This window comes from Spirosoma sordidisoli, assembly GCF_004138325.1.
Lineage (GTDB): Bacteria > Bacteroidota > Bacteroidia > Cytophagales > Spirosomataceae > Spirosoma > Spirosoma sordidisoli.
In genome coordinates this window covers 115,344-230,686 of record NZ_SBLB01000009.1, presented here as the reverse complement: position 1 = coordinate 230,686, position 115,343 = coordinate 115,344, and the positions used below count along the sequence as shown (strand labels likewise).

At 54.5% G+C, this 115,343-nt stretch carries 72 protein-coding genes (1 of these 72 only partly in view); 45 read left to right on the top strand and 27 right to left on the bottom strand.

Annotation, left to right across the window (positions count from 1 at the left end):
- From EQG79_RS26365 to EQG79_RS26350, 4 genes are all read left to right on the top strand, one after another.
- On the top strand, positions 1-1,015 hold the 3' portion of the coding sequence (locus EQG79_RS26365; RefSeq protein WP_394343326.1) for a M1 family metallopeptidase. Its footprint begins 617 nt before the window's first position; only the last 1,015 of its 1,632 coding nucleotides appear in the window; its start codon lies beyond the left edge, outside the window; it ends in the stop codon at positions 1,013-1,015.
- A gap of 532 nt (positions 1,016-1,547) precedes the next feature.
- Positions 1,548-2,627 (top strand): Gfo/Idh/MocA family protein, encoded by a 1,080-nt coding sequence (locus tag EQG79_RS26360; protein ID WP_077922886.1) that lies wholly within the window; start codon positions 1,548-1,550, stop codon positions 2,625-2,627.
- Positions 2,624-3,451 (top strand): sugar phosphate isomerase/epimerase family protein, encoded by an 828-nt coding sequence (locus EQG79_RS26355; RefSeq protein ID WP_077922885.1) that lies wholly within the window; start codon positions 2,624-2,626, stop codon positions 3,449-3,451. Before EQG79_RS26360 ends, EQG79_RS26355 begins: the two co-directional genes overlap by 4 nt.
- A gap of 17 nt (positions 3,452-3,468) precedes the next feature.
- Positions 3,469-4,281 carry an alpha/beta fold hydrolase gene (locus EQG79_RS26350; protein WP_077922884.1) on the top strand — a complete coding sequence of 271 codons (813 nt, stop codon included), beginning with the start codon at positions 3,469-3,471 and terminating at the stop codon, positions 4,279-4,281.
- A gap of 7 nt (positions 4,282-4,288) precedes the next feature.
- Here EQG79_RS26350 and EQG79_RS26345 read toward each other — a convergent pair whose 3' ends face one another.
- The 3 genes from EQG79_RS26345 to EQG79_RS26335 form a co-directional block, all read right to left on the bottom strand.
- Positions 4,289-5,551, bottom strand: coding sequence for a cation:proton antiporter (locus EQG79_RS26345; RefSeq protein ID WP_077922883.1), 1,263 nt, complete (start codon positions 5,549-5,551; stop codon positions 4,289-4,291).
- A 33-nt stretch (positions 5,552-5,584) separates the two neighbouring features.
- Positions 5,585-6,475, bottom strand: a complete 891-nt coding sequence (locus EQG79_RS26340) for a YitT family protein (RefSeq protein WP_077922882.1) — start codon at positions 6,473-6,475, stop codon at positions 5,585-5,587.
- Positions 6,476-6,802: 327 nt separating this feature from the next.
- A complete protein-coding gene (locus EQG79_RS26335; RefSeq protein WP_077922881.1) occupies positions 6,803-7,186 on the bottom strand; it encodes a hypothetical protein in 384 nt (127 codons plus the stop codon).
- Between the two features lie 319 nt (positions 7,187-7,505).
- Between EQG79_RS26335 and EQG79_RS26330 the strand changes: the two genes are divergently transcribed.
- The 4 genes from EQG79_RS26330 (at position 7,506) to EQG79_RS26315 (ending at position 12,178) form a co-directional block, all read left to right on the top strand.
- Positions 7,506-7,859 carry a helix-turn-helix domain-containing protein gene (locus EQG79_RS26330; RefSeq protein WP_129605460.1) on the top strand — a complete coding sequence of 118 codons (354 nt, stop codon included), beginning with the start codon at positions 7,506-7,508 and terminating at the stop codon, positions 7,857-7,859.
- Positions 7,860-8,018: 159 nt separating this feature from the next.
- Complete coding sequence (locus EQG79_RS26325) at positions 8,019-8,978, top strand: ParA family protein (RefSeq protein WP_077922879.1); 960 nt, start codon at positions 8,019-8,021, stop codon at positions 8,976-8,978.
- A 12-nt stretch (positions 8,979-8,990) separates the two neighbouring features.
- Positions 8,991-9,980: a ParB N-terminal domain-containing protein gene (locus EQG79_RS26320; protein WP_129605458.1), complete on the top strand. Its 990-nt coding sequence runs from the start codon at positions 8,991-8,993 to the stop codon at positions 9,978-9,980.
- A gap of 695 nt (positions 9,981-10,675) precedes the next feature.
- Positions 10,676-12,178 carry a replication initiation protein gene (locus EQG79_RS26315; protein ID WP_129605646.1) on the top strand — a complete coding sequence of 501 codons (1,503 nt, stop codon included), beginning with the start codon at positions 10,676-10,678 and terminating at the stop codon, positions 12,176-12,178.
- A 677-nt stretch (positions 12,179-12,855) separates the two neighbouring features.
- On the opposite strand, the gene EQG79_RS26310 is transcribed toward EQG79_RS26315, so the two are convergent.
- Positions 12,856-13,722, bottom strand: a complete 867-nt coding sequence (locus EQG79_RS26310) for a DUF5694 domain-containing protein (RefSeq protein ID WP_129605644.1) — start codon at positions 13,720-13,722, stop codon at positions 12,856-12,858.
- Between the two features lie 488 nt (positions 13,723-14,210).
- On the opposite strand from EQG79_RS26310, the gene EQG79_RS26305 reads away from it, so the two are divergent.
- Both EQG79_RS26305 and EQG79_RS26300 read left to right on the top strand, forming a co-directional pair.
- The gene (locus EQG79_RS26305; protein WP_240699460.1) at positions 14,211-15,605 is read left to right on the top strand and encodes a proprotein convertase P-domain-containing protein; all 1,395 of its coding nucleotides are present in this window, start codon (positions 14,211-14,213) and stop codon (positions 15,603-15,605) included.
- A 44-nt stretch (positions 15,606-15,649) separates the two neighbouring features.
- A complete protein-coding gene (locus tag EQG79_RS26300) occupies positions 15,650-17,362 on the top strand; it encodes a hypothetical protein (protein WP_129605642.1) in 1,713 nt (570 codons plus the stop codon).
- A gap of 10 nt (positions 17,363-17,372) precedes the next feature.
- On the opposite strand, the gene EQG79_RS26295 is transcribed toward EQG79_RS26300, so the two are convergent.
- From EQG79_RS26295 to EQG79_RS26285, 3 genes are all read right to left on the bottom strand, one after another.
- A complete protein-coding gene (locus EQG79_RS26295) occupies positions 17,373-20,141 on the bottom strand; it encodes an alpha-L-rhamnosidase (RefSeq protein WP_240699459.1) in 2,769 nt (922 codons plus the stop codon).
- A gap of 100 nt (positions 20,142-20,241) precedes the next feature.
- Positions 20,242-21,585 carry a Gfo/Idh/MocA family protein gene (locus EQG79_RS26290; RefSeq protein ID WP_129605640.1) on the bottom strand — a complete coding sequence of 448 codons (1,344 nt, stop codon included), beginning with the start codon at positions 21,583-21,585 and terminating at the stop codon, positions 20,242-20,244.
- Between the two features lie 156 nt (positions 21,586-21,741).
- Entirely contained in the window at positions 21,742-23,385 is a 1,644-nt protein-coding gene (locus tag EQG79_RS26285; protein ID WP_165358957.1) for a sensor histidine kinase, read from the bottom strand.
- 973 nt (positions 23,386-24,358) lie between these two features.
- Between EQG79_RS26285 and EQG79_RS26280 the strand changes: the two genes are divergently transcribed.
- The 6 genes from EQG79_RS26280 to EQG79_RS26255 all read left to right on the top strand — a co-directional run bounded on the left by EQG79_RS26280 (position 24,359) and on the right by EQG79_RS26255 (position 28,658).
- On the top strand, positions 24,359-25,216 hold the full coding sequence (locus EQG79_RS26280; protein ID WP_129605636.1) for a sugar phosphate isomerase/epimerase family protein: 858 nt from the start codon (positions 24,359-24,361) through the stop codon (positions 25,214-25,216).
- Positions 25,217-25,294: 78 nt separating this feature from the next.
- Positions 25,295-26,077 carry an NUDIX hydrolase gene (locus tag EQG79_RS26275; protein WP_129605634.1) on the top strand — a complete coding sequence of 261 codons (783 nt, stop codon included), beginning with the start codon at positions 25,295-25,297 and terminating at the stop codon, positions 26,075-26,077.
- A gap of 89 nt (positions 26,078-26,166) precedes the next feature.
- A complete protein-coding gene (locus EQG79_RS26270; RefSeq protein WP_077924431.1) occupies positions 26,167-26,550 on the top strand; it encodes a hypothetical protein in 384 nt (127 codons plus the stop codon).
- Between the two features lie 174 nt (positions 26,551-26,724).
- On the top strand, positions 26,725-27,606 hold the full coding sequence (locus tag EQG79_RS26265; protein ID WP_077924430.1) for an alpha/beta hydrolase family esterase: 882 nt from the start codon (positions 26,725-26,727) through the stop codon (positions 27,604-27,606).
- Between the two features lie 132 nt (positions 27,607-27,738).
- Positions 27,739-28,167, top strand: a complete 429-nt coding sequence (gene parS / locus EQG79_RS26260) for a type II RES/Xre toxin-antitoxin system antitoxin (protein ID WP_077924429.1) — start codon at positions 27,739-27,741, stop codon at positions 28,165-28,167.
- Positions 28,167-28,658, top strand: a complete 492-nt coding sequence (locus EQG79_RS26255) for an RES family NAD+ phosphorylase (RefSeq protein WP_077924428.1) — start codon at positions 28,167-28,169, stop codon at positions 28,656-28,658. Before parS ends, EQG79_RS26255 begins: the two co-directional genes overlap by 1 nt.
- A 154-nt stretch (positions 28,659-28,812) precedes the next feature.
- On the opposite strand, the gene EQG79_RS26250 is transcribed toward EQG79_RS26255, so the two are convergent.
- Together EQG79_RS26250 and EQG79_RS26245 are read right to left on the bottom strand one after the other, a co-directional pair.
- Positions 28,813-30,357, bottom strand: a complete 1,545-nt coding sequence (locus EQG79_RS26250; RefSeq protein ID WP_129605632.1) for a glucuronyl esterase domain-containing protein — start codon at positions 30,355-30,357, stop codon at positions 28,813-28,815.
- Positions 30,358-30,379: 22 nt separating this feature from the next.
- On the bottom strand, positions 30,380-32,350 hold the full coding sequence (locus tag EQG79_RS26245) for a sialate O-acetylesterase (protein ID WP_129605630.1): 1,971 nt from the start codon (positions 32,348-32,350) through the stop codon (positions 30,380-30,382).
- A 784-nt stretch (positions 32,351-33,134) separates the two neighbouring features.
- Here EQG79_RS26245 and EQG79_RS26240 point away from each other — a divergent pair.
- The gene (locus EQG79_RS26240) at positions 33,135-33,383 is read left to right on the top strand and encodes a hypothetical protein (RefSeq protein WP_129605628.1); all 249 of its coding nucleotides are present in this window, start codon (positions 33,135-33,137) and stop codon (positions 33,381-33,383) included.
- A gap of 13 nt (positions 33,384-33,396) precedes the next feature.
- On the opposite strand, the gene EQG79_RS26235 is transcribed toward EQG79_RS26240, so the two are convergent.
- From EQG79_RS26235 to kaiC, 8 genes are all read right to left on the bottom strand, one after another.
- Positions 33,397-34,338, bottom strand: coding sequence for an HAEPLYID family protein (locus EQG79_RS26235; RefSeq protein WP_240699458.1), 942 nt, complete (start codon positions 34,336-34,338; stop codon positions 33,397-33,399).
- The gene (locus EQG79_RS26230; protein ID WP_129605627.1) at positions 34,292-35,155 is read right to left on the bottom strand and encodes a hypothetical protein; all 864 of its coding nucleotides are present in this window, start codon (positions 35,153-35,155) and stop codon (positions 34,292-34,294) included. Before EQG79_RS26230 ends, EQG79_RS26235 begins: the two co-directional genes overlap by 47 nt.
- A gap of 84 nt (positions 35,156-35,239) precedes the next feature.
- Positions 35,240-36,622, bottom strand: a complete 1,383-nt coding sequence (locus EQG79_RS26225; protein ID WP_129605625.1) for a sensor histidine kinase — start codon at positions 36,620-36,622, stop codon at positions 35,240-35,242.
- Positions 36,623-36,628: 6 nt separating this feature from the next.
- Positions 36,629-37,318 carry a response regulator transcription factor gene (locus tag EQG79_RS26220; protein WP_077922993.1) on the bottom strand — a complete coding sequence of 230 codons (690 nt, stop codon included), beginning with the start codon at positions 37,316-37,318 and terminating at the stop codon, positions 36,629-36,631.
- A gap of 183 nt (positions 37,319-37,501) precedes the next feature.
- Positions 37,502-38,809, bottom strand: a complete 1,308-nt coding sequence (locus EQG79_RS26215) for a sensor histidine kinase (protein ID WP_129605623.1) — start codon at positions 38,807-38,809, stop codon at positions 37,502-37,504.
- Complete coding sequence (locus tag EQG79_RS26210) at positions 38,806-39,132, bottom strand: circadian clock KaiB family protein (protein ID WP_077922991.1); 327 nt, start codon at positions 39,130-39,132, stop codon at positions 38,806-38,808. Before EQG79_RS26210 ends, EQG79_RS26215 begins: the two co-directional genes overlap by 4 nt.
- Before the next feature lie 2 nt (positions 39,133-39,134).
- Positions 39,135-39,428: a circadian clock KaiB family protein gene (locus EQG79_RS26205; RefSeq protein ID WP_077922990.1), complete on the bottom strand. Its 294-nt coding sequence runs from the start codon at positions 39,426-39,428 to the stop codon at positions 39,135-39,137.
- 42 nt (positions 39,429-39,470) lie between these two features.
- A complete protein-coding gene (gene kaiC, locus EQG79_RS26200) occupies positions 39,471-41,180 on the bottom strand; it encodes a circadian clock protein KaiC (protein ID WP_077922989.1) in 1,710 nt (569 codons plus the stop codon).
- A 593-nt stretch (positions 41,181-41,773) separates the two neighbouring features.
- Here kaiC and EQG79_RS26195 point away from each other — a divergent pair.
- From EQG79_RS26195 to kduI, 21 genes are all read left to right on the top strand, one after another.
- Positions 41,774-42,421 carry a response regulator transcription factor gene (locus EQG79_RS26195; protein WP_077922988.1) on the top strand — a complete coding sequence of 216 codons (648 nt, stop codon included), beginning with the start codon at positions 41,774-41,776 and terminating at the stop codon, positions 42,419-42,421.
- 72 nt (positions 42,422-42,493) lie between these two features.
- Positions 42,494-44,245: a sensor histidine kinase gene (locus tag EQG79_RS26190; RefSeq protein WP_129605621.1), complete on the top strand. Its 1,752-nt coding sequence runs from the start codon at positions 42,494-42,496 to the stop codon at positions 44,243-44,245.
- A gap of 93 nt (positions 44,246-44,338) precedes the next feature.
- The gene (locus EQG79_RS26185; RefSeq protein WP_129605620.1) at positions 44,339-47,566 is read left to right on the top strand and encodes a SusC/RagA family TonB-linked outer membrane protein; all 3,228 of its coding nucleotides are present in this window, start codon (positions 44,339-44,341) and stop codon (positions 47,564-47,566) included.
- 91 nt (positions 47,567-47,657) lie between these two features.
- Positions 47,658-49,232, top strand: coding sequence for a RagB/SusD family nutrient uptake outer membrane protein (locus EQG79_RS26180; protein ID WP_077922985.1), 1,575 nt, complete (start codon positions 47,658-47,660; stop codon positions 49,230-49,232).
- Positions 49,233-49,305: 73 nt separating this feature from the next.
- Positions 49,306-50,400: an IPT/TIG domain-containing protein gene (locus tag EQG79_RS26175; protein ID WP_077922984.1), complete on the top strand. Its 1,095-nt coding sequence runs from the start codon at positions 49,306-49,308 to the stop codon at positions 50,398-50,400.
- 109 nt (positions 50,401-50,509) lie between these two features.
- A complete protein-coding gene (locus EQG79_RS26170) occupies positions 50,510-52,240 on the top strand; it encodes a glycosyl hydrolase (RefSeq protein WP_129605618.1) in 1,731 nt (576 codons plus the stop codon).
- A gap of 215 nt (positions 52,241-52,455) precedes the next feature.
- Entirely contained in the window at positions 52,456-54,966 is a 2,511-nt protein-coding gene (locus EQG79_RS26165) for a carboxylesterase family protein (RefSeq protein ID WP_129605616.1), read from the top strand.
- A gap of 621 nt (positions 54,967-55,587) precedes the next feature.
- A complete protein-coding gene (locus EQG79_RS26160; RefSeq protein WP_240699457.1) occupies positions 55,588-58,653 on the top strand; it encodes a SusC/RagA family TonB-linked outer membrane protein in 3,066 nt (1,021 codons plus the stop codon).
- A gap of 27 nt (positions 58,654-58,680) precedes the next feature.
- Positions 58,681-60,264, top strand: coding sequence for a SusD/RagB family nutrient-binding outer membrane lipoprotein (locus EQG79_RS26155; RefSeq protein ID WP_077922982.1), 1,584 nt, complete (start codon positions 58,681-58,683; stop codon positions 60,262-60,264).
- A 78-nt stretch (positions 60,265-60,342) separates the two neighbouring features.
- A complete protein-coding gene (locus EQG79_RS26150) occupies positions 60,343-63,672 on the top strand; it encodes a VCBS repeat-containing protein (protein ID WP_129605611.1) in 3,330 nt (1,109 codons plus the stop codon).
- Positions 63,673-63,678: 6 nt separating this feature from the next.
- A complete protein-coding gene (locus EQG79_RS26145) occupies positions 63,679-65,028 on the top strand; it encodes a vanadium-dependent haloperoxidase (protein WP_165358956.1) in 1,350 nt (449 codons plus the stop codon).
- Between the two features lie 206 nt (positions 65,029-65,234).
- Positions 65,235-66,446, top strand: coding sequence for an ROK family protein (locus tag EQG79_RS26140; RefSeq protein WP_077922979.1), 1,212 nt, complete (start codon positions 65,235-65,237; stop codon positions 66,444-66,446).
- A complete protein-coding gene (locus EQG79_RS26135) occupies positions 66,446-68,755 on the top strand; it encodes a GH92 family glycosyl hydrolase (RefSeq protein WP_165358955.1) in 2,310 nt (769 codons plus the stop codon). The genes EQG79_RS26140 and EQG79_RS26135 overlap by 1 nt, the downstream gene beginning before the upstream one ends.
- An 86-nt stretch (positions 68,756-68,841) precedes the next feature.
- Positions 68,842-70,272: an alpha-L-fucosidase gene (locus EQG79_RS26130; protein ID WP_129605606.1), complete on the top strand. Its 1,431-nt coding sequence runs from the start codon at positions 68,842-68,844 to the stop codon at positions 70,270-70,272.
- A 152-nt stretch (positions 70,273-70,424) separates the two neighbouring features.
- Positions 70,425-73,058: a glycoside hydrolase family 2 protein gene (locus EQG79_RS26125; RefSeq protein ID WP_129605603.1), complete on the top strand. Its 2,634-nt coding sequence runs from the start codon at positions 70,425-70,427 to the stop codon at positions 73,056-73,058.
- A 796-nt stretch (positions 73,059-73,854) separates the two neighbouring features.
- Positions 73,855-75,618 (top strand): glycoside hydrolase family 9 protein, encoded by a 1,764-nt coding sequence (locus tag EQG79_RS26120; protein WP_129605600.1) that lies wholly within the window; start codon positions 73,855-73,857, stop codon positions 75,616-75,618.
- A gap of 58 nt (positions 75,619-75,676) precedes the next feature.
- Positions 75,677-77,626, top strand: coding sequence for a sialate O-acetylesterase (locus EQG79_RS26115; protein WP_317126273.1), 1,950 nt, complete (start codon positions 75,677-75,679; stop codon positions 77,624-77,626).
- A 165-nt stretch (positions 77,627-77,791) separates the two neighbouring features.
- Positions 77,792-78,901: a glycoside hydrolase family 26 protein gene (locus tag EQG79_RS26110; protein ID WP_129605664.1), complete on the top strand. Its 1,110-nt coding sequence runs from the start codon at positions 77,792-77,794 to the stop codon at positions 78,899-78,901.
- Positions 78,902-79,042: 141 nt separating this feature from the next.
- A complete protein-coding gene (gene mgrA, locus EQG79_RS26105) occupies positions 79,043-80,035 on the top strand; it encodes an L-glyceraldehyde 3-phosphate reductase (protein ID WP_077922974.1) in 993 nt (330 codons plus the stop codon).
- A gap of 120 nt (positions 80,036-80,155) precedes the next feature.
- Positions 80,156-82,411, top strand: coding sequence for an alpha-L-rhamnosidase-related protein (locus EQG79_RS26100; protein ID WP_129605597.1), 2,256 nt, complete (start codon positions 80,156-80,158; stop codon positions 82,409-82,411).
- Between the two features lie 45 nt (positions 82,412-82,456).
- The gene (gene kduI / locus EQG79_RS26095) at positions 82,457-83,329 is read left to right on the top strand and encodes a 5-dehydro-4-deoxy-D-glucuronate isomerase (protein WP_129605594.1); all 873 of its coding nucleotides are present in this window, start codon (positions 82,457-82,459) and stop codon (positions 83,327-83,329) included.
- Positions 83,330-83,395: 66 nt separating this feature from the next.
- Here the strand turns inward: kduI and EQG79_RS26090 are convergent, their stop codons facing one another.
- Positions 83,396-84,610, bottom strand: coding sequence for a tyrosine-type recombinase/integrase (locus EQG79_RS26090; RefSeq protein ID WP_129605662.1), 1,215 nt, complete (start codon positions 84,608-84,610; stop codon positions 83,396-83,398).
- 476 nt (positions 84,611-85,086) lie between these two features.
- Between EQG79_RS26090 and EQG79_RS26085 the strand changes: the two genes are divergently transcribed.
- Both EQG79_RS26085 and EQG79_RS26080 read left to right on the top strand, forming a co-directional pair.
- The gene (locus EQG79_RS26085) at positions 85,087-85,908 is read left to right on the top strand and encodes an alpha/beta fold hydrolase (RefSeq protein ID WP_129605591.1); all 822 of its coding nucleotides are present in this window, start codon (positions 85,087-85,089) and stop codon (positions 85,906-85,908) included.
- Between the two features lie 383 nt (positions 85,909-86,291).
- A complete protein-coding gene (locus EQG79_RS26080) occupies positions 86,292-87,197 on the top strand; it encodes an NAD-dependent epimerase/dehydratase family protein (protein WP_077922971.1) in 906 nt (301 codons plus the stop codon).
- Positions 87,198-87,248: 51 nt separating this feature from the next.
- Here the strand turns inward: EQG79_RS26080 and EQG79_RS26075 are convergent, their stop codons facing one another.
- Complete coding sequence (locus tag EQG79_RS26075) at positions 87,249-88,040, bottom strand: SDR family NAD(P)-dependent oxidoreductase (RefSeq protein WP_129605588.1); 792 nt, start codon at positions 88,038-88,040, stop codon at positions 87,249-87,251.
- 521 nt (positions 88,041-88,561) lie between these two features.
- Here EQG79_RS26075 and EQG79_RS26070 point away from each other — a divergent pair.
- Together EQG79_RS26070 and EQG79_RS26065 are read left to right on the top strand one after the other, a co-directional pair.
- A complete protein-coding gene (locus EQG79_RS26070; RefSeq protein ID WP_129605585.1) occupies positions 88,562-89,470 on the top strand; it encodes a DUF808 domain-containing protein in 909 nt (302 codons plus the stop codon).
- Between the two features lie 243 nt (positions 89,471-89,713).
- The gene (locus EQG79_RS26065) at positions 89,714-90,259 is read left to right on the top strand and encodes a DUF4198 domain-containing protein (protein WP_129605582.1); all 546 of its coding nucleotides are present in this window, start codon (positions 89,714-89,716) and stop codon (positions 90,257-90,259) included.
- Between the two features lie 279 nt (positions 90,260-90,538).
- On the opposite strand, the gene EQG79_RS26060 is transcribed toward EQG79_RS26065, so the two are convergent.
- The 5 genes from EQG79_RS26060 to EQG79_RS26040 all read right to left on the bottom strand — a co-directional run bounded on the left by EQG79_RS26060 (position 90,539) and on the right by EQG79_RS26040 (position 104,640).
- A complete protein-coding gene (locus EQG79_RS26060) occupies positions 90,539-93,556 on the bottom strand; it encodes a DPP IV N-terminal domain-containing protein (protein ID WP_240699456.1) in 3,018 nt (1,005 codons plus the stop codon).
- Complete coding sequence (locus tag EQG79_RS26055) at positions 93,557-96,847, bottom strand: hypothetical protein (RefSeq protein ID WP_240699455.1); 3,291 nt, start codon at positions 96,845-96,847, stop codon at positions 93,557-93,559.
- A 20-nt stretch (positions 96,848-96,867) separates the two neighbouring features.
- A complete protein-coding gene (locus EQG79_RS26050) occupies positions 96,868-98,319 on the bottom strand; it encodes a SusD/RagB family nutrient-binding outer membrane lipoprotein (protein WP_129605579.1) in 1,452 nt (483 codons plus the stop codon).
- A 68-nt stretch (positions 98,320-98,387) separates the two neighbouring features.
- A complete protein-coding gene (locus tag EQG79_RS26045; RefSeq protein WP_077922965.1) occupies positions 98,388-101,630 on the bottom strand; it encodes a SusC/RagA family TonB-linked outer membrane protein in 3,243 nt (1,080 codons plus the stop codon).
- A 604-nt stretch (positions 101,631-102,234) separates the two neighbouring features.
- On the bottom strand, positions 102,235-104,640 hold the full coding sequence (locus EQG79_RS26040; RefSeq protein WP_129605577.1) for a TonB-dependent receptor plug domain-containing protein: 2,406 nt from the start codon (positions 104,638-104,640) through the stop codon (positions 102,235-102,237).
- Between the two features lie 187 nt (positions 104,641-104,827).
- Between EQG79_RS26040 and EQG79_RS26035 the strand changes: the two genes are divergently transcribed.
- On the top strand, positions 104,828-108,046 hold the full coding sequence (locus EQG79_RS26035; protein ID WP_129605575.1) for a WD40/YVTN/BNR-like repeat-containing protein: 3,219 nt from the start codon (positions 104,828-104,830) through the stop codon (positions 108,044-108,046).
- 166 nt (positions 108,047-108,212) lie between these two features.
- The gene (locus EQG79_RS26030) at positions 108,213-109,169 is read left to right on the top strand and encodes a DUF1016 N-terminal domain-containing protein (protein WP_077922962.1); all 957 of its coding nucleotides are present in this window, start codon (positions 108,213-108,215) and stop codon (positions 109,167-109,169) included.
- 33 nt (positions 109,170-109,202) lie between these two features.
- On the opposite strand, the gene EQG79_RS26025 is transcribed toward EQG79_RS26030, so the two are convergent.
- Positions 109,203-111,623, bottom strand: a complete 2,421-nt coding sequence (locus EQG79_RS26025) for an ABC transporter permease (protein ID WP_129605573.1) — start codon at positions 111,621-111,623, stop codon at positions 109,203-109,205.
- A gap of 138 nt (positions 111,624-111,761) precedes the next feature.
- Positions 111,762-112,631: a 3-keto-disaccharide hydrolase gene (locus tag EQG79_RS26020; RefSeq protein WP_240699454.1), complete on the bottom strand. Its 870-nt coding sequence runs from the start codon at positions 112,629-112,631 to the stop codon at positions 111,762-111,764.
- Positions 112,632-112,750: 119 nt separating this feature from the next.
- On the opposite strand from EQG79_RS26020, the gene EQG79_RS26015 reads away from it, so the two are divergent.
- Positions 112,751-113,587, top strand: a complete 837-nt coding sequence (locus tag EQG79_RS26015; RefSeq protein WP_129605571.1) for a helix-turn-helix domain-containing protein — start codon at positions 112,751-112,753, stop codon at positions 113,585-113,587.
- A 23-nt stretch (positions 113,588-113,610) separates the two neighbouring features.
- Here EQG79_RS26015 and EQG79_RS26010 read toward each other — a convergent pair whose 3' ends face one another.
- Entirely contained in the window at positions 113,611-113,874 is a 264-nt protein-coding gene (locus EQG79_RS26010; protein ID WP_129605569.1) for a barstar family protein, read from the bottom strand.
- Positions 113,875-115,343: the final 1,469 nt, after the last annotated feature.

Here is a 115,343-nt window from a genome sequence, read left to right as displayed (position 1 = left end):
TAACCCGATCAACAACTACGGGGTAAACCTGAACGTCGGCAACTACGTACACTGGTCTGATACACTCCGGGGCGAAAAAGGCCCGCTGACCATCGATTATTACGCGCTGGCCGAAACCGCCGACTCAGCCCGGCAGCAGTTTAAACAGGTAAAGCCCATGCTGCGGGCCTTCGAGCACTGGTTCGGGCCGTATCCGTTTTACGAAGATGGCTACAAACTGGTTGAGGCCCCCTATCTGGGCATGGAACACCAGAGTTCGGTAACCTACGGAAACGGCTTCAAAAACGGGTACCGCGGCCGGGATCTGTCAGGAACCGGCTGGGGGTTGCTCTGGGATTTTATCATCATCCACGAATCAGGTCATGAATGGTTCGCCAACAATATTACCTACAAAGACGTGGCTGACATGTGGGTACACGAGAGCTTTACCAACTACGCCGAAAACCTGTACGTCGAGTATTATCACGGTAAAAACGCGGGGGCTACCTACGTCATTGGCTGTCGGAAACTGATTCGCAATGACCGGCCCATTGTCGGTATCTACGGGGTAAACCACGCCGGTTCGGGGGATATGTATTACAAAGGGGGCAACATGCTCCACACGATCCGGCAGCTGGTAAACGACGATGTCAAATGGCGTCGGGCCTTGCGCGGACTCAACAAGACGTTTTACCACAAAACCGTGGAGGGCAGGCAGGTCGAAGCCGAGCTGAGCCGGCTAACCGGGCTTAAATTACAGAAGGTATTTGACCAGTACCTGCGCGACACCCGGATACCGACCCTTGCCTACCGGTTCACTGGCAACACGCTGGAGTATCGCTGGACAAACTGCGTTGACGGTTTCGACATGCCGGTAAACGTATGCCTCGGCGAATCGGGGCCGACCCAGCTCCTGCGGCCAACCACCCGCTGGCAACGGATACCGGTCAGGGACAAAACCCTCACGGCCGACCCAAATTTTTACGTGCTTACCCAGCTTGTAACCGAAACCGCCCCCAGCGCTCAGACCAATTAGCCGTGAACGCCGGGGGCGATTAGCTCACCACCTTTGGGTTCACTACTCCATGGCCATATCGACATGGGCCGGGGCCTCAATTTTCTAACCGACAAACAGCAGCAACCCGCAGACCAGGAAGAAACCGCCAATAACCAGAAACGCAGCGGCATACCAGAGCCCAGGATAAAATTGAATAGCAAACCGACGGCAAACCGGAGACCTCCCGCACTACTGGGTCTTTCGAAACCAGCTGATCGGTTGGCCGGGTTGAAGTCGGCCATTTTTTCGTTCAGTCCACCGCCGTCAACCTACCCGGATACACTTCAGATACCCGACGGTGTACGATGGTACTACTGCACCGACGGGTCGAAGAGCGCCAGTCTCTGACCGAAGTGGTTAAACATGTAGACACCAGTCCGGTGCAGGGTGGCGATCAGCTCGTGCTAGCAATTTTGATGTTGTTTGTCCATGGGGTCACCCGCTAGCCAGTTGCCGGGATGGCCCGTTCCTGCTTATTTGCGGCTATTGTTTCTTAACCCGGCTAGTTTGTATGATCAGAAAGGACGATCGATTACTCAGGGTGGGCCTACTTGGGTGTGGGCCAATTGCTCAGTTTGCCCATTTCGAAGCCTGCCAGAAAGCTCGCAATGCCGAACTCTACGCGCTCTGCGACGCGGCCGACGACCTGCTCGATCGGATGGCCACCATCTGGCAACCCCGCCGGGCTTACCGCGACTATGACGCCATGCTGGCCGACCCGGCCGTTGAAGCGATTCTGATTGCGACGGCCGATGCCTTTCATTTGCCGATGGCCCTGCGGGCGGTCGAAGCCGGTAAACACGTGCTGGTTGAAAAACCGATGGGAACCTCGCTCACCGACTGTCTGCGGCTTCAGGAACTGACCAGGCAGCAGCAGGTACACGTCCAGGTGGGTCACATGAAACGCTTCGATCCGGGTATTGCCTACGCACGGCGGTTCATCCGGGACGAGATTGGCGAGCTTATGTTTTTTAACGGCTGGTACAGCGATAACACCCATCGATATACAGTTACCGACAATGTGCAGCCATTGCCTGTTTTATCCGCCAGGGCACTAAAACCCGGTCACGACGAAAAAGCCGACAAAGTACGCTATTACCTCCTGGCTCATGGTAGCCACCTGCTCGATACCGCCCGGTTTCTGGCGGGGCCAATCGGGTCGATCCGGGCGCGGCTGGTGCAAAAATCCGGCGCCTATCACTGGACGCTGCAAACCGAATTTACGAACGGCGCCGTTGGGCATCTGGACCTGACCATCGGCTACCGGGGCGACTGGCATGAAGGCTTTTCAGCAGCCGGTCAGTGGGGCAGCGTTCAGGCAAAAACCTACAACCCCTGGTATTTCAGAGGCAGCGATGTCAGCTGCTTTTCCGAGCGCGATGCCATGTACCATCAGGTTCTGGGTGCCGATGCCCATTTTTATCGTTTACAACTCGAAGGACTCGCCGATACCATTCTGAATGGGTTGCCGCAGCAGGGTACCACCGTGGCCGAGGGGCTGGATAACGTTCGCGCTATGCTGGCAGTGCAGCAGGCGGTTGCTACGGGCCAGCTGGTTTATCTGGACAACCTACAGGAAGGGGAGCTATGATGGAGGTAGGCATCTTCGCCAAAACGTTTGCCGGGCCCCTGCCCGACGTGCTACGGACCGTCGAGGACCACGGGCTGAGCCGCATTCAGTTTAATTTTTCCTGCGCGGGACTGCCGTCCATGCCCGATGCTGTCGATGCGTCTGCCCGCTTTTTCATCCAGCAGGCGCTGGCTCAGTCGCCGGTAACGCTCGAAGCCGTTTCGGGTACGTTCAACATGATCCACCCCGATCGGTCGGTGCGGGTTAACGGCTTGCGTCAGTTGTGGGTTATTGCCGCCCAGTGCTCATGGCTCGGTACCAATCTGCTTACACTCTGTACCGGAACCCGGCACCAGACCGATATGTGGACAGCCCATCCGGACAATGATCGGCCGGACGCCTGGTACGATCTGCGCCAATCGCTGGACAAGGCGCTGGAGCTGGCCGAGCACTATGATCTTTACCTGGGTATTGAGCCAGAGACCGCCAACGTTATCAATACCGTCGAAAAAGCCGCTCAGTTGCTGAAGGAGGTTCGTTCACCCCGGCTGCGAATCATTTTTGACCCGGCAAATCTTTTTGAACACGAGCCCCTTGCGGTTGTTCGTCAACGGATTGCCCGTGGTCTCGATCAGCTGGGTGACGCCATCCGGTCAGTCCATGCCAAAGATCGGGATGCATCGGGGCAGGTTGTGGCGGCCGGTACAGGTCGGCTCCCTTACAATGACTTTATTCAGGGGTTACGGGCCATCGACTACCGGGGCAATCTAATCCTGCACGGCTTATCCGCGGCCGAAGTAAGTACCAGCGTTGCCTTTATCCGGGAACTCCTACACCAGACCTAGCGCTTGTTGCAAACGAAATGACCTATCCCCTACTTCCCTACACAAACCTTGGCCAGGGGCAGCCGCTGGTACTGCTGCATGGCCTGGGGGGTAACCGGCAACAATGGCCATCGCTACTGCAGCCAATTCCCGGTTATCAACTTCTTGTCCCTGATCTGCCGGGGCATGGCGACGCCCGCTGGTTACCAACCACACCCTGCTCCTTCGATTCATTTGCTCAGGCGGTGGCCGATTGGCTGGATCAACTGACTCAGGAAGGTCAGATAACGGGCCCTGTTGTGTTGGGCGGCCTATCGATGGGAGCCGGCATCGCCATTCGATACGCGCTGAACCGTCCGGATCAGATTCGGAGCCTGGTGCTGCTGCGGCCCGCCTGGGTAGACCAGCCCCTGCCTTCGCCACTGATGATCCTGTATCGACTCGGGAAACGGCTGGAATCCGGTCATGACACCCTCGCGACCCGAGCGTGGTTGCTGCAGGATGAGCCATTTCTTACCCTTCAGGCCAAAAACCCGGCCTGTGCAGATTCAATAATGGGTCAGTTGAACCGACCCGACCCACCACTGACTGCCCGCACACTGGTAGAAATCGTCAATAGCGCGCCCATACAGGATTGGGCGGAGGTGTCGCGGCTCGCTCTGCCTACGCTGGTTATGGGTTCTCCGGATGACCCGCTTCACCCCGTGGCTATGGCCACGACCTGGGCGAACGCACTACCGAATGCCTCGTTTCGGGAGATTGCCTCCCGGTATACGGAGCCTGACCAGCATACCGCCGATGTGAACCGATGCATGATCGAGTTCCTGACCGTCGGAAACGGGGGGAACTAAAACCGGATCATTCGGCCGGATCGGTCACCACGACCGGGCCTGCGTTGCGCCGATCCAATCGGTTCATGGCGGGGGTAGACAAGATGCCGTGCAGAAAAACCGAGAGCAGGATTGTCCATCCCGTCAGCGCCCATATCCGCTCCGGCTGGTCGAAAGATACCTGCTGGAGCGCGAATGCGATATAAAACAAAGAACCGATACCCCGAATCCCGAAACTGGCTATGATCCATCGTTTCAGGCCAGTAGCCCCGGTGTTGCCCAGGGTCAGCCAGCCACCGAGCGGACGGATAATCAGTACGAGACCCGCGCCCAGGAGCGCATCCCGCCAGGTCAACGAATCCAGCAACCCTTCGGCTATGGTTCCTCCGAACAGCAACAGCAAAACCGCAATCAGCAGCCGCTCAATCTGATCGGAGAACGCGTGCATGTAGGTGTGGTACTCGTGGGTTCGTTCGTGGCTCCGGATAGTGATGGCCGCCACAAAAACGGCCAGAAATCCGTAGCCATGCACCAGTTCCGTAAGGCCATAGCTGATCAGCGTCACGGCCAGGGCCACAAAGCCGTAGGCCGTTGTTTTGATGCTGATCCGCTGAGGTAATCCGAAGATCAGGTAAGACAGCAGCCGGCCCGAAAGCCACCCGCCCAACACCCCCACGCCGACCCGAAGCCCAATATCGTACAGTGCCCACTCGGTAATCATTGCCGAGGATAGCGACCCCGCCTTAGCAATCGCAATGGCCAGAAAAACAAACGGAAACGCCATGCCGTCATTCAAACCGGCCTCGGCCGTCAGCGCAAACCGCACCGAATCTTCTTTCCCTTCGTTCGGGTCACCCACCTGAATGTCGCCCGCCAGTACCGGATCCGTGGGAGCCAGTCCACCCGCCAGCAGAATCGCAGAAGCCAATGGCCACCCGGCCCAGTCGGCCGCGATCCAGGCGAATACGATAATCGTTACCACCATCGTAAGCCAGACCAGCCGGATTGGTAAACGCCAGCCGCGCCAGCTGAACCGCCGATCTATTTTCAGGCCCGTACCCGTCAGTGCTACGATGACGCAGAGTTCCGTTAGCCGGGTCGTCAGCTCAGGATGCAGCATGGGCGATGGATCGGGCAGCGGCAACGGAAGCTTATACAACAGCCAGCCCGCCACTACAAACAAAATCGGGTACGACAGCGGATAATCTTTTAACAGGGATGGTAACCAGGCTACCGCCAATATGGCGACAGCCAGGATTACCAGCCATAAATCATAGTTGTATGAAAGCATTATTCGCTCGGAGAAAATGTGTCGATGCAGCCACTAATGCAGGGGCCGCCCCTTAACCATTCCGCCTTTGGTATCATCAACCCCATGATTGACAATGAACGCATTGGCATCAATACGCTCAATTCTGTCTTTCAGGCGGGTCAACTCCAGGCGGGTTACTATTACATAAAGAATATTGGTGTCATTTTGTTGAAGTCCCCGCTTGCCGTACCCTTTTTCGCCCTTGAAAACGGTAATGCCCCGCCCCAGCTCCTGGGTAACCATTTCGCGGATCACCTCATGATAATCCGATATGATGATCACGGCCGTGTATTCCTCGATACCGTGGATCAGAAAGTCGACGGTTTTGGAAGCAGCCAGGTAGGTCAGCATGGCATAAAGCGCCGTTTCTACGGTCAGCAGCATGGCCGCGGCTCCAAATACCAGCACGTTGATGACCATGATAACATCGCCAACGGTCAGCGACGACCGGCGACTTATCCAGATGGCGAGAACCTCCGTGCCATCCAGCACCCCCCCACCCCGAATGGCCAATCCGATGCCGGCTCCGAGGAAAAAACCGCCAAAAACCGATATCAGCAGCTTATCCGTGGTTACGACGGGATACGGAACCACCACCAGGCAAAGAGCCAGCAGGCCGATGGCGATAACGGTTCGTATGGCAAACCCGGTCGAAATCTGCCGATAGCCCATCCAGATGAACGGCAGGTTGACCAGGACCACCAGCAACGCCAGCTCCACACCCGTCGTTATTTCGAGGAGCAGCGAGATGCCCATGGCCCCGCCATCGATGAAATCGTTTGGTAACAGAAATCCCTTCAGGCCCATACCGGCACAAAGCACACCGGCGCACAGCAGGGCCAGATCTTTAAGCCGTTGAACATGAGATTGTGAAGAATCTATAGAAGCAGTTTGAGTAATCATATGAAGAAAATCAATTAGTATGGATCAATGGATACAGATCGGGGAATGAGCGCACGAGCCGGGCTCACCCCATCAAAACAGGATACGGGAAACATGCGGGGAACTGATGCAGCCTCCCTTTGACGAGAAATGGGGGTATGCACACGCCTATCCCACACAATTGGCGGTGGGGTATTCTACCGGAGGTGTCGGGTCAGCTATGCCCCTGATGGGCCTGACGAACCGAACCTTTTCAGGTCTACGGATTGATGCACGTGGTCCAGGAAGCCGATACCGTTTGCGGTGATACCTACCCAGACAACCGGTAATGAAGAAGACCCCGGCGGATCAGGGCGCGTTAATCGCAATCTGGTGTTCAAAAATCGGTCTGAGGAAGCCGAACCAGAAATACGAATCACCCGACTGACCGAGCAGCTCAATACAGAGTGTACGACAGAAAGCCGAGAATAGGCTGGGCAGGAAAACGACGGATGGCAGAAACGAAAAACCGGCCCTGGGGCTCACAACCGCAATCCGGTGGTCGTGGTAGGCCGAGGAAGAATAATCGGAATCAGTATCCCAGTTTTCGGACGAAGCGGTAGTCAAAAAGGCCTGTTCGCTGACAGCCGGCAAGTCAGCAGCCCGAACAGGCAACAACAGCAACAGCCAGGCTGCCAGGAGGCCACCTATCCATTTTACTGATTGCTGTATGTCTAGTCCGCTTTTTCCCATGCTTCAGGTAAAGAAAGTATTTTTTTCAGGAAGAGCCATTAAATTAGTAGGCAAACTCGCAACTTATTATCGTACAACCGACTGCTGCTCTCCTTCTGGGTGAATAGCCCTCTGGCCGTTCGCCCGGGCGACGTTGGTAAGGCCGGGTCGATCTGCTCTGTAGTTCCGGTGTATTTCATCCGTCCCGATCCGACCGAATAATTTCCTGCCCGTACATTCGCTAACGTTTCCGTCCCCTTGCCGCCTTCGACCAGCCAGTTTTTGTAAATTAGGCCTATATTTCAGCGTTCATTCGTTGTTTACCTTTATCATCGCTCCTATGGCCACTCCTGTTGGCAAAAAGTTTGACACAGTCGCTCCCCCACTCTACCGTGATCTTTTCGAGTTTATCGATGTCATGGGTATCAAGCAAAGCAGAGTGATCGAAGCGTTTGGTGTTGGCCGTTCCAACTGGTACAAGCTGAAGCAGCAGCACCTGAACGGCATCTCGCTGGAACATATGCACAACTTCGCTACCTATTTCGGGCTTCCCCCCGAAAAGGTGATGTCGCTCTGTTATATGACCTATGTTCGCGGTTTAACGGTTCAACAGGCCGTTGACGCTCCAACTGAGCAATCCGCTGTTGACCACAGCCGTACCGAAGTGGACTCTGATTTCCCACCCATCAACTAGGGTATTTTTCTATTCAGGGCCAGAAAACGAACACAACGCGTCCCTCTCCCTCATTTTTTAAGCTAATTCTTCTAAAAATAGTTTGGTTTGTCTTAAAATTAAGACATAAGATATACTTTTGCCCTAATTATAAGACAATTCTAAACTCTACACATTACCATGATCACTCACGAACAGGCTGTTCAGTTTCTGCGCAGAAACCCGGCGCTGTCAGCTTCTGTATTAGAAAAGGAAGCCGGATTGCCGGCCAGCACGCTGCTGAAAGCCGTGGCTGGCGATCGGGTTTTGAACGTAAAACACCTCGGCGCCCTGTTCCCGGTCCTGATTCGATATGGGTATCAGAACCAGCCTAAAGCCAGAGTCATTTCGGTAGTCAATCACAAAGGGGGGGTTGGTAAAACGACGACGACGCTGAACCTGGGCAGGGCCCTGTCGCGGATGAACTACCGCGTGTTGCTGATCGACATGGATTCGCAGGGCAACCTGTCTCAGGCGCTGGGGGTCGACGAACCCGAAAAACAGGTTAAACACGCCCTGCTCGACAATGAACCCTTACCCATTCTCAACATCGGCGAACGGTACGATCTGTCGCCGAGCGATCTGGAGCTGGCCTATGCCGATCTCGAGCTGGTACAGGTAGTCGGGGGCGTCAATCAGCTTCGGAACGCGATCTCTCCCCTCCGATCGGAGTACGATTACATTCTCATCGACTGTCCGCCGGCGCTCAACATTTTTACCAACTCGGCCCTGGTTGCGTCACAGTCGTGTCTGGTAACGCTCCAGCCCGAGGTGTCGGCGCTGAAAGGCATAAACAGCCTGATTGACCGCATCACCCAGGTCCGCGACCGCATCAACCACGAACTGACGGTGGAAGGTATCGTACTGACCATGGTTGACCGACGGCTGAAGCTGCACCGCGACATGATTGAGTACGTCCATACCAACCTGAGTAACTTCCGGATATTCAAGACTGAAATCCGGCTGAATGTATCGTTGAAAGAGTCGCAGGTAGCGCAACGTGATGTGTTCACCTACGCTAAAGAATCACACGGCGCTCAGGATTATTTAAAATTGGCCCACGAATTCACTCAGCCAGCTCCTCAACTGCTTACCGCCTAAACTGCACCCGGTATGAAAAAATACATGGAATCGCTGAGCACGAAGAAAATCATAAAAGATCAGAGCCTGCTCCGGCACGAAGACATTCGTCGAAACATCCGGGTATTGCCCGAGCTACAGGCCTTCATCCCCCCACTCCTCCCCGACGAACAGGCCCAGCTGGAAAACAACATTCGGAAAGACGGCTGTCGGGAAGCGCTGCTGGTATGGGAAACAACCGAGGGTAGCCTGGCCGGTTCGGACGATATAAGCCCGGTATATGTGCTGGTAGACGGCCACAATCGATACGGCATCTGTCAGCGTTTCGGCATCGATTTTCGGGTTAACCTGGTCTCCTTCTCGGGCATGGATGAGGTCAGGAGCTTCATGATCGAAAATCAGCTGGGACGCCGGAACCTGACCCCGGAACAGACCGCCTATTTTCGCGGCTTACGCTACCTCGATGAACGCGGGACACGGGGCAAATACAAACGGGACAACCATAAAGGACAAAATGTCCCATATGCTTCAGCCGACTTTATCGACACGGCTTCGAACCCGGAGGCAAAAGCCGAATCGACCGCCCAGAAGATAGCCAAACAGTACAACGTCAACGAAAAGACGATTAAACGCGATGCCGAATTTGCCGCAGGCATGGACAAACTGGCTCCTGCCCTGAAAGCTTCTATTCTGGCCGGTAGTGTCTCGGTAAGCAAGTCGGTGATACAACAACTGGCAAAAAGTGATATACCAGCTGGTAGCCTCACTTCCATCGACAGTTTGTTGACCGGGTCTGATCAACTCGTTGCGGCAGACAAGCCAGCTTCGGTATCTATCGGGCGTCAGATGAGCAAACCAGCCAAACCGGCCGCACTACGCAAACGGTTACACTCCTTACTAGCTTCACTGACCGCTACCGGTGCCGATGAAATAGGTATCTGCGATCAGATCATTGACTGTGCCGCGATGCTTAAAAAGACGCTTGTTGAAAACCATTCAGGAGAGAGGGCGAAAAACCTATAAGGGGGCGGCCGCAACAGGGGGTTAAGGGAAAAGTGGAAGAGCGGTAAAAGGAAAGTTTAAAATTTGAAAAAAGAAAAAAACACCCACCCAGTCTTGCGGCAGGTGGGTGTTTTTTTAGAGTGTGTTTTTTCTATTATTTTTAGATACTATTTTTTCTATTTTTAATATATTTTTAGACCCCGCCTAACCTGTTGACTATCAGGTTTTTATAAGCTAATTATGTAAGTCGTTTGGTACGGATATGTAAGTCGTTTGGTACGAGAATGTAAGTCATTTGGTACCGGATGTAAGTCGTTTGGTACGGATATGTAAGTCGTTTGGTACGAGAATGTAAGTCATTTGGTACCGGATGTAAGTCATTTGGTACGGATATGTAAGTCATTTGGTACGAGAATGTGGAGGGCACTTTAGGCCATATTTAAGACCAGTTTGTGCTTTTCCCCAACTGCTGCCTATACATTTCTAGTTATGAGTCCTTATAGTAGAATGAATAAGTCCATTATATAATACTTTTTTATTTTTAAAATAGACTGCCCGGGATTGTGTAAGTTGGTTGGTACGGCAATTCAATTGACTACGCGCCACCAGGACCTCATTCTGTGCGGTTTGTCGGCAGGATAATAAAATGTAAGAAACTGGGTAAAACTTACATATTAACTTTATATTGCCTCACCTTGCGATTCACCAGAACCGATATGAGTGATAAGCCCGACACCCGAAAAGACATAGAGGCTCTTCAGCAGAACCCGGAGTACATTATCATGAATAACCCGCTCGCGAGTCCAAAATTCGTTCGGGCTATTTCGAAATCAGAGCAGAAGACAATAACGGAAATCTACACCCCCAAGGTCTTTTACGAGATTGTATCCAGGCTCAAACCCGAGCACCTTGTTGGCGTTGCCAACAACCAGAACATCACGATCGAGATCGTCATCAAAGATTTCCTGAAAGATATTGGCGCGGCCAAGTCCAAGAACTACCAGCACCTGATCACGTCGGTAGAAACCTTGCAGACAACCATCCTGAAATGGAAAGACGAGAAAGGAGAACACCGCAGCCCTATCGTAGCCTTCTCGACGCACGATCACAAGAGCAGCACCATTCAGGTACAGGTTCACGAAAAGCTGGTTAAAATCATCCTCGATGTTAAAGAGAAAGGCAATTACAGCTTTCTAAAACAGAACGTCCACAAGCTTCAGAATGCGCAGGCAATTAAACTATATCCGTTCTTCAAATCGTGGCTCAATTACGGCCGGTATGAAAGTGATTTGGTACGGTTCAAAGAACGCTTCGGGTATAACACCAGCGGGTACCAGCGGTTTGCCGCCTTCGAGAAGTACGTACTGATGCCGGCGCTGGAGGAGATCAACGAAAAGACCGATATCAGGCTGTCGTATCAGAAAGTTGGTGAAAACTTACAGGGCCAGAAACCCAGAGTTACCGGGCTGATCTTCTTTATCAAGCCAAAGGATAAAACCAAAATTCTACCCGTTCCGGAAGGTCCGCCCGAAACCGGGCCTGAACTCACAACCGAATACGAGCCCCAACCCGAGCCGGCGGCTGAACCTGTACCAGCCGCTTCACCCGAACTGACCGTAGCCGAGTTTGCGGAGCTCTATGAACTCTTCAAAGAGATCTGGATTGAAGACCGACCCGATGCGCTCACCAGCAAACTACTAATTGATGGTTACGTAACCGAGCATGGCCGGGATACGGTGCTGGACGCATTCACAGGTTTGATCGATACCAAAGCAAAGGCCAAAAGTGTAGCCTTTTTCACTCCCGAAACGTTTGCCCGATACAAGGGATTTCGGCTGAAGAAAGAAGGCAAACGACAAAGCGAACGAGCTCGTTTACAACAGAAGCAACAGGAGCAGGCAGAGCAGGAGCGGATGCAGTTAATCATTACTGATTTTGAGCGCCGGGAGCATACTTACTTTTTGCAGGCCTTCGATAAAATGACAGAAGATGCCCGCACTCCATTGCTCGATCAACTGCTGACGACCCAGGCGAATAATCCTGTTTACTTCGAATCTGGTGGCCAGCCCACCGATCTGGCCAAAAGTGAGATCGGGAGTTACTGGGTAAATAACCATACTGCCTATGACCGGCGCCTAACCTTCCAGAAAATTGCCGAACGGGAGTTCGGAGTCCAGATTGGTTTCAACGAAAATGGTATCCCTTATTTTATCAAATAACGGTATCTAGCCAGGTTTCTGAGCATAAAGGACATTTTGTCCTTTATGCTCAGAAACCTGGCTAGCAAAACGAAAAATAAGGCATTATATGCTGATTATGAGATAATTGTTGATGTTTTATGCCCACTCGATAAAAGCGTGCAATGGTAAATAGTACCGATGATCGCTATCAAAAAATACTGTAATTGGCCACAAGTAGTTGTGAAAATAAGAATAGCTATTTTAGTTAAAATCTATTGTAAGTCTATTGGTACCGGCTGGGGCTGAAAAAGCTAAAAAGTCCAAAAAACAGCACTAAAACATCTACTAATTAATCAATAATTTCGATTGTGTAGTCTATTATTTGATTATGAACAGAGCTCAGAAACCATCTACACCTGATGGGTGGCGCAATAGCGTCGAGAACCCGGCTAACGGCCTATTCTGTAAAGCAACGATCAGATATAATTAGCCGGATGTGTCGCAATTTGGATCTGTAGCAGCCCGCCGAAGATGATTTATTCTAGATGATTATGGCCCCTGCAGCGCCGTTTAGAATTGAGATGGCAGGCCTGCAGATGTAAGTGTATTGGTACGGGTGGATATGTTCAGAAGGTAAATTAAACGTATTGGGGTCATAAAGGACAAAATGTCCTTTATGACCCCAATACTGATTATGTGAGCAAATCGGTACCAGCTTACCGCAGGTATTTCTCAACGGGTACGATTTCGTAGTCGGGGTCGTTTTCGAACAGTTTGGTCAGGACGGCAGCATGGCGCTGTCCCATGACAACCAGAATCCGTTGCTTTTTTTCAGCCAGTTGACGGTTGACGATATTCGAATAGATGCGCAATTCTCGACTGTAGAAATAGGTGATGAAATCGGCCCCTACGTAATCAGATGAAATACGGGTGCTATCGAGCAAGGGGTCTTTCGTGTTCAGTTTTCCCTGCCTGACTTTAGCCGGCGTGATGTACATGACGCGGTACGTTTCCTGCAGTACCTGGGGCGAGTTAAGCTTGATCAGGAAATCGGGTAAACGCATCGTTCCTGCCCGAAAGGCACCAATAACGCTGTTGCCCAAATCGCTGAAGGCTTTGAGTTCGTTCAGGTAATAATCAATGTGCTGCCCCTGATTGAGAATCCGATTCGATGTGCCGATGTAATAATCAACGCCGAAGACCGACGGTAGATTTAGTTGCTTGGCGAGCGCATACGCGATCTGGTATTGTTCGGCCCGGCCGTGGGATAGGTCCCGGAACGACAATCGGTTCGACTTATAAAGGCCATACAGACTATCAACCTGGGCCTGTTCGCCCGGCTCACGCTCAATCAGAATCAGGTCGGGTTTGAACCGCGCTAGTTTGGCGTTCACCTGGTCGACTTCCCGCTGGCGGTTCTCCTGAAAGAGGTCGGCCATGGGTGCATCTTTGTAAAAACTCTCCTGCCCAAAGTGGGCACTGCCAAGCAGTATAATCTGTGTTTTAGAGGATTTTTGCTGGGCCAGACCTGCCGTAAGTGTGAAGGTGAGTAGGCTGGCAAATAGACAGAAACGAACGTTCATGACGTGTTTTGGGTCGATTGGTTAAACGTGTATAGACAACTGCTGTGCCACAAACGGTGACTGTTGAGTGTCAGCAGGCTAAACGAAAGCAAAGTCGGTCTCTTCGTCCATAACTGGACAAGATTGTCCAGTTATGGACGAAGAGAGGAATACCTGTTGGTGAGGGAAACTAGAAGTCATGTACTAGACAAGCAGCTTAATTGGGGTAAGCAGCTGGGTGAAAATGAGGTACAGGGGTTGTTGCCAGGCTGGCTAAACTTTCATTCAGCTGATTAGCCGTTGTAAAGTTAACTCACTACTTAAAAGTTTCATAAATTAGTGGTTTAGATACATATAAATCAAAAAATATACTTAAATGAATTCTGGATATAATCAATTGAGGAATAGGTTGCTACGGCATGATTCTTGTCTATTGATCAACTATCTCCCACATCATGTAGAAGTAACGTTTGACCAGTCATGCCTGCCAGCCTAGTTTTACGGGAGAAATGATCAAATCTATACCGAAAGACTACAGGTACTACCTCCGCTATTACCGGGTAGAGACGTTTTCCGGGTGGGTAAGTATGCTACTACTGGTGCTAGCGTCGGTAGGGGAGTGCCTGGCCCAACAGTTTATTAGTCGCGGCCGTACGCTGACCGACTTTGACACCAGCGTTCGGGCCGATTCTATACCCATACGGGTCGATCACTTACCCACGCGCATCGACGCTGAATACGGGCTGATGAAAGTCTGTTTCAATATTCAGCACAGTCGTACGTCTGATCTAAAAATAGAACTGGTTGCGCCCAGTGGGCAAAGCATATGGCTGAGTAACCGGAATGGGGGAGACCAGGGGGCCGACTTTGCCAATACCTGTTTTCGGTCGAATGGATTTTCGGGGTACATCCACCAGGCTAGTGCCCCGTTTGCCGGGGAGTACAGTCCGGATGGCCGGTTTCGCTTTTTGAACGATGGGCAGAACCCGAACGGGACCTGGTATCTGCTGATTACCGATCTGCGGAAAGGGGAGGGGGGCGTGCTGACTTACGTGACGCTGGAATTCGGTGCGAACCCGATGCCCAATGATGAGAAAACCCCCTGTTCGTTCCAGAATCCGGCCGCTTGCCGGTGCTCAACCGATCGGAGCGACTGCCAGCTGCTTCCCGATCTGGTAATCATCGGCTCGTTTACCCGGGCGCAGATCAAAGAATATGCCTGGAATGATCCGACCTACCCCGGGCAGTTACGCTTTGCGGCCTCCATTGCGAATATTGGCGATGGGCCCATGGAAACGGTTGGCAATCGGGAATGGTACTGCCAGCAGCAGCGCGTGGATTCGGGGAGCCGCTGTGCAGACGGTACCCTGGCCCGACAACGCCTGTATCAGCGGGTATATAGCCGGCAGGCCGACAGCCTCAGCTGGCACGACTACCCCGCCGGGACCAATTATTTCGACGAAAAACCGGGACATAATCATTACCATGCCGACGACTGGGTCGAGTTTCGGCTTGTTCAGCGGTATAAAACCCGAAACGGGCGAGAAGCGGAGAAAGTCGTGGCCACCGGCCGAAAGGTCAGCTACTGCCTGTTCGATTCGGGTATTTGTCGCTCGTCCGATACGTTGTGCCAGGACCGGGGCATAACCTACGGTCCCGAAAACCTGGCCAACTACGGGCTGGGATCGTACGCCAGTTGCCAGGCCTCGCGGCAGGGCATCAGCGTTGGCGGATACGACACGTATGGCATGATGTACGAAGGTCAGTATATACAACTGCCCAAAGGCCTGAAATCAGGTACGTACTGGCTCGAGATAGTCATTGACCCGGAGGGGCAGTACCGGGAAAAGTCCCGCGCCAACAACCGGTTTACCATGCCTGTCCGCATCAGCAGACAACAATAGCGGGTCGTACCGATCGGCTTGTGATACTATTAATTACTTGACGCATGAAAACAAGATTTTACCTGCTTATTCTGTGCATAACCCTGCTGGGCAAACAACTCGCCGTTGCTCAGTGTACAACCTGCACCCGATCCTACACTGGTGTGGGAAGCGGGACTGACTTTAGCAGTTTAAATTCGGGCGAGACCCTCTGCATCCTGGCCAACGTAGGTAATATCTCGATTGATCAGAACAAAACAGGTATCCGAATCTGCGTAGCGCCGGGCGTTACCTGGACCCAAACCAACGCATTGGCTGCCAACAGTATATCCATCACGGTAAACGGTACGTTTGTGCTCAACGGCGGGCTGAATCTGAACGGAAATTCGACCATTGCGGTGAGTGCCGGGGCCTCACTGTCGACGAACATAACCAATATCAACGCCGGCCTGCTCATCAACAACGCCGGGCAGGTTACGTTCACAGCAAACTCGGCCGTGACAACGACCGGAGGTTCGTTCACGTTTGCGAATGGAGCCGGGGCAACCCTAACCGCCACGGCACCGCCCAACTTCGTAGCGGGTAACTCGACCACGTATACAAACGCAGGTACGATGGTATTCTCCAGTCTCGAAGACTCAGAAGCCAATTCATTTATCAACCAAAGCACGGGGGTGATAACGGTTTATCGCACCTTCTACAACCATGGCGGGTTTACGAACAACGGACTCCTGCAAACGACCTGCGTGCCGGCGCAGAACGGAACGCTCGGGTGTGAGTTCAGAACGGGCGATAAGGGAGCCAAACAGTTTATCAGCAACAACTGCATTACGGTGAAAGGCACGGTGAACATCGACGGGCCGATTGTACTGAACGGACTGCTGGATATTGCTACGGGATACGACCTGTCCATTACCAAGATCGTGACGGGAACCAACGGGCGGATCGTGGTCAACGGGGGGGTAAGCCGGGCCGCCAATGACGGCCGCTACATCGGCACGAATATGCGGTTCTGCGATCGGAACACAACGGGCAACCGCTTCGATACCTATAGTGCCAACTACCCGAACGATCAGGCCGCCATCGTTGTCGACTGCTCACCATCGGCCTGCTCGACCTGTCCAACGCTGGCCGTTACCGCAACGCCGGGCGCCTGTGTACCCGCAACGAATCAGTACACGCTCACCGGGAGCGTAAGTTTCACCAACGCGGCTTCCGGTGAGCTGACGGTTACCGACGGGGTTCGCTCTACTACCGTTTCAACCAGTGGCAGCAGCCCGCAGAGTTATACCCTGACCGGTCTCACGGCCAATGCGGCCAGCCATACGGTTACGATAACCTCCAGTAGTACGGCTTGTACACCGGCTTCGGTTACCTATGCGGCCCCGGCTTCGTGTTCATGCAGCCTAAGCGTTCAGACATTTAGCCAGAGCGGGTGTCAGGCAAACGGGACCGATGTTACGAGCGCTGATGATTATTTTCTGCTGACGGTACAGGCAACAGCCGTAAACGGAAGCGGTCGGTACGAGCTGGTGCTAAACGCCAACAGCGACGGATCGGGCGGAACTGTGCTCAACGCGGGTGGTACGGCCTATGGACAGGCCGTAACCGTTGGAGCAGGCCGGCAGCTCAGCGCCAACAACTCAACAACCTATCCGATCACCATTCGCGATGCGACCAATACGGCCTGCCGACAGGTACGCACTACCGTGGCCGTCGCGTCCTGCTCGCCCTGCGAGTCGGTGCTTTGCCCCAAAGTTTCCCTTACCCGCCAGTAGCGTTCCAGACTTATCGAATCTCGAACTGATAGCTGCCTGCCACGAGCCTATACTGCCGACCCGACACACCTGCGTTTGTAGTTGGACTCAGCAGTCGCCCGTCTGCGTACGCCTGCCCGTCCGTCAGGAAGAGCGTAGCCGTTGAATTGGGGGGTACGGTGACCAGGTAGGTAATCCCCGAACCCGATCGGCGCCAGGCAGACCGGATCATTCCGTGCGGGCCCTGGTGGGTGGCCTCAAAATGATCCAGGGTTTTTACAAAGTTGGGTTTCAGCAGAATGTGCTTAAAACCGGGTGCGTTGGGGTCCGGTTTGATACCACCCAACGCCTTGTACATCCAGGCTCCGACTTCGCCAAACATGATATGATTCAGGGAGATATCGCTTTTGGCATCGATAGGCCAGTTCTCGTACAGGGTAGTGGCTCCATTGGCTATCCACCAGCCCCAGGACGGAAAGGTTTCCTGCGAAGCGACCCGGTAGGCCAGATCGGCATGGCCGTTATCGCTGAGTGCATTCAAGATGGTTTTGGTGCCAAGCAGGCCAACATCGATATGGGCCTGGTCGGCTTCGACCCGCTGAGCCAGTTGAGACGCTACGGCCGCCGACAGCCCATCGGGTACCAGGCCCCAGTGGAGCGGTGCGCTGAGTTCAGTTTGGAGCCCCGACCCGTAGCGGGCCGCTGTCTGGTTCAGGTATTTGGCGTTAATTGCCTGTCGGATGCGGGCCGCCAGGGATGAATAATGGGTGTAATCGTCGGTTCGGTTGAGGAGTCTGGCTATGTTGGCCAGTATGCGGGTATCCGTGTAGTAATAGATCGACGAGGTCAGCTCAACGGGGGCTTTAGATTTTACGGGCACCCAGTCGCCCAGGCCCCAGCTTGTCAGGTTGTTGGGGCTACTGGCTTCGAGGTGATCAACGTACCGTTTGATGGCGTCGTAATTGTCGATCAGGATTTTTTTGTCGCCGTAAAACAGGTATACGTTCCAGGGAATCAGCGCAATGGTGCTGGTCCAGTCGGGGCCGTTCCCCCAGTCGTACCCCCAACCGCCGGTGGGGATGATCGAAGGCAATACGCCGTTCGGCTGCTGTTCATCGCGGTGATCGGCCAGCCATTTTTCATAGATGGTGATGCCATCGAAGTTGTATAAACCGGTCTCAACGGCAATGTGGGCATCGCCGGTCCAGCCGTTTTTCTCCCGTTGTGGGCAGTCGGTCGGGTAGCCGAACAGGTTTGACAGGTACGAGTTGTTGGTTGCCTGCCAGATTTTGTTCAAGGCTGGATTGGCCGAGTTCACCTGACCCGTAGCGGGCACGTCGCTATGCATAAAATACCCCGTCAGACTCTGTTGAGTGAGGGTTACGGGTTGCGTACTGGTGACCTCTACGTACTGAAACCCTTTGTAGTTGAAGTGAGGCATGAATGTTTCCTCACCCCGACCGCTGAGCGTGATTACATCGGTCTGGAACGGGTCGCTCTGATCGGTAGGTCGGTAATGCATGTCGATATTCGACTGATCGGCCCGTCCGTCTTTCGTTAGTCGCTCGGCATGTTTCAACCGGAGGGTAGTGCCCGCCGGACCCTGCACGCGAATCTGGCTGACCCCGGCTATGTTGCGGCCCAGGTCGAACACATAGGTCGTATCGTTTAGTTTGGTCAGGCTGCGGGCCGGTATCGCTTCCACATTTCGGATCGGGTGCATAACCTGCGCTACGATGTTGGCGGATGGGGCCGACCTGATTTTAGCGGCAGTCCATTTTGTATCGTCAAAATTTACCTGATTCCAGCCGGGCTGCTCCAGGCGCGCGTCGTACCGTTCGGCCGTGTAGATGCTGTTGAAGCGGATTGGACTGAGGCTGGTTTTCCAGTCTGTACCGGAGGATATGGTCTCAACGCTGCCATCGTCGTAGGTGATCCGCAGATCGAGGCAGAAGGTGGGCCGGTTACGCCAGGGGGCTTTGTGAAAATACCATACCGCCGTTGACTGATGATTGTACCAGCCATTACCCAGCAAAACGCCCAGCGCATTGGCACCGGTCCTGAACTGCTTCGTTACGTCGTACGTCACATACAGAACCCGGCGGTCGAAGCGGGTGTACATGGGGTCGAGCCGGTGGTTGCCTATCTTTTGTCCGTTCAGATAAAGCTCGTACAGCCCGCCTGTCGCTACGTAAGCCCGGGCGCTCCGGATCGTTTTACCCGTCTGAAACACTTTCCGGAAATAAGGAGCTGGTTTTATGGTTTCGTCGGCCCCGTCGCTGATCCAGGCACCCTGCCAGTTTTTCGGATGCATAAGTCCGGTTTCAAATCGGGCCGTTGCCGACGTATGTGGCTTACCATCCTGATCCCAGGCCGTGACTCGCCAGAAGTAGGCGGTAAACGGACGAAGGGGTTTACCAGAATAGGTTACCAGCGTCTGGTCGGATGCCTGTCGGGCGGGTTGCCAGCTGTTTCCGGCTCCCCGGCCAGGCTCCAGCGAGTCGGTGCTTACCTGTATCTGCCAGGCGGTTTGTCGGGCTCCCCGTCTCGGATCCTGTAACCGCCACGAGAATCGGGGTGTTGTAGCGTCGATACCAAGCGGATTGACCAGATGTTCCGTCTTCAGATCAACGGGTGTACCCGGGGTTTGTGCGCTTACTGACCTCATGAAGAACAGACTGCCCAGGCCGCCAATCAGAGTACGAACTAGTAACGAGGCCAGGCTTTTGGCGGCACGCCCGGTTGCGGTACCGGAGGAAACTGAAAACGAAGAGGGTAGGGCAGACAGGCAGTCGGTCATGGCAGATGCGGGTGGTGATTGAGTGAAAAGCCCGTTGCAGGGGTCTTATAACCGACCTACAACGGGCTGACTGATACGCTCCGGTAAACACCGGTACTTGTTAGATGCGGGGTTCCCAGCCTTTTTCATACTCGCGGCTCCACAGCTTCATAGCCTCCCGATCGCGAACGTGTCCGTTGGTGGTGTCTACCTCCAGCGACTTATTGGTCCGGTACGCGATGTTGGCCAGGTGACACAAGAGCGTGCTTTTGGCCCCTTCGTCGATGGGTGATGCCTGTTTCGCTTTACCCCGGATCGCTTCGAAGAAGTTGACTACGTGGCGGGTCGTCATATCGCCACCACCGCCCAGCGCGGTGCCGGCTTCCGAACCGCCCGACTTACTGGTTTTTACCGTTTTTCCTTCCCGGTTAAACAGGGTGTAGCCGTCGCGATCGACGTAGACGCTGCCGTTGCTGCCGTAGATAATCGTGCCGCGGTCGCTGCCGTAGGTTTTATGGCCGTTGCGACTTTTGCCATCCCACTTGATGATTTTGTTGCCGGGAAAGCGGAAAGTGGCATCCATGGTATCGTACATGACCCACCCGTCGGTCGGGAAAGCCCGTTTGGCAGCCTCGACCGCAACGTGTTCCGGGTATTCGACCTGGAGAGCCCAGCGCGCTACGTCCAGTTCGTGGGTAGCGTTATTGCCACTTTCGGCCGTGCCGTATTGCCAGCCGTACCAGTGCCAGTTATAATCCCAGGTGTCGTGGGTGTAGGGGGTCCGGGGAGCAGGGCCCTGAAACAGTTCCCAGTCGAGTCCATCAGGAACGGGCGCCTTCTTTGCCACCGGCACCTCACCCCGGGTGGCCGCGTAAAAAGCCACGGCTTTAAATGGGGTTCCAATGATGCCATTGTGTATCTGGCTGATAATATCGATCGATTCGAGCGCCGACCGTTGCTGGTTACCCATCTGGATGATCTTGCCGTATTTTTTCTGGCATTCGATCAGGATTTCGCCCTCGCGGGGGTTGTGGCTACAGGGCTTTTCTACGTACACGTGTTTACCGCCCTGAACGGCCATCCAGGTGCCGGGCGCATGCCAGTGGTCGGGCGTGGCGTTGAACAGGGCGTCGACCTGCTTGTCGGCAATGACCTTGCGGATGTCGTTTTCCAGCTTGGGTGCATACGAGATATGCTTCGAAAACTTTTGGGCACCCGACTCGCGCTGCTTCTTCATAACATCGCAGAGATAGACAAGCTCAACGTTGCTGCTTTTCAGCGAGATCGGCTCGTAGTAGGCACTTAACCGCCGACCGAGCCCGATGATAGCCACGTTGATCCGCTCGTTGGCACCGATGATTTTTGCATAACTCTTCGCCGACATACCCGGGGCCAGTCCTCCCACCGACAGGCCAACGGTTCCCAGCGCTGTTTTTTTGATAAACTCTCGTCTTGATGTATCCACTCGATTAGCAATTAAGGTTCATGTTAGGGGGCCAGCCTGGTATGGTTACACACAGGCCGACATTACTATACCCGAAAACATTACTATAAGCCGTAATTGCTGATTTCTAATTGCTTTTGTCGGCGGAAACACGCCATTGTCCTGATAATTGCCTGATCAGGCAGGGAGATAAACGATGAAGGTTGCCCCTTCGTCTGGCTTACTTTTGGCCGTGAGGGCACCCCCATGATTTTCTACCACTCGCTGGCATATCGCTAAGCCAACGCCGGTTCCTTCAAATTCGCGGTTTCCATGCAGCCGCTGAAATACCTGAAAGATGCGGTCGAGGTACCTTTCTTCAAAACCGATACCCTGATCAATCAGGCTGATCTGATGGTAGTAGCCAGTCTGTTTAGCCGGCATCAATACTGCCGGTAATTCATCAGCCTGACAAAGCCGATAGCGAATCTGAAGCTGGGGTTGCTGGCTAGGCGGGGTAAACTTAATCGCGTTTGAGATCAGATTTTGAAACAACTGTGACAATTGGGATACCTCTCCCTTTACCTGCGGCAATTCGTCCAGGCTCAGTTGCACCTGTCTTTCGTCAATTTGCCACGATAGGGTCTCCAGCACGCCGGTTACAATGTCAGCCAGGGAAACCAGCCCGAACGATTGCTGCCGGGTGGCTATGCGCGAATACGCCAGCAGGTCTTTGATCAGTGTAGACATACGCTCGCTGGCTGAACTCATACGCTGAAGATAATCCTGTCCTTCCCGGTCCAGTGTACTGGCGTATCGCTGTTTGAGCAGACTACCGAATTGCCTGATCTTGCGGAGGGGTTCCTGCAGGTCGTGGCTGGCTACATAGGCAAACTGCTGCAAATTATCGTTCGAACGTTGTAAATCCTGATTGACCAGTACCAGCTCCTGGGTGCGGGCCATCACTCTGTTTTCCAGCTCTACTGACAAATGGCGGTATTTTTCTTCCCGCCGTCGTAACGCGGTTTCGCTCCGCGAGCGTTCAACGGCTTCCCAGGTCCGCTCGGCGGTTTCTTCGATCAGTTGAACTTCGGTCGGGGTCCAGCTTCTGGGTAAAGAGGCATGAACGGATAAAATTCCGATCAATTGGCCTGCTTTTCGCAAAGGCACACCAACCTGAGCCTTGATACCAACCTGTTCGTTCATCGCCCGTTCGGCGGCAGATAGCGCAGGATCGGCGGTAAGGTCGTTCATGACAATAGTCTGGCCAGCCTGTAAGCGCGCAACAACCGCCGGGCCAAAGTCAGCCATGACAAACTCTCCGGTCAGCTCAATAACCCCCTTAACGTAGTTCGATGTCACCACTACCAAACGCCCATCCTGACTTATTTCTCCATAATGTACCCGATTTGCCCCCAGGGTTTCGCCCAGCAGCTGAGCCGCCGTAGCCTGAATAACCTTCGGATCGATGAGCGGGCGCAGCAGGTCACTCAACCGGAGCAGATAGGCATGGCGAAATTCGAGTGTCTGGGTGGCTTCTAAACAAGTGACCAGTACGCCGTTAATCGTCCCCTCATCGGCCAGGGGGCTAAAGCAAAATGTCGCATAGGTAGCCCCGAGGGGGTTATTGCCCGGAATTGGAAGTTTCTGACCGTCAATCCATTCAGCCCGGCCACCGGCCATACTGGTTTGGATTACGGGCCCTGCGTAGGGCCAGATGTCGGCCCAGCTTACGGCGCCTGGCTGTCCCAACGCGGCTGGATGGTTATTCAGGTTGCTAAACCCAGCCCGGAATCCGTCATTGTAGATCGTTATCAGCTCAGGTCCCCACAAGATGAGCATGGGCGATCTGGTGGCAAGCACCATCTGGACAAGCGTACGCAGGCTTTGTGACCAACTATTGGGAGCACCTAACGGCGTTGTCTCCCATGGAAAGTCTCTGATTCGTTGACCCATCTCACCGCCACCGGACAAAAAGGGGTAATCAGCGGAAATAAACGTATTGTCCAAAATAATAGGCTGTACGGGTAGCAGAGAACAAGGGCAAAGGGTCACCTACCCCTGAAAAACGGGAGTGCAGATAGGTTGGAAGCGGGTAGTGGGGCAAGACTCCTTGTCTACAAAGTTACAGCGTTTTAGATAGAGTCTATATACTATGTGTAAAGACCACAACCGTGTGATCATGTTTCCCTGAAATTTCCTGGATAATCGCTGCCCCTTCTTTCGCCGTTTGTTTTCGGCTGTATTACTTACTCATTCCAAGAAAAAGTTTAAAAAAAGTAATGCGTTAATTTGACGTATTAATAAATCTTCACTTCATTTGTCTTGTCATTTTGACGCAATAGGAATTGGCCATGTTTGAGAAGCCCGGCATTAAAGGATGTAACAGGGGAATGCGAATACTAAGGGAGGTCAGCCAATACCGGCCCCGATTCGGCATCCGCCGTGTATCATGGAAGAAAACAGGTGTATCTAACGAGAAGCCCCTCAGAGCTTGTTTAGGGAAAGGGAATTAAGACCCGAAAGCCGTGTAGAGACTGGATTGTACACCCCCCAGCCCCGCGACGGCGGCCCGGCCTAAGAGGTTGTTTGGGACCGGATTGTACACCCCCCAGCCCCCTAAAGGGGGAGAAAAAACGGCGGGGTCAACTCCTCCTTTAGGGGGCTGGGGGGCGTAAAAGTCCGCCCTTCGAGTCGATTAAAGTCAGTAAGTACCTTCCAAAAAAGCCCTCTGGGCCAGCAGCCGCCTTCAGTTCATACCTCAGGAATAATCTATAATCAACAGCTGGTCAGACCAGTTTAATCCAAGCAGACAATGACGATATCCCGCAAAGAGTTTCTCAGAACCAGTGCCCTGGCCCTGACGCTGCCTTATCTAAGTCAGGTAGACGTTTTCGCTAAACCGATCAAAAAAATTGGCCTTCAGTTGTATACCCTGCGCAATGAGTTTGGCAAGGATGTGGAGGGGACGCTGAAAAAAGTTGCCGACATTGGTTACCAGGAAGTGGAAACGTTCGGGTATGCGGGTGGGAAATTTTTCGGCAAAACGCCCGCTGAATTCAAGACGCTGCTTACCAGCCTTAATCTTACGTCGCCCAGCGGCCATTACATGCCCAATAACCTGAAAAAAGACTGGAATGTAGCCGTGGAGCATGCCGCCGGGATCGGGCAGAAATACATGATGTGCGCGTTTCTGTTCCCGCAGGACCGCAAGACGATCGACGATTACAAGAAACTGTGCGACACCCTGAACACCGCCGGCGAGGTTTGTCAGAAGGCCGGTATCCAGTTCGGTTATCACAACCATGACTTCGAGTTTGAGACGCTGGATGGGCAGGTGCCTTATCAGGTGATGCTGTCCGGTACCGATCCAAAACTGGTAAAAATGGAGCTGGATCTATACTGGGCTATCCGGGCGGGTCAGGATCCGGTTGAGCTGTTCAGAAAGAACCCCGGCCGGTTCCCGCTCGTGCACCTGAAAGACATTGCCAAAACCGAGAAACGCGAATTTGCCGAAGTGGGTACCGGCTCGGTCGATTTTCAGCGCATTCTGGATGCGCACAAGACGGCTGGTATTCAGCATTACTTCGTAGAGCAGGATGCCGTTGTGAAGGGCTCCCCGCTGGAAGCGATCGCCATCAGTTACCAGAACGTGCAAAAACTGCGCGTCTGACGCCGAGCGATGCCTGCCGCAGCCGCCTGCGGCAGGCTACAAAATCCTGTTCATGACCTGAGGCCCAAATTTTTCCGGATGAAGACGACTGACGAAGTGATTGATTTTGTCCTCTACGGTGGGCAGCGGCATTTGCCCCATTTGACGATCGACTGCGCCATTCTGGGGTATCACGATCAGCAGCTGAAAATTTTGCTGGTTAAGCTACACGGCTCAGATGGGTGGGGCTTACCGGGCGGCTTTATCAGGAAGGACGAACGGTTCGGCGATGCGGCCAACCGGATACTGGCCGAACGAACCGGTATAACAGACCTGTTCCTTCAGCAATTTTATACGTTTGGCGATAGCCCTTACCGACATCGGGAGCAACGGGCCGAAGATCTGCAGCAGCTGGTAGGCGACTGGATCACCATCCGGGAAGACAACTGGCTCCTCGGCCGACAGATTTCTATCGGCTATTACGCGCTGGTCGACTACGAGCGGGTTATCGTGCAGACGGACCTGATCGTAGAGGACTATGGGTGGTGGGATATTGCCGCTCTGCCCGAGCTGCTGTACGACCACAACGATATGGTTGACAAGGCGCTGGAGACGATACGGCTTCAGCTCTACCACCAGCCGATCGGGGCCAGTCTACTCCCTGATCAGTTTACGCTGCCCGAAATACATGTGCTTTACGAAACCCTGCTCGGCAAAACCCTCGATCGGCGCAACTTTCCGCGGAAGTTGTTTGCGCTAGGTCTGCTGAACAAACTCGATGAACAGCGGTCGATCGGTCCCCACCGGTCGCCTAACCTGTACGAATTTAACCGGACCAATTATCAGAAGGCGCTGGAAGAAGGAATTGTACTGGTAATGTAATCGCGCCCAAGGGTCTGTAGCCAGCGGCTGATAAAGCCTCTTTTTTTACCCTTTTCTCTTTTCTAGTTTACGTTTAAACGCTGTTGATCATGAAAAAAGTGAGTCTGTTGTTTCTATTTTTATGCCTGGGTCTTGCCTACGATGGATTTTCGCAGGCGGCTGCACCTGCCGATTTTTTTGCGGGAAAGTGGGAGGTAACCATAGCCGGAACACCCAACGGTGACGTCAGGTTTATGACTGATCTGGTTCGGAAAGATGGTAAATTGACGGGGTCGCTGAAAGATCAGTCGGGTACCAGACCCGAGCCTATACCCATTACCAAGGTGGACGAAGCCGCCGACAAAATTACCATCTACTTCAATACCGAACAGGCTGGCGAAATTGGCGTTGAACTGGCCAAAGTAGATAACGACCATCTCAAAGGCCAGCTGATGAATATGTTTGAGTCAACCGGCGTTCGGGTCAAAAACTAAGTAGTACCTCTCCTGACGTTTCTTTTTTTACCTTACAGAGCCAGTCACCTGCCTGCCAGACCGAGCGCTGGTACCGGAGGGTGGCTGGCTTCCGGCTTTCAGGGTAACCCGCCTGGCGATGTCCCGGGCAGTCAGTCCAGCAAAATAACCAATTCGAATCACCTGACTCAACTTATGAACTATCGTACCTGTGTACTCCCGTCAGTACTCTCCCTGCTTTTGGTAAGCTCGCTGAACGCTCAGGTTCTGACCGACTCCGTGTTGGTAGAAGGGCATTATCGGCCATTCCATTACAGTACGCCACCCCTTGCATTACGCAAACCCAGCCTGGTCTTTGTGCTGCATGGCTCGAACGGGAGCGGACTGGATATGATGAAAGCGGCTGCCCGGATGGAGCAGCAGGCCCGGACTGAGAACACCCTTATTGTTTATCCCAACGGCTACAAACGCTACTGGAACGAGTGTCGAAAAGCGTCTCCGGCTGCGGCTAATAAAGAGAACCTGAACGAGCAGGCTTTTTTTGAGGCCATGATTGGGTATTTCAACAAGCGATTTGGCGCCAACACCAACCAGGTTTTTGCGGTGGGTACCTCCGGCGGTGGCCATATGGCCTATAAACTGGCGCTTACCATGCCCGACCGGTTCCGGGCTATTACGGCGATCATTGCCAACCTACCCGATACTACCAATATGGATTGTGTTCCGACCGGGAAACCGGTGCCTGTCATGATTATCAACGGAACCGACGATGACGTAAACCCGTACAACGGAGGCCTTGTCAACCTGGGCCCAACTATGAACATGGGAGAGGTTCGCTCTACCGCGCGCACCCTGGCGTATTGGGCTGATCTGGCCCGCTATCGTGGGCAACCACGCCGGGAAAACCTGCCGGATGTTGACCCGAATGATGGCAGGACTATTGAGCGATATACCTACCGCGAGTTGGGTAAACCCGAGGTTGTTTTGCTTAAGGTTATCGGCGGAAAACACGACTACCCCAACGATCTGGATGTGCACGTAGAAGCGCTGCGGTTCTTCATCCGCCAGATTCGATAGATACCGGCGACAAACGCAGTCGGTGAGAAAGTAGGTTAGTAACTATTAGAATCAAAAGCGTGTTATATTGCAATCAATTGATTCTGTTTAGAGAGTAGTTGACTGATTTCCCGAATAAAAACACCAGCTAGTATGGCTACCCAGGCAACCCTACCGCCATCTACACGACCCGACGTCAACGTAGTTCCGCTAACGGCACTTCAGCTCATAGACCGCTCCCGGCAGGGACTGGCTGGTTCAGAAGCGGGGCGCGTTGCGGGTCTGCTGGGGGTTGCCGATAAGGAAATGGCCCGGCTGCTGAACCAGTCGGTCGCTACTTTCCATCGGCAGGCCAAAGCGGGTCGGCTCGATGCGGCCACCTCCGAGCGACTGCTGTTACTCAGTCGGCTGGCTGGTCACGGCACCGCTGTCTTTCAGGACCAGGGCAAATTTACCCGCTGGCTCCGTCGGCCGCTGCGGGCGCTGGCTGACCGGTCACCACTCGATCTGATGGATAGTCCGACCGGCGTTCAGCTGGTAGAGGATCTACTGGGGCGTATTGAATACGGGGTGTTCAGCTAATGGCTATCACCCTGTACCGCATCCAGACCGACAGCCACCGCGATACGATTCTCGATGGGATTGGTGCCCAGCTGCACGGAGGCCGCTGGAATGCCAAAGGACGCCCCATGGTCTACACGGCTACGACACCGGAGCTTTGCTTTCTGGAGTATATGGTACACCTCGACGGGACACCCCTGGCCGATCTGCCCCCGCTGATCCTGTGCGAGATTTCGGTACCGGATGCGTCAATTGTGTACCTGTCGGCCAGTGAATTGCCGGTCGGTTGGGATGACCCGTTTGTGACTCCGCCCGGGCTGGCCAGCTATGCGGACGCGCAGTTTCGCCACCATGGGTCGTTATGCCTGGCACTTCCATCGGCAGTGGTGCCGCTGTCGCCTTCCCGCAACGTCCTGATCGATCCGCTGCATTCGTTACGACCGGCCTGTTCGGTACTGACTATTCAACCCTATCCCGTCGACCCCCGCCTGCCGACCGCGTCAGTCGATTAGTCGATAAACAAACAGGCGGCTCCCGGGAGCCGCCTGTGCAGAAGAGTTTAGGGTTTATCCCACCAGAGCGGGGTCGACAGCGGCACCTCGGCCGGCACGTTCGAGCCGTTTTTCGATGTTTCCCCGTTGGGGTAGGCTACCCGGCGGATAACTGCTATTTGGCAGTACGGGTGTAGTTGAATAGTTTACTGGCCCAGGGTATAACATGTTGAAAATTAGGCGCATCGGTATGGCCCCCGTTGTGCTGACGCCAGGCCAGTTCGCCATCCATGAGTCCGGTCAGTACCGGCGGCATTTGTTCGGTAGTATAGTCGTTACTAACGCCCAGGTCCCGGGCTCCCAGCAGTCGGTAGACGGAACCAGCCGCAACGGTGGCTTTGTAGCTCCCCATCTGATCGAGCCATTTGGCGTCGCCTTTTTCGGGTATCCCGTAGCTGACAAACGTAGGTCGAGGTGCACACAAGGCCAGTAGCTGGTGTGAATCGACGGGTAGGTCACAGCCTGTTTTGCGGCCAAAAGTAGATTCGTCAGCAGCGTACTTCAGGTAGTTTCCGGCCATCCAGTGATAGCCGCCACTGTTTGTCAGGCTTTCAACCGCTTCGCCAAACACCCGGCGGTGCAGCGTAGCCCCGCCCTTGCCCGAAGACCCGATAAGGCCCATACCAAACCGCTGGTCAAAAGCCATAGCCACCATGGCCGCTTTCCCGTAGCGCGAAACGCCCTCAATGCCGACCTGTTTCGCGTTGACCAGGGGTTCTGTTTCCAGGTAGTCGAGGGCGCGGGAGGCTCCCCAGGCCCAGGCTCGTAAAGCGCCCCAGTCGTCGGGTTTGCGGGGCTGACCTTTGTTAACGAGACCAATAATGCCCCGGGTCAGGCCCGACCCGTTGTCGGCCTGTATACTGTTGGGCTCAATCGTACAATAGCCCCAGCCAGCGGCCAGCAACTGCTCGGTCGGGGGCGAATCGCCGTTTGGTGGCGGGGCAAAAAAGTTAGGTCCGGGCAGTCGGGTAATGGGATTGTAGGCCGGATACCGGTCAAAGATGGCTTTTAGCTCCGGATTGCTTCTGATCATCATCTCCTTGAAAGCGGTATTGAGCTTTTCGAGGTCGGCCGGCGAGGGTTGGGCGGGGGCGGGCAAAGTCGGGAACCCCAGCATCATCATCACCGGAACCGGCCCCTTTACGTTGGCCGGCAGCACTAGTACCATGTTGATGTTCACGTTGATCAGCGGATAATCACGGTTATCGACCCGCCCGATCAGCTGTTTGGCGACAACCGGCGTACGGCCAACGAATTCGTTGTCGGTGATTTTGGTGACCCAGGTTACTTTGGGCAGGTTGGCAGGCACCCGACCGTACACTTCCCGTTCGAAATCGTCAATGAGTTCGGGCCGGCGGGTTTTCCACCACTGGTCGGGGGTGGTTACTTTCCTGCCATTTTTGGTGGTGAGCAGATCAGGGAGCTGCGGACAGGGATCGGCTTTAGCTTCGTCGTAGTTCGCGTGATTGGGGTCGGCTTCGTTGGCGCTGGGTCCGGGTCTCAACTTTTTTATGCCCAGCTGCTGTAGCATGTTGGCCTGATCCTGCTGGGCCGTCCAGGTTTTTGGGGGCGGGTATTTACTACTGTCAATGACAGCTTGCTGAGCCGCAGCCCCGTAAGAGAGGCTGGCGAGCAGGCCAAGGGTCAGGTAGGTTTGCATGTAGTTAATGGATATAGGATTATTATTTATCCGTCCTGAATGGCGACGCCGGTAACCCCTCCTTATTATACAGGTTGGGCTGAACTGGGTTGTCGGCCCAGGCGTAGCGCACGTAAAGGGGCGCTGTCACCTCATCACTCCACACAACGACCTTGTCGCCCTCAATTTTTGCCCTGGCCCAAACGAATTTCCGGTCGCTGCCCGCCACCGCAAACTCGCCCAGCTCTTCCCCGTCGTTGGTTATCAGGCCGCTGCCCGTGCTGGTGAAACGGATGGTAATCCTATTCCCGTCAACCGACGCGGATTGAAACAAGGGTCCTGAGGCAACAACGTTCTCTTTATAGGCCGTTTTTAGAGCCGCCAGGGCCAATCGCTCACCCACGTCTTTCTTGTTGTCGGGGTGAATGTCGTTCCATTCGCCCAGGTCAATAGCCACGGCCATGGCGGTGTTAGGGACCGAAAGGGCGTTGAGCTGAGCTTCCCGCAGGGTGGCCCAGCCACTTTCGGCCGGCAGGTAATTGTACTCCATATAGCCTGGCAGCTGAACGTACAGGAACGGCAACTGACCCTGTTTCCACTGGTTTCGCCAGTCACTGATCAAAGCTGGCAGCAGTTTCTGATACTCCTGAGGCCGGCCGGCATTGCTTTCGCCCTGGTACCAGCAGAAGCCTTTTATGGCGTATTGAATGTCGGGCGCTACCATGGCATTAAAGAGGGCCGTCGGCTGATTTTGGGCGTTAATGCCCCCTCCAAATCCCCCTCCCGCAAACGGGCGATAGGCGGTGCCTACTTTATAGTGCCAGGTACCTTTCAGATCAACGGTATCTGCTCCGGCAAAGAGGCAATAGGGCTTGTCGGGCACAAATCCGCCCTTCCCACCCGTGTTGGTGACCCGAACCACGAAGGCGTTTTTGCCTGCTTTCAGTACATCAGCGGGTACGGTATACCGGCGTTGCGGGTATTGATAGGTGGTTCGTCCGACCTGTTTGCCATTTATGTAAAGTTCATCGGCATCGACGATTCGGCCCAGAAACACAGTGGCGGGTTTGCCTGCCATAGAAGCGGGAACATCGACCTCCCGGCGGTACCAGACCACGCCGTTCAGATCCTTGATACCCTGATCTTCCCAATAACCCGGCACGTTGATGGGTCGCCAGCCTTTGGGCGTGTAGGTCAGCTCGTACCACTTTGCCGGACCTGTCAATCCCAGATCAACCGGAGGGGCCGGTCGGGTCGCGCTGGCGGGTTGTCGACGCGTCAGGCTGTTCAGGTAGGTCGTGTCTTTATTCTTCTGAATAATGGTTTGTAGCGCACTGAAATCGGCAAGTCCGCTTTCGCTGATCCAGGCTTCGATGGGGGTACCGCCCACACTGGCGTTGATGATGCCAACCGGGATTTTGTACCTGTCGAACAGCTTTCTGGCGAAGAAGTAAGCCACTGCCGAAAAAGGCCGCACATCCGCACCAACAGCGGCTTTCCACTGCCCTTCCGGGAGGTCGGACTGGGGAGCCTGCAAACTGGTCAGGGTAGGCACCCAGAACTGACGAATCTGCGGATAATTGGCTTCCCGAATGTCCCTGGCATAGGTGACGTCATGGATGTTCATCTGGTGAACCATATTGCTTTGCCCGCTGCAAAACCATACGTCCCCGATCAGAATGTCTGTCAGGGAAATTTTTGTACTGCCTTCTATTGCCATCACGAACGGTCCGCCCGCGGGTGTTGGCGGCAGATTGACCTGCCATTTCCCGGCCGCGTCGGTTACGGTTCTAACGGTTTTGTTCCTGAAACGGACCGAGATCCGCTCCCCCGCCTTCGCCCAGCCCCATATTCTCAGCGGTACATCGCGTTGCAAAACCATTCCGTTACCGATCAGCTTTGGTAGTCGCACCTGAGCGCGGGCCGTTGGATGAAAAGCCAGTAACAGGCATAAAAGAGCAATCAGGTTGCCAACAGTAGGTAAAGCACCACGGCGGCAGATGTAAAAATTCATGAACGAATAAGTTTCGACCAACATCAGATGAACACAACCGTCAGGTCCACTAACGCACTACCTTCCTGGAGGGGTTTATTAGGAAGGAGATAACAGACGGATTGACATGTACGACCCCGGTTGGCAAGAATGATAAACAATTTCTTCTGTTTTGCAATCGGTTACAGCTAAAAGGCAAGGTGCTATGCGGTTCTAACCGCTTTTTGTATGCTGTGTCCAGAAATAAAAGCTGTTTGTACATAGAACCTGATGCAGTTCTCTTTCATGAATTTGCAACCTGGACGAGATTCGACCAGCCCACTTTATCAACAGATTATTCAAACGCTATGAGTCTTCATAGTCAGAGAAAGCCAACTTAATGCTTGAAAATTTATGCAATCGATTGTTAAAGTTTTTCCCTACAGTGTGACAGGAGACAGTCGTCTTTGGGGGTGGTATAAACCAACAATCACCGTCTCTGAGGAGGAAACTCTATGTGCCAAGTTAGCTTTCCTAAAGGTTTGTTAGGAATAGGCCTTTTCATGCTTAAAGTGGCTCGAATGACTTTCTTTTCTACCTCCCGCCCCGCGACGGCGGCCCGGCCCAAGAGGTTGTTTGGGGAAGGAATTTATGTGAACTCCTCTAGCCCGAATGGGCTGCCTTTTCACCCCCCAGCCCCCTAAAGGGGGAGCCGTCCGCGCCGAATGGGCTCCCCCTTTAGGGGGCGGGGGGTAGAAAAGGGCGACCCATCGAGCTGACTACTGCCCGCAGGTATCTTCCCCACAAAACCTCGTTGAAGTCTCTGGTGCCTCAGGCAGCAAATCCGATCTGGTTTGAGGTCTCGGGGCCCGGCGAGCTGGTGGCTACCGACAACGGTGATCCGGCCGACCTCGTTTCGTTCGCATCCAACGAGCGGAAAGCCTACAACGGGTTGACCCTGGCGATCAGCATGAGTAGGCCCGGCGCATTGGAACCTTACCTCTCGGCCAGGACTGCCCGCAACGCAGGTAGCGCTGAAAACGACTCGGTAGCATCATGCCCCATGCGCGGTTAGGTAGGTTGCCTGATCAGCCTTTGATGGCTGCTTGACTTCGATGGCCCGGTTCGTAGATAAGTCGCATGAAGGTGCTGAGTCGCTGGCTTTGTTTGTCGATGGGGATACCGGTTACGATACCGACTAGCAGCTTATCCGTCACGCTGACGCGCAGCTGTGGACGGGCTACCAGCTGGAATCGATGGTGGGCCAGTTCTTTGTTCAGTTCAACCCCGATGAAGTTGCGGCTGCCCGGTATCATGTAATGCAGGTTGGTGTTGATTTGCCAGTGCGTTTCCCACTTCGACTGCTCTACCGACCGCTCTAGTAACGGGCCTGCGTAAACAAGGGTATGAAAGCGGTTGCCCCAGCGTTTGGCGGCTATAAAAAAAGGATTCGAAGTGTTGCCCCGAACGGCAGGTCCCCGGTTGGCGCGGCCAAACGCACGCAGATGGAGTTCGTTGATATAGCCGACGGCCAGCGTGGTCTGTAGGCGCTCCGATACGTAAAAGGACCACTGAACGGCCGTCTTGAGGCTTTCCAGCTGATTGGCGGGCTTTTCGCCGTTGGGTTCATTGCAGGTGTAGAACGAAAAGGGGAGTTCGACCTCTAACCCAAGCCGGTTTATCGGTGCCCATTCGTACTCGACCAGGGCTGTGTAGGTATCGTACCGAAAGTTATCCGTTAGCCCCAGCCCCACGTTCCATTCCCGTTCCCCTTTCCGGGCCCCCAGGTCGCGGATCAGATCGATAAAAAGAGGCTCGGCATGTAAGACTTTATCAGGAGTTCGCTGATCCTCAACTTCGTGGATATACAAACTGTCGAGCTGGCGGTTGACCAGCTGGGTGCTGTCCGGACTTTGACCGTAACACCTGAGGAGGGCGGAACAAAAGAAGAAAAGCAGAATCGGGAGACAGCGTCCCGACAGTTTACTCGACGACACGATCGGCTGGGACGAGAAAAGATTCCACCGCATAGACGATCCGTTGACCCAGTCGCCGGCCGGTTTTTGTGCGCTGAGCCAGTATGACACCAAGGTAACCAATCCAGAAAGTATAGTTAGATATGGCCGAAAAGGAGATGACCGCCGTTAACCCAAGTAAGGATACCAGCAGGAACAGGTAGCTAAGCAACAGGGAGTCGGTCCGCCAGGAGTAGGATGAATCGGCGAACGAAGCCCCTGATTGATTTTCGTGGTTGATCCGGGTGTGAGCCTGCCAGAATGCGCTGCCGGTCAGCATGATGCCCAGCATAACGAACCCGTTCAGAACCTCCCAGGAACCGGCCTGCCCGGCGCGACTGACGATCAGCGAGATAACGGAGTTGGTCGGTTCGTTGCTGAAGGCCAGGCAGTTGACCAGGTATTCTTCTTCCAGCGCATACTCCAGACCGAAACTGCCCGCTCCGAGTAAGCCGATTCGAATGGGGTTCCGCTGCACAGTAAACGACCACCGCCGGGCCTGTTGCAGCACGTTGAACGAGTAGACCCCGATCCGGTGCGTAACTCTGGACCTGTACAGGATGAACAGCACCGGCAGCACCACCAGAAACTGAAGCGGATGCAGGTAGGCAAGGGCCACTAAACTAAGCAGGCCAATCCCGTTCGACAGGAGAGATAATCGATGAATCCAGGCGTACTGACCCGTTTCGTCAGCGCCGTGTTGCCGTTCTGCCTGGTGTATATGGTTAATTCGCTCTTCGGCGAAACTGTAAAGAATAGTGGAGATGCCTAAGGCAGCCAGCCAGCATAGGGTTCCGATATCGATATGCATCGAGCCGAGTACCTTTTCCATGTTGAAACATTGAGTATGTTGTCGTTAATGGGCAAAGGTAGATTGGCACTATTAGGTGGGGCTTACAGCAAGCTTATAAAAAAATTAGAATGTGCTGGTCGGGCTGGTCGGCAACACGATGATAAACGTGCTTCCTTTCTCCGGCTGGCTGGTCACGTCGATACGGCCGTTGTGGAGTTCCACAATTCGTTTGCAGATCGAAAGACCCAGCCCGTAGCCATCGTGCGAACGGGCATTGTCGGCGCGGTAGAACGGATCAAAAATCTGGGGCAACTGGTCAGCGGCAATCCCGATGCCCTCGTCCGTCACGCTGACCCGGCAGGTGTTCCTATCCTGCGCGATGTAGACGAGCGCCCGTTGATCAGCGCTGTATTTGCAGGCGTTATCGAACAGATTGAGTAGCATACGGCGCAGCAGCAACTCATCGCCCCGAACCTGTGGGTGTTCTCCGGAAGCCACCAGGTCAGAGAACCGAACATCGATTCGGTAGTGGGGGTGGGCGTTGAGCAGTTCGTCGCGCGCCATGAAGATCACATCGTCCAGCAGAACGATATGCTGCACCTGTAATTTGGGCGTTTCGAGCGTTCGGGCCAGCACGAGCAGGCTGTTGGTCAGGTCAATGATACGATCGGTATCATCGGTCAGATTGCGAAGAATATGCTGGTATTGGTCGGCCGGTAGCGGGTGGCGCAAACTGAGCTGAAGCTCTGACTTCAGGGCCGCCAACGGAGTTCGCAACTCATGGGACGCGTGGGAGATAAACGTGCGTTGCTGCTCGAAGGCCTGCTGGAGCCGCCCCAGCACCTGGTTGAAGTTGATAGCCAGCTGGGCAACTTCATCCTGCCGGTTTCCTTCGTCGAGACGTTGCTGCAGGCTCCGGGCGTTGATGGTCGAAACTTGTTTGTTGATGCGGCTGATGGGCCGGAGCGACTGGCCCGCGAACAGCACCCCGAGCCCAACGGTCAGCCCGATGCCGCCGAGCAGACTCCAGACAATGGTTCTACGAAGATTTCGCAACTCGGCCTGGCCCGACCGATCGTAGGCGGTGGCAACAACGGTCAGCGGCTGCGGACCCTCCGGGGCGTATAACCCAAAAAGCTGCTGCTCGCCCATCCAGGTGCGGACGATCTTTTCCTGCCGGATCTGCTCCAGAATCGATACGGGTATGGCTACTGAATCTTCATCGATGCTGCTGTAGAGAATCCGATTGCCCGAATCGAAGACCATCACTTTCTGGTCATACAGCGTGATCAGGGTTTTACGGTCGATGATGCGCAACAGATTACGATCCAGTTCCTCTACCTGGGTCAGGAACCGAACAACCGTTCGGGCCCGCTGCTCGAGCCGATCGAAAAACTCCGTTTGCCGGTAGGTATCAGACCGAACATAAATGATCAGGGAGTAGCAGATCAGAATACCCGCCACAATGAGCGAAAACTGGAAGGCAATCCGGTTACGTATCGTCATAAGCGGTCAGTCTTCGCGCAGGACATACCCAAGTCCGGGCCGGGTGTGGATGAGCTTCGGCGTGAAGTCGCGGTCGATTTTTCGACGTAAATAGTTGATATACACCTCAACGACGTTGGTGCCGGGGTCGAAGTTGAGTCCCCAGACCTGTTCGCTCAGATCCATTTTGGAGACAACCCGCCCCTGGTTGCGTAGCAGGTATTCGAGGAGCATGAACTCCCGGGCGGTCAGATCGATCTGGGTGTTCTGCCGACTGACGGTCTTGGCTGATAAATTCACAACGAGGTCAGCGACCTGCAAAATTTCTTCACGGCTGGTATGCCGCTGGCTGGTCCGGCGCATCCAGACGCCCACCCGCGCACTCAGCTCGCGCAGGTCGAAGGGTTTTACCACGTAATCGTCGGCCCCCAGGTCGAGCCCTTCTACCTTGTCCTCGATTTCACCGAGGGCGGTGAGCATGATAATGGGCAGTTCAGGTTTGACCGCCCGAACCGACCGGCAGACTTCGTACCCGTTGAGGCCGGGCAGGTTGATATCCAGCAGTAACAGGTCGATTGGGTTTTCGATGGCCAGCTGCCGCCCCACGTATCCTTCATAGGCCACTTCGGTCAGATAGCCTTCTTCGCGCAGGCTGCGGCTGACGTTCTGGGCAATGCGTCGATCGTCTTCGACGATCAGTATCGTTCGTGCGGGCATAATGATGACTTCTCCGTTGAGTAAATAGGCCAGAATGTATCGGTATCGTGTGTTTACACTACCTAAAACAGATAGGTCTGGCAGGAGGGTACTTACTCAGCAAACGGAGAGGGGGGTGATTTGTTTAATCGGGCTTGCCTGAGTCGTGGTGAACCAAAGCAACGGATCGGCACGGGCAGCGGGTTACTCGGGTAGGTAAATCGTAAAGGTAGCACCCTGGCCCGGCTGGCTGTCTGCATGGACGTAGCCGTGGTGATTCTCGACAACTTTTCGTACGATGGCCAGTCCGATGCCGGTGCCGGGATATTCGCTTCGGCCGTGTAGTCGCAGAAATGTACCGAAGATCTGCTCGGCCTGACTGGGCTGAAAACCAATGCCGTTATCCTGAACCCGAATGGCGCAGTAGGAGAGGGCGGGGTCGGCCAGCTGAAAGGCGGGGGGCAGTTCGGACTGGGCTATGGACTGTCGGCTCACCCGAACCTGGGGCTTCACATCAGGCCGGGTAAATTTGAGGGCGTTGGTCAGCAGGTTCTGAAAGAGCTGCGTAAGCTGGGTCGCATCGCCGGGAAGACAGCCCAGATCACCGACCTCAACCGACGCCTGTTTTTCCTGAATCGACAGGTCAAGAAGAGCCAGCACCCCGCCTACCAGCTCATTCAGATTCTGTTCGCTCATGTGCTGGCCGGGGGTGGTAAGCCTCGAAAAGTTGAGCAAATCGCGGATCAGCGTCGACATACGGGCGGCCGCGCTCTGCATACGAACGAGCATGTCCTGTCCCTGCCTGCCCAGGAGTTCGCCGTACTGCTGGTTCAGGATATCGCCAAACTGCTGAATCTTGCGAAGAGGTTCCTGCAGGTCATGGCTGGCCACGTAGGCAAACTCCTGCAGGTTATCGTTCGACCGGTTCAGGGCCTGATTGCTCAGCCTGAGGGCCGAGTTGGTCGCTTCCAGCTTTTCGTTGTTAATCCGCAGGAGCTGCTGGGTTTCTTTCTGTACCGTGAGGTCCGTCAGAATAATACTCAGCGATAGCCCTTCATCCAGATCGAGGGACTTCACCGACAGCATACAGGGTATTTTCTGGTGGTAAAGGTTGATGATGTTCAGCTCCACTTTTCGTTCTTCGTTCCAGCCCTGGCTGAAGAGTAGCTGATAATCGGCCAGCGAGTCGGGGTCGATGAAACCGGCAAAGGGGACCCCCAATACCGAAGACAGAGGCTGCCCGACCATACGCGCAAACATGGTGTTGCTGTAGAGGATCAGTCCGTTTTCGTTCAGGGTAACGGCCCCCTCATTCATGGTTTCGATAAAGATTCGGTAGGTCTGGTCGGCCGTTTTCAACGTATACAGTTCGTGGCCGTTATTGCCTTCAACGACGAGCGCATCGATCTGACCCGTTCGTATGGCGTAAAGCGTTTCGGCGGCCTCGTCGAGCTGACTGCGCAGGCTTTTATTTTCGTCGACCAGCTCCTGGTACGTTTTCATTGGGGTCATTCCAAATCGGGTAATAGGCCTAAACCTTTCAGAACCTGCCTTGTATCCGAAAGGTCGCCGATGAGCCGACGTTCGGGTAGAGGTAGTCGTTTTATCAATAGGGGCAGGGCGAACAGTTGTTCCTGCTGGGCAATTTCTTTCTGCTGGTACACATCGATCACTTCGAGCGAATACTGACCCGGCAGGTAGGTCTCACAGATGTGATTCAGGTTGGTAATCGCCCGGGCGGAGTGGTGCGATGCGCCGGTGATGTATAGGCTCAGTACAAAAAACTGGCTGTCGCCATCCGATTCGGTGGGGGGGGGTATGGCCGACTCGCTCATCGTTAATTACGAACGGGGCGGATATTTAACCCCACCAGTACTTTTTCTTCATTCGATAAATCGCCGATGATTTTCCGGATGGGCTCGGGTACTTTTTTAACCAGTGTTGGGATCGCCAGAATCTGGTCGCCCTCGGCCAGCTGGGGGTTTACGAGCAGGTCGATCACCTCAATCGTATATTGATCCTTCAGGTGAAGTTCACAATATCGCTTCAGATTACGAAGGGCGGTTACTGACTTAACCGTCTGACCGGCAATGTAGAGCCGAAGCTCCCATATCTCTTTTTCTTGGTTCATAGGTATGCCTGAAGAGCCTGTCGCATTGGCCCTTCTGTATCATTACTCGTTGTGGCGGTTGCGGGTTATCTGTTCGCGGGTTTTTTCCAGGATTTCTTTCCGCAGCTTATCTTCATCAAAGCTTCTGTTCAGCTCGTCCTGAATGGTGTTGAATTCTTCTTCCAGGCTGGCAATTTTTGACGCCAGTACCAGTCGTTTCCGTTCAATCTCCCGATCCTTGCGGTTCTGTGCGTGATCACGCAGCGCAACGCCCGTAACTTCCTGCAGCTGAAAGGCCTCGCGGGCCGAACCTGTAACCACCCCGTCGGGACCCAGGTAGACATCGACCAGGTCGAGCCCTTTGTCTGAGATCACAAACTCGCGCACCTGGTTCGAGTGCTTCATACCGCGCGATTTCATGACGTAAAGACCACGGTTTCGCTCGCCGTTCAGCTCAATATCCTTAATGAGCAGCCAGGCATCAACCAGCGACGAGACGCCTTCGTCGGTCTGCTCGTTGATCACGTTGTTCAGGGCCAGGGCCGTAAACATGACCGTAATCTGCCGGGTTTGCAGGAAGTCGATCAGCCGGATCAGCATCGACTTCACTTCGCTGACGGCACCAACGGTAATCAGGTTGGTGATCGGGTCGAGGACCACTACGGATGGGTTGAACTCCTGCACCAGCTTATGAATAGCGACCAGGTGCATTTCGAGCCCGTTCAGTGTAGGCCTCGACGCCCGGAACAGCAGCAACCCCCGATCAACATGGCTCTGTAAATCAAGCCCAATGGATTTCATATTCCGGATAATCTGCTGGGGCGACTCCTCGAACGCGAAATACAGGCATCGTTCGCTCCGCTGGCATACCATATTCGCAAATGAACAGGCCACGCTGGTTTTTCCCGTTCCGGCCGTACCCGAAATCAGTATACTGCTTCCCTTGTAAAATCCCTGTCCGTCGAGCATCTTGTCGAGGGCGCTGATCCCCGAAGGCAGCCGCTCCGACGATACCGGATGGTCGAGGGTCAGGGAGGTAATCGGCAGCACCGAGATGCCTTCTTCATCGATCAGAAACGGGTATTCATTCGTGCCGTGGGTAGAGCCGCGGTATTTTACAATCCGCAGCAGGCGGGTCGAGATCTGGTTATTCACCCGATGATCGAGCAGGATAACGCAGTCCGATACGTATTCTTCGAGCCCGTGCCGGGTTAGCAGGCCTTCGCCCTTTTCGCCCGTAATGATGGTCGTTACTTTCTTTTCTTTCAGCCAGTCGAACAGCCGCCGGAGTTCAGCGCGCAGAATGCCCTGGTCGTTGAGGCTACCGAACAGGTTCTCGATGGTATCGAGCACGACCCGTTTGGCACCGATACTGTCGATAGCATAGCCTAGCCGGATAAACAGGCCGTCGAGGTCATACTCGCCCGTTTCCTGTATCTCGCTCCGCTCAATGTGAACGTGATCCAGTTTGATCAATCGTTTGGCCTGCAAATCGTTCAGGTCGAAGCCCAGCGAGGCAACGTTCATGGCTATTTCATCGGCTTTCTCTTCAAACGCCATAAAGACGCCGGGTTCGCCATGGTCAAGCGCGCCCCGCACCAGAAATTCGATAGAGAACAAAGTTTTACCGCAACCCGCTCCCCCACAAATCAGGGTTGGACGGCCTTTGGGAAGACCGCCCCGGGTTATTTCGTCCAGACCGTCAATGCCTGTCGGTGTTTTGGGTAACTCGAAACTTAAAGGAGAAAAAACGGCGCCAGTGTTCAGGCTCATGAAGGAGAGTGATGAGTGATTGATAACGAAGGTACGGGTTATAACCCAATTAGAAGATTAAATCTATACGTCTAGATATAACCCATTTGGTTTTGATTCTTCTGTTGTAAGCAGGGGCCGATACCTTCATATATGAATGAAAATAAATTTATCCAAAGGATCGTTTAGAAGGACCAACGCCACAAACGATCGGACCAGTTGCGACCGAAAAAGGCTGGCGATAATCAATATAGAAATGGGAGATAGTTGATAAACTGGCGCCTGCGTGCTACCGCACCAGTAGCCAGTTTATCGGGAAACTGCGACTACTTACCAGTAGAACTGCCCTGATTCTAAATAATACTTAAGTGGTAGGGTTTTCCCTATATTTTTGCAAAATTGGGTTTCCCCTATTACATATACCGATACTTTAATCCTAGTTTTGCTAAACAAAGTTCTATTTATCTGCGGTGACGACAACCCCGTTTGACATTTACCAGACAGGTTGTTCGGAACCGGATATAAACACTCAGCGTAGCGATAACTAACTAATTGGTAAACTATACCAGTACAGACATCAGATTTATTACTCAGGCAGGAAACGATACGAATACATGATACGAGTACTGATCGCGGATGATCATAATGTTTTTGTAGAGGGGATCGAATCGCTGATATCAGGCTCATCCGAAATAGAAGTAACGCAGCGCTGTTACAATGTCTCGTCCGTGGTGGAGTCGTTGAGAAGTTCGCCGATAGATGTGATTCTGCTGGATATTTCCTTCCCGCATATTGATGATGGATTGGGCCTCTGTGAGCAGATCACCCGCATTCACCCCAAAACGAAAGTGATTGCGCTGACCATGCACGACGACGCCAGCCTGATTAAACGGGTGGTCAAAAAAGGGGCAAAAGGATACCTGTTAAAGAATACGACCAAAACCGAGTTGTTGCAGGCGATTCGGACGGTTCATGATGAAAAGCAGTATTTCAATGAATCAATCATGCAGATTCTGCTGAACGATGAGCCAAGATCCCGAAAATCGTCGGTAGGGGCTGGACTGAAACCCAACCTCACCCCCCGCGAGTCGGAGGTGCTGGCCCTGATTGCGCAGGGACTCACCACGCAACAGATGGCCGCTCAGCTCTTTGTCAGTGCCAAAGCCGTTGAGTTTCATCGCAGTAGCTTACTCATGAAGTTTGGCGTGCCGAATACCGCCTTATTGATCAAAACCGCCATGGAGATGCATTGCATCGACTAGGCAACTAACCGCCAGCATCGCCTGTAGCCTGGTTCGTCGCTGCCAGATACGCTTCTGTTGTACCATAGATCCATGAATCTGTACGCATTACTTTTCTTCCTGCTGGGGTTGGGCGGACTGCTTCAACGAGCCGAAGCGCGGGCCGAAGTGCCGGCCGTCGACAGCTCCCGGAAAGCGATCCGTCAGATGCTGGTCGAGAAAAACTACCGGGGAGCGGCAAAAGCGTACCAGGAGCTGGGCTGGCTGTATCATCAGCAGTATGGCTACAACAAGTACACCATGGAAGCTTACTTCAATGGGATGAAGTACTACAGTCTGGCGGGCGATTCAGCCGGCTATTACAACGAGCACATTGTCATCGGCGATTATTATACTCACGATTTCTTCATGCAGGCGTCTGCCGAGCAGTACCTCAGAAAGGCGTTGCAGTTTTTTGTGCGGGTTAAAAATGTGCCAAAAATCATTGAATGTCGCCTGGATCTGGCCAATATCGATCAGAAACGGAATCCAGTACCGCCCACGCTGCTCACCGAGCTACGAGCGGTAGAACGCATCAGTGCTGAGCACAAAGAGCTTTATTTTCAGGCGTTTGCGCAGAACCTGCTGGCTAATACCTATTCGCGCGTCAAGCAACCCGACTCGGCTTACTTTTTTGCCAGCCGGAGCCTGGCGCTTTCCAAACAGGTACGGGTGAACTGGCTCATTGCCCTGAACCACTTTTATCTGGGCATCGTGGAGCAGTTCCGGAACCACCCCCAGGCTGCGCTGGACGAGTACCGCAAATCGCAGGCGCTGGCCAGAGCCGAAAACAACGTGGGGATGCTGCGTGAACTGGCCAAACACTCGGCCTACAGCTATGCCAGCATGGGCAATCACAAACGGGCCTATGACGAAATCCTGCTGTCGCTCGATTTTGCCGATCAGTTTTACCAGTCCGAACAAACCAAAAGTATTCGGCTGCAGGAGCTGGATAGCCAGATCAAAACCCTGGCCGTTGAGAAACAGCTGGCTGAAGAAAAAAGCCGCCACCAGCAGATGCTCAACTCGGGGCTGATAGCCGTCCTGATTATCAGCGTACTGGGCGTGGTGGCGCTGGTTTTTCTTCGGCGGCAGCAAAAGCTGATTGCGCATCAGCAGGCGGTTATTGCCCAGCAGCAGATCCGTCAGCTTGAGCTAAAGTCGTTGCAGGCCATGATCGAAGGGCAGGAAAGTGAGCGGAGCCGTATTGCCCGCGACCTGCACGATGGGCTTGGCATTCAGCTGTCGCGGATCAAACTGTTTGTCGAAGCCCATCAGGAACAGCTGCCATGCTCGGTGAAAGACCCGCTCAACCAGTTTCTGGACGAAGCCTGTACCGAAACTCGTCTGATATCCAATGACTTGCGGCCCTACGCCCTGTCGACATTCGGGCTGGTACCCGCCGTTGAGGATCTGATCCAGAAACTGAATCTGGTCAACGAAACAAAGCTGTTCATTGAGCATTACGGCGACTTACCACCCCTGGGCGACGAAGCTTCGGTGATGCTTTTCCGGGTGCTTCAGGAGTTGCTCAACAACGCGCTCAAACACGCGCAGGCCCAGTCTATTACGGTGCAGATTATGGCCAACGACGAAACCCTGCTGATCAGCGTCGATGACGACGGGCTGGGCGGCCATTTTCCCGAAAAAACGTCGACAGGCAACGGGATGGCCAACATCCGCTCCCGCATAGATTATCTCGGTGGGCAGGTCATGTGGCAGAGCGAACCCGATCGGGGTACGTCGGTCATGATCTCGCTACCCATGCACAAACTGGTCAGGCCAGGCACACCCGTCAATATCTGATCTACCCAGGCTGATGAACAGCTGAGCGAGCAATTATACCCTCAATTTCCTATTACCTCTATTGTCTTACTGTAACAATTGATTCTTTCTCCTATGATTAAACATGTGCTTTCTGGCTTCGTCCTGTTGAGCAGCTGGCTGCCGGTCAGTGCTCAGCAACGAACCGTTGCGAGCCCGGCTCCCGGCAATAATCGGGTAGCGATGGCCACACCAGGCGCTGCTAAACCGAGTACCGGAGTTCCTTCCGATGCTAAAGCGCTGATCAAAGGCACCGTCTCCGACGAAAAAGGGAACGGTTTGCCGGGCGCCACCGTCTCCGTGAAAGGCACCCAGATCGGGACCACGACGGATATCAATGGGGCGTTTTCGCTCAACATGCCTTCGGGTAGCAAGGTGCTGGTGATTTCGTTCATCGGCATGAAAACGCAGGAGGTAGAGGTAGGCACCCGCACCACGCTCAACATCACCCTCCAAACCGGCGATCAGTCGCTCGACGAAGTGGTAGTCATCGGTTACGGTACGGCCAAACGGTCGGACGTAACCTCCTCGATCACGACGGTGAAAGCGGCCGATCTGAAAGATATTCCGGCGGCCGGAGTCGATCAGCTCCTGCAGGGTAAAGCGGCCGGGGTTACCGTAACCAGCAACGGTGGTCAGCCGGGTGGGGGCGTATCCGTAAAAGTTCGGGGGGTTACCTCCATCAACAGCAACGACCCGCTGTTCGTCATCGACGGGGTTCCCTTCATCGGTGGCAACACCTCGTCCAGCTCGGGCTATGCCGGTTTGGGTGGGGGCGACGGCCAGACGGGTAATAGCGTCATGGCCATGCTGAACCCCAACGATATCGAGTCCATCGACGTCCTCAAAGATGCCTCGGCCCAGGCTATTTACGGGTCGCAGGCGGCTAACGGGGTAATTCTGGTCACCACCAAAAAAGGGAAGCAGGGCGAAGGCAAGATCAATTATGAGATGTATACGGGGGTTTCTGAAGTAGCCCGGCGTCTCGACCTGATGGACCTGCGCGATTTTGCCCGCTACCAGAACGAGGTACTCCCCATCATCGGCAACCCGGTGGCTGATGAGTTCAAAAACCCAGACCTTCTCGGACCCGGTACCGACTGGCAGGAAGCGATGTTCCAGCGCGGAACCATCAACAACCACCAGCTGAGCTTTTCGGGTGGCCGCGACAAGACGACCTATTACCTGTCGCTGAACTACTTCGACAACAAGGGTATACTGCTGGGGTCTGACTTCAAGCGCTATGCCTCCCGGTTCAGCCTCGACAGCCAGCTGAAAACGTGGGTAAAAGTGGGTCTGAGCGCCAACGTATCCCGCAGTATCCAGAACGTATCGCTGGCCGATGCAGCCGAAGGGACCATCTGGTGGGGCGCGTCGACCAGCCCGCTGACGCCGGTAAAAAACCTCGATGGAACATGGGGTGGCGGTCAAACGGTGGGCGGTGTGCAGTACTACGGCTCTAATCTGGTCGGCAACAGCCAGTACCGCGGCAATACCAAAACGACCAATAACATCTTCGGAAGTCTCTACGCTGAATTTCAGCTGCTGAAGGATATATCGTTCCGCAACGAACTGTCGTATTCGCTGGGTCAGGATAACAACGTCGCTTTTCAGAAAGCCGGCAATGTAGGTAGTACCTCCTTCCGGAGTAAGCTGATCGACTCGCGTTCAGACAGTTACTACTGGTCGCTGACCAACTACCTGTCGTATAATAAGTACGTGAAGAAGCATGGTATTCAGGCCACGCTGGGTCACCAGGCGCAAAACTCCTATTACCAGAGCATCTCGGGTACGAAGGTCGACCTGCAGGCTAACATTTTTGACCTGAGCACCGGCAGTGCTGACCAGACGACCTGGGGCCTGAATGGCGGCAAAGGCCAGTGGGCCATGGAGTCGTACTTCGCGCGCGCCAACTATACCTACGACGACAAGTACTCGCTGGCTGCCAGTTTCCGGGCCGACGGATCGTCGAACTTTGGTCCCAACAACCGCTGGGGCTACTTTCCCGGGGTATCGGCTGGCTGGACGGTCTCGAACGAGAAATTCATGAAAGGGGCCATTGCCAACGTGCTGAGCTATACCAAGCTGCGGGTGGGCTACGGGATGGTCGGTAACCAGAACTTCCCGGGTGGTGCGCCTAACCCGGCCTACGTGGGTGCCGTTCAGTTCTTCTCGGGCCCGGTTGGGTTTGGTTCATCGAACATGATCAACGGGATTCCGAACCCGAACCTGAAGTGGGAGTCGGTCAGAACGACCAACGCCGGGGTCGACCTGGGCTTCTTCAACGGCCGGATCGACGCTACCATCGATGTGTATAAGAAAGTAACGTCGGACATGATCATCTTCCTGACCGGCCCGAACCTGATTGGTGTGGGCGATCAGTGGGACGATCTGAAAGCACCGCTGGGGAACGCCGGTCAGATGACCAACACCGGTATCGACGTCGGCATCACGACCACAAACATCAAACGGGGCAACTTCACCTGGCGGACCAATGCGGTGCTGACGCAGTTCACCAACAGCTACGACCGCGCGGCCAGTGCCGCTTCGGCCCTTGATGGTAAGGTGTATTACAACAACTACCTCATTACCCACACTACCCCCGGTCGGCCGGTGGGTTCGTTCTGGGGACTGGTAACGGATGGTCTGTACCGCACCCAGGCTGAGCTGGATCAGAGCCTGCCCCAGTTTGGCTACAAGGTAAACGAAACCGAAACCTGGCTCGGTGATATCCGGTACAAGGACATCAACGGCGACAAAAAGATCGACGCGCAGGATTACACCTTTATCGGTAGTCCGCTGCCCAAGTTCAGCTGGGGTCTGACCAACTCGCTGAACTACGGCGATTTCGATTTCTCGCTGTTCCTGCAAGGTAGTCAGGGGGCTAAGGCCTTCAACTTCCTGCGCTGGCAGCTGGAAGGGCTAAGCAATGCCTATACCAACCAGATGCGCACGGTCGTGGACCGCTACACGGAGTCGAATACGGATGGCGCCCTGCCCCGCTTCACGACGACCAACAAGAACAACACGGCCATGTCGGACCGGTATGTTGAGGATGCCTCGTACGCCCGCATTCAGAATATTACCCTGGGATACCGCCTGCCGAAAACGCTGCTGAACCGGGTGAAGATCCAGAACCTGCGCGTGTACGGGTCGATCCAGAACCTGAAGACGTTCACCAACTACTCGGGTTATGATCCGGAAATCGGGGCTTTCAACAACAGCATCAAACTGATGAACGTCGACACGGGCCACTACCCGAACCCCCGCACCTTCACCGTTGGCGCCAACCTGCAATTCTAATCATTGAGTGAATGCATGCTTGAGCGACCAGAACTCATCTACCGGCCTGGTACTCAATTGCACATTCACTCAATCACTCCATAGAAAAAATATGAAACTGAATCGCAAATCCATATATGCCCTGCTGGTTCCGGCGCTGTTGCTGTCGGCCTGCAAAGAGGATTTCATCGAACGCCCGTCGTTGTCAGGCACGACAACGGGTAACTACTATAACAATGCCGAGGAGGTGCGGGCGGCTACGAGTACGCTCTACAGTGGCCTGCCCTGGCGGAACTACGAAAGCCGGGCGCAGGATGCCATTGGCGACGTGATGTCGGGGAATATGTTTACCTATACCGACACGGAGTACCTGAACTTTTCGGTATCGTCGGCATCGGAGCGCATCGGTGCGGCCTGGGGGGCGTTTTACAAGATTATCGGTTACTCGAACGTAATGATCAAGACGTTCGAGGAGAAAAAAGCGGCCGGTGGCGACGCCAGCTACCTCGACCCGGCCATTGCCGAATGCCATTTCATCCGGGGTACCCTCTATTTCTACATTGCCAGAACCTGGGGAGCGGCTCCGATCATCACGGATCCGGGTGCTACGGCGCTGTCGGGTAACTTCAACATTCCGCGTTATCTGCAAAAGGATGTGCTGCGGTTCGCTCTCGAAGAGTTACAGGCTGCCGAAGCAGGTCTGCCCGAGTCTGACGTACCGGGCCGGTTGACCAAATATGTGGCTAAAGGCATGATGTCGAAGCTATACCTCTATAATAAAGACTACGCCAACGCGAAAGCAAAGGCGGAGGAAGTAATCAACTCCGGCAAGTACACCCTGGTGAGCGACTACACCGGCATGTTCACCAAGATGAGCATGAACAACAACAGCGAATCGCTCTTTTCCATCCAGCACCAGTTCGCGCAGGACCCCTGGGGAACGGGTAACATCAAAAACCCCGACCGGGGCGCCGGTGCGTTACGCACTTCCGAAGCTGATGCCTGGGAGATGTATGTGCCCTCACTGGATATCCTGAAGGAGTATGAGTTTGGAGACCTCCGCCGGCGCTGGTCTATCATGGAGCACGGCTGGACGAACCCGAGCTGGAAACCCCAGCGGGCCAACGCCCCCAAATACAATGCCTTCATGGCCAACGGGTTCAAATATGACACCCTGCAGCCCACCGAAGATGGCGGTAGCCTGAGCCCAACCCGGTCTAACATCACCAAATACTTCGCCGGGCCGGGTAAGAGTTTTGGCGGTGAGCCGGTCCTGGGTCAAAACTCGGGCAACAATGTAGTGCTGCTGCGCTATGCCGATATTCTGCTGATCTATGCCGAAGCTATTCTGGGCAGCAATGCCTCGACCTCGGATGCCAAAGCGCTGGAGGCTATCAACCGGGTAAGAAGCCGGGCTGGGCTGACCCCCCGCACATCGATCACCCTGGACGACATCATGCACGAGCGCCGGGTCGAGTTTGCCTTCGAAGGCGACTACTGGTACGATATTCAGCGGCAGGGCTTTACGAAGGCAAAAGCCATCATCGAGAAACAAAACCGGGGAACAACTACCAACCCGACCTACGTCAGCAATTTCACCGCAGACAAGATGTTTCTGCCGATACCCGCGGGTGAAATCGTGCAGGACCCCGAGCTGGGAAAAGAGCCCGTACCGTATTACAAATGAGTCATCTGACGAACCTGGCTGGCCATCTGTATAGCCTGAATGACCAGCCGGGTTCAACTAAACAGGAAAATCAATGAAACCATATCGTATAAATTACCTGGCCGGACTGTCGATCCTGACCGTATTGGCCGGGGCCTCGCTCAGTGCCTGCGAAAAAGATACCGACGGCCGTCCGCAGATTAGTCCCGGTACTCCCGTCGCCACCAAGATCATGCCCGACTCAGCCGCCAGCGGTTCGGTCGTAACGCTCATCGGTACCGGCCTGGGCGACATCCGGTCGGTGGTGTTCGAGAAACAAAACGTGCCGGCGGGTTTCCAAACGACGCTGAACACGGCCGAGTCGCTTATTTTCCGGGTGCCCACCGAGGCTTCGGGGGGTATGCAGAACATTACGTTCACCAACAGCGCGGGCCAGACAGTGTCGGTTCCGTTCAAAGTGCTGGCCTTCCCGTCGGTTACGGATGTGTCGAACTACAACTTCACCAAGGGCACCGTCATCACGATCAACGGCAATAACCTGGACGATGTAACGGCGGTGGCGGTGGCTGATTCGGTGAAAGGAATTTCGGATGCTGCCACGATCGTATCGAAAGAAAAGAAAAAGCTGGTCGTACAGATGCCCGCGTCGAGCCTGACCCGGGGAACGCTGAGCATCACCAACGCAACGGGGCGCATCCGGACCAAGCAGGAGTTTGTAAACGTCGATAAGGCGTACCAGATTTTCGTGGATTCGTACGGAACTGGTTTCCAGGATGGCTCCTGGGGCGATGCCGGGGTAGTCTCGACCAAGGAGTTTATGTCGGGTACCGCATCGGCGGCCAAAACGTACCAGAAAGGCAACTGGCACCTGATCGCCTTCGCCAACTGGTCGTCGTCGGCTATCAACTATTCGGCCGACTATACCTACATAACGGGCTGGATCAAAGGCGCTTCGGCCGACTATTCGCTCTATGTAACCACCGACGCCAGCAAAGGGGGCTTCGGCGATACGAACGAAGCCAACCGGATTGATGTGAAGGCGGGCGTCTGGAACTACTTCAAAATCAAACTGTCGGACATGGATTTCTGGCTGCCCGGCAAAACGCTGAAGCAGGTAGGCTTCCGCATCAAAGGCCCCGACAAGCAGGATGAGACCTTCTATTTCGATGATATCATGCTGGTGAAATAAACAACCAAAAGGGCGATTTGTCGACAGGACGGATCGCCCGTTTTATACCGAACAATGCCCAATACCGGCCCTTACCTTTTCTGATCCTCAACCTGTACCTTTTCTTTTCATGCATCCAGAACCGATCAGCCCTTTTTGGGGACTGCTTACCAAACACGTCCTTTTTCTGGCGTTTCTGGCCGGTTTCATGCGGTCCGGACTGGCCTGGGGCGCGGCTGACCCGGTTCGGATCGAAGCCGAAACCGGCGTGCTGACGGGCGTCACCATCGCCACTGCTACGGCGGGATTCTCCGGCACCGGCTATGTGACCGGGTTTGACCAGCCCACCGACAATCTCGTATTGACGATCAACGCCAAAGCGGGCCTTTATGAGCTACGCATCGGATATGCATCTCCTTTTGGGGACAAAGGGATTGATTTTCAACTCAATGCGGAGAAAGGGTCGGCAACGCTCAGGCAACGTGCTTCGTTCAGTACGGCCAGTCTGGGCATCTTCATGCTTCGGGAGGGCGCGAACAGATTGACCCTATCTACAGGATGGGGCTATTACGATGTCGATTACCTGCTGGCCACACCAACCGTTCCCACTATACCCATTCAACCTCCCAAAACACTGACCGACGCCCAGGCGACGGCGTCGACGCGCGGACTTTTTTCGTACCTGGTCGATCAATACGGCCGCAAGGTAATTTCGGGTCAGCAGGACGATGTGGAGTACATCCTCGAAAAGACCGGCAAAGAACCGGCCATCGGAGCCTTCGATCTGATCGACTACTCGCCCAGCCGGGTTGCCAACGGAGCCAGACCTCTCCGCACCAGCGAGGCTATCATCGACTGGGCCAGGAAAGGAGAGGGGAGAGGCATCATCAGCCTGATGTGGCACTGGAACGCCCCATCCGATCTGATCAATCAGGCCCCCGACAAGCTTTGGTGGCGTGGTTTTTATACCGAAGCCACCACGTTTGATCTGTCGGCGGCTCTCGCTGATAAAAGCAGTGATCGATACAAACTCCTGCTACGCGATATCGATGCGATTGCCGACCAGCTAAAAAAGTTTCAGGCTGCCGACGTGCCGGTGCTCTGGAGACCGCTGCACGAAGCGCCGGGTGGCTGGTTCTGGTGGGGCGCCAAGGGAGCGGGACCGTTTCGGGAGCTTTGGCGGTTGACCTACGACCGGCTGACCAATTACCATAATCTGCATAATCTGATCTGGGTCTATACCGCAACTGATACGTTCAATGTCGACTGGTACCCGGGCGATTCATTTGTCGACGTGGTCGGGCTGGACGTGTATGCCGATGCGTCGGCCAACCTGAGCGGTAACTGGAAGAGCGCGCTGGATCAGCTTAACGGCAAAAAGCTGATTACCCTGTCAGAAACCGGCCATGTGCCCAACGCCAGTACCGTCCGCGGGTTTGGCACCTGGTGGTCCTGGTTTTCGGTCTGGACGGGGACGGATTACATAAAAAAGCAACCCATTCCGTCCCTACAGGCGGTCTTTACCGATGCCGATGTCATTACGCGCGATGAGTTGCCCAACTGGCGGCTGGCATCCCCCGGGTTGGTGACCAGCGTAGAACCGTCGTCTCCGTTTCAGCTGACCCTGCTCGGAAATCCAATCCAGGGCGATCAGATTCAGCTTGAACTTACCAACCCCGACCAGATACCCCTGACGTTACTGGTAACGGACCTGCGCGGTTCACGCGTGCTGGAGCGGACTGTAGAATCGACCACCCGGGTGATCCGGCAAAAGCTGCCACCAACCCTGCGGGCGGGCGTTTATTTTCTGCAGGTCAGCAGTCCTCGGGGTGTCAGTACGTTCCGGATTGTCAACTACTAGGAACCGGGTGGGTCGCTAAAAGGCGCAGATATTGCATTTATTCTATAGGCATTACTAATATTTTGGCCAATCCGTATTAGGCCGGGGTTAGCGTTAGCAGGATGTTCGAATTGCGGGATAGATTTGGGCGGGCAACTCACCAGACAGGCACCTGATCGAGGGTGGGGTGGGTGCAGGCCCGGCTGGTTGTCTGCCAAAAAAACATCCCCCTGCTTATGCGTAACCTGTACCTCACTTTCCTTGGTTTTCTGCTTCTGATCGACTGTACCCTGGCCCAGGTTAGTCCGGCACCCAACCCGGCCAACACCTACCAGTTCAAGAACGGGCTGGTGGCTCTGACAGGGAGCCGCTACGGCCGCGAAGCGGTCTATACCGATCCGCTCGCCTATCAGCTGTATACCAGCACCCTCCGGCAACCCAAAGAAGGCTCTCTGTTTGGCATGAACGAACAGGGTCAGGAAATCCGCTGGCAAACCGTAACTGCCGATAGTCTGAACCGCCTTCGTCCATCCAGCGCGTTTCGTGTAAACGGCGGAGCGCCAGCCGGTCCGGGCGTGACGACAGGCAGTCTGCGGGGCGGGCTGGGCAGTGGTGGGGGATATACCTATCTCACTTACGAAGCCAGAAAGGAGCAGGTCGCTATCCTGAACATCAGGGGGAACAGCAATGTCTATGTCAACGGGGAGCTACACATGGGCGATGCCTACAGCATGGGCTACCTGCATATACCCGTAAAACTTAGAAAAGGCCTTAACGAATTGTATGTGCGCGGGGTGGGCGTGAGCGCGTCCCTGGTTTTTCCTGACAAAGCAGTTCTGCTCCGCACCGACGATCCAACGCTGCCCAGCATCCGGCTGGGCGAACCCAATACTTCCCTGCAGGGCGCTGTGGTCGTAATCAACACAACAAATGCCCGACTGACGGGCCTGCAACTGACCAGCCAGCTGGGTGGCCGGGAGGTAACAGTCGAACTGCCTGCCATTCCGGCCCTGTCGAGCCGGAAAGTTGTTTTTGGTTTCGATGGCAGCGCGATCAAAACGGCGGGGTCGCATACCTGCGGGCTGCTGCTGCGCCAGCAGGGAAAACGGCTCGAACAGGCTTCGATAGCGGTAGAGGCCGTGGGGCCGGGGGCGTCGTATAGCAAAACCTTTATCAGCGCGATCGACGGGAGTCTTCAATATTATTCGGTAACGCCACCCACTTCCGGGACCGGAGCTGCCGCTCTGTTTTTGTCGGTTCATGGGGCTGGGGTCGAAGCGTCGGGACAGGCACGTGCCTACAAATCCAAGGCGTGGGGAACGCTGGTGGCGGCTACCAATCGCCGACCGCGGGGGTTCAACTGGGAGGACTGGGGCCGGCTCGATGCCCTCGAAGTGTTAGACCTGGCCCGTAGGCAGTTTAAACCGGACCCCGCCCGTATTTATCTGACCGGGCATTCGATGGGGGGCCACGGCACCTGGTTTCTGGGCGCTACCTATCCCGACAAGTGGGCCGCTATTGCTCCCTGCGCGGGCTACCCGACCCTGAAAGAATACGGTTCTGCCGATGGAGTTATCCCCGACACGAGCCGTAACCCACTCGAACAAACGCTCTTGCGGGCGGGCAACCAGAGCGATGTCCTCAAGCTGACGACCAATTATAAACCCGTGGGGGTGTACATCTTTCACGGCGACGCTGACCGCACGGTTCCGGTTTCGTATGCGCGGCAGATGCGCAAACTCCTGGGTAGTACCCAGCCAGACATGAGCTATTACGAGTACCCGGGCGGTAGTCACTGGTTTGGCGATCATAGCGTTGACTGGCCACCGCTGTTCGATTATTTCCGCTGGCATCAGCGCCTGGCCGACTCACTGGTCAATACTATTGATTTCACCACGGCTAATCCGGGTATATCCGCTTCCTTCCGGTGGGCGTCGATCGAGCAGCAGAGTCAGCCGCTGTTGTACAGTCGCATTCAGCTTAGCCGGACCGACCGGGCCATAACGGGCAAAACGACCAACGTAACCCAGTTGAAACTGGCCCTGGACGACTTCGGTACTGACACCCGCCTGACAATCGCTCTGGATAGTCTGCCTGCGCTCGACTACCAGACCCGGAGCAGCCATGACACGCTGCACGTCCGCAAAGACACCAACGGCTGGCGCATCGTACCCCCTGCCAGTCTGGCGCACAAGGGCCCACACCGGTACGGCACCTTCAAAGATGGCTTCAACCACAACATGGTGTTTGTCTACAGCACCCGCGGAACAAAAGAAGAGAACGACTGGAGCTGGCAAAAAGCCCGCTACGACGCTGAAACCTGGTACTACCGCGGCAACGGCTCCGTCGATATTATTCCGGACACCGATTTCTCCCTGGTTACCCATGCCAACCGGGGCGTTATCCTGTTCGGTAATGCCAATACCAATGCCGCCTGGTCGCTGTTGCTGGCTGATAGTCCAATTCAGGTGCAGCGGAATCGGATACAGGTGGGCGGTCAGCAGTGGCAGGGCGATGATCTGGCCACCTACTTTGTCTGGCCGATCAAGGGGTCAGCCACAGCCTCGGTGGCGGTGGTTAGTGGAACCGGACTGAAGGGCATGAAAGCAGCATTAGCCAATCAATATTTTGCCGGTGCCAGTGGATTCCCGGATTACATGGTTTTTGGTCTGGACATGCTGCTCAAGGGGGGAGAGGGGTTAAAAACAGCCGGATTTTTTACCAATGAGTGGCAACTGATTCCTTGACGATTTTACGGGTAGTATTAACTAGCCTTTTAAGTAAATGGGCAAATGGAGCCGGGTATATGTACTTACTATGGCTTAATCCTGGCTTAACATACACCAATGTGTTGAAATAGGTCACTAATATAATTAGTAATCAATACTACTCTTTAAAGCACATATAGCCCGTAAATATTGTATTTTAATAATTAATAGTATAACTTGGCAAATATTATGAAAAATAACGTCATCAATCCGTCTATTTAAAAAAATATTTTAAAAATCGCTGATATATTTGTCTCTGGTATAGGCAGTGCAAAGATTATGCGGTGCAAAAGCGTTGTATCCCGATTTTGGGTCATATAAACGTCTTTTTGCAAAATTTTATAAAAGTTAATATACGGTTAACTCAGCTTGTACCAGTCTTATACGTAGGAAAACGGGCAACTCCAGGCGCTTGCCTGCCATGCTTGAGTAATAATCTGCGTAATCGCCAGCGATCGCTACTGGCCATGAACAGCAACCGGACAGAGCCGGTTTGGCAAACCCGTCGGGACACCATCGTGATTGAATCAACCCCAGTACAGTTAATCTATAACCATAACTTAAAAACACATGAGAGAATGTAGAAACAGGTTTACGTATTTGTTGACCTTCTTCCTGCTCAGCTGCTGTCTGGCTCAGGCCCAGCAAGTAAGTATACAGGGGAAAGTGTCCGAGAATGCCACTGATGTGATTCCTGGCGCTAACGTTCTGATCAAGGGAACGAACAGGGGTACCGTTACCGACGCCGAAGGCCGGTTTACCATCACCGCAGCCAAAGGAAACGTACTGGTTGTTCAGGCGCTGGGCTTTCAGGCTCAGGAGATTACGGTGGGCGATCAGACGACCCTCAACGTTACGCTGGCGGTGAGCGACAGAACACTCGACGAGGTGGTTGTCACGGCTTTGGGTATTGCCAAAGACAAGAAAGTACTCTCGTATGCGGTGACGGAGGTGCAGGGGTCGAATCTGACCCAGGCGCGGGAAATTAACCTGGGTAATGCACTGGCTGGCCGGGTGGCCGGTCTGAACGCTACCAGCACGGCTACGGGTCCGGCAGGATCGAGCCGGGTTATTATCCGTGGTAACGGTTCGCTCAGTGGTAACAACCAGCCTTTGTACGTGATCAATGGTGTACCCATCGATAATACCAACGTAAACTCGGCCGGTATGTGGGGTGGTAACGACTCGGGCGATGGTCTGAACAGTATCAACCCCGACGATATCGAGACGATTTCGGTACTGAAAGGCGGTACGGCGGCCGCTCTCTACGGCTCCCGTGCATCGAACGGGGTTATTCTGATCACGACCAAGACGGGTAAAGGCCAGAAGGGCATCGGCGTTGAATATAACGGTACCTACACCATGGATCGTCCGTTCAACCTGACCGACTGGCAGTATGAATACGGCTCGGGGTTCAGAGGAGTTAAACCGGCCACCAAAGATGAAGCCATTGCCTATGGCGTTCAGTCATGGGGCGCGAAACTGGATGGCTCGCCGGTGGTACAATTCGACGGCGTGAGTCGTCCGTATTCGCCCCAGCGCGACAATGTGAAGAACTTCTACAACGCCGGCAGCACCTTTACCAACACGGTAGCGGTAGCCGGTGGCAACGAAACGGCCAGTTTCCGTTTCTCGGCGTCTAACCTGGATTCGAAAAGCGTTGTACCCAATGCCGGCTTCAACCGGAAGTCGTTCAACCTGAGCGCAAACGCCAACCTGTCGAAGAAAGTGGTCTTCGAAGGGGTTGGTCAGTACAACGTGGAAGAAGGCAACAACCGGACGTATTTGTCTGACACACCTAAAAATCCGAACTACGCCGTACAGATGGTTGCTACGAACGTAGACATCCGTAGCCTGGATCCGGGTTATGACAGCCGGGGATACGAAGCACTCTGGAACAGCAACGTGTATGCGCAGAACCCTTACTTTGTGGTCAACAAAGTAAAGAACACCGATATCCGGAACCGGTTCCTCGGGTCGTTCAGTCTGCGGTACAACATCACCGACTTCCTGTACCTGCGGGGCCGGGTTGGTACCGACAACAACCAGCTGAAGTACCTCGATATCGAACCAACGGGTCTGGCTTACTCGACCCTCGGCGCTATGAGCCGTCGGCAGGTTCAGATTCAGGAAACCAACTCGGAGGTATTGCTGGGCTTCAACAAGGATTTCGGCCCCTTATCGGTGAACGCCATCGCCGGTGGAAACCGCATGCGCCGGTCAACGGAGGAGATGAGTTTCCGGGGCAGCCAGTTCAACGTACCGTTCAACTACTTCCTGGACAACACGATCAACAAAACGCCGGGCTATTCGTACAATGGTTTCGGGATCAACTCGCTCTTCGCATCGACCGATATCGGCTATCAGAACGTTCTGTTCCTGACCCTGACCGGTCGCCAGGACTGGTTCTCGACGCTGGCCAAGGCCAACAACAGCCTGTTCTACCCCTCGGCGGGTTTGAGCTTTGCGTTCTCCGACGTGCTTCGTAACCGGGGCAACTGGCTGAACTACGGTAAGGTACGCGCTTCGATCGCCCAGGTGGGTGGCGGTTACCCGAACCCGTATGCGCTCAACCTGACCTATGGCCTCGAAGCCAATTCGTACATTGGCGGGGTGCCGCTGATGAAGATCAATACCAACGACGGTACCATCCCGAACGCCCTACTGCAGCCCAACACCTCGACCACAACCGAGCTGGGTCTGGAAGGCAAGCTGTTCAACAACAAACTGGGCGTTGACCTGACCCTGTACAAGCGGGTGACGAAAAACGATCCGGTGGCAGCCTCGACCTCGACGGCGTCGGGTTACGGAAAAGTCCTGCTGAACGTGGGTGAAGTGGTCAACAAAGGAATCGAGCTGTTGCTGACGGGTACGCCCTTCAAAACCAACAGCGGCTTTACCTGGAACCTGGCCTACAACGTAGCCTACAATGACAACAAAGTCATCAAGATTTCGGATCAGATCAAAGTGCTGGAGTTGGATCAGTCGCGTACCCAGAGTGCGTACATCTATCACTTCGAAGGGCAGCCGTACGGGATGATTGCGGGCTACAAAGCCATGCGCGATGCCAACGGAAACATTGTGTACAACGAAACGACCGGTATCCCGATGCGGAGCGAGTTCACGATGCTGGGCCGGGGTGTTCCGCCCCTGACGATGGGTCTGACCAATACCTTCACCTACAAGAATTTCTCGCTGAGCTTCCTGGTCGATGGTAAATTCGGTGGCAAACTGTACAGTGCTACCAACTACTTCGCCTACAGCACCGGCCTGTCGAAAGAGACGCTGGTTGGTCGCGAGTCGGGTCTGACCGTTACGGGGGTAACCACGAAAGGCGACGCCTTCTCGAAAACCTTCGCGGGCAAGGATGTTCAGGATTACTACAAAGGCCTGACAACCATCACCGATCAGTTTGTGTACAGCTCCGATTTCGCCAAGCTGCGTCAGTTCACGCTGGGCTACTCGCTGCCGAGAACGTTCCTGGCCAAAACCCCGATTCAGTCGGCCAGCCTGTCGCTCGTTGCCCGTAACCTGCTGATTCTGTACAACCAGGTGCCGAACGTTGATCCGGAGTCGACCTACAACAGCGGCAATGGTCAGGGACTCGAAATGTTTGGTGTGCCCCCGGCCCGTAGCTACGGTCTGAACCTGATGGTTAAATTCTAACAGCCACCGATCTTAACTCATTTTTATATGTTGACATACAGTAAAAAAAGACGATTGCCTATCCTGACGGCCTTACTGGCAGCCAGCCTGCTGGTGTCGTCCTGTGACCAGGGTTTTGAAGAACTCAATACCAACCCGAACGCGCTGACCGAGCCGGTAGTACCGAACCTGCTTTCGTACAGCATCGTGAAAACGGCGGGTACTGGCTACGAGAACCACCGGGGTAACCTGATCTATGCCGGGGCTATCATTCAGCATTTTGCCTCGCTGAACCCCTACTGGGCCGGCGACAAATACCTGTATAACGGACCCTATTCGGATGCCTTTTTCGAAACCGCTTACGGGTCGCACGTGAAAGAGCTGGAGCAGATTATTTCGATTACGAAAGATAATCCGGCGCAGTCGACCCTGTACAATGTGGCGCGTATCTGGCGGGTGTTCGGCTACCACCGCATCACCGATCTGTATGGCGATGTGCCGTATTCGGAAGCGGGCAAAGGCTATCTGAGCAGCACGTTCTCGCCCAAGTACGACAAGCAGGCCGACATTTATGCCGACTTGCTGAACGAGCTGGACCAGGCGGCCCAGGGCCTCGACGCTACCAAAACGGGATACGGTACGTCTGACCTGATCTATGGCGGTGATCTGACCAAATGGAAAAAGTTTGCCTACTCGATGATGCTGCGGCTGGGCATGCGCCTGACCAAGGTCGATCCGGCCAAAGCCGAGTTGTACGTGAAGAAAGCCATTGCCGGGGGCGTCATGCAGAGCAACGACGACATTGCCAAGCTGAACCATGCCGATGGCGACGACAACAAGCGGAACCTGGACGCCAACACGCTCAGAACCCAGGAGTACGATGCCGCCAACCTGAAAGGGAAAGCCAACAGCAAGCTGAGCAAGACGTTTGTCGATTTCCTCAGGAACAACAACGACCCGCGTCTGCCGTTCATCGCTACCCTCTGGCAGGGCAATGCCAGCGCCACCGCCGAAGCAACAGCCACGAACCCGACTGTGCAGAAGGGCCTGCCCAATGGCTATGATGCGACTACGATCAAAACCCTGATCCCGAGCTGGAACGACAATTCGATCACCGAGTACTCCGAGGCTAACCTGAACAAGATCGCCAGCAACTCGGCCCCGACCCTGTTCCAGACCTATGCGGAGGTTGAATACCTGCTCGCCGAAGCCGCCCTGCGTGGCTGGGGCGATGGCCAGGCGGCCCTGCACTACAACCGCGGGGTAACCGCAGCCATGAGCATGATGTCGCTGTTTGGGGGTACGATACCGCAAAGTGCGATTACGGCTTATCTGACAGCCCATCCGTACCTGGCAACCGGCACCACGGCTCAGCAGATGGAACAGATCGGCACCCAGTACTGGGCCGTCAACTTCCTGAACTCGTACGAGGCATACGCCAACTGGCGCCGGACGGGCTACCCGGTGCTGACGCCGACCAACTTCCCCGGCAACGAAACCGGCGGAACGATCATGCGTCGGTTGCGGTATCCGGCTTCGGAAGCCAGCCGGAATGCGGCTAAATACAACGCTGCCGTTGCCGTTCAGGGTCCAGACCTGTTCACGACCCGGGTATGGTGGGATAAACAATAAGGATTCAGCTCATTCTGTTTAAATTACGGGTTAATAGGCCGTGGCCAACCAGCGGTTTATTAACCCGTAACTACGTTGATGCATCGCTCTCTGCTGTCATACATGAACCGAAACCCGCTGGTCGCTTTGTTTGGGCTGATGGCCCTGCTGGTTCCGACCGGTCTCCAGGCCCAGTTTACCCGGCTGGCTCCGGAGCAGACGGGCATACGGTTCACCAACCAGCTGACCGAAACGGAAGAGCAGAATGTATTGGCCTACGAGTATTTTTATAACGGAGGGGGCGTGGCCGTCGGGGATCTGAACAACGACGGTCGGCCTGACCTCTATTTTACGGGTAATATGACGCCCGACCGGCTGTACCTGAACGACGGCAACCTGCGTTTCACCGACCGGTCTGCCTCGGCCGGAATCGGTCAGGGACCGGGCTGGAAAACAGGCGTTACCCTCGTTGACATCAACCGCGATGGGTGGCTGGATATCTACGTATGTTACTCCGGCAATGGCGACCCGGCCATTCAGCGAAACCGGTTGTACATCAACAATCACCTCGACAAAAAAGGGCAGCTGACGTTTACGGACCAGGCCGCTCAGTACGGACTTGACTCACCCGCTTACAGTACCCAGGCCGTCTTTTTCGACTACGACAGGGATGGTGATCTGGACTGCTTCCTGCTTAACCATAATATCAAAGACTTCAAACGATTCGACGCAGCGCTGACCAAAGCCATGCGGGACGAATTTGCCGGGGATAAACTCTTCCGGAACGATAACAACAGGTTTGTCGACGTCAGCGAATCGGCCGGTATTAAAGGTAACCCCATCGGCTTCGGACTGGGCGTAGCCGTGGCCGACATCAACCTCGACGGCTGGCCTGATCTGTACGTATCCAACGATTATATTGAACAGGATTACCTGTACCTCAACGACGGCAAGGGCCACTTTGTCGACCAGCTCGACCAGGCCATTGGCCACCTGAGTTACTTCTCCATGGGGAACGAAGTCGTCGACATGAACAACGACGGCTGGCCCGATATCTTTACCCTCGACATGTTGCCCGAAGACAACCGGCGGCAGAAACTGCTCTATGGGCCCGAGAACTACGAGGTCTACCAGAACATGCTGCGCAACGGCTTCTCCCACCAGCTGATGCGGAACATGCTGCAACTCAACAACGGAAACACGGGCCAGAAAGCCGGATCGATTAACGTGCCTACCTTTAGCGAGATTGGTCAGCTGGCCGGAATCTCCAATACCGACTGGAGCTGGGCTCCGCTTGTTGCCGATTTCGATAACGACGGCTGGAAAGACCTGTTCGTAACGAACGGCTATCTGCGCGACTACACGAATATGGACTTCATGAAGTTCTATGCCGATGCCCAACTGAAAGCGTCAAAAGGAAGCCCGACGGCCATGATGGATATTCTGAAACAGATGCCATCGTCGGCGACGAAGAACTATATATTCAGAAATACAGGACAACTTACCTTCGACAACAAAGGCAAGGATTGGGGATTAGACCAGCCCCTGTTATCAAATGGAGCGGTTTATGCGGACCTCGACGGGGACGGCGATCTGGAAATCATTACCAATAACGTAAACGAACCCGCTGCCATCTACCGCAACGATAACCCCCGCCAGCATTACCTGGCCATCCAGCTCGGTGAGAGTACCGCCACGGCCGCTATTGGCGCTAAGGTCTGGGTGTATGCCGGCGGTATGCAGCAGTATCAGGAATTCAACCCGTCGAGAGGGTTCGAATCCAGTATGTACGGCCCGCTGCATGTCGGTTTAGGTAAACAAACCGCAGCGGATAGCATCCGGATTGTCTGGCCCGACAACCGGACCCAGCTGCTTCGGCATGTCAAAGCGGATCAGAAACTGGTCGTTCGCTACAAAAGCGCCGACAAACCGTATGTATATCAGCCGATAGAGAAGCCGCTCTATACCGCTCTACCGGCCGATTCGACGTTGTACCGGCATCGTGAGGATGTCTATAATGACTTCAAGCGGCAGCCGCTCATGCCCAATATGCTGTCTAATCAGGGACCCCATCTGGCGCAGGGCGACGTAAACGGCGACGGCCGGGTGGATCTGTATGCCCCCGGCGCCAAAGGACAGGCTGGCCAGCTACTGATTGGGCAGGCCGACGGTACGTGGAAACCGATGGCCCAGCCCGCCTTTACGGCCGACAAGCTGAGCGAAGATACCGACGCCCAGTTTGTGGATGTCGACGGCGATGGTGATCAGGACCTGTACGTTGTCAGCGGGGGCTATGCCTACCTGCCCGACGACCTGCTGCTGAACGACCGGCTTTACCTGAACGACGGAAAGGGCAACTTCAGCCGATCGGCCGACGCGCTGCCGGGCGATCAGAGCAGTGATGCCTGCGTTGTAGCGTTGGACATTGATAAAGACGGTGACCAGGATTTGTTCGTGGGGGGGCGGGTTCGTCCGGGCTTTTACCCGCAGGCGGTCAGCAGCCGTATCCTGATCAACGATGGGAAAGGAAATTTTGTCGAGGCCACAGCCCAGTGGGCGCCTTACCTGAAAAACCTGGGTATGGTGACGGATGCGCTGGCATTCGATGCAGATCGCGATGGCTGGAACGACCTGGTTCTGGTGGGCGAGTGGATGCCCGTGCTGTTGTTGAAAAATCAGCAGGGACGTCAGCTGGCAACACCCCGTCCGTTGACCGCTGCGGGCTGGTGGAACCGGGTCGAAGCCAGTGACCTCGACGGCGATGGCGATACGGATCTGGTGCTGGGCAATTTTGGGAAGAACTGCCAGCTGAAACCTTCTGAAAGGGAACCCGTTCGCATCACCTATGCCGACTTTGACCAGAACGAGTCGATCGATCCGTTTCTGACGTACTACATTCAGGGCAAACCGTTCCCCCTGGCCACCCGCGATGAAGCGCTGAACCAGATGTTCTCCCTGCGTCGGAAGTTTACCACCTACCAGGCCTATGCCGAAGCCAGCCTGACCGACATGCTAACGCCCGAACAGCTCAGCCAGGCGGATACCCTCCAGGCAACCCAGTTTGCGTCGGGAATGCTCGAAAATACGGGAAACGGCGCCTTTATCTGGCACGAACTGCCGACAGAAGCTCAGTTTGCGCCGGTATTTGCTATTGCCTTCCTCGACGCCGATCAGGATGGCAGGACTGACCTGCTGCTGGCTGGTAATCAGTCGAGTACCCGAATAAAAATCGGAAAGATGGATGCCAGTTACGGCCAGCTGTTCCGAAATGAAGGAAAACTACAGTTTTCGTACGTTCCCCAGACCCGGTCCGGCTTCGTCGTGAAAGGCGATGTTCGGGATGTGGTGGTGGTAGGGAAAGGCGCTCAACAGCATATCCTGTTCGGGCGGAATAACAACACGATGGAGGTGTACCGAAAAAAACCATAGATGCGTATGAAGCGATTCTGGTTTTTGCTGATCATCAACGGGCTGACTCTGGCGGCTGTGGCAGCCCCGCCCGGGCCAACTGGTGTTGGCTACGCCAGGGCGCTGAAGAAGCTGACCGACGTCATGGTGACCGACGTAACCGGCCCCTGCGGGGCGGCCCGGTACTACGCCTACGCGAATCTGGCGGCTTACGAACTGATGTACCGGCAGCAGAAACCAGCGGGCTATGTCCCGTTGACGGGGCTCCTTCGCGGGTATTCATTACCAATCCCTGCCGCCCCCGACCCGGCTATCGACGTCGAATTTGGAAGCCAGTATATTCTGTTGCGAATGGGTGAAGAACTGCTTCCATCGGGCTATCTGCTCGAGGAGGCCCGCCAGCAGCTGATCAGCGACAGCCAGCAGCAGCGCCACCTGACTAGTGATCAAGTTAGCCGGACAAGGGCCTACGCCGATAGCCTGGTACGGAAAATAGTCCGGTACGCAGCCGCCGACGGGTATCTGAAAACCAGCGGGATGATGCGCTACACGCCCGACGACAAGCCGGGAACCTGGCAGCCCACTCCACCCGCTTACTCCGAAACCTACGAGCCCTACTGGGCCACGTTGCGGCCATTTCTGCTCGACAGTGCCGCTCAGTTTCGCCCGGTACGTCCGGTCCCTTATAGCGCTGAGAAAGAGTCTGCTTTTTACCAGCTGGCCAGAGAGGTGTATGACACCACCCAGGCCCTGACCGATGAGCAGCGTCACATTGCCAACTTCTGGGATTGTAACCCCTTCTTCCTGAACCAGAAGGGTCATGTCAACTTCGGCACCAAAAAAATATCGCCAAGCGGCCACTGGATGGGGATTACCAGCCTGGTTTGTGAACAACAAAACCTTTCTCTGGCCGAAACGATCCGGTGGCATACGCTGGTGGGCATTACCATGGCCGACGCGTTCATATCCTGCTGGGACGAGAAATACACCAGTAATCGGATACGCCCCGAAACGGTCATCAACCAACAGATCGACCGCGCCTGGCGCCCGCTGCTGCAAACCCCGCCCTTTCCGGAGTATACCAGCGGGCATAGTGTCATGTCGCAGGCGGTGGCAACGGTACTAACGGTACTGGCCGGAAAATCCGTTGCGTATACCGACGTGATAGAGGAAGAATTCGGGGTGCCGGCCCGTACGTACCGATCATTTGGAGAGGCCGCCCGGGAGGCTGCCATATCCAGGCTGTACGGGGGCATTCATTTTCGCGATTCGATCGAAAACGGGGTTCGGCAGGGCGAGCAGATCGGCCGGTTCGTCGTAAAAAAACTGGGATTAAACGGGCAGGCGGCATCGATGCAGGCTACCCGTAAAAAATAGATAACACACATTTACCCGAGTGGATGTAGTAGGCCAGTATGACTCCGGTCTTTGAAAAAAGATCGACCTACGCCTAATCGGAATTTTGTAAATTATTGAGTTTCATTGGCGTGAGTATAACCAGCTGTCTAAACCACCCATCTTTATTTCGTCTTTCGGCAACCTGAATCCGTTGATTTATGATTTGCTGAAGTACATCGATTACCATGCAGGATAATGCCATCATCTCCGTCATTGACACGAAGAAAAACAAATTAAAACGGAATATCATCGCCGAACTTTACCGGGCTCAATCGCGAACCATTGCTCAGTTAGCCAGTACGGTGCATAGCAGTGTGCCGTCCACGACAGCCCTTATTGAGGAATTGAGCGCGACGGATTGGGTGCATGGCATCGGCATCGGGACCGCCCAGTTTGGCCGTAAACCCTCGCTGTTTGCATTGAATCCCAACCGGTATGTCACGCTGGTAGTCGACAGCAATGTGCACGATACCAAGCTGCTGATTTTCAACCTGAATAATGAAGTGATTCATCGGGTAGACCTGGATTTGCAACTGGGCGAAACCCACCAGTTTGTCGAAAAGCTGCACGATCCGCTCAACCAGCTGGCCCAGTATCTGCGGGTAGAGGGCCGCGAGGTGATCGGCATCGGCGCTACCATGCCCGGTCTGGTAAACCCGGTTCTGAGCCTGAACCATACTTATCCGGAGTTGAGCCAGCCAGGTCATTCGCTGAGTACGCTCTTTGCGCTCTTGTTCGAAGCACCGGTGTATTACATCAACGATACTAAAGCAACGATTCTGGGTGAGTATCACTTTGGCCTGGCACAGGGAAAAAAGCATGTCCTGTCGATCAACATCGACTGGGGTATCGGTCTGGGTGTCATCATCAACGGAGAGGTGCTGCAGGGAACGGCTGGCTTTGCCGGTGAGCTGGGCCACATCCAGATGAAGACCGATGGCGAGCTGTGCTTCTGCGGAAAAGTAGGCTGTCTCGAAACGCTGGCATCGGCCTCGTCGCTGATCAGACGGGCAAAGGCAGGCTTGCGGAAAGGCCGAATGTCACTCCTGAATGAAGAAGGCCCCGAGGCTATCACGATCGAGATGATTATTGCCAAAGCCAACGTCGGCGACGGGTTTTGCATCGATCTGCTGAGCGAGGTAGGCAGTGAACTCGGACGGGGACTGGCCACGGCGGTGCACCTCTTCAATCCCGAACTCATCATCGTCAACGGCGTACTGGCCCGGGTGGCAAAATCAATCCGGCGGCCGCTGGAGCAGGCGCTGGACAAGTACTGCCTGTTGAACTACCGCGACAACCTGAAAATTGAACTTTCGGAGCTGGGAGAGATGGCCAAGCTCTACGGCACCCAGGCCTACGTGCTGCAAAATCTGCTCGAATACGAACAAATACCCTAATGTTGAAAAAACAGTCGTTACTCAATTACCTTCTTTTCTTTTCGGGGGTGTGCTGTGCCGAACTGCCGGGTTTCGCACAGAACACGGGTTCGGTTAGTGATCCGGTCGAGTGGGTGAACCCGCTCATGGGCACCGATTCCAAACCCAGTCTGTCGAATGGCAATACCTACCCGGCCATTACACTGCCCTGGGGCATGAATACCTGGATGCCGCAGACCGGCAAAATGGGCGACGGCTGGGCCTACACCTACGCGGCCGATAAGATCAGGGGATTCAAGCAAACCCACCAGCCATCTCCCTGGATGAATGATTACGGTCAGTTTTCCATCATGCCCGTAACCGGAAAGCTACGACCCGGCGAAGACCAGCGGGCCAGCTGGTTTTCGCACAAGGCCGAAGTCGCCAAACCCTACTATTACGCCGTTTACCTGGCCGACCACGATGTAACGACCGAAATTGCCCCGACCGAACGGGCCGCCCGCTTTCGGTTTACCTTCCCCCAAACCGACAGTGCGTACGTGATCCTCGACGCGTTCGACAAAGGGTCGTCGGTCAAAATTATCCCGGCCGAGCGTAAAATCATCGGATATACCACCCGGAACAGCGGGGGCGTGCCGCAGAATTTCAAAAACTATTTTGTGATCCAGTTCGACCGTCCGTTTACGAGTACGGCGGTCTGGAATGGGAAGGAAACCAACAGCGGGGCCATTGAGCTGACGGCCGATCATACGGGGGCTGTTGTTGGCTTCAGAACCCGCAGGGGCGAACAGGTTCAGGCGCGGGTGGCTTCCTCCTTCATCAGTCCCGAACAGGCCGAACGGAATCTGGGCGAGATCGGCACCGATGACTTTGAAACGGTAAAAAACAAAGCCAAACAAGCCTGGAACACCGAGCTGACACGCATGGCCGTTGAGGGTGGATCGGTCGATCAGCTCCAGACGTTTTACTCCTGTCTGTACCGCTCCCTCCAGTTTCCGCGCAAGTTTTACGAACTGGATGCCAACAAAAAGGTCGTACACTACAGTCCCTTTAACGGGCAGACTCTGCCGGGGTATATGTTCACCGATACCGGTTTCTGGGATACGTTTCGGGCGCTGTTTCCTTTTCTTAACCTGATGTATCCCGGCCTAAACGCCCATATTCAGGAAGGGCTGGTGAACACCTACAAAGAAAGCGGGTGGTTGCCGGAATGGGCCAGCCCGGGCCATCGGCCGGTCATGATCGGGTCCAATTCGGCGTCGATCGTGGCCGATGCGTATCTGAAGGGGGCACGGGGTTACGACATCAACACGTTGTACGAAGCCGTCCTGAAAAACTCGGAAAACGCCGGTCCGATCTCGACCCTGGGCCGGGCCGGTGTGGAGTACTATAACAAACTGGGCTATGTGCCTTACGATGTCAGGATCAACGAAAACGCAGCCCGCACCCTCGAATACGCCTACGACGATTTCACCATATACCAGCTGGCCAAAGCCCTCAAACGGCCGCAGTCGGAGATCGACCGGTTTGCGAAACGCAGCCAGAACTACCGAAACCTGTTTGACCCGAGTCACAAACTGATGCGGGGTAAAAACAAGGATGGTCAGTTTCAGACGCCTTTCAACCCCTTCAAGTGGGGCGACGCCTTCACCGAGGGCAACAGCTGGCATTATACCTGGTCAGTTTTTCACGACGTTGAGGGGCTCATTGGCCTGATGGGTGGGCGTAAATCATTCGTCGGTATGCTCGATTCCGTGTTTGTCGTACCGCCGATTTTCGATGATTCGTACTACGGTTCGGTCATTCATGAGATTCGGGAAATGCAGATCATGAACATGGGTAACTACGCCCACGGCAACCAGCCGATCCAGCACATGACGTATTTGTACAACTATGCCGGCGAACCCTGGAAAACCCAGTACTGGGTGCGCGACGTCATGAACCGGCTGTACAAACCCACGCCCGATGGCTACTGCGGAGATGAAGACAACGGGCAGACATCGGTCTGGTACGTGTTTTCGGCCCTCGGGTTCTATCCCGTTTGTCCCGGAACCGATCAATACGTGCTGGGTACGCCCCTGTTCAGAAAAGCAACGCTCCGCCTGGAAAATGGAAAAATGCTGGTGCTGAATGCCCCCGCCAACAGCAGCCAGAATCGGTACGTTGGCGCAGTAACCCGCAACGGTACGGTTTACGAAAAAAACTGGTTTAGTCACGGCGATCTGTTGCGGGGCGGAACGATCAACTTCACGATGGTGGCTCAACCCAACAAACAACGCGGCACCCAGCCCGCAGCTTTTCCCTATTCGTTCTCGTCCGACAAGCGGTAACGAACCGGCTGTGCGGTCCTGGATCGGCTGGTTGTGGCAAACAGTCAGCTCCGCGGTGCTTTTTTTCATCTTTATCAAACCAATCTATGAAGCGTACTCACCTCGCCTTATGGCTCGCCCTGGCTGTATCGATCCCTGGCCTGGCTCAGCAGCACTCCGAGCAAAAGCATGATAAATACGTCTGGCCAACGGATGAGCAGGTCCGGGAAAAGCTCGATACCTGGCAAACGGCTAAGTTCGGTTTGCTGATGCACTGGGGTACGTACAGCCAGCGGGGCATTGTAGAATCCTGGTCGCTCTGCCCCGAAGACGAAGGCTGGTGTGAACGAAAAGGCCCCACGGCCCAGAACTGGTTTGATTATAAGAAAGGATACGAAGCGCTGCAGACGACCTTCAACCCCGTCCGGTTTAACCCCGACCGCTGGGCCGATGCAGCGCGGAAGGCGGGTATGAAGTATATGATCTTTACCACGAAGCATCACGACGGGTTCTGTATGTTCGATACGAAGCAGACCGACTATAAAATTACCAGTACCCAGTCGCCTTTCGCCACTAACCCGCGGAGTAACGTTACGAAGGAGATTTTGCAGGCCTTCCGGCAGCAGGACTTCATGGTGGGCACCTATTTTTCAAAGCCGGACTGGCATAACGAGCATTACTGGTGGCCGTATTTCCCGCCCAAAGACCGCAACGTGAACTACGACCCCAAAAAATACCCCAAGGAATGGAGCCAGTTCAAAGAATTCACCTACAACCAGATTCAGGAGCTGATGACGGATTACGGGAAGGTGGATATACTCTGGCTGGACGGAGGCTGGGTGCGTCCGTTCAATACCATCGACTCGACCATCAGCTGGCAGCGGACCATTCCCTACAACCAGGATATCGACATGGCCCGCATTGCCGCCGATGCCCGGAAGAAACAGCCCGGTCTGCTCGTCGTGGACCGAACGGTGTCGGGTGAGTTCGAGAATTACGTAACCCCCGAACAGCAAATCCCGGATCAGTACATGCCTATTCCGTGGGAGACGTGCATGACCATGGGCGATAGCTGGTCGTACATTCCTAAAGAAAACTTCAAACCAACCCGGAAGCTGGTGCAGACCCTGGTCGATGTAGTGGCCAAAAACGGAAACCTCCTGCTTAACATTGCCCCGGGACCAGATGGCGAGTGGCACGAGGAAGCCTATAGTCGCCTGGCGGAGATCGGGACGTGGCTGACGGTAAACGGGGAGTCGATTTACAATACCAAACCACTCGCTCCGTACCGGCAGGGCAAATGGGCGTTCACCCAGCGGGGGGCTACTACCTACCTGTCGTATCTGCCCGAAGAATCCGAAAAGCAGCTGCCGGCCAGCCTGGCCCTACCGCTGGCCCCCGCAAAGTCACTGACGCTGCTGGGGGTTAAACAACCGCTAACCTGGAAAAAAAACGGACAGGAAGCACAAGTAACTATCCCGGAAAAAGTACGCCAGCAACTTGCCAACCAACCCGTATGGGTATTTAAGCTGGGCTGATAAACCCGGTCAACGTCGTTCTGCCGGGTAGTAGCCAGTCGCCTGTTCTGATTCATCACGAGTCTGTCTGGTCGGCTGGTCGAGGGCTACCCGTATCCATTATTTGCCAATCAGGATCCTGAAATTGCTGTTTACAACCTGACTATAGATCGATGAAATCCATTAAACACTCACTGCTGGCGTTGCTGCTGGCGGTTCCCTGTTGGGGCCAGGCTCAGACCCGGTACGAGCTGAAAACCGGCTGGCAGTGTAGCCCCATGGCCAAAACGAAAGAGGACGGAACCGTTCTCTCGTCACCGGCCTACCCGCTGGCGGGCTGGATGCCCGCCGTTGTTCCCGGAACTGTGTTGACGACCCTGCTGGCCAACAAGCAGATTCCGGATCCATTCTATGGGATGAACAACGAAAAAATACCGGATGTGTATCACGTTGGCCGCGATCATTACACGTACTGGTTTGCCACCGATTTTCAGGAGACCGCGAAACCGGGCGAGCAGGTCTGGCTGAACTTTCGGGGCATCAACTACAGCTGCGATGTGTACCTGAATGGGCAGAAACTCACCAACCGGCCCCATACGGGGATGTTTCTTCGCAAAACGTTTAATATTACACCCTACCTCCAGAAAAGCGGCAAAAACCGGCTGGCCGTAATCGTACACCCGCCCAACCCGGTAGGCAACCCGAACGGCGGCCAGGGGGGCGATGGAACGATAGCCCGGAATGTGGCCCATCAGTACGTGGCTGGCTGGGACTGGATTCAGCCGGTTCGGGATCGGAATACGGGCATATGGGACAAAGTCACTATCGAAAAGACCGGGGGCGTCAACCTGAAAAATCCGCATGTGGTGACCAGCGTACCCGGCATACGCCAGCCCGACGGCCCGCAGCAACCCGCTCTGGTCGGTACGTCGGCCGAGCTGGAAAACCCGACAACCGTCCGGCAGGAGGGGACATTACGGTTTACGATCAATGGCCAGACGGTGTCAAAAAAGGTAAGTCTGGCTCCTGGTACGACAACAACGGTTCAGCTGCCGACCCTCACTCTGGCTAACCCCCGGTTGTGGTGGCCGGCGGGCTATGGCAATCAGCATCTTTACCCGGCTACGGTTCAGTTCGTTACCGGAACGCAGCGGGTTCTGGACGAGGAAACGATGCAGGTCGGCGTTCGGGAAATCCAGACCGCCTGGAATAATACGACCCGGAGTCGGCAGATTAGCGTAAACGGGCAGAAGGTATTTATCAAAGGGGCCAACTGGATTATCTCCGACGCGATGCTGAGGTTTTCGCCCGAGCGGTACAACGCCGAAATACGCTTCCACCGCGACATGAACCTGAATTTGATCCGGATCTGGGGTGGGGCCCTCACCGAGCGACCGGAGTTCTACGAGGCCTGCGACCGGTATGGGCTGCTGGTGATGCAGGACTTCTGGGGGTCGGGCGATTGCAATGGACGATGGGTCGATCCGGCCAAGAAAGATGACCAGTGGACCCGAAGAAAATACCCCGACGATCATGGACTTTTTCTGACGTCGGCTATCGACCAGATCAAGATGATTCGGAATTACGCATCCCTCGCTATGTGGTGCGGAGGCAACGAGATCACCCTGCCCCAGGACATCATGACGCCCCTGCGCGATTCGATCCTGCCCAAACTCGACGGAACGCGCTGGTTCATCGACTATTCGAACTCCGACGAGATGTCGTATAATTTTCTGGGCGGCAACGGCGACGGACCCTATGGAATTCAGCCTGTCGAGCGGTTCTGGTCGTACCGAACCTGGCCGTTCAACTCCGAAGTTGGTTCGGTTGGCGTCGGAGATTATACCTCTCTGGCGCGCTTTATACCGGCCGAGAATATGGTCTCTCCTGTCTATCGTCCGTCCGGGAAGAGCCAGGTCGACTCGGTCTGGAACTACCATAAATACATCGGCTACGATGCCTCGATCGACCCCTACGGCGCACCTGCCGACGTTCGTGACTTTGCCCGCAAGGCACAGCTCGTGAACTACGATCAGTACCGGGCGTTGATGGAAGGATTCAGCGCGCACATGTGGGACTGGTATACCGGCACCATTATCTGGAAAACGCAGAATCCCTGGACCTCGCTACGAGGGCAGATGTACGATTACTACCTCGATCCCAACGCAGGACTGTACGGTCTGCACAGCGGAAGCGAGCCCCTGCACATCATGTACAACCCCGTCGACAGTCTGGTGATGGTAGCGAATAATACGTTCAGGTACCACCGGGATATGATGATGGTTATTCAGGTCTACGACATGGCCGGTAAGGACTCCACGCTGACGCAGGTCTTCTCGGAGATAGGGCCGACGCTGGTTCGGCCGTACGTGCCCATTGGCCGCACCATCAAGGCCCTGACGAAGGAGAAAGGAGCTTTTCTAAGGCTCCGGCTCCTTGACCTGAACCGGCAGCCTCTCAGCGAAAACATCTATTGGCTGCCGGATGCGAAAGGAAATCATTCGGGCTTGCAGCAACTGGCAAAAGCGTCTGTTCAGCTTTCAGCCCGACAGCTAGCCCCGGGCCGGGTAGAGGTGATGCTGGCAAACCCTGCCGGCGGGCCGATGGCATTCTTCAACCGAATCTCGCTGGTTGACGCGACCACGAAGACGAGGATGTTGCCGGTATTTTACAGTGACAACTACCTGTCTGTACCACCGGGAGAGAAGAAAACTATAACGGTAGAGTATACTCCCACGACCACCGCACCCCTGGTCTCACTGGAAGGCTGGAATGTGCCGGAACAGTTTACCCCGATACAGCGGTAGCTCGTCGTTAACAGCAACCCTAAGTTGCCCGGCCGGCTTAGGGTTGCTGTATGAATTACAGGAATAAACTGGCAGTAAACGCTTTGCTTTGTCGACACAAACGGGGTTTTTATAGAACCCTGCACCGTCAGGCTATGGCAGGCCAATCAGAGCTTATTGGGGAGGATACTTGCGGATGTTAGTCGGCCCGAATGGCTACCGTTTCACCCCCCAGCCCCCTAAAGGGGGAGCCCATTCGGCGGGGTTAACTCCCTCTTTAGAGCTTGTTTGGGGAAGATACTTGCGGACGTTAGTCGGCTCGAAAGGCTGCCTTTTCACCCCCAGCCCCCTAAAGGGGGAGCCCATTCGGCGGGAATAACTCCCCCTTTAGGGGGCTGGGGGGTGAAACGGTAGCCTTTCGGGCTAGTGGAATTCACATCAATTCCTTCCCCAAACAAGCTATCGCGGGGCTGGGGGGTGAAAAACCGGCTATTCCAGTGGCTTTAATGTCTCAAGCCGCTTCCCCAAACAAGCCCTCCGGACTTAGGGTTTTCCCTGAATTTGCGGTTGATAGGGTTTCCTATATGATCCAGGGGCGAACATCATCCTAGTTTTGCTTTGTAAAGTTCTATAAGCGGGTAGAGTGGTAATCTTATGGTCGTATAGTCGGGTACCGGGTAAAACCAGGGTATACCCGAATGACAAGAAATGGGTTGTAGGCTGATAATCAGTTTTTACACCATGAGTAAAACCGACAAAACTAGTGGCTTTCCAGTAAGCCATTAACCTTGCCCACAAATTGCTGTTAACCTCCCCTATGCTCAGGATTTTAGTTGCCGTAAGCCTATTTGTAGGCAGTTTATTTCGGATCGAGCCCGTATCGGCACAAACCGTATCCGAAGCCATTCGCCTGAACCAAATCGGCTTTTACCCCAATGCCCCTAAAGTAGCCATTATCGTGGCAGCAACGGGTGGCCCGTTTCAGGTGACCACCGCCGATGGCCGCAAGGTCGTTTATTCCGGATCGCTGAGCGAGTCGCGTACTAACGCGATATCCGGCAAAACGGCTCGTTCGGCCGACTTCTCGGCCCTGCGCACACCCGGTACATACGTACTCGTGGTTCCGGAACTGGGCAAATCCTATCCGTTTGCCATCCAGGCCAATGTCCATCAGCAGCTGGCTGCGGGCGCGATCAAGGGCTTTTACTACCAGCGAACTGCTATCGATCTGCCCGAAACCTACGCGGGTATCTGGCACCGCCCGGCCGGCCATCCCGACACCCGGGTGCTGATCCATCCGTCGGCGGCATCGGCAACCCGCCCCGCCGGAACGACGATTTCGTCGCCCCTGGGCTGGTACGACGCCGGTGATTACAACAAGTACATTGTCAATTCGGGTATCACGATGGGGACCCTGCTGTCGGTATACGAAGATTTCCCAAACTATTGCCGTTCGATGGCCGTTTCCATTCCAGAACGCACCAACCAACTTCCCGACCTGCTCGACGAGTCACTCTGGAACCTGCGATGGATGCTGACCATGCAGGACCCGGCCGACGGTGGCGTTTACCACAAACTGACCAATGCCCGCTTCGACGGAATGGTCATGCCCGACAAAGCCACCGCTGACCGCTATGTGGTGCAGAAAAGCGTAACGGCCGCGCTCGATTTTGCGGCCGTCATGGCGCAGGCCGCCCGGGTCTTTAAGCCGTTTTCCCGCGAGCTCCCCGGCCTGGCCGATTCCTGTTCTTCGGCAGCTATCAAGGCCTGGCAGTGGGCCAAACAGAATCCCGACGCCCTGTATAATCAGGATGCCCTCAACAAGTCGTTCGAGCCCGACGTCGTTACGGGTACCTACGGCGATCGCTCGGCTGCTGACGAATGGATCTGGGCCGCGGCCGAGCTGTACCTGACCACAAAAGACGATACCTATTACACCGCGGTGAACCTGTTTCCCGACGAAAACACACCGCTTCCATCGTGGCCCATGGTCCGGACGCTGGCCTATTATTCACTAGCTCGCCTGTCGAAAGAGTTGACGCCACGGGGTCAGCAGGACTTGCCCAACGTAAAAGCCCACATCCTGCGACTGGCTGATCAGCTCCGGCAGGGTCGGGACAAGCAGGCCTTCCAGACACCCATGGGCAAGTCGGCCAGTGACTATATCTGGGGTAGCAGCGCCGTAGCGGCCAATCAGGGAATAGCGCTCATTCAGGCATATCGGCTCACCAGCCAGGTTGAATACCTCGATGCTGCGCTGGCCAACATGGATTATCTGCTCGGCCGGAACGCCGTCGGCTATTCATTCGTAACGGGCTTCGGGAGCAAAACGCCACTGCACCCGCACCACCGGCCCTCGGTAGCCGATGGGATCGACGCGCCGGTACCCGGCCTTTTGTCGGGGGGCACCAACGCCAACGCGGCCCGTCAGGACAAATGCCCCGGCTATACCACCACCGTAGCCGATGAGGTTTTTCTGGATGCCGACTGCTCCTACGCGTCCAACGAAATTGCCATCAACTGGAACGCGCCCCTGGTTTACCTGGCAACGGCGCTGGAAGCCCTGCAGAAAAAACGGTAAACTGGCTGGCAGAAGCGACTTTCAGGCTTATAGGTCTGCCATTATCTCTACATGTACGATGATGAATCGATTGGTGTTCTTTGTGCTGCTGAGCAGCGTTCCGGGTCTGGCGCAGGTTCGTCTGGCGCGGCTTTTTTCCGACCATGTTGTTTTGCAACGGGGGCAGCCTCTCCCGGTATGGGGGTGGGCAAAGCCTGCCGAAGCGGTTACGGTGACTATGGCCGGTCAAACGCAGAAAGCAAAAGCAGGGCCTGATGGCAAATGGCGGGTCACTTTTTCTCCCCTTCAGGCCGGTGGGCCACATACCCTGTCCGTTACGGCCAAATCGGGCAAAGCTGCAGCCTCCGATGTGCTTATTGGCGAGGTCTGGATCTGCTCGGGACAGTCGAATATGGAATGGCCCGTACGGCAGGCCAACAACTACGCGGCTGAGAAGAAAATGGCGAACTTCCCCCAGATTCGTCACTTCCGGGTCGAGCATGAACTGGCCCTTACCCCGCAGGCCGACCTGACCTCCGGGGCGTGGAAAATCGCTTCGGCCGAGACCGTGGGTGACTTTACGGCCATTGGCTTCTTCTTTGCCCGGGAGCTGAACCAGTCTTTGCAGGTTCCGATCGGGCTGCTGCATTCATCCTGGGGCGGCTCTCAGGTAGAGGGCTGGATCAGTAAAGAGAGTATGCTGACCAGTGATGAACTGCGGAGCTACGCCCAGCATCTGCCAACATCCTGGCGGGAGGCCGACAGCCTGGTAGACGTCAAGCTGCGGACCCAGCTGCTCGGCACCGCCAAAAAACCCACCAGCGCCGATGAACAAAAGTACCTGACGCCCGACTACGACTTTTCGCGCTGGCGGAAGACCGACGCGCTGGGTCAGTGGGAGTGGAAAGACATGCGCGGTTTCAAAGGACTGGGCTACATGACCCGCACCGTTGACATCACCGACGATATGGCCGCCACCGAAACAACCCTGGCTCTGGCCGAAAATGACAGTCCTGTCGAGGTGTTTATCAACGGCAAGCCCGTAGCTCGGGGAGTGGTAACGGGCGTTCGGAAAATTACCCTACCTGCCAACACCTGGCGGGCGGGTACGAACCGGATATTGGTCAAACTGGGTAACATGGTCGATCCGGCCTGGTACGGCCCTGGACTCAAGGGGTTGGCCACGGATTTGTACGTCGATGGGGCGGGTCAGCGAATTGGTCTGGCGCGCGACTGGCAGATCATGCCCGCCTTTGCCGAGCCGTATGAATACAAGCGGTTTATGAACAACGTGGGCGTAAGTATCTACAACGCCATGATTGCGCCACTGCTACCGTTTGCGGCCAGGGGGGTGCTTTGGTACCAGGGCGAAACCAACGCGGGCCGGGCGTACCAGTATCGGCAAACATTTCCGTTGCTGATTCGGGACTGGCGGCAGAAGTTCAACCAGAATTTCTCGTTCTACTTCGTGCAGTTGTCGAGTTACGGTGCCAATCAAAGCAGCAACCAGGGCAGCAACTGGGCTGAACTCCGGGAAGCCCAAACGATGACCCTTAGCCTGCCAAAAACCGGCATGGCGGTAACGACCGACGTGGGCAACCCGAATGATATCCACCCGACCAACAAACAGGATGTTGGGCATCGACTGGCGGTGCTGGCGCTCAGGAATGACTACGGACAGGCCGCGCCAGCGGGTTCTCCCCTTTACGATGCCGTCACCTTTGCCGACGGCAAGGCTACCGTCACCTTCAAACAGGCCGAAAAGGGGCTACTAGTGAAGGATAAGTACGGGTATTTGAAAGGCTTCGAAATTGCGGGCGACGACAAAAAATTCTATTATGCCCAGGCTCATATTCAGGGCAATACCGTTGTTGTATCGCATCCGGCGGTTCCGAAGCCCGTTTCGGTACGCTACGGCTGGGCCGACGCGCCGGAAGAGGCTAACCTCTTCAGTGCGGATGGGTTTCCCGTTAGTCCCTTCCGCACCGATATCTGGACGCCCATCACGGCCAATGCAACTTTCAACTGAAAAGGCTGGATCAAGAACAACTGTCCACACGACTAAACGGCATCGGCTGCCGTAGCCGGGCTGAAGGCGTGGCAACATCCGTACGCTGTACAATCGACGTATTTGCTTTTCTTTATGTATAAACAATCACTGCCCCAGCTGCTTTGCCTGCTGATCGGGCTTACCATGTCGTTGAGCAGCTTTGCCCGACCCCGGCCCGAGCTCATCGACAAAAAAGCGACCCCCGAAACCAAAGCCTTGGTTCGGAATCTGCATAAACTGGCTAAAAAGCACATCCTGTTCGGTCATCAGCACGCTACCGAATATGGGCATGGCTGGGTGGGGGAGCCAAATCGGTCGGACGTAAAATCTGTCGTCGGTTCACACCCGGCCGTTATCGGGGTCGATTTCAGCGGGTTGTCGGGCCGGCCACCCCAGGTGATCGAAAAGAACAAGGAACAGCTCCGCCGTCAGATCATCGATACCTACAACCGGGGTGGGGTAACAACGGTTGCCTGGCATTTTTCTAACCCCGTAACTCCCCAAACCGGCTTCTACTGGAACGATTCGATCACGGCACCGGCGGTCAGGCATCTGATTCCCGGTGGGTCGCATCATGCCGAATATAAGTCCATTTTACGGACAGTGGCGAGCCTGGCCGGTTCGGTTACGGGGGCCGACGGGAAACTGGCGCCGATGTTGTTCAGGCCCTACCACGAATTGGACGGGGGCTGGTTCTGGTGGGGCAAACCGCATTGTACCAGAGAAGAGTTCACTTCGCTCTGGCGCTTCACTGTCTCCTACCTGCGGGATAGCCTGCAGGTGCACAACTTCGTCTATGTGTTTTCGCCCGATTGTCTGTACAAAACCGAAGCGGAGTACCTGGATCGGTATCCCGGCGATGAGTGGGTCGATATGGTCGGGGTGGATAACTACGCTGATTTTGGCCGAAACGGACGGTATAACCTGGCGGCTGGCCTGGCCAAGCTCAAAATCGTGTCCGACTACGCCCGCAAGGCTGGCAAACTGGCAGCCTTTACCGAAACGGGGCTGGAGTCGATTCCGGATACCACCTGGTGGACCTCTGCATTACTGAAAACGCTTACCGCCGAGAAAATGCAGCTCGCTTACGTGCTGGTCTGGCGTAACGACAGCCGAAGTCCAACCCATTATTATGCGCCATACCCGGGTCAGGGGAGTGCAACTGATTTTACCCGCTTTTACCAGCACCCGTTCACCGTTTTTGAAACCGATTTGCCGAGGCTCTACCGCCGAAAGAAGTGGCTCATCTTTTGACAGTCAAGGGGTAAGACTGGGCGGAACGGGTTGATGAGAAGACAACCGCCGAGGGTAGTGTTGCGGAGGTAAGTAGGAGAAACTGAGATTAGCCCTTTATTGCTACATTGCCTGTCGACAAACCCTTATTAATTCCTCTCTATGCGTTTTCAACCTGCTCCAACCCGTTATCAGTCGATGACCTATCGGCGGTGTGGGCACAGCGGATTGCTTTTGCCGGCCATTTCGCTTGGGCTCTGGCAGAACTTCGGCCATGTCGACAGCCTCGAAAACAGCCGTCAGATGGTCCAGCGGGCGTTTGATCTGGGCATCACTCATTTCGATCTAGCCAATAACTACGGCCCGCCACCGGGTTCTGCTGAGGAGAATTTCGGGCATATCCTCTACCACGATTTACCCGGTTACCGTGATGAGCTGGTCATTTCGACCAAGGCCGGCTATGGCATGTGGAATGGTCCCTACGGCGATGGTGGGTCGCGCAAATACCTGATCGCCAGTTTGAACCAGAGCCTGAAACGGATGCATCTGGAGTATGTTGATATTTTTTACCACCACCGGCCCGACCCCAATACGCCCCTCGAAGAAACCATGTCGGCACTTGATCAGATCGTCCGGGAGGGCAAAGCCCTGTACATAGGCCTGTCGAACTACAAACCGGCCGAGACAAAGAAGGCTATCGACATCCTAAACCAGCTCGGTACACCCTGTCTGATTCATCAGCCGCGGTACTCGATGCTGGATCGGTGGGCCGAGGAGGGGCTGCTCGACGTCCTGGAGCAGGAAGGGGTTGGCTGCATTCCCTTTTCGCCCCTGGCGCAGGGTTTGCTGACCGACAAATACCTGAGCGGTGTACCTGCCCATTCACGCGCGGCCCGAAACGGTTCGTTACCCGAGCATAAACTAACCCCCGAAATTCTCGAATTAATTGGCCAGCTGAATGAACTGGCCCAACAACGCGGTCAGACCCTGGCCCAGATGGCCATTGCCTGGTTATTGAAAGATGAGCGGGTTACCTCGGTGTTGATAGGCGCCAGCCGGCCCGAGCAAATTACGGATTCGGTTCAGGCGCTGGCCCATGTAGCCTTTACCAACGACGAGTTGGCCGTGATTAACGGGTTGCTGACGGTGGCATGACCGAACCATACGTTTAACCGGTTTTATAACAGCACCGGTTAGTAGCGACGGGAGCATTCAGGCTTTTCTCCGAAATCAACCGACTGTCGGCCCTGAACCGACTACCGACAGCTGTACTCAATGACTAAACTCTTCGTGTGGGGACTCTTCGTGCTAGTCGGTCAAACGACGGCGCTAGCCCAAACTCCGCCTACCGCGCTCCGCACCGACCTTCTGTTGCATACCGACCGGGTTTGGCAACAGGGTTTCCTGACGAACCTGACGCTTACGACCGCCGATTCCATTCGTTTTCCGGGTCAGTATGCGCTCATCCGTAGTGAACGTCCGGCGTTTAGCTGGGTAGTATCGTCGAGTGGCCAAACGGCCTACCAGGTGCAGGTTTCGACCACGCAGGCCGGTTCCGCCGACGTTTGGGATTCCGGCAAAGTTATAAGTCGTCAGAGTGTGGGCGTCGTATTGGGAGGAAACCCGCTCGATACCAGTCGGGTCTATTACTGGCGGGTTAAAATCTGGAATGAGCGTAATCAGGAAAGCAACTATTCAGCTCCGCGGGCGTTCCGAACAGCATCTCGCCTGGCTCCCTACGAAATACCGTACTACCCGCTCACCCGGACCGTTGACCAGCCCCGTCCGCAGCCCGCTACCACCGACCGGCGACGGTTGTACGATTTTGGAAAAGCTACCTTCGGTCAGGTCAGACTGACGGCTACGGCAGCCACCGATCAGGATTCGGTGCTGCTTCATATTGGCGAGGCCCTAACGCCCGACCGTCACGTCGATTCCAGGCCCCGCGGTACTGTTCGATACCGCCGAATCTGGCTACGATTGCAGAAAGGGACGCACGAGTACGCGGTTCAGTTTTTGTCGGACAAACGCAATACCGGACCCAAAGCCATACGCATGCCCGACTACATCGGCGAAGTGCTGCCCTTTCGCTATGTGGAGGTCGAGTTGCCGAATCCGTCCGTCCGCATCGATCAGCTGGTGCGGCACACCATCACGTACCCGTTCGATGAAACAGCAACGACATTTACGTCTTCGGACTCGACCCTCAACCAGATCTGGGATTTATGTAAGCATACCATCCGGGCTACTACGTTTACGGGCTATTACGTTGATGGTGACCGGGAACGGATTCCCTATGAGGCCGATGCGCTGATCAACCAGCTCTCTCATTACGCTACCGACGCGGAGTTTACGATGGCCAAGCGATCGCTGAACTACCTGGTCTTTCATGCCACATGGCCTACAGAATGGTCGTTGCAGAACATCCTGGTTGCCTGGTACGACTACCTCAACTCGGGTGATATCAGAACTGCACAGGCGTTGTACCCTGACCTGAAAGCCAAGCTGCTGCTGCCGCTGGCCAGGGCTGATGGATTGATCAGTACCCGAACCGGACTGCAAAACGAGGCCTTTCGGCAATCCATACATTATGATACCTTCGATGGTCGTTCTACCATTCAGGATATTGTCGACTGGCCGCAGCAGGGCGTGCTGGGGCTCGGAAAAAAAGAAGCCGGCGAAACCGACGGATTTGTGTTTCGGGATTACAATGCGGTCGTAAATGCCTTCCATTACCAGGCTTTGGGTTATATGGCGAAGCTGGCCAGCGAACTGAATAAAAAAGCCGATGCTGCTTTTTTACTTGCCCGAATGGAACAGGTGAAGCGGGCTTTCCGGCAAACGTTTGTAGAACCCAAGTCGGGTCTGATCCGCGATGGAGAAGGAACCGATCACTCGTCGCTGCACGCTAACATGATGGCGCTGGCCTTCGGGCTGGTTCCTGAAAAGCATCAACGGGCCGTGCTGCATCATATCCGATCCCGCGGGATGGCCTGCAGCGTTTATGGGTCCCAGTTTCTGATGGACGCGCTCTACAACGCCGGCGAAAGTGCCTACGCGCTGGCGCTGCTGACCGCCACCGACGAACGGAGCTGGTATAACATGATCCGGACCGGGTCTACGATGACAACCGAAGCCTGGGATACGCGGTACAAACCCAACCAGGACTGGAACCATGCCTGGGGAGCCGCACCCGCCAACATCATCGTTCGTAAGCTAATGGGAGTCGAAGCCCTGAGCCCGGCCCATGAACAGATCCAGATCAAGCCCCAGCCCGATACGTTGAAACAGGCTGAACTTCAACTTACCACCCTGCGGGGCCCGTTGGCGCTCAGTTTCCAGAACGAGTCGGATCAGTTTGATTTGCGGCTTACCTTGCCCGGAAATTGCCGGGCTGTCGTTTATTTGCCCCGTAAATCGGCAAAGGGCGAGGTCTGGCAGGATGGCAAACGGATTAAAGCCGTATCGGCCGGTAACTTCTGGAAAATCGACGATGTACCAGCTGGTGCGTATCATTGGGTCGTCAGGTAACCACTTCTTATGCCTTTCGGCGGCTTTGTGACGAAAGAAATAACTATGCAGCATACACACACACCAGAGATCGCCCCACAGACCGCATTCGAAAGCCGGTATGCCTCCTCGCCAGCTGAGGTACAGGGTATGAACACGGCGCAGCTCCGTCGGCAATTTCTTATACAGGACCTGTTCGTTCCCAACCAGTTTCGCTGGACACTCTCGTTCTTCGATCGATACCTGACGGGCGGAGTACTGCCCGTCGATGGGTCCTGCCCGCTGGTAGCACCCGAACAGCTGAAAGCTGCTTATTTTCTGGAACGCCGTGAGCTGGGCGTAATCAACGTAGGCGGGCCCGGCCGGATCATAGCCGACGGTACGATATACGACCTCGGTTATAAAGAGGCCCTTTACCTGGGCAAAGGCACCCGCGCCGTTGAGTTTTCGTCGATGGATGATCAGGCACCCGCCCGGCTTTACCTCAACTCGACGCCCGCTCACCAAACCTACCCCAGCCGAAAGATTGCCCGGGCCGATGCCAACCAGCTCAATCTGGGAAGTGTTGATACCGCCAACGAACGGACCATCAATCAGATGCTGATCAATCAGGTGTTGCCGACCTGCCAGCTACAGATGGGAATGACCGAACTGAAAACCGGGAGTGTCTGGAACACCATGCCCGCCCACGTTCATGACCGGCGGATGGAAGTGTATTTTTATTTCGAAGTGCCCGAGGGGCAGGCCGTCTGTCATTTGATGGGCGAGCCTCAGGAAACCCGGCATATCTGGGTGCATAACGAAGAGGCTGTAATCTCGCCAAACTGGTCGATCCATGCGGGCGCCGGTACATCCAATTACACCTTCATCTGGGGTATGGCCGGCGAAAACCTGGATTATGGCGACATGGATTTCTGCGCCATCAACGAACTGCGGTAAACCATCCGGCACCTGATGTATGGCAAAGCCAGCCGAGGGATGGCTGACTGGCTCTGCCGGTTGGGCTCAGTCGGGCATTTGCTGAAGGTACGTTTTCCTCGTTTTTTTCTTGGTATAGAACTGGGTGGTTTCGAGCGTTTCGTGACGCAGGTGCTGTTGCACGTGCTCAAGACTAACCCCTTCTTCGAGGAGGAGCTGACCCACGGTATGGCGCAAACTGTGGGCCGACATTCCGGTGCGTTTCAGGCCATGCTGATTCAGTTGTTTATCAACGATGTAGCGGATCTGATGGGTCTTTAAATCCTGAAAAAGGAACTCTCCGCGCTGGTCGGGCCGGATGGGCCAGCGGCCGGCTTCGGTTAGGTATTCCTGCATAATCAGCCGGCAGCCGGCGAAGAACTTGATCGCCTTTTTCGTGTTTCGGCCTTTACCCAGAATGTGTAACTGCTGCCGGTCGAAGTCCAGATCACTCAGCCGGAGTCGGGTTACTTCTACGGTGCGCAGGCCTTCCAGACCCAGCAGGGCCAGGATCGCTTTGTCGCGGGGGGAGGTTACGCCGGCCAGCAACTGCTCGCGTTCATGGGCCTCCAGACTGTCTTTATAAAACGTCCGCTCAACGGCCAGCCCCCGCACATCCTGAATATCGCGCAGGCTGTTGAGCTGGTCGGTGTTTAGTTGCAGCGGCTCCCGTTGCCGAATACACCAGACCGCCAGTTGTTTGAGAGCCGACAGGTATACATTCACCGTAAACGCCGAGTACCCATTGTCTTTCAGGTGCAGAACAAAGTCAGATACGGTTTGCCCGCTCAACGAGGCCGAGAGGCCGGATTGCTGCTGATTGTCGACGTACAAAAAAAAGGCATTCAGTGCTTTGGTGTAGGTTTCTTTCGATCGATCACCTCTCAGGTTCTTGGCTTCCCGGATGAATCGAAGAATCAGTTCGTTGGCAGCTGCGGGTAGTTTAGCGGTTTTGGGGTCGGCCATGACGGTGGGCTGACCCATCGACTGGTAAAACAACAGAAACTTCCGAATGGGCGAAACGCGGTTGGGAGGCAGATCGGCCGTATAACGGGCAAAACTCATTCCATCGATGCTAAAATCATGCTCCAGACAATACAGTAAGTACGATTTCGCGTGTCTGGGATAATTGCTGGAGGCCGGGAGGTCGGCCGCAAAATAGCGGATGATTTGACTGACCGTATACCGGGTGATTGCCTTCCCGGGCGCTGCACTGGCAGCCGCACGCACTACCCGGACTGACTTCGACGATGGATCCGTCATAACCTCTTTTACCTGCGTTGACATCTCAGAAATGACCGGACGGGTGTCGGCTTCCACAAGCGGCTTCGGAACGGCGGGACAGCTTCAGGCCAACCGCCCCGTGAGCCATACAACGCCCGTTCTGGACGAAGATACGGGTTGATTGCATACCACCGTCACAGTCCCCAGAATCCCGTCATACCGCTGACTGACGGGCCGTTCCTGATCCGGGCATCCTATGGCCCCTTGCGTTAGTTTATTTCCTTCTTACTGACTTGCAGAGCCAGTCTGTGTCGGATTCCTCACTTTGTACTGTATTCTCCGCTGTTTATACCGCTTACGTCAGCCTGGCAGCCCGTAGGTTTGCTCCTGCAATTCGGGTTGTTTTAGTTGGTCTGGCTAACAGGCTATTACGCTCTTAACCTACACTGCTGACGTAATGGGCTGTAGACGCCGACTTCTGGTTTTATTGATTATCAACTTATAACCTCAAAAACATGAGCAAGATCACTGTGAGTGACGGAACCGAGATTTTCTACAAAGATTGGGGAACCGGTCAACCTATCGTTTTTCATCACGGCTGGCCGTTATCGAGCGACGACTGGGATATCCAGATGATGTTTTTCGTCAGCCAGGGCTTTCGGGTCATTGCCCATGATCGTCGGGGGCATGGCCGATCGTCCCAAACATCCGAGGGGCATAACATGAAAACGTACGCAGCCGACGTAGCCGAGCTGGTTCAGTTTCTCGATCTGAAGGATGCCATACACATCGGTCACTCGACGGGCGGGGGCGAGGTTATCCGGTATGTGGCTCAACATGGTCAGGGGCGGGTGGCTAAGGCTGTGTTAGTCAGTGCGGTAACGCCAATTATGGTACAAACCGAGACTAACCCCGAGGGTATTCCGATGTCAGTTTTTGATGAAATCCGGGAAGGTACGGCCAACCATCGCCCGCAGTATTTTCATGATTTTACCCTGCCTTTCTACGGCTATAACCGGGAGGGGGCTACGGTATCGCAGGGCATTCGAAACAACTGGTGGCGTCAGGGCATGATGGGCAGCGTTAAAGCGCATCACGACGGCATCAGGGCGTTTTCGGAAACCGACTTCACGGAAGACCTCAAAAGCGTGGACATACCGGTGCTGGTGCTACACGGCGAAGATGATCAGATTGTTCCCTATGAGCAGACAGCCGTGAAAGCGGCTAAGCTGTTAAAGCAGGGCAAACTGATCACCTACCCAGGCTTTCCGCACGGCATGCCTACGACCGAAGCGCCTACCATCAACGCTGATATACTGGCCTTTATCAAGTCGTAGTGGGCCTGTACATCAAACAAAGCTGTCATGAGCGTCATGGCAGCTTTGTTTGTTTCCTGTTAAACGGATATCATCACCTGCACAGCTGCGAGACCGAACTTAGGCCGCGGCATGTTGCTGACCACACTTGAGGGTAAACAATTGCTGACCACGTATAGCCACAAAACTGTCAATAAGCGTCCTGCAAACTCTGTATCTGTTTGAGGCTGACCCATAAGACAATGAGCAGGTATCGGCAAGTGGTTTGCCCCGACTGCCTACTCCTCTGAAAATGGAAGTAACTTCGCTGATTTTAGCCCCAATGCAGGTTACTTTTGTTCGTGAAGTTTGTTAGTGCTACAGGCAATGTAGCCTAATTGATCAGACGTTCATATAAGAACAACATGACAGCCATGCGGATTTTTTTTACGGGGGGATCGGGAAAAGCAGGAAAACACGTAATTCCTTACCTGCTTGACCAGGGACACCGGGTAATGAATGTAGACCTGGTCCCTTTGAATCATCCGGGGGTCGACAACCTAATCGCGGATATAACCGACTCCGGGCAAATTTTCAACGCCATGAGTTCCTATGCGGGGCTCGACGAGCTAGAGCCGGGCAACGGCGTCCCCAGGTTTGATGCCGTCGTTCATTTTGCTGCCGTACCCCGAATCCTGATCAAGCCGGATAACGAAACGTTTCGGGTCAACACCATTGGCACCTATAACGTGATTGAAGCGGCTGTAAAACTCGGTATCCGGAAAATAATTATTGCTTCCTCCGAGACCACCTACGGCATATGTTTTTCAGACGGCAAAACCAATCCAGGCGTTTTGCCACTAGAAGAGGATTACGACGTCGATCCGATGGATAGTTACGGATTATCGAAGGTGGTCAACGAAAAAACGGCGCGGAGCTTCCAGCGACGGTCTGGTGTCGATATCTACGCACTTCGGATCGGGAACGTGATTGAGCCCCACGAATATGCTGAACTGTTTCCGTACTACCTGGCTAACCCTGAGGTGCGACGCCGGAATGCTTTCTGTTACATTGACGCGCGTGATCTGGGGCAGATTGTGGATTTATGTTTGCAAAAAGACAACCTGGGTTTTCAGGTGTTCAACGCAGGGAACGATCATAACGGGGCCGTTATCAGCAGCAAAGAACTGGCCGAAACCTATTTCCCGGGTGTACCGATTGTTCGGGAACTGGAGGAAAACGAAGCCTTATTTTCGAACCGAAAAATTCGGGAGGTGCTTGGTTTTAAAGAGCAGCACAACTGGCGTAAATACGTCAGGCAGAGCGACTAACGGTCAAACTGCATGTGTCGCCGTTGGTATTTCAGCGAACAGGCCATTCTTCTACTGCGCCACCCAGCCACCATCTACCGAAAAGCAGGCTCCAGTCACGTAGCTGGAGGCTGGGCTGGCCAGGAACAGCGCGATGCCACCAATCTCATGGAGCTCACCCCAGCGTCCCAGCGGAATTTTAGCGATGAAAGCCTGGTACTTCTCGGGGTCGTTCAACAGCGGGAGGTTTATCTCGGTGGCAAACGGGCCGGGTAAGATGGCGTTGACCGTGATGCCTTCTTTGGCTACTTCCATGGCTAAGGCCCGGGTCAGCTGTAAAATAGCGCCTTTGCTGGTGGCGTAGGGCGTTCGTTCGGCAAGGGCCGTTAGCGCCAGCATCGACCCCATATTGATGATGCGCCCGTAGCCGTGCTGTTTCATGATTGGCGTCACCTCGCGGCAGAACAGCCAGGTGCCGGTTACGTTGACCTCCTGCACTTTTTTAAAATCGTCCAGTGAAAGGGTCTCAATGGCCCCCCGAATGTTGATACCTGCTGAGTTGACCAGCACGTCGATCTTGCCAAACTGGTCAATCGTTTGCGCCACAGCGGCTCGTACGCTTTCTTCATTCGTTACGTCACAGGACGTGCTTAAGCACTCAATTCCGTAAAGCGATCTGAGTTTTTCAGCTGCCTGCTGGTTGGTTGCTTCGTCGCGGGCCGCAATCATAATGTTGGCTCCGGCTTCGGCCAGCGCCTGGGCCATGGCCAGACCCAGACCGCGGTTGCCTCCCGTTACCAGCGCTGTTTGACCATGAAGCCGGAAGAGGTTTAAGATGCTTTGTTGGGCAGAACGTTGTTCCATCGCTATAATTCAGGGTCAGGCTGGTTAGTCAATGCAGGTAAAGTCTGAAGGGTTGGGGCAGGGTTTCTGTTACCCATCGTCAAAGATACTCCGGCCGACTCACCCAAAGAGAACCTCGTACACGAAAACGGCAACCTTTTATCCTGGGGATCCGAAATACTGTTCAGTTCTGCTCATGTCAGCGCGGCATTACAGCTACTTGCTCTGCAGTAATGACCTGATCAACAGCCTGGAATTTGAGTAAATTCTGTGCTCAATGATGTCCGGCAAAGGATAGAGGGCGCCCTGCCAGCGAATGTTACTTGGGGGTAATAGCAATGGCTATTTCTAGTTGTTTAGATCAGGCACTCTTACTGTTATTGGTTGATAGTCAGCGTGTTTTATGGAAAGGTACGTATTTGCGCCCTATCAATTAGCTCAGCAAGTGAACGAAGCCAAATGGCGTTCGATGAAGTTTTATTCGGGGCTGTCTTAACCTTACACCGGGAGTAAAGGTTAGTATAGGCATAAACCAAACAAAAATGGCATCGGGTATTTTTGCAGTTCTGGATGATATAGCCGCCTTAATGGATGATGTTGCCCTGGCAACAAAGGTGGCAACCCGCAAGACCGCCGGTATCTTAGGCGACGATTTAGCTGTGAACGCAGAAAAAGCCACCGGCTTCCTGGCCGACCGGGAACTGCCAATACTGTGGTCGATCACGAAAGGGTCTTTAGTCAACAAGCTGATTATAGTGCCGATCGCTCTGCTGCTGAGCGCTTTTTTTCCGATTGCCATTACCGTTATTCTGTTGCTGGGCGGCTGTTACCTGGCCTACGAGGGGGCAGAGAAAATAATCCACTACTTTGGTAACCTGATTAGCAAACAACCACATCCGGTCGAGGAGGCCAAACAGGCCAGGCCAGCTCCTGATCAGGAAAAAGAAAAGGTAAAATCGGCCATCACAACTGACTTTATCCTCTCGGTCGAGATCGTCATTATTGCGCTGGGAACGGTTGCTGAAGAAGAATTATCGATCCGCATTATGACGGTGTCGGCAGTAGCGTTACTGGCTACCGTTGGCGTGTATGGTTTCGTGGCGCTGATTGTACGCATGGACGATGCGGGCTATAAGCTCATTAAAGGATCGTCGGGTAAGGGCTTATTGTTTACACTGGGTAAGGGGCTGGTTGGGGCGCTACCCATTATCATCCGGATATTGAGCGTAGTGGGTACATTAGCGCTCATCCTGGTTGCCGGCGGCATCTTCGTACATAATATCCATTACCTGCATACGCTTTTCCCAAACATGCCGGCAACCCTAAAAGAATTTGGGATTGGATTGGTGGTAGGGTTAATACTGGTGGGTCTATTCTCGATTGTCCAGTCATTTCGAGGATCCCCTAAACCAACCGCTCCGGAAAGGAAAGCTGAAAGTAACCTTCAGTAAGGCAGTAAGGACGTATTTACAGCGGGTAAAGCCCATTCGTCAATTTTACCGGGAAAAGTCGTACCCTCACCCGGGTAGCCGACAATGAACACTATCTCTGGTAGTTACTGATTTCCGTGGCCGTTTTCTGGGGGAACCAGCTTCTAGCCCCTAGCCCCGTGAGAGCTTGTTTGGGAAAGGTAGTTGTTAACTTTAGTCGGCTCGAGTGGAGGTGTTTCATACCCCTGCTATCAAGATAACTTATTGGTATTCAGATCTGAGAGCGTTTGGCTTTGGTTGGTTAGCCTCGACGGACATAAGGACAAACTACCCGTTTCGCCCGGTACCGATCATTTCTCCGCTGAATTTGTACCCGAGCAAGACGGCGTATATACGCTGGCAATCGGACACGCAGCCAAGGATCTGGGCGGCACCACCAAATACCAGTTCAACGCGACTGCAGCTGTCACGGTAGGCCAGCCCAAATCAGTTGCTGCAGCTACACCAAACGAACTCAATATCGCCGTTGGTCAACCCGGTGTCGGTTATAAAGTTGGGCAACCGGTTTCGCTGGCGGCTGTGTTCAAAACAAAACCAGCTGAAAAACTACAGATCGCGGTACACTCACCAACCGGCTGGAACCGCGCCATCCAAACCAATGCAAACGGACAGGCCGAGTTTACTCCGCTCTGGCCCGGTACCTATTACCTCGAAGGGAGCCAGAGTGAGAAAGAAGCCGGTGAGCAGGGTGGTAAGCCATACAAATCTGTTTGGCGCTGCGCTACCTACATTCTTGAGGTGTGTGACTAGTTGGCGATGAGCGACAGGATGCCTGTCTAAGGACCGGCCTGACCGACGGTAGGTCATCGGGTCTGGAGAAACCAGTTTGTACACCAGTTCTTCAGACCCGATGGTGAAATAACCTTTCTTACGTGGAAAATGGCTATTTCACCATTTATCGCAAATCATCATTTACGAGACGGTGAAATAAATGGATTGACGTTTAAAACAATTGGCCGGATCGACCCAAAAAAGAGCGCCCGCCCTCCGGCCAGGTTATATCAGGAAGATAGTCAGAGAGCAGCAGATTCAGGGGCGGGATAGTAGCTGAGCGATCGGAAGTACGTCGCCGTTCCGGATTACCTGATCCACGTTTAGTGCATCGCGGATATTACCGAGCGGGTCGCCGTCGACGATGACGAGGTCGGCCAGTTTGCCCGGCTCAACCGAACCAAGATCGTTGCTGACGCCCACCGTTTCGGCTGCCCAGAGGGTAGCGCACCGAAGGGCCTGATAGGGACTTAGCCCGGCGTCGACAAAAGACTGTAGTTCGGTATGGAGGCTGTAACCGTACGGAACAAACGGGCTATCGGTACCCGTGGTCATGTGCGCGCCGGCGTCAATCAACGCTTTAACCCCCTGTTGTAATTTGCCGAAATTGGCCAGATAGCCTGGGTTGATTTTAGCCATCTGAGCAGCTCCTGCCTGGAGGGCGTTGCTATAGTCTTCGGAATAAAACGCCTTGTATTGCCTGTTCTCGTAAAACGCCGGGTCTTTGGCCGCCATCGAGAAAAACCCACCCTGCAGGGATGCGGTCGGGGTAATGTTCATTCCTGACCTGGCAATCAGCTGGATCACATCCTGGTAGCTTTTGTTCATGGCCGTGATCTTCGGTGAGTATCCCCGACGGCTGGTTCCCCCAATGTGCTCGACCGCATCGACATCGTACCGCATGGCCGGGAATATCTCGTGGGAAGAAACCGGAATTCCGTTGGCGTGAGCAAAGGCCGTGATGCGCTGCTGCATGGCATCCGGCATACGGACGTAGGTTTTAATAAGGTCGTAGCCCAGTCGGACGGCGCGGGTAAGCTCCCGGTCCAGCTGCTCATCGGAGTTGATACTGGTTGCCGCTCCGTAATAAATGCGGGTGCCGTCGGTCAGACCACCGGTAAAAAACTGGCGCGGACCCGGTCGGATTCCGCTCGCCCACGATTCTTTACGTTCGAGCGCATCGTACGGGTCGGCGCCGGGTTCGCGAACGGAGGTGATGCCGTACGACAACCAGAGCCGCCCCATTTTTTCGCCCGTCATGGAGTGCTGGTGCGTGTGCATTTCGAACAGGCCGGGGATTACCGTCTTGGTCGATGCATCGATGAACGTACCGGGTCGATTGGCCTGATGAGGCAGTATGGCTTTGATCCGGTTGCCCTGAACAAGAATGTCAACGTTCCTGATGTAGCTGTTCGACCGACCATCAAACAGGTTACCGGCGTGGATAACAAGCTGGCCAGTAGGTATTTTAGACTGCCAGGTGAGGTCCATCGGGATCGTTTCTGTTTGTCCGGTTGCTACAGTCACCTGTTTCAACTCATCAGTGGCCAGATAGACCAGCTTTCTTGAATCGGCGGTCCAGCTGGGTACTTCGGCTTGTTCGGTCGTTAGTTGTCGGGGTTTTCCCGTGGGCGTACCGTCGGGAGCCACAGCGGTTACCCACAACAGGCCATCCAGCACATAAGCCATCTGCGTGCCATCGGGCGACCAGACCGGCCCGTTTTTACCGCGGGTTCCCAGGCTATGACCCGGCGCGGGAGAAACATACCGGTCATTTTTACCGTCGAGGGAGATGAGCAGTACCTCACTTACGCCTTCCCGATACCGGGACGAATAGGGGTGCAGAGCCGAGACGGCCAGGGTTTTACCATCGGGTGACCAGCTCACCTGACTGGGCACAAACAACGATTCGTGGATCTTACGGGTTGTAGGCACCGTAACATCGGCCGTGTAGGTCACGTCGGCCGTGTAAAGGGTGCTGCGACCCCACGCATTACGCGGATCAGCCTGGTAGAACGCTACTTTACTACCATCGGGCGACCAGGTTGGGTAATATAAATCGTCGGCCATGTCGACCAGACATCGATCGGTGCCGGTTTTCAGGTCGCGGATCCAGACATCCATCGACCCGTTTCGGTCAGACACATAGGCCAGTTTGGTCCCGTCCGGCGACCAGCTGGGCTCCACATCGATGGCTGGTCCCGACGTGAGCGCGTGGGGCTTTTTGTTCCCTTTGGTCAATAACCACAGATCGCCCAGGGCTGCAAAGGCGATCTGGTTGCCATCGGGTGAGACCGCGGGTCCTTTGATGCCCTTAACCGGCTGCGGTTTGGGCGCATCGAAGTCGTACGTTTTCCGCTTGTAGCTCGTGCGGGGAAGGGTGATGACCACCTGAAACGGAATGGGTAGGGCGGGTCCGTCGAGTTTCCGCCGTTTTAGTAAGCCATCGGCCGTGTACAGGTATTCGTTCGCAGAAAACCAGCTCAATCGAAAAGGAAAAACATCTTCTGCCGGCGCTGTCTGCAAAGCTGGTTGACCCGTTGCCAGGCTTACTTTTTCGAGTCCGCTCTGAGAACGGGTCAGCGCGTTGTAAAAGAGATGAGAGCCATCGGGTTGCCAGGCCAGACCGGCCAGTTTTCCTTTCGACGCCGAGACAAGTTTTTCGGTCCCACCGGTTGCTGATACGGTGTAGATCCCAGGCGCATCGGTCCGATCGGAGATGTAAGCAATTTGTTGACCGTCAGGCGAATAGGCCGGGTTGTAATCGTTGCCCGAATCGGTCGTAAGCTGCGTCAGTTTTCCATCGGCGAGCGTTAACTGCCATATGTCGTAATTGCCACTACGATCGGATGCGAACACGAGCCGTTTCCCATCGGGCGACCAGTGGGGCTCCCGGTCGTCATAGATACCGGACGTCAGCTGCCGGGGTTTACCGCCCGCTCGGTCAACAGTCCAGATATGATACCGACCATCCCAAAAAGCATGAAATGCAATCTGTTTCCCATCGGGCGACCAGCTCGGCTGACGGCAGTCGCCCAGCGCATCGGTCAGGGGTTTGGCGCGCCCTCCGGCGCTGGGCAGTAGCCAGATTGTGCCCTGTAAATCAATAGCGATCAGTGACTTGTCGGGCGATATATCAGCGGCCATGTTCGTTCCTTCGGTGACGTTTACCTGAATGGAGTCGGTCATAAACCACCCCGAAGGCCCGGCATAGGTCGCCATAACTCCAGACAGGAAAAAACCGGCCGTCAGCCATCGATGCAATAGGTTTTTCATTTATTTGGGATTACTGGCAATGGGCGAATATTCCTTGATCAGATCCAGCGGAGTGGCCTGTACTTTTTTGTAGTACTCAGCCCACTGTTTGCTGAAAAACTCATTTGTTTTCGCAATCGTCTCCCGGGTCAGCCCTTCTGCCTGGTCGGTCAGCTGGCTCTCCGTTTGGGTCGGTGGCGCGGTCCGGCGGCTAATATATGAACTGGCTTCCTGAATTTTCATGATGGGCGTAAGCATATATACCCGGCCAAAGCCTTGTCGTTCAGTTCGTTTCCCGACAATGCGTTCGCGAACTACCTTCAGCGAATCCTGTATTTGCGCGGTTGCTTTCCGTAGGTCATCGTATTGCGGGCCTTTCTTATCCTTTAGGCGTGATTTGATCGATTCGGTGGCTTCGGTGGCTTCCTGAATCTGACTCGTCAGCGCGCTTAGCTGGCGAATATTCTTGTTTAGCCGTTCCTGCAGGGCCCGGCGGGCCATAGCAGCTTCTTTGTTGAACGGAACCCGGGGATCGGGTAAAACCGTGACATAGGTCGAGTCGGCCGCCCCCCTGTAGGTGACTACCGCCTTGTACTTGCCGGGCATAACCGGATCGCCGGAGGGTTCGTTACCCCCGCGCCGTGGACCGGGCATACTGGGCATGGCCACAGCGGTTTCGGTCAGATTCCAGTTGATACGCTGCACACCCAGGGCCGTGTCGGGAGCCTGTTTCAGGGTGCGTACCAACCGGTTACTTTCGTCGTACAGACGCACAAAAACCGAATCTATTTTGCTGCGAGCCGCTACTGGGCCAGTGGCTGAAGCGGTCAGCGGCAGGGTAGTCGTGGGCTCGTCAGAAGCTGTGATGACGGCTGGTTTTTTCCCCTTTACGGCGGCTGTTGTCGGGGCCGGTTTGGCCGAAACGGCTTTTGGGGCAGGCTTGAGATAATACAGCAGGGTGGCGCCGGCCGGTCGGTTGGTTGCCTGGTACAGATCTTCGGCGTCTTTTCCATAGCCCTGAGGGCCTTGATAAACAGCATGATAAGCGGCCGATGGCTCGAAAGCCAGTACGGGTTTGTCGAGTAGGGAGCTGCCGGTGGCTGCCAGCTGGCGTAAGGGGCGGATGTTGTCCAGTACATAAATCGACCGACCGAACGTGCCAATGACCAGGTCGGCCTCCCGCTCCTGTATGGCCAGGTCCATCACGGGCGTTGCGGCTGGCAGGCCATTGTCCCATTGAGTCCAGGTTTGTCCGGCGTCGATGCTGACCCATAAGCCATGCTCCGTGCCCGCAAAGAGCAGACGTGGCTCGGCGGGATCCTGCAGGAAACAGAGTGCGTAGCCCTTCGCCTGCTTTTCGCTCAACAAGCGGGTCCATGTCTGCCCAAAGTCCGTTGTCCGATATATGTAGGGCGACAAATCGTTGCCCATGCGGTACAAGTTGGCAACCACAAACGCTTCCCCAGCCTTGTAGCGGGATGCCGTAATCTGGGCAACCCAGGCTTCTTTGGGCAGGCCCGGTAGGCGGCTGCTGAGGTTGGCCCATGTTTTTCCTCCATCCTGCGTGAGCTGCACGTTCCCGTCATCGGTGCCAACCCAGATAACCCCCGCCTTCAGCGGGCTGGGCGCAATGGTCAGAATGGTATTGTGGTTCTCGGCCTGGGTGGCATCGATGGTTAACCCACCGCTATCGTCCTGTTTCTGGTGCGCCGGATCGTTCAGGGTCAGGTCGGGCGAAACGGTTTCCCAGGTCATGCCTTTATCGGTTGACTTGTGGAGAAACTGACTACCCGCGTAGATCGTCTTTTTATCGACAGGATCCAGCGCAAAGCCGGTGTTCCAGTTGAATCGCAACCGGGTATTCATGTCGCTGATAATGGGTTTTACGAAAGAGGCCCCCCCGGTTTTCTTATCATACCGGATGATGTTCCCTCCCTGCGACATGGCGTACCCGTACCGGGAGTCCTCGCCATCGGGGATCACATCGAACCCATCGGCCAGAATCAACGCCTGCCAGTGGCTGTTTCGGATACCGCCCGTCTGGAAGGTGTAGGCAGGTCCGGTCCAGGAGCCGTTGTCCTGTAAACCACCGTAAATGTTGTAAGGAACTTCATTATCGACGTTTACATGATAGAACTGACCGACCGGAATGGCCTCCGGATTGGTCCAGGATTTGCCGTGGTCGCGGCTGATGGCCAGGCCGCCGTCGTTACCTTCGATAATAATATCCGGATTGGTGGGATGAATCCAGAAGGCATGATGGTCCGAATGGACCTGATCGGGAGTGGCCAGCACGGTAAACGTTTTGCCGCCATCTTCACTGACCGACAGCGGGGCACTCAGTTTATAGATACGCGTTTCGACCAGCGGATCGACGTAAATTTCATTGTAATAAAACGGCCGGTCGGTCGCTACCGTGGGGTCGTCAGTAACCAGGGTCCATTTCTCTCCCCCATCGTCGGAGCGGTACAGTCCGTTTTTTGGCGCTTCGACCAGCGCGTAGATTTTGTTGGGTGAGCTGCGGCTGATGGCTAAGCCCAGCCGACCGAAATCTCCCTTTGGCAATCCGTCGCTCTCGCCTTTTTTCTTCCAGGTTTTGCCCCCATCGTAGGTGATGAACAAGCCCGAGCCGGGCCCACCCGACGTAAAATCCCAGGGCGTCCGGCGATGCTGCCACATGGCTACGACCAGCTTGCTTGGGTTTGTAGGGTCCATGACCATTTCGGCAACACCGGACTTTTCATTGGTGTACAATACCTTCTCCCAGGACTGACCGCCGTTCGTTGTTTTATAAACGCCCCGTTCGGGATGCTCGCCGAAGGGAAAACCGATTACGCCCGCGTAGACCACGTCGGGGTTTGTCGGATCGATGATCAGGCGATGGATGTTGAACGTCTTCTCTAAACCCATTGACTTCCAGGTCAGACCACCGTCTATACTTTTGAAAATGCCCCCGCCCATGTTTACCGAATTACGCGGGTTTCCTTCACCGGTACCTACCCATATCACGTTCGGATTATTTTGCTGGATGGCAATAGACCCAATGTTCAGGGTAGGCTGATCATCGAATACGGGTTTCCAGGTCCCCCCGGCATTGGTGCTTTTCCAGACGCCCCCGGAGGCTGCTCCGACGTAGATAATGTCCGGGTTACTCACCACGGCATCGATAGCCGTAATACGCCCGCCCATGACCGCCGGGCCAACGCTTCGGGCTTTCATCTGTTTCAGGGCCGCCATAGGCACCGGCTGCGACAGCGCAACACTGAGCGGGAGCAGGGCGGTCAGGAGTATATGGGTTATCTTCTGGTTCATGATCGATTGGGTTAGGTTAATTACTTGTAGATGGCCAGCGCATCGAAGGTGCCGGGTACCGGTTTAGGGCTGTTGGGATTCGAGTTGAGCTCGTTCTGTGAGTAGATAAAACGCCAGGGAAGCTGGGAGCCGTTGTTCGGCGTGAGCTTGATACCATAGGGTTCATTACGCGTACGGCGCTCATCGTTCCAGCCGATATGCTGGCCGTAAAAAGACACATACCGCTCCTGCAGAATTTCCCGAAGCAGGGCGTTGTCGGCGCTGATGTTGTCTTTATTTTCGATGCCACCTGCGGCAAAATCGGCCGCTACGAAGGGCTCATATTTATAGTTTCCTGATGTCAGGTAGGTCGAGTTGATGTAGCCGCCGGTGTTTAGAAACGCCCGGTAGCGGTTCAGGTGGTCGAGCGCCACCGCAAACCCTTTGCCCGACCGCAACGCCATTTCGGCCAGCGTCAGCACGTTCTCCTGATATGTGACCATCGGGAAGCTGGCGTTCCGGGCAAAAAAACCGCTGGCCGTGGCCGTACTGGAGGTATTTGGCTCAATGCGCCCGGGGGTGTTGACCCCGTTCTCGAGGTAATAGAACCGGAAACGGGCGGTCTCCACCGTCTTCGCATGGCCCCGATACGCAGTGCTTGTAGGATTGAGCAAGCCCACATTATAGGCGCCAACGGCAAAGATGTCGCCCAACCGCTGGTTAGTCAGAAACGAGAAATAATGATTTTCGTTGACGCTGGTCGTGATACCGTGCGGAGCATAGAGCGAGTTGGCAAAGACGCTGATGCCATTCTGAGCGGCTGTATAGGCGGCTTCGTATTGTTTAGTGTCGGTGAGCATTCGGGCCTTCAGGGTGTAAGCTACCTGTTTCCATTTGGTAGCATCGCCCCCGAAGTGGATATCCTCAGCCCCAACGGTGCCGATACCCGCGTCCAGATCGGCAATGGCTTCATCGACAAGCGTAAGTAGTTTGGTATAGACTTCGGCCTGGGGTTGAAACTTCGGATTTGGAAACTTGATGATGTCGCCTGCTTCGTCGTAGGGAATATCGCCCCAGAGTTCGGTGCCCGTTGCCAGGGCGTTGGCCCGGAGAATTTTGGTGATACCGACCATGCGCCGGTTACCCAGTTCGCCCGCTTTCTGGATGGCAATCAGGGCGTTGGCATTGGTGGCCTGAAAGACCAGGTTCCAGTCGGCGTCGTACACCCCGGCGCTGACGTTGTAATTAAAGTAGTCTTTCCACTGTCGGTCGGCGCCGGTGGTATAGCCACTCCAGATGGTTGTTAGCCGGCTGGCCATGCCCTCCTGGGTAGCGATGTTGGCTAGTTGAGTACCGGTGAACACCAGGGAAGCTGGAGCGCTGGTGGGGTTATTGGGGTCTACGTTCAGCCCATCGACAATAGACTGGCAGGAGACAAACAGCAAAAAGAAGAACAGGCTAAACGCGGAAATGAGTTTATAGATTCGATTCATGATCGTCGGAGTTAAGATGACAGGGAGGAAAAAAGGCGCAGCCGCTGTAGGCGATCCGTTCTTTCAGCCTAGTAATTGATCTTGATGCTGAACAGCAATGATTTGGTGTTCGGGCTGTTGAAGTAATCCTGGCCCCGCGAGTTGCCCGTGCCGTTAAGTCCGGTTTCGGGGTCGATCCCCACTACATTCGTCCACAGGATGGGGTTGCGGCCGGTCAGGGTAAAGTTGATCGACTGCAATCGGGTTTTCTGGCGGAAACTGGCCGAGTTGAGCGAATAGCCGACAGAGACTTCGCGCAGGCGGGTCCAGCTGCCGTCGGAAATAAACTGCTCAACCAGCGTGCTGAACCCGCCCCCAATCGAGGTGTAGTAACTTTCGTCCAGCAGTACCGGGCCGGCACCAAAATCCTTGATAGCCCCCCGAACCGTTGTGCCGGCCGCAATGGTTTTGCCCGCGTAATTTTTGAGCGGCTGCCCCAGCGTTACGTCATACCCAACGTCCTGATGGGTACCGAAATGGTACATCACTCCGCGGGTACCGTTGTAGAAGTCGCCACCCTGCGAGGTTTCGAACAGGACGTTGAGCGATACCCCTTTGAAGGAGAGGTTGGTGCCGAAACCACCGCGCCAGTCGGGGTTAGGATCACCGAGCACCCCAAACGAAGAGGCAATCTGTGGGAATCCGTTGGCGTTGAGGACGAGGGCGCCCGCTTCGTTACGCTGGTATACGCCACCGTAGAGCGATGACATGGCGTAGCCCACCTTGGCAACGGTACTGGCCGTGCTGCTGAAACCACCCAGGGTGATATTATCCGTACCAGCAAGGTCGAGCACCCGGTTTCGGTTCCGGCTCAGGTTGGTGAACAGGTTCCAGTTGAACGAGCCGCGGCTCATAACATTGTAGTTCAGCTCCAGCTCCAGCCCCTTGTTTTCCATGGTACCGGCGTTGGTGTATTTCTGGGTGAATCCGGTCGAGCCAGCCGTGGCTACGTCGAGGAGCAGGTCTACGATTTTGTTCTGGTAATAGGTGAACCCGACCGAAAGCTTGTCGTTCATGAACCGCAGATCGGTCCCCACCTCATACTCTGTTTTCCGCTCCGGACGCAGGTTTGGATCTCCCTGCCGGTTGCTCTGGACAAAGGCCCCGTTTCCGTAGCCGGTGCCGCTAACCGGACCACCCCAGCTCCCGAACGAAGCGTTGACGAAGGTAGTCGTGTTCCGGTAGGCGTCAGGCTGCACCCCAACAGTACCGTACGAGGCCCGCAGTTTGCCAAACGACAGAAGCTTGTTGCTGCTCAGGAGAGGCAGCTTGGTAAACTGCCAGGCTACATCGGCCGAGGGATAATAGAACGTCGACTGCGATTCGCTGCCGAAGGTAGACCCGGCCTCACCCGCCAGCGAGGCATTGACAAACAATTGATCGAAGAACCCCAGGTTCAGCGACGAGTAAGCCCGGGCCGTTCGGCGGTGGGTGGTGGTGTTGTACGGTACGCGGTTGGCGGCCAGTGCGTTGGTAAAGTTGGGTGGTGCGTCGGGAATGATAAAGGTGTTCAGTGTCCCGCCCAGGCTCAGGTATTTCCGGTCGTTGATGTTAAAGCCCAGGATTAATGTGCTGGTGATGTTTTTTCCGATGTCCTTGAACACGCGGCCGATGACGTCCATGTTCATCTCCGTCTCTTTCAGCATCTGTTGTTCAAGGCTTCCCAACCCGCTGTTGACGGCTGATGAAACCGGAGAGTTGGTAAGACGCAGATCGGTATAACTATCCAGCCCGCCCCGTGCGGTAATGTCGAACCAGCTGGCCGGGGTGATCAGCAACTCGGAGCTAAGAATGAATCGATCCACCTCGGTGGTGTTGGTCATTTCGTTGATAGCCCACAATGGGTCATTGTACACCGGGTTGGCGGAAGCGCCCAGGTAATTCCGGAACGAACGCTGGCGATTCGGGATGGGGCTGGCGGTGGGTGATGCGAAATAGTTCCCCTTATAGCCGCGGTTATCGTAGTCGGGGGGTGTTCGCAGCATACCGATATAGAGCCCGGCAACGCTGTTGCTGCGCTGTACCCGATTGGAGGTAGTCCGGGCGTAGGTGGCATTGGTAGTAGCCTTAAAGATGTTGTTGAAACGCCGTTCGGTATTGAAGCGGACCGTTGTGCGCTTATAGTCGCTCTGCCCGTTCAGAATTCCCTGCTGGCGCAGGTCGCCGACGCTCAGGTAGAAGTTACCCTTGTCGTTGCCGCCACTAACGCTCAGGTTGTTATCGATGTAGGTACCCGTCCGGAACACCTGATCCCGCCGAACGTCGTTGAATGTTTCTCTGGAGTTTTTCCGGATGATCGGGTAAAAGATCTGACCGTTATCCGCTTCAAAGCGGGGTCCGTTCTGGTTGACCTCATCCGCGGCACCCGACCGGTCAGCAATCCGGTCTCCCCAGGTAAACGAACCTGTTGGGCTGTAGACCCCGCCTGCTCCCTGGCCGTAGGTGCTTTGCATGGGGTGTAACAGATTAGGCTGGTCAAACGACACGGCCGAGGTCAGCGCAATGTTCACCTTATCGGTATTAGCGCCTTTTTTGGTGGTGATTACGATAACCCCATTGGCCGCTCTGGACCCCCACAGGGCCGCTGCCGATGCCCCTTTCAGGATCTGCATGGACGCGATATCATTCGGATTAATGTCGTTCAGGCGCGACTGCTGGGAGACTCCGGCTACCCCATCGCCCAGGGTGGAGTTACTGATAGGAATACCGTCGACGATAACCAGGGGCTGGGTCGACCCCGTAATGGTATTCTGACCCCGAATCTGGATGTAGGAACCGGCGCCTGGATCACCGGCCGAACGGGTGATCTGCACACCGGCTGCTTTACCGGCCATACCGTTGATCACCCCTGTTTCGCCCGAGCGCACAATGTCTTTCGCATCTATTTTAGCGGCCGTGGCACCCAGTTTATCGGCGTTTTCCTTAAAGCCTAGGGCGCTTACCACCACCTCAGAAAGGGAGGTTTCGCCGGGAATCAGTGAAACCGATATCGTGCTTTGATTACCAATGACCACTTCGGTCGTTTTCATGCCTATGAACGAAAAAACCAGCGTTCCGGCCGCATGTTCAGTGGGGATTGAGATGGAGTAATTGCCTTCGCTGTTGGTGGATGCGCCAATGGTTGTGCCTTTAATGGCCACGTTAACCCCAGGCAATGCGCTATTATCTTCGGTAGACAGGACTCGTCCTTTCACCACCCGACTTTGCGCAAGAAGAGGACTCGATAAACACGAGATAAAAAGCAATACAAAAAGTATGAAGACTTTTTTCATCGTAGAACAGGAGTTATAAGGTTGATTCAATGAAAACTGGAAGTTCCAGGGCAGGACCATGTGGGCTGGAAAAAGCACAAACCAGCCCTGTCCAAGCCGGATAGGCTTGGTAGCGGGTGAAAAAAAACGTAACGTAAGGGCAGACCAATCCCCGACCCCAATCGGCAACGCGAGCAGGGTTTTTGTCACGAACAAACCGGGCTATCAGCTCAACAGGATCGTCGTGAGAAGGGGCAATCGTTTGTGAATCAGAGTTTTGCTTTCTTCAGTGCGGCTAGAATAAAGCAACTGTCGTAAAAGGTGAAAGACGTATTCGACTAACAGTATGTCAAATATACTGTTCCCTATAGGCTTGTCAAGTACTTTCCGTATTTAATTTGTTTTTAATGCCAAAATACTATATATTATACTATTAAATTCGGTATTAGTTAAAATATAATTCTACGATGAGGTACTTACGCAGAATATAGTATTGTACATATTGACTCAGGTTCAGGTTTTGGTGACTACACCCCTGCTCGGGGCAAGCGGTTACAGCAGAGTACCCGGAGTTTGGTTCCGTTGCTGTAATCCAAACAAACGATGGGCGGTAGCGTATCGACGGTTAGAACCTGCCTCGTAGGGAGATAATCAGGTTGCGGCCCGCAGCGGAAATACCTGAGCTGTAGGGCCGGTAGCGCTGGTCGGTGATATTTTCGAGTCCTGCATTCACCGTGAGGTAGCGGTTAAGGCTATACTGCCCTTTTAGGTTAAGCGTATACCAGGCTGGTGTATAAGGCTTACCCATCGCATCGAGGGCGTACATATAGTCTTTACCTAGTTCTTCCTGGGGTAGCTCCGCATTCGTTACCGCATCATTATATACGGCATACACTTCGAGCCGTAGTTTCCGGGTTGTATAACTCAGGCGGGTTATGCCAAACCAGGGAGCCGCGTGGCGCAGGGGACTAGTCGTGCCATCGTCCAATTCCTCGTCGCCTTTCTGATACGTAAACTGGGACGACAGGCGGAGGCCAGCCGGTAAACTGAATTCCAGCCCGGCCTGCAGGCCATAGACCCGCGCTTTGGCTGCGTTCTGGATGGCCTGTACCTGGCTAAGTTCACCGTTATAAACGATGCTGTCCCGGCCGTTCAACCTGAAATTGCGCCGAACCAGGGCATTGTCGAGCAGGGTATAGTATCCCGTGACATCTACTTTCAATAGATTGCCGATGAGCTTAGCCGCACCCACTTCTGCGTTATAGGCATATTCGGCACTGAGCGACGGGTTGGGAATAACCACGACCCCGGGCGCAGAGTCGAACACTTTGCCAATATCATCGACATTGGGCGACCGGAACCCGGTTGACAGATTGGTGCTGAGCGTCCAGGTATCCGAGGGCAGATAAACCAGTCCCAGGCTGCCCGTTAATGCGCCGTTATTCAGCCGGGCGGAGGTAAATGGAAACGGATAAAAATCGGTTTTGAACTGGGAGTTCAGCTTGAACTGGTTGTAACGCAGGCCCGATTGCAGGGTTATCCGGTCGTTCAGTTTTAGCTGGTAGGTAAGATAAGCTGCGTAGGATGCCCAGTTTGACGCCGGATACCGGGGGGCGCCGGCCACGGTGCTGTTCGCTTTGATGTTCAGGGTGCTGGCCGTTGAGACGACGTCGTTGTACACGGCTTCGAGTCCGTAAAATACCCGCTGCCGATCGGTGATGCGTTTGTCAAAATCAAGGTTGGCCGAAAGCGCCTGTACCTGCTCGCGGGTGGTTCGTTGCTGCGCGTCGTTCAGATCCCGGTCGATCCGGCTTTCTTCGAAGTACTGATGGGCCAGCCGGACGGTCAGCTGGTCATATAGTGTATTGGCCGAGGTCTGACTGACCGTCAAATTGTTCATCATCCAGGTTTGGGGGCCGTATTTCCAGTCGGCCGAGCGGGGCAAACCCCGACGATAGCGGAGTAACCGGTCGTACCGGGCATAATCGGAGGTAGTTGAGTAATGAAATCCGTAGTTGATATCCCAGCGATCCGTTGGCCGGAAGCGTATTTTCTGCATGAGGTTGATCTGCGAATACCCAGTAGGCCGTTGAACCCGCGGGTCCGAGTTAAGAACAACCCGATCTTCGCCGTTGATCCGGTCAACGTATTCGGGGCGTAAATAATCGGCTGGTCCGTGGCTGCCCATGCGTAGATCACCGTAGGTATTATGGGATACGCTGCTCAGTAAGGCCCATTTTTTCCAGCCGAGGCTAACATCGGCATGGCCCGTTTGCTCGTTGTTGGCCGACGAATACCGCAGGGCTGCCCCTCCGGAAACGGCAGGGGTGGTACCGGCACCCAGCTGGGGCGTCAGGGTGTAAAAGCTCATCACTCCGCCGATGGCGTCGCTCCCGTACATGACCGAACCGGGGCCGAATAGTACTTCGGTATTGGCAATGGCGTAGGGGTCGAGTGAGATCACGTTCTGCAGGTTACCACTGCGAAAAATGGCCGTGTTCATCCGCACACCGTCTACCGTAATCAGCAGTCGGTTCGTCGAAAACCCACGGATCATCGGACTGCCTCCGCCCTGCTGGCTTTTCTGGATAAAAACCTCTCCTGAAATACCCAGCATATCGGCCGCCGTTTGCGGATTCTGAAAGGCTACATCCCGGGCTGATATTCGGATGATGCGGGAAGGAACCTCCCGGCTCGACTGCCGCCACCGGTTGGCGGTTACCACAACCTGTTGCAACGAAACCGGCGAAGCCTGCAGGTACAGGCTCGGGCCACGTTTCGCTAACTCATCATAACTCAGCCTCAGCGTCGGATAGCCCAGGGTTCTGATCTCAATAGTAGAGGCTCCTTTGAAATCGGCCAGATCAACGCGGCCCGCGGCATCGGTAACGGCCGACATTTTACGGTCGGTGCTGGATAGCGTTACGCCCTCCAGCGGTAAGGAGTCAGCCTGATCCCGTACTATAATTGCCTGTGCCTGGCAAAAGAAGGGAGCGCTAATAAGTAAACAACGAAGTAAAGGGTTCCGCATACACTGACCGGTCTAACGAGGAAGTTGAGGAGGGAAGTAGGACTTAAACCAATAAAATTTGGCTTTATTTAAAAATCTCATATTGTTAACCCTACTTTTGCAAAGTATACAAAATAATCATTGTATTGCGTGCGGTTTCCAGCAAAATGATACCGAAAATTACGTTCGCTTCACTAACCTAAGCTTTATGTATAAACCCTTTACTTTCCTCGCCGGAGCAGTTGTCAGCGCTTTGCTGCTCGTACAGCCGGTCATGGCCCAGCGAAAGGCTAAATCGAGTCCCGCAGTTAACAGACAGCTATCCGATAGTCTGTTCAATGGGCTTCGCTGGCGCAATATTGGCCCATTCCGGGGCGGGCGTTCTCTGGCAGCAGCGGGCCACCCCGATCAGCCGCTTACCTATTATTTCGGCGCTACAGGCGGGGGTGTCTGGAAAACCATAGATGGGGGCGCCAACTGGATGCCTGTTTCGGATAGTGCCTTTCAGTCCAGCTCGGTCGGGGCCGTAACGGTGGCTCCCTCCAACCCGAACATCATTTACGTCGGTATGGGCGAGGCCGACATCCGAAGCAATATCGCCAATGGGGACGGGGTCTATAAATCGACCGATGCCGGAAAAACCTGGAAGCATATGGGCCTGAAACTGGCCGATGCGATCGGGAATATTGAAGTACATCCGCAAAATCCGGACATAGCTTACGTGGCTGCCCTCGGCAATCCGTTTGCTCCCAACAAGGAGCGGGGTGTTTTCCGAACGACCGATGGGGGTAAAACCTGGAAACATATTCTGGCCAAAAACGACAGTACGGGGGCAGCCGTAGTAGAGCTTGACCCCAACAACCCCTCTATCGTTTATGCGTCGATGTGGCAGGCTTACCGAAACAGTTATAAGATGAGCAGTGGTGGGCCGGGCTGTGGGCTGTACAAATCGACCGATGGGGGCGATACCTGGACAAGTCTGCACACACGGCCCGGTATGCCGAAAGGGTTACTGGGGAAAATCGGTATAACCGTATCCCCCGCCAACTCGAACCGATTGTACGCCATGGTCGAAAACGCCAAGGGCGGACTGTACCGTTCCGATGATGCCGGCAACAGCTGGCAGCTGATCAATGAGGATAAGAACCTCTGGCAGCGGCCGTGGTATTACATGATGCTGGCGGCCGACCCGCAAAACGAAAACGGCCTCATTGTCCTGAACGTGAACGCGCTGAAGTCGTACGATGGGGGCAAAACCTTTCAGCGGATTGCGGTTCATCATGGCGACACCCATGATATCTGGTGGAACCCCAAAAATCCGCAGAATTTCATCATTGCCGATGACGGAGGGGCCGAAGTAACCTACAATGGCGGGGCCACTTTTTCGGACGTCGATATCCCAACGGCCCAGTTCTATCACGTGTCCATTGATAACGATTTCCCGTATAATCTTTACGGTGCCCAGCAGGACAACTCCGCCATCCGGATTGCCAGCCGCACCACCGACAATGTCATTGGGCCTAGTGCCTGGTATTCGGTAGCCGGCGGAGAATCTGGCTATATCACGTCGGACCCGAACAACCCGCTGGTGACGTTCGGCGGCAGCTACGACGGGCTGATCACCCGCTACGACAAAGCCACCGACCAGAACCAGCGGATCAATGTTTACCCCGATTATAGCATGGGGGCTCCGTCGTCTGATCGGAAATACCGGTTTCAGTGGACCTTTCCAATTGTTTTTTCCCCGCACGACAGCAAAGCGCTCTACGTCACCTCCCAATATGTGCACCGCAGCATGGACTACGGGCATTCGTGGGAGGATATAAGCCCTGATCTGACACGCAACGACCCGAAAACCCAGGGCGACACGGGCGGCCCCATTACGAAAGACAACACCGGTGCGGAGACTTTCCCGACCATTTTCACCCTGGCTGAGTCGCCGGTAGAGAAGGGCGTTTTCTGGGCGGGTTCCGACGATGGACTGATGCACATCAGCCGCGATGGGGCTAAAACCTGGCAACCGATTACACCGCCCGGTTCGATGCTGCCCGACTGGGCGATCATGAGCATGGTTCACCCGTCCGATCATACCACCGGCAAAGCCTACCTGGCGGCCAAACGGTACATGTCGGGCGACCGGAAGCCGTATCTGCTCAAAACAACGGATTACGGTAAAACCTGGACGCTCATTACCAGCGGCATTCCGTCCGACGAATACTGTCATGTTGTTCGGGAAGACCCCAACAAGCCTGGGTTACTGTATGCGGGCACTGAACGGGGGGTGTATGTGTCGTTCAACGATGGCGGTTTCTGGCATAAACTGTCCATGAATCTGCCCGTTACCCCCGTCCGCGATCTGCAAATCCACAAGCGGGATAAAGACCTGGTGGTAGCTACTCACGGCCGGTCGTTCTGGATTATGGACGACATAACCCCCCTGCATGAACTGGCCGATCAGCGCGACGGACTAACCGGCAAGACGGTGCATCTGTACAAACCTCGCCCGGCTTATCGGATGGATGGCGGATCGCAAACAGCTGAGGAGGGGGAGCCCGTCGATCAGGGCGAAAACGCACCAAACGGTGTACTGGTCCGATACTACCTGAAAAACAAGCCCGATAAAGAGCTGAAACTGCTGTTCATGACCAATGCAGGCGATACAATTATCACCTACTCCAGCCTGAAAGACAAGCGCGGTCAACCCCTGAAAGTGGCTAAAGAGTTCTACGACGATCCCGGTCAGAAACGACCCGGAAGCGCGTCCGCACGGCCAGGCATGAACGTCTTCGTCTGGGATATGCGCTATCCGGATGCGACACCGGTTGAGGGAACGAATGTGATGTGGACAGGACGGGGGACAGGGGCTAAGGTCGTTCCCGGGGCGTATAAAGTTCGGATGCTGCTGGGCGACTCGCTGGTTGCCGAACAACCGATCGAAATACGGAAAGACCCGCGCTTGCCGATTACTGACGCCGATTACAAAGAGCAGTTTGAGCTATTGATGAAGATAAACAGCAAACTGTCCGAAACCCACAAGGGCGTCAATCAGATTCGTCAGATCAGGAGCCAGATTAACGGCTATATGAAAGACGTTAAAGACCCCAAAACGGCTGAGAAGTTCAAAAAAGTGACCAAGCCGATGCTCGAGTCACTGGATGAGCTGGAGTCTACCCTGATGCAGCCCAAGTCGAAAGCAATTCAGGATGCGCTGGCTTACCCGATTCGGTTAAATGACAAACTGTCGGGAGTTGGTTCGGTCGTTTCATCGGCGGAGACCAAGCCGACAAAGTCCTCCTACGTGGTATACGAAGCTCTCGAAAAGCAGGTAGGAACGGCGCTGGGTAAGTTAAAAACAATTATTGAGCAGCAGGTGCCCGAGTTCAACCGGATGGTGACTGAACAGCGTATTCCGGCTATTACACCCTAGCGGCCCGGCTTATTTCTTCCGCATACAAGTCCTTTAGTATGGCGACCCGATACCGTGGAACCCGAGCGTCAACGGTATCGGGTCGCCATACTTATTTGCTGCATAAGCTATTCGTAAGTTGGCCAGGATACCCATATTTGCGGTATAGTTTTATCCATTCAAGCGTATGAATATGCCGCCAGCTCCTCTTCCCAGCTACTCCGATCACGAACCCATTGAGCTGTTTCGGTATCTACGGACTTTAGTCGATGCTGCCGAACAGGCCTCATCCCCTTTCCCGAAGTTCGCCTTAGTGGAAGCCTACTGGCACATCGGTCGCATCATCGTTGAGATTGAGCAGGCTGGGCAGGCGCGCGCTGACTACGGCATACACCTCATCGAATCCCTATCGGAACAACTAACGCAGGCGTTTGGTAAAGGGTACAGCTTGCCTAATATGTGGCGGTTCAAGCAGTTTTTTCTGGCGTTTCCAATTCTCTCCACAAATGGGAGAGAATTAATAAACCTCCGACAGCATCTTCGAACTGAACTGACCTGGTCACACTACCGGGTGCTAATGCAGCTGGAAAACCTCCAGGAACGGTCATTTTACCTCAACCAGGCGGCTGACGAACGGTGGACGGTGCGGTTTATGCAGCGGCTGATTCGTACCCGCTATTACTACCAGGTAGCTCTGGGCGACACCAGGTTATTGCCTGGCTCGCCCACTGGTAATACGATCGGGAAGACAAATACCCCTACCCTCTCGGCCGTTGGCGGAACGACCCGGACCCGACTGGCCAGCATCAAAAAAATTATGCTCGACCGCTACGTTGGCTTCGCTTTTGTAGGGCAGCGGCAGTTTGTTTCCGTCAACGGGCAGGACCACTGGGCGGAACTGGTCTTCTTTAACTACTTGCTCAATCGATTCGTCCTTGTTCAGCTGGGTGAGTTTGGGCCTGTCAGTCAGGCGGCCTTTGTCCAGTTGATCGATGCGTACTGCAGCAGACAACCGCCCGGCTTTACAAACCTGCCCATAGGACTCCTGGTCAATCAACAGGGGCAGATTAAGCACCTCACGAGTAGCCAGGAACAGGGTTTGTCGCAGGATGACAGCAGCCGCCTACCGGTCAGTTTTGCCTGATTGACACCAATCAAGGTCGGGCAAAACTAAGCCCTACTCCATTTTCAGGGTTTCGACCGGATTTGTTTTTGCTGCCTTCATGGTTTGAGATCCAATCATCAGCAAGGCGATTACCCACACCACCAGCAAGCCCCCCAATAGCTCGATAAGCCGGATAGGGTTGTGATACGGGAAGTTGGCGAGCACAAACCGCTCGAAGAACAGGTACGTAATGGGCAGGGCGATAAGCGCGGCTATCGACAGCTGAACCAGAAAACCACGGCTTAGCAAATAGACAAGGCTTCCCGAACTGGCGCCCATCACCTTCCGTATACTGATTTCCTTGAGCCGGGTTTCTGTCGTGAAGGCCACCATGCCAAACAGGCCCATGGATGCGATCGAGATGGCCAGTATCGACAGAAAGCCAATAATCTTGATCATGGTCGAGTATTCACTGTACGCTTCTTCAATCGCTTCGTCGTACAACTCAGCCCGAAACGGATGAACCCGGTCGATTTTTTTCCAGGTCGACTCTATTTTAGCCCGGGTTGCCGGCAGGTCAGCACTTTGCAGTTTAACATTGATGATGGATCTGTCGCCGGGGGTCCAGGGCATGAATGCTACCGGCTCGATGAGATTGTCGACCTTACCGTAGTGAAAGTCCCGGATGACGCCCACGATTGTCATCCGGCGGGTACCGCTGAAATTGGTGAACGTGATCTCCTTCCCGATGGCCTGGTCCGGGTTGTCTGCAATTTTCAACCGCTTCAGCACCTGCTGGTTCACGATCACTTCCGTAGCGGCAGCGGCCGTTGCCGGTGGTGCCTTGAAGTTCCCCCCCGCCAGCAGCTTATGATCATGCAGCACCATATACTGTTCATCGACATGATTGGTCAGGACCAGCGCCGAGTCACGCGAATCACTGTATTTCATAAATCCGCCCCAGGCATTGCCCACGCTCGTCACGATCAGGGACCTGGATATGGCCGCTACCTCGGGCATTTCGCCCAGTTCCTTCATCAGCGCATCCGGTTGATTACCCTGCATATCGATGTTCAGAATGTTGTCGGTCCTGAATCCAAGGTCGAAAGCGAGGATATCTTTATACTGCACATAGCCAATGGCGGTTGCGGTGATAAAAATCAGGGTAAGCGTATACTGAGTAACAACCAGAGCGCGTCTGAGCGGTACGTGCCTGAAGAGGTTCACCGATGAGACATTACGGAGTGCGTTGATGGCGCTGACTTTGGAGAAGAACAGGGCTGGCAGAAAACCGGCTATAACCCCAACAGCAACCGAAAAGAAAACAAACGCCACGACCATAGACAGGGTAAGGTCAAGCTTTACCGTGCGCTGCATCTCCGGCGCCAGGCTGATCAGCTGTGGCCGCAACAGGAGAAACAGGAAAAAGGAAAGCAGCAGAGCGGCCAGTGAAATCAGGATGGCCTCGGCCAGAAATTGCTGCCAGACCTGGTCTCTGCCGGCACCGATGGCTTTGCGGATACCCACCTCCTTGAAGCGTCGCATGGCCCGGGCAACCGAGAGGTTGGTGTAGTTGAAACAGGCCGACAGGATCACCACCAGCGCCAGCCCGCCCAGTATCCACAGTACCGCCAGAGGCATGTGTGGACCCACGGAGCCCGGCCCCCCTTCGGACTGACGGAGGGTTTCACCAACCACGATGCTGTACAGGGGCAAAAGCTCAAGCTCGATGCGGGTGTTTTCCTGGGCGAGGTTTTCCGCCTTCGCCAGGGCGTCGAGCTGGGATTGGATAGAGGCCCTGTCTGCATCCTCAGGCAGCAGCAGGTATACGTAATTCGACGACATGCTTGTCCATTTCCCGAAGTCAGCGTTGTTCCGGTTGAGTTGCTCGGCCGTTGACAGGGAGACCAGGGCCTCGAAGCTGATGTGCGAGAAAAAGGGGACGTCTTTCAGGATGCCGGTCACCCGATAACTCAAGGTATCGAACCGGATCGACTTGCCCAGAGCAGATTGGGCTCCGAACAGCTTTCTGGCCGCGGTCTCGGTAAGAACAATGGAGTACGGCTCGTTCAGGGCGGTGGCAGGATTCCCCTCAATCATCGGCAGGGTGAAGATGTTGAATACCGATGGGTCAGCCCAGAACCCTTTGACGGGCAGCACATTGTCACCAACCCGGGCGTCCTGTGAGAAGTCGGTACGCAGGATCGCCACGTCGTCGACGCCGGTCACTTTCTGCCGAATTAGCTTACCGGTTTTGATGGAGGTAGTACCAAACTTGCCAGCCTGTTCGCCGTTGAAGGTCGCCACGCTGGTAATGCGGTAGATGCGATCGCCGTTTTCGTGGAACCTGTCATACGACCACAGGTCCATCACAAACGCAATGAGCAGCAAGCCCACCGACATACTGATAGCCAGGCCAACGACGTTGATAAACGAGAACAGCCTGTTGCGCAATAGGTTGCGGCTGGATGTTTTGATGTAGTTACCGATCATGCCAGCAAGATTACCGGGTAACTACGTACCAAATGAAAAAATGGGGTGAAATGGGTTAAAAATGGGACGAAGGTCGAAACCCGTTTCTGACACGCACCCATTCGTGTCTGTCCGGCCAGGCCGAACCAGCCTGACTATTCAGAATAAGCCTGCATATTCGGTAGGTATTGCTGTTAACGGCCTGATCCGAATGTCCTTAAAAAACACTTCAGCCGCTTCACTCTGCAGCTGAATTCGCCCCTTTCGCATGGGAACATCCTGCCCATTCTCGTTGGTGTACCGGGAGTCTTTGAGGACCATAACCACGTGCCCGTTCACAATGTGCAGACTTTTACCCGCGACGCAGATCAGCTCCAGCTTCGTCCATTCGCCGGGTGGGCTTTCGTAGTTACCAGACCGGAGGCAGTAGGCCTCACTTCCTTTTTTGAAGGCCACAAAGGGTTGTTTGTCATCAGCGACCCGATTCATCACCCCCTCCGATTGGTAAGCACGAATATCGATGGCGGAGTTAGCCTGGCACCAGTAATCGCCCATGTGTCCTTCCATAATCTGAAATTCCTGCGACAGCATCCAGGACCGCCAGTATTCTACGCCCGCTTCGCCGATAGAATGGTAGAGGATGCCCGAATCCCGCAACTTGGTGAGCCGGGGTTCGTATTTCTGGCTACCCCACTTGACCTGCAGTGTGAGATGATAATTTTCATACGAATCCCGGGTAAACAGGCAACCATACTTCTCCCCGCTTATCCGTAGAACAGGCCCGCCGGGGTCGTTGATGATCGAGAAAACCCGGTTGTCGTCTTTATTGTAACCAATGGGTTGGATAGGTGATCCCGACGCGTCTTTTGGTACATTTCCATTATAGTCGGGTCGATGCGCAAAGCTTAGGTAATTCTCCCACCTGGACAGGTTTTTATCCAGCAAGGGCACCCACTCATCGCGTGTATTCAGAGACGGCAAAGAGCCCAGGGCACAAAGGCCGATAAGCAGTGTAGTCAATAATTTCATGAGCATGGAATCGTAGCGGGCGATCTGCAGACGATACAGCAAACCTACGCCCGGCCTTAGTTGGGGTTATGGTAAAAATCCATGCTTTATTGGTAGGTTTACGTTTACCCCCGACCTGCATGAAACGCTACATTCTTCATACCCCGTTTAACATCTATCACTTTGAGGCAACCACCTGGCAGCATGCGGTCCATAAGCATACCTACTTCGAGATCATTTTTATAATCAGGGGGAACGGCATTCACACCATCAACGGCAATACCTACGACTATACCGAAGGGGATGTGTTCTTGCTGGGACCCGAAGACTACCATGATTTCGTCATCCGGGAACCTACCGAATTCTGCTTTATTCGCTTCAACGAATCGGTGTATCGACACTCCTCCGGCGAAAAAGACAACGGCTGGCAATCCATCGTAAAGACCTTGCTCTCCACTTCTTCCCAGAGTCGCGGCACCCTCGTTGCTGACAAACAGGAGAAGCAAAAATTACACAACCTGCTGGCTGTTCTGGAGGAGGAAAACAAACGGGATCAGGCGCCCTACTTTACCATCATACGAGATAGTCTGTTACGGAGTATGCTGATGATCCTGGCCCGCAACCTGTTCAGCCAGACACCCGCCAGAACCCAGACCAACGACTCGGCAGAAGCGATCCTGATGTACATCCGCCAGCATATTTACCAGCCTGATAAACTAACCATCGATCACCTGGCCGATGTGTTTCACTACGCTCCCGCCTACATAAGCCTCTTTTTCAAGAAACAGACGGGCGAATCCCTGAAGCAGTACATCGTGAAACACAAAATAAAACTCATCGAGGCCCGCCTGCTATACAGCCCGTTGACACTGGCCGAGATAGCCGATGAGTTTGGCTACACTGACGAAAGCCATTTTTGTAAGCAGTTCAGGAAGTATACGGGCCAAACACCCGGCTCTTTCCGGAAACGAACCTGACTGGAAGCCCCAAAAAGAGTTTGTCAGGCCAGAACGATTCGCCGGGGCGCCATGTACTCGCCATAGTCTTTGATGACCTGGCGTAAGATGTCCATATCACGCGGACACAGACGGGCAAACTCGTTCCAGTTGGTCAGGATTAGCTCGGCCGGCATATCGACCACGGCGACAATGCAATCCCAAAAAGCGTCCCAGCTCACGCCATACCAGTCCGGGAAGCCCAGTCTTTCTTTGACAAGCCGGTGAAAAGCGGATTTAGTATGTATACCTGTTAAATCTATAATCATGATAGATATGTAGAATTGCGTCGATCCATTCTGTCGACGCCATAATTGGTCCGGCGTTTAAGAATCAGGTAGGGTTGACGATGATAAAACAATACAGACCTTTTTTAATCTCACACGTTGGCTCGTTGCTATCAACTTACCGCTTGTCGGTTGGAGAGCACCGGCCTAAGTCGCTGGATCTGTATTAGCAACTGCAGATGGTAAGGCCGGGCTCGCTAGCGAGGTCAGCAGGGCTCTTCACCGGCAAAAGCATCTGATCAACTCCGGCAGGCAAACTATCCCGCTACGGTTGGTTTTGACCCGCACTAACGGCTAATTGACTGGAGCCAAACCGATAATGATAAAATAATCCAGATAAAAAAGTAAGTAGTAACGAGCTTTTCGGTTAGTGGTGTATCAAAATTTACGGATCACCGTTGGGTTGAAAAACAAAAAATCACACTAGGTAAACTGACTCTATTCTCTGGATATCTATTTAAATGGAGTAAGTAATAGCCAGATCGATAAATACAGCACAACAGGCTTATCTAAACAAGTCTATTGTTCTGTATTTATCACAATAAAACCAACACGAAAGTAAGGCAATTATCTAGGTTAACATGTAAAGTGAAAATAAAGACAATACATAATACCGCTCTTGCTTCTTAATATATTCACAATAGGTTACCATTTTATTTTTAACTGAATGCGTCAATTTTTAACAACACTACTGTAGCAGGACCGATTATCGGATGAGCTTACCTGCGGCACAAAATTTATCTACACTTTAGCTTATACTTTTTCAGCGCAATTATAATGAGCATAACTATACGCAACCATCGCCTGATCGAGCAGACTGATCAGAAAGAGTAAAGCGGCTCTATCTCCGTACTTGTTCAGGGACTTGACCAGGTTGTCACTGAACAGACCCGATTTCGTTACCATAGGAACAGGGCATCTGGTTAACTAATCTGTTGCGTTCCCCTTGTAACAACGCCATCGTATTGCCAAAAAGCGAGTTTGTGTCTAGTAGCAAACCTCTTAAATGGCTTAAAAAGGCACTTTATATGATTAATTTTATAAGAATGTAACATAGGCAATTGAACGTGTAACATGACCGTGTCTCATATAGCATTATGCTAATATACTTTTGACCTCGGGTTTCGGGCAGGATAGTCTGACAAGCCAGCGAAATAAGGTAATAGTAAGATTTTGTAAGACTTACCCGATTCGTTAGCCTCCACATTTTATAGGCAAGGGTTGTGCTGCTCCATAATTGTGTCATTTCAACACATAACGAGACAGACCTGTATTGCTGTACCCTAACTACAACCCGGAAAAACCATTGAACTGGATTTTTTTTGTAACGACTATCTAATTAACTGCGCTACTTATTATTTGTTTTTGATAGAGAATTGACCTGTCAAAATATCGCATACATGAATTAACTACCCGGTTACATGTAGCTTCCTATTCCATTACTACATAAT

Coding starts and splice junctions, on each gene's coding strand:
- EQG79_RS26360 (WP_077922886.1), top strand. CDS start 1,548: ATGATCAGAAAGGACGATCGATTACTCAGGGTGGGCCTACTTGGGTGT.
- EQG79_RS26355 (WP_077922885.1), top strand. CDS start 2,624: ATGATGGAGGTAGGCATCTTCGCCAAAACGTTTGCCGGGCCCCTGCCC.
- EQG79_RS26350 (WP_077922884.1), top strand. CDS start 3,469: ATGACCTATCCCCTACTTCCCTACACAAACCTTGGCCAGGGGCAGCCG.
- EQG79_RS26345 (WP_077922883.1), bottom strand. CDS start 5,551: ATGCTTTCATACAACTATGATTTATGGCTGGTAATCCTGGCTGTCGCC.
- EQG79_RS26340 (WP_077922882.1), bottom strand. CDS start 6,475: ATGATTACTCAAACTGCTTCTATAGATTCTTCACAATCTCATGTTCAA.
- EQG79_RS26335 (WP_077922881.1), bottom strand. CDS start 7,186: ATGGGAAAAAGCGGACTAGACATACAGCAATCAGTAAAATGGATAGGT.
- EQG79_RS26330 (WP_129605460.1), top strand. CDS start 7,506: ATGGCCACTCCTGTTGGCAAAAAGTTTGACACAGTCGCTCCCCCACTC.
- EQG79_RS26325 (WP_077922879.1), top strand. CDS start 8,019: ATGATCACTCACGAACAGGCTGTTCAGTTTCTGCGCAGAAACCCGGCG.
- EQG79_RS26320 (WP_129605458.1), top strand. CDS start 8,991: ATGAAAAAATACATGGAATCGCTGAGCACGAAGAAAATCATAAAAGAT.
- EQG79_RS26315 (WP_129605646.1), top strand. CDS start 10,676: ATGAGTGATAAGCCCGACACCCGAAAAGACATAGAGGCTCTTCAGCAG.
- EQG79_RS26310 (WP_129605644.1), bottom strand. CDS start 13,722: ATGAACGTTCGTTTCTGTCTATTTGCCAGCCTACTCACCTTCACACTT.
- EQG79_RS26305 (WP_240699460.1), top strand. CDS start 14,211: ATGATCAAATCTATACCGAAAGACTACAGGTACTACCTCCGCTATTAC.
- EQG79_RS26300 (WP_129605642.1), top strand. CDS start 15,650: ATGAAAACAAGATTTTACCTGCTTATTCTGTGCATAACCCTGCTGGGC.
- EQG79_RS26295 (WP_240699459.1), bottom strand. CDS start 20,141: ATGACCGACTGCCTGTCTGCCCTACCCTCTTCGTTTTCAGTTTCCTCC.
- EQG79_RS26285 (WP_165358957.1), bottom strand. CDS start 23,385: ATGCTCATCTTGTGGGGACCTGAGCTGATAACGATCTACAATGACGGA.
- EQG79_RS26280 (WP_129605636.1), top strand. CDS start 24,359: ATGACGATATCCCGCAAAGAGTTTCTCAGAACCAGTGCCCTGGCCCTG.
- EQG79_RS26275 (WP_129605634.1), top strand. CDS start 25,295: ATGAAGACGACTGACGAAGTGATTGATTTTGTCCTCTACGGTGGGCAG.
- EQG79_RS26270 (WP_077924431.1), top strand. CDS start 26,167: ATGAAAAAAGTGAGTCTGTTGTTTCTATTTTTATGCCTGGGTCTTGCC.
- EQG79_RS26265 (WP_077924430.1), top strand. CDS start 26,725: ATGAACTATCGTACCTGTGTACTCCCGTCAGTACTCTCCCTGCTTTTG.
- parS (WP_077924429.1), top strand. CDS start 27,739: ATGGCTACCCAGGCAACCCTACCGCCATCTACACGACCCGACGTCAAC.
- EQG79_RS26255 (WP_077924428.1), top strand. CDS start 28,167: ATGGCTATCACCCTGTACCGCATCCAGACCGACAGCCACCGCGATACG.
- EQG79_RS26250 (WP_129605632.1), bottom strand. CDS start 30,357: ATGCAAACCTACCTGACCCTTGGCCTGCTCGCCAGCCTCTCTTACGGG.
- EQG79_RS26245 (WP_129605630.1), bottom strand. CDS start 32,350: ATGAATTTTTACATCTGCCGCCGTGGTGCTTTACCTACTGTTGGCAAC.
- EQG79_RS26235 (WP_240699458.1), bottom strand. CDS start 34,338: ATGCGGTGGAATCTTTTCTCGTCCCAGCCGATCGTGTCGTCGAGTAAA.
- EQG79_RS26230 (WP_129605627.1), bottom strand. CDS start 35,155: ATGGAAAAGGTACTCGGCTCGATGCATATCGATATCGGAACCCTATGC.
- EQG79_RS26225 (WP_129605625.1), bottom strand. CDS start 36,622: ATGACGATACGTAACCGGATTGCCTTCCAGTTTTCGCTCATTGTGGCG.
- EQG79_RS26220 (WP_077922993.1), bottom strand. CDS start 37,318: ATGCCCGCACGAACGATACTGATCGTCGAAGACGATCGACGCATTGCC.
- EQG79_RS26215 (WP_129605623.1), bottom strand. CDS start 38,809: ATGACCCCAATGAAAACGTACCAGGAGCTGGTCGACGAAAATAAAAGC.
- EQG79_RS26210 (WP_077922991.1), bottom strand. CDS start 39,132: ATGAGCGAGTCGGCCATACCCCCCCCCACCGAATCGGATGGCGACAGC.
- EQG79_RS26205 (WP_077922990.1), bottom strand. CDS start 39,428: ATGAACCAAGAAAAAGAGATATGGGAGCTTCGGCTCTACATTGCCGGT.
- kaiC (WP_077922989.1), bottom strand. CDS start 41,180: ATGAGCCTGAACACTGGCGCCGTTTTTTCTCCTTTAAGTTTCGAGTTA.
- EQG79_RS26195 (WP_077922988.1), top strand. CDS start 41,774: ATGATACGAGTACTGATCGCGGATGATCATAATGTTTTTGTAGAGGGG.
- EQG79_RS26190 (WP_129605621.1), top strand. CDS start 42,494: ATGAATCTGTACGCATTACTTTTCTTCCTGCTGGGGTTGGGCGGACTG.
- EQG79_RS26185 (WP_129605620.1), top strand. CDS start 44,339: ATGATTAAACATGTGCTTTCTGGCTTCGTCCTGTTGAGCAGCTGGCTG.
- EQG79_RS26180 (WP_077922985.1), top strand. CDS start 47,658: ATGAAACTGAATCGCAAATCCATATATGCCCTGCTGGTTCCGGCGCTG.
- EQG79_RS26175 (WP_077922984.1), top strand. CDS start 49,306: ATGAAACCATATCGTATAAATTACCTGGCCGGACTGTCGATCCTGACC.
- EQG79_RS26170 (WP_129605618.1), top strand. CDS start 50,510: ATGCATCCAGAACCGATCAGCCCTTTTTGGGGACTGCTTACCAAACAC.
- EQG79_RS26165 (WP_129605616.1), top strand. CDS start 52,456: ATGCGTAACCTGTACCTCACTTTCCTTGGTTTTCTGCTTCTGATCGAC.
- EQG79_RS26155 (WP_077922982.1), top strand. CDS start 58,681: ATGTTGACATACAGTAAAAAAAGACGATTGCCTATCCTGACGGCCTTA.
- EQG79_RS26150 (WP_129605611.1), top strand. CDS start 60,343: ATGCATCGCTCTCTGCTGTCATACATGAACCGAAACCCGCTGGTCGCT.
- EQG79_RS26145 (WP_165358956.1), top strand. CDS start 63,679: ATGAAGCGATTCTGGTTTTTGCTGATCATCAACGGGCTGACTCTGGCG.
- EQG79_RS26140 (WP_077922979.1), top strand. CDS start 65,235: ATGCAGGATAATGCCATCATCTCCGTCATTGACACGAAGAAAAACAAA.
- EQG79_RS26135 (WP_165358955.1), top strand. CDS start 66,446: ATGTTGAAAAAACAGTCGTTACTCAATTACCTTCTTTTCTTTTCGGGG.
- EQG79_RS26130 (WP_129605606.1), top strand. CDS start 68,842: ATGAAGCGTACTCACCTCGCCTTATGGCTCGCCCTGGCTGTATCGATC.
- EQG79_RS26125 (WP_129605603.1), top strand. CDS start 70,425: ATGAAATCCATTAAACACTCACTGCTGGCGTTGCTGCTGGCGGTTCCC.
- EQG79_RS26120 (WP_129605600.1), top strand. CDS start 73,855: ATGCTCAGGATTTTAGTTGCCGTAAGCCTATTTGTAGGCAGTTTATTT.
- EQG79_RS26115 (WP_317126273.1), top strand. CDS start 75,677: ATGATGAATCGATTGGTGTTCTTTGTGCTGCTGAGCAGCGTTCCGGGT.
- EQG79_RS26110 (WP_129605664.1), top strand. CDS start 77,792: ATGTCGTTGAGCAGCTTTGCCCGACCCCGGCCCGAGCTCATCGACAAA.
- mgrA (WP_077922974.1), top strand. CDS start 79,043: ATGCGTTTTCAACCTGCTCCAACCCGTTATCAGTCGATGACCTATCGG.
- EQG79_RS26100 (WP_129605597.1), top strand. CDS start 80,156: ATGACTAAACTCTTCGTGTGGGGACTCTTCGTGCTAGTCGGTCAAACG.
- kduI (WP_129605594.1), top strand. CDS start 82,457: ATGCAGCATACACACACACCAGAGATCGCCCCACAGACCGCATTCGAA.
- EQG79_RS26090 (WP_129605662.1), bottom strand. CDS start 84,610: ATGACGGATCCATCGTCGAAGTCAGTCCGGGTAGTGCGTGCGGCTGCC.
- EQG79_RS26085 (WP_129605591.1), top strand. CDS start 85,087: ATGAGCAAGATCACTGTGAGTGACGGAACCGAGATTTTCTACAAAGAT.
- EQG79_RS26080 (WP_077922971.1), top strand. CDS start 86,292: ATGACAGCCATGCGGATTTTTTTTACGGGGGGATCGGGAAAAGCAGGA.
- EQG79_RS26075 (WP_129605588.1), bottom strand. CDS start 88,040: ATGGAACAACGTTCTGCCCAACAAAGCATCTTAAACCTCTTCCGGCTT.
- EQG79_RS26070 (WP_129605585.1), top strand. CDS start 88,562: ATGGCATCGGGTATTTTTGCAGTTCTGGATGATATAGCCGCCTTAATG.
- EQG79_RS26060 (WP_240699456.1), bottom strand. CDS start 93,556: ATGAAAAACCTATTGCATCGATGGCTGACGGCCGGTTTTTTCCTGTCT.
- EQG79_RS26055 (WP_240699455.1), bottom strand. CDS start 96,847: ATGAACCAGAAGATAACCCATATACTCCTGACCGCCCTGCTCCCGCTC.
- EQG79_RS26050 (WP_129605579.1), bottom strand. CDS start 98,319: ATGAATCGAATCTATAAACTCATTTCCGCGTTTAGCCTGTTCTTCTTT.
- EQG79_RS26045 (WP_077922965.1), bottom strand. CDS start 101,630: ATGAAAAAAGTCTTCATACTTTTTGTATTGCTTTTTATCTCGTGTTTA.
- EQG79_RS26040 (WP_129605577.1), bottom strand. CDS start 104,640: ATGCGGAACCCTTTACTTCGTTGTTTACTTATTAGCGCTCCCTTCTTT.
- EQG79_RS26035 (WP_129605575.1), top strand. CDS start 104,828: ATGTATAAACCCTTTACTTTCCTCGCCGGAGCAGTTGTCAGCGCTTTG.
- EQG79_RS26030 (WP_077922962.1), top strand. CDS start 108,213: ATGAATATGCCGCCAGCTCCTCTTCCCAGCTACTCCGATCACGAACCC.
- EQG79_RS26025 (WP_129605573.1), bottom strand. CDS start 111,623: ATGATCGGTAACTACATCAAAACATCCAGCCGCAACCTATTGCGCAAC.
- EQG79_RS26020 (WP_240699454.1), bottom strand. CDS start 112,631: ATGAAATTATTGACTACACTGCTTATCGGCCTTTGTGCCCTGGGCTCT.
- EQG79_RS26015 (WP_129605571.1), top strand. CDS start 112,751: ATGAAACGCTACATTCTTCATACCCCGTTTAACATCTATCACTTTGAG.
- EQG79_RS26010 (WP_129605569.1), bottom strand. CDS start 113,874: ATGATTATAGATTTAACAGGTATACATACTAAATCCGCTTTTCACCGG.